Origin of the sequence: Streptomyces sp. NPDC007896 (assembly GCF_042959425.1) — a bacterium.
GTDB lineage: Bacteria > Actinomycetota > Actinomycetes > Streptomycetales > Streptomycetaceae > Streptomyces.
Map to the genome: position 1 here is coordinate 1 of NZ_JBIBKX010000005.1, position 108,008 is coordinate 108,008.

General features: G+C 69.6%; 108 protein-coding genes and 9 pseudogenes (1 of these 117 running past the window's edge). 56 read left to right on the top strand and 61 right to left on the bottom strand.

Features of this window, described 5'->3' with window-relative positions; all coding sequences use genetic code 11:
* A pseudogene (locus ACFZDJ_RS17290) lies at nt 1-370 on the top strand (transposase); the annotation flags it as partial.
* Between the two features lie 15 nt (nt 371-385).
* Here ACFZDJ_RS17290 and ACFZDJ_RS17295 read toward each other — a convergent pair.
* Nucleotides 386-955 (bottom strand): transposase, encoded by a 570-nt coding sequence (locus ACFZDJ_RS17295; protein ID WP_391059865.1) that lies wholly within the window; start codon nt 953-955, stop codon nt 386-388.
* 428 nt (nt 956-1,383) lie between these two features.
* On the opposite strand from ACFZDJ_RS17295, the gene ACFZDJ_RS17300 reads away from it, so the two are divergent.
* The gene (locus ACFZDJ_RS17300; RefSeq protein WP_391059867.1) at nt 1,384-2,367 is read left to right on the top strand and encodes a GNAT family N-acetyltransferase; all 984 of its coding nucleotides are present in this window, start codon (nt 1,384-1,386) and stop codon (nt 2,365-2,367) included.
* Nucleotides 2,368-2,391: 24 nt separating this feature from the next.
* Here ACFZDJ_RS17300 and ACFZDJ_RS17305 read toward each other — a convergent pair whose 3' ends face one another.
* Nucleotides 2,392-4,434, bottom strand: a complete 2,043-nt coding sequence (locus tag ACFZDJ_RS17305; RefSeq protein WP_391059869.1) for a hypothetical protein — start codon at nt 4,432-4,434, stop codon at nt 2,392-2,394.
* A gap of 502 nt (nt 4,435-4,936) precedes the next feature.
* Between ACFZDJ_RS17305 and ACFZDJ_RS17310 the strand changes: the two genes are divergently transcribed.
* Both ACFZDJ_RS17310 and ACFZDJ_RS17315 read left to right on the top strand, forming a co-directional pair.
* Nucleotides 4,937-5,197: a hypothetical protein gene (locus tag ACFZDJ_RS17310; protein ID WP_391059871.1), complete on the top strand. Its 261-nt coding sequence runs from the start codon at nt 4,937-4,939 to the stop codon at nt 5,195-5,197.
* Nucleotides 5,198-5,282: 85 nt separating this feature from the next.
* Nucleotides 5,283-5,537 (top strand): annotated as a pseudogene (locus ACFZDJ_RS17315) (transposase); the annotation flags it as partial.
* Nucleotides 5,538-5,813: 276 nt separating this feature from the next.
* Here ACFZDJ_RS17315 and ACFZDJ_RS17320 read toward each other — a convergent pair.
* The gene (locus tag ACFZDJ_RS17320) at nt 5,814-6,947 is read right to left on the bottom strand and encodes an FAD-dependent monooxygenase (protein WP_391059873.1); all 1,134 of its coding nucleotides are present in this window, start codon (nt 6,945-6,947) and stop codon (nt 5,814-5,816) included.
* A 921-nt stretch (nt 6,948-7,868) separates the two neighbouring features.
* Here ACFZDJ_RS17320 and ACFZDJ_RS17325 point away from each other — a divergent pair.
* Both ACFZDJ_RS17325 and ACFZDJ_RS17330 read left to right on the top strand, forming a co-directional pair.
* A complete protein-coding gene (locus ACFZDJ_RS17325) occupies nt 7,869-8,468 on the top strand; it encodes a cation transporter (protein WP_391059875.1) in 600 nt (199 codons plus the stop codon).
* Nucleotides 8,469-9,164: 696 nt separating this feature from the next.
* A pseudogene (locus ACFZDJ_RS17330) lies at nt 9,165-9,363 on the top strand (transposase); the annotation flags it as partial.
* Nucleotides 9,364-9,527: 164 nt separating this feature from the next.
* Here the strand turns inward: ACFZDJ_RS17330 and ACFZDJ_RS17335 are convergent.
* Nucleotides 9,528-10,517: a CehA/McbA family metallohydrolase gene (locus ACFZDJ_RS17335; protein WP_391059877.1), complete on the bottom strand. Its 990-nt coding sequence runs from the start codon at nt 10,515-10,517 to the stop codon at nt 9,528-9,530.
* A gap of 93 nt (nt 10,518-10,610) precedes the next feature.
* On the opposite strand from ACFZDJ_RS17335, the gene ACFZDJ_RS17340 reads away from it, so the two are divergent.
* Complete coding sequence (locus ACFZDJ_RS17340; protein ID WP_391059879.1) at nt 10,611-11,234, top strand: LysE family transporter; 624 nt, start codon at nt 10,611-10,613, stop codon at nt 11,232-11,234.
* A 64-nt stretch (nt 11,235-11,298) separates the two neighbouring features.
* Nucleotides 11,299-11,652: a YdhR family protein gene (locus ACFZDJ_RS17345; RefSeq protein WP_391059881.1), complete on the top strand. Its 354-nt coding sequence runs from the start codon at nt 11,299-11,301 to the stop codon at nt 11,650-11,652.
* A 20-nt stretch (nt 11,653-11,672) separates the two neighbouring features.
* Here ACFZDJ_RS17345 and ACFZDJ_RS17350 read toward each other — a convergent pair whose 3' ends face one another.
* On the bottom strand, nt 11,673-12,005 hold the full coding sequence (locus ACFZDJ_RS17350) for a DUF6417 family protein (protein WP_391059883.1): 333 nt from the start codon (nt 12,003-12,005) through the stop codon (nt 11,673-11,675).
* Here ACFZDJ_RS17350 and ACFZDJ_RS17355 point away from each other — a divergent pair.
* Both ACFZDJ_RS17355 and ACFZDJ_RS17360 read left to right on the top strand, forming a co-directional pair.
* Nucleotides 11,886-12,203: a glycine cleavage system protein H gene (locus tag ACFZDJ_RS17355; protein WP_391059885.1), complete on the top strand. Its 318-nt coding sequence runs from the start codon at nt 11,886-11,888 to the stop codon at nt 12,201-12,203. The genes ACFZDJ_RS17350 and ACFZDJ_RS17355 overlap by 120 nt on opposite strands.
* Nucleotides 12,204-12,536: 333 nt before the next feature.
* Nucleotides 12,537-12,710 carry a hypothetical protein gene (locus tag ACFZDJ_RS17360; protein WP_391059887.1) on the top strand — a complete coding sequence of 58 codons (174 nt, stop codon included), beginning with the start codon at nt 12,537-12,539 and terminating at the stop codon, nt 12,708-12,710.
* 108 nt (nt 12,711-12,818) lie between these two features.
* On the opposite strand, the gene ACFZDJ_RS17365 is transcribed toward ACFZDJ_RS17360, so the two are convergent.
* Nucleotides 12,819-13,472, bottom strand: a complete 654-nt coding sequence (locus ACFZDJ_RS17365) for a DUF1707 domain-containing protein (protein ID WP_391059889.1) — start codon at nt 13,470-13,472, stop codon at nt 12,819-12,821.
* A 394-nt stretch (nt 13,473-13,866) separates the two neighbouring features.
* Between ACFZDJ_RS17365 and ACFZDJ_RS17370 the strand changes: the two genes are divergently transcribed.
* Complete coding sequence (locus tag ACFZDJ_RS17370) at nt 13,867-14,337, top strand: glycosyltransferase family 39 protein (RefSeq protein ID WP_391059891.1); 471 nt, start codon at nt 13,867-13,869, stop codon at nt 14,335-14,337.
* Nucleotides 14,338-14,637: 300 nt separating this feature from the next.
* Here the strand turns inward: ACFZDJ_RS17370 and ACFZDJ_RS17375 are convergent, their stop codons facing one another.
* Nucleotides 14,638-14,874 carry a hypothetical protein gene (locus ACFZDJ_RS17375; protein WP_391059893.1) on the bottom strand — a complete coding sequence of 79 codons (237 nt, stop codon included), beginning with the start codon at nt 14,872-14,874 and terminating at the stop codon, nt 14,638-14,640.
* A 414-nt stretch (nt 14,875-15,288) separates the two neighbouring features.
* On the opposite strand from ACFZDJ_RS17375, the gene ACFZDJ_RS17380 reads away from it, so the two are divergent.
* Complete coding sequence (locus ACFZDJ_RS17380) at nt 15,289-16,410, top strand: trypsin-like serine protease (RefSeq protein WP_391059895.1); 1,122 nt, start codon at nt 15,289-15,291, stop codon at nt 16,408-16,410.
* A gap of 132 nt (nt 16,411-16,542) precedes the next feature.
* On the opposite strand, the gene ACFZDJ_RS17385 is transcribed toward ACFZDJ_RS17380, so the two are convergent.
* Nucleotides 16,543-17,157, bottom strand: coding sequence for a dihydrofolate reductase family protein (locus ACFZDJ_RS17385; RefSeq protein ID WP_391059897.1), 615 nt, complete (start codon nt 17,155-17,157; stop codon nt 16,543-16,545).
* A 174-nt stretch (nt 17,158-17,331) separates the two neighbouring features.
* Between ACFZDJ_RS17385 and ACFZDJ_RS17390 the strand changes: the two genes are divergently transcribed.
* Nucleotides 17,332-18,084: an SDR family oxidoreductase gene (locus tag ACFZDJ_RS17390; protein ID WP_391059899.1), complete on the top strand. Its 753-nt coding sequence runs from the start codon at nt 17,332-17,334 to the stop codon at nt 18,082-18,084.
* A gap of 254 nt (nt 18,085-18,338) precedes the next feature.
* Here the strand turns inward: ACFZDJ_RS17390 and ACFZDJ_RS17395 are convergent, their stop codons facing one another.
* Together ACFZDJ_RS17395 and ACFZDJ_RS17400 are read right to left on the bottom strand one after the other, a co-directional pair.
* Nucleotides 18,339-18,752, bottom strand: a complete 414-nt coding sequence (locus ACFZDJ_RS17395) for an SRPBCC family protein (protein ID WP_390935900.1) — start codon at nt 18,750-18,752, stop codon at nt 18,339-18,341.
* A 29-nt stretch (nt 18,753-18,781) separates the two neighbouring features.
* Nucleotides 18,782-19,792 carry an aldo/keto reductase gene (locus ACFZDJ_RS17400; RefSeq protein WP_391059901.1) on the bottom strand — a complete coding sequence of 337 codons (1,011 nt, stop codon included), beginning with the start codon at nt 19,790-19,792 and terminating at the stop codon, nt 18,782-18,784.
* A 147-nt stretch (nt 19,793-19,939) separates the two neighbouring features.
* On the opposite strand from ACFZDJ_RS17400, the gene ACFZDJ_RS17405 reads away from it, so the two are divergent.
* Nucleotides 19,940-20,839: a LysR substrate-binding domain-containing protein gene (locus tag ACFZDJ_RS17405; protein WP_390935904.1), complete on the top strand. Its 900-nt coding sequence runs from the start codon at nt 19,940-19,942 to the stop codon at nt 20,837-20,839.
* Nucleotides 20,840-21,468: 629 nt separating this feature from the next.
* Here the strand turns inward: ACFZDJ_RS17405 and ACFZDJ_RS17410 are convergent.
* Entirely contained in the window at nt 21,469-22,443 is a 975-nt protein-coding gene (locus ACFZDJ_RS17410) for an AsnC family transcriptional regulator (protein ID WP_391059903.1), read from the bottom strand.
* Between the two features lie 114 nt (nt 22,444-22,557).
* Here ACFZDJ_RS17410 and ACFZDJ_RS17415 point away from each other — a divergent pair, with 114 nt between their 5' ends.
* From ACFZDJ_RS17415 to ACFZDJ_RS17430, 4 genes are all read left to right on the top strand, one after another.
* The gene (locus tag ACFZDJ_RS17415; protein WP_391059905.1) at nt 22,558-24,024 is read left to right on the top strand and encodes a carboxylesterase family protein; all 1,467 of its coding nucleotides are present in this window, start codon (nt 22,558-22,560) and stop codon (nt 24,022-24,024) included.
* A gap of 415 nt (nt 24,025-24,439) precedes the next feature.
* Entirely contained in the window at nt 24,440-25,006 is a 567-nt protein-coding gene (locus ACFZDJ_RS17420) for a GNAT family N-acetyltransferase (protein WP_390935914.1), read from the top strand.
* 94 nt (nt 25,007-25,100) lie between these two features.
* Nucleotides 25,101-25,241 (top strand): hypothetical protein, encoded by a 141-nt coding sequence (locus ACFZDJ_RS17425; RefSeq protein ID WP_391059907.1) that lies wholly within the window; start codon nt 25,101-25,103, stop codon nt 25,239-25,241.
* Between the two features lie 378 nt (nt 25,242-25,619).
* Entirely contained in the window at nt 25,620-26,516 is an 897-nt protein-coding gene (locus ACFZDJ_RS17430) for an MFS transporter (RefSeq protein WP_391059909.1), read from the top strand.
* A gap of 7 nt (nt 26,517-26,523) precedes the next feature.
* On the opposite strand, the gene ACFZDJ_RS17435 is transcribed toward ACFZDJ_RS17430, so the two are convergent.
* Nucleotides 26,524-27,171 (bottom strand): CoA-transferase, encoded by a 648-nt coding sequence (locus ACFZDJ_RS17435; RefSeq protein WP_391059911.1) that lies wholly within the window; start codon nt 27,169-27,171, stop codon nt 26,524-26,526.
* A 148-nt stretch (nt 27,172-27,319) separates the two neighbouring features.
* Entirely contained in the window at nt 27,320-28,180 is an 861-nt protein-coding gene (locus ACFZDJ_RS17440; RefSeq protein WP_391059913.1) for a DUF1963 domain-containing protein, read from the bottom strand.
* Nucleotides 28,181-28,500: 320 nt separating this feature from the next.
* Between ACFZDJ_RS17440 and ACFZDJ_RS17445 the strand changes: the two genes are divergently transcribed.
* Nucleotides 28,501-28,701 carry a hypothetical protein gene (locus ACFZDJ_RS17445; protein WP_390935924.1) on the top strand — a complete coding sequence of 67 codons (201 nt, stop codon included), beginning with the start codon at nt 28,501-28,503 and terminating at the stop codon, nt 28,699-28,701.
* A 748-nt stretch (nt 28,702-29,449) separates the two neighbouring features.
* On the opposite strand, the gene ACFZDJ_RS17450 is transcribed toward ACFZDJ_RS17445, so the two are convergent.
* Complete coding sequence (locus ACFZDJ_RS17450; protein WP_391059915.1) at nt 29,450-30,118, bottom strand: DUF402 domain-containing protein; 669 nt, start codon at nt 30,116-30,118, stop codon at nt 29,450-29,452.
* A 659-nt stretch (nt 30,119-30,777) separates the two neighbouring features.
* Between ACFZDJ_RS17450 and ACFZDJ_RS17455 the strand changes: the two genes are divergently transcribed.
* Entirely contained in the window at nt 30,778-31,026 is a 249-nt protein-coding gene (locus ACFZDJ_RS17455) for a hypothetical protein (RefSeq protein WP_391059917.1), read from the top strand.
* Between the two features lie 32 nt (nt 31,027-31,058).
* Entirely contained in the window at nt 31,059-31,469 is a 411-nt protein-coding gene (locus ACFZDJ_RS17460) for a hypothetical protein (RefSeq protein WP_391059919.1), read from the top strand.
* An 86-nt stretch (nt 31,470-31,555) separates the two neighbouring features.
* On the opposite strand, the gene ACFZDJ_RS17465 is transcribed toward ACFZDJ_RS17460, so the two are convergent.
* On the bottom strand, nt 31,556-31,993 hold the full coding sequence (locus ACFZDJ_RS17465; RefSeq protein WP_391059921.1) for a glutaredoxin domain-containing protein: 438 nt from the start codon (nt 31,991-31,993) through the stop codon (nt 31,556-31,558).
* A 68-nt stretch (nt 31,994-32,061) separates the two neighbouring features.
* Here ACFZDJ_RS17465 and ACFZDJ_RS17470 point away from each other — a divergent pair.
* Nucleotides 32,062-32,314 (top strand): annotated as a pseudogene (locus ACFZDJ_RS17470) (hypothetical protein); the annotation flags it as partial.
* Nucleotides 32,315-32,538: 224 nt separating this feature from the next.
* Here the strand turns inward: ACFZDJ_RS17470 and ACFZDJ_RS17475 are convergent.
* The gene (locus tag ACFZDJ_RS17475) at nt 32,539-32,691 is read right to left on the bottom strand and encodes a hypothetical protein (protein WP_391059923.1); all 153 of its coding nucleotides are present in this window, start codon (nt 32,689-32,691) and stop codon (nt 32,539-32,541) included.
* 179 nt (nt 32,692-32,870) lie between these two features.
* On the opposite strand from ACFZDJ_RS17475, the gene ACFZDJ_RS17480 reads away from it, so the two are divergent.
* Nucleotides 32,871-33,059, top strand: coding sequence for an Lrp/AsnC ligand binding domain-containing protein (locus ACFZDJ_RS17480; RefSeq protein ID WP_391059925.1), 189 nt, complete (start codon nt 32,871-32,873; stop codon nt 33,057-33,059).
* A gap of 151 nt (nt 33,060-33,210) precedes the next feature.
* Complete coding sequence (gene murJ, locus ACFZDJ_RS17485) at nt 33,211-34,887, top strand: murein biosynthesis integral membrane protein MurJ (RefSeq protein ID WP_391059927.1); 1,677 nt, start codon at nt 33,211-33,213, stop codon at nt 34,885-34,887.
* 554 nt (nt 34,888-35,441) lie between these two features.
* Here murJ and ACFZDJ_RS17490 read toward each other — a convergent pair.
* The 3 genes from ACFZDJ_RS17490 to ACFZDJ_RS17500 all read right to left on the bottom strand — a co-directional run bounded on the left by ACFZDJ_RS17490 (nt 35,442) and on the right by ACFZDJ_RS17500 (nt 37,551).
* Nucleotides 35,442-35,846 carry an actin-binding ADF family protein gene (locus ACFZDJ_RS17490; RefSeq protein WP_391059929.1) on the bottom strand — a complete coding sequence of 135 codons (405 nt, stop codon included), beginning with the start codon at nt 35,844-35,846 and terminating at the stop codon, nt 35,442-35,444.
* 308 nt (nt 35,847-36,154) lie between these two features.
* Complete coding sequence (locus ACFZDJ_RS17495) at nt 36,155-37,018, bottom strand: hypothetical protein (RefSeq protein WP_391060556.1); 864 nt, start codon at nt 37,016-37,018, stop codon at nt 36,155-36,157.
* Nucleotides 37,015-37,551, bottom strand: a complete 537-nt coding sequence (locus ACFZDJ_RS17500) for a YbhB/YbcL family Raf kinase inhibitor-like protein (RefSeq protein WP_391059931.1) — start codon at nt 37,549-37,551, stop codon at nt 37,015-37,017. Before ACFZDJ_RS17500 ends, ACFZDJ_RS17495 begins: the two co-directional genes overlap by 4 nt.
* A 93-nt stretch (nt 37,552-37,644) precedes the next feature.
* On the opposite strand from ACFZDJ_RS17500, the gene ACFZDJ_RS17505 reads away from it, so the two are divergent.
* Nucleotides 37,645-38,325 (top strand): FCD domain-containing protein, encoded by a 681-nt coding sequence (locus ACFZDJ_RS17505; protein WP_391059933.1) that lies wholly within the window; start codon nt 37,645-37,647, stop codon nt 38,323-38,325.
* A 243-nt stretch (nt 38,326-38,568) separates the two neighbouring features.
* Here the strand turns inward: ACFZDJ_RS17505 and ACFZDJ_RS17510 are convergent, their stop codons facing one another.
* The 7 genes from ACFZDJ_RS17510 to ACFZDJ_RS17540 form a co-directional block, all read right to left on the bottom strand.
* Complete coding sequence (locus ACFZDJ_RS17510) at nt 38,569-39,243, bottom strand: 4-carboxy-4-hydroxy-2-oxoadipate aldolase/oxaloacetate decarboxylase (RefSeq protein ID WP_385371968.1); 675 nt, start codon at nt 39,241-39,243, stop codon at nt 38,569-38,571.
* A gap of 18 nt (nt 39,244-39,261) precedes the next feature.
* Nucleotides 39,262-40,503 carry an aspartate transaminase gene (locus tag ACFZDJ_RS17515; RefSeq protein ID WP_391059935.1) on the bottom strand — a complete coding sequence of 414 codons (1,242 nt, stop codon included), beginning with the start codon at nt 40,501-40,503 and terminating at the stop codon, nt 39,262-39,264.
* Between the two features lie 4 nt (nt 40,504-40,507).
* Nucleotides 40,508-41,251 (bottom strand): SDR family oxidoreductase, encoded by a 744-nt coding sequence (locus ACFZDJ_RS17520; RefSeq protein WP_168499282.1) that lies wholly within the window; start codon nt 41,249-41,251, stop codon nt 40,508-40,510.
* A gap of 62 nt (nt 41,252-41,313) precedes the next feature.
* Complete coding sequence (locus tag ACFZDJ_RS17525) at nt 41,314-42,624, bottom strand: MFS transporter (protein WP_391059937.1); 1,311 nt, start codon at nt 42,622-42,624, stop codon at nt 41,314-41,316.
* 126 nt (nt 42,625-42,750) lie between these two features.
* Nucleotides 42,751-43,737 carry a biotin-dependent carboxyltransferase family protein gene (locus tag ACFZDJ_RS17530; protein WP_391059939.1) on the bottom strand — a complete coding sequence of 329 codons (987 nt, stop codon included), beginning with the start codon at nt 43,735-43,737 and terminating at the stop codon, nt 42,751-42,753.
* Nucleotides 43,730-44,443: a carboxyltransferase domain-containing protein gene (locus tag ACFZDJ_RS17535; protein ID WP_391059941.1), complete on the bottom strand. Its 714-nt coding sequence runs from the start codon at nt 44,441-44,443 to the stop codon at nt 43,730-43,732. Before ACFZDJ_RS17535 ends, ACFZDJ_RS17530 begins: the two co-directional genes overlap by 8 nt.
* A 1-nt stretch (nt 44,444) precedes the next feature.
* On the bottom strand, nt 44,445-45,227 hold the full coding sequence (locus ACFZDJ_RS17540; RefSeq protein WP_391059943.1) for a 5-oxoprolinase subunit PxpA: 783 nt from the start codon (nt 45,225-45,227) through the stop codon (nt 44,445-44,447).
* 321 nt (nt 45,228-45,548) lie between these two features.
* Here ACFZDJ_RS17540 and nac point away from each other — a divergent pair, with 321 nt between their 5' ends.
* Together nac and ACFZDJ_RS17550 are read left to right on the top strand one after the other, a co-directional pair.
* Nucleotides 45,549-46,454, top strand: coding sequence for a nitrogen assimilation transcriptional regulator NAC (gene nac / locus ACFZDJ_RS17545; RefSeq protein ID WP_391059945.1), 906 nt, complete (start codon nt 45,549-45,551; stop codon nt 46,452-46,454).
* 102 nt (nt 46,455-46,556) lie between these two features.
* Nucleotides 46,557-47,552 (top strand): NAD(P)-dependent oxidoreductase, encoded by a 996-nt coding sequence (locus ACFZDJ_RS17550; protein WP_391059947.1) that lies wholly within the window; start codon nt 46,557-46,559, stop codon nt 47,550-47,552.
* 39 nt (nt 47,553-47,591) lie between these two features.
* Here ACFZDJ_RS17550 and ACFZDJ_RS17555 read toward each other — a convergent pair whose 3' ends face one another.
* A complete protein-coding gene (locus ACFZDJ_RS17555; protein WP_390935960.1) occupies nt 47,592-48,347 on the bottom strand; it encodes an oxygenase MpaB family protein in 756 nt (251 codons plus the stop codon).
* 33 nt (nt 48,348-48,380) lie between these two features.
* Nucleotides 48,381-48,806, bottom strand: coding sequence for a hypothetical protein (locus tag ACFZDJ_RS17560; protein ID WP_391059949.1), 426 nt, complete (start codon nt 48,804-48,806; stop codon nt 48,381-48,383).
* A gap of 326 nt (nt 48,807-49,132) precedes the next feature.
* Between ACFZDJ_RS17560 and ACFZDJ_RS17565 the strand changes: the two genes are divergently transcribed.
* Both ACFZDJ_RS17565 and ACFZDJ_RS17570 read left to right on the top strand, forming a co-directional pair.
* Nucleotides 49,133-50,086, top strand: a complete 954-nt coding sequence (locus tag ACFZDJ_RS17565) for an alpha/beta fold hydrolase (RefSeq protein ID WP_391059951.1) — start codon at nt 49,133-49,135, stop codon at nt 50,084-50,086.
* On the top strand, nt 50,083-50,937 hold the full coding sequence (locus ACFZDJ_RS17570; RefSeq protein ID WP_391059953.1) for an alpha/beta fold hydrolase: 855 nt from the start codon (nt 50,083-50,085) through the stop codon (nt 50,935-50,937). The genes ACFZDJ_RS17565 and ACFZDJ_RS17570 overlap by 4 nt, the downstream gene beginning before the upstream one ends.
* Before the next feature lie 46 nt (nt 50,938-50,983).
* Here ACFZDJ_RS17570 and ACFZDJ_RS17575 read toward each other — a convergent pair whose 3' ends face one another.
* Nucleotides 50,984-51,742 (bottom strand): peptidoglycan-binding protein, encoded by a 759-nt coding sequence (locus tag ACFZDJ_RS17575; protein WP_391059955.1) that lies wholly within the window; start codon nt 51,740-51,742, stop codon nt 50,984-50,986.
* Nucleotides 51,743-51,962: 220 nt separating this feature from the next.
* Here ACFZDJ_RS17575 and ACFZDJ_RS17580 point away from each other — a divergent pair, with 220 nt between their 5' ends.
* A complete protein-coding gene (locus tag ACFZDJ_RS17580) occupies nt 51,963-54,380 on the top strand; it encodes a SpoIIE family protein phosphatase (RefSeq protein ID WP_390936210.1) in 2,418 nt (805 codons plus the stop codon).
* A 32-nt stretch (nt 54,381-54,412) separates the two neighbouring features.
* Here the strand turns inward: ACFZDJ_RS17580 and ACFZDJ_RS17585 are convergent, their stop codons facing one another.
* The 3 genes from ACFZDJ_RS17585 to rpmF all read right to left on the bottom strand — a co-directional run bounded on the left by ACFZDJ_RS17585 (nt 54,413) and on the right by rpmF (nt 56,050).
* Nucleotides 54,413-54,805, bottom strand: a complete 393-nt coding sequence (locus ACFZDJ_RS17585; RefSeq protein WP_390935970.1) for an SCO5389 family protein — start codon at nt 54,803-54,805, stop codon at nt 54,413-54,415.
* A gap of 110 nt (nt 54,806-54,915) precedes the next feature.
* Nucleotides 54,916-55,878 (bottom strand): ATP-binding protein, encoded by a 963-nt coding sequence (locus ACFZDJ_RS17590; protein WP_390935972.1) that lies wholly within the window; start codon nt 55,876-55,878, stop codon nt 54,916-54,918.
* A 1-nt stretch (nt 55,879) separates the two neighbouring features.
* The gene (gene rpmF / locus ACFZDJ_RS17595; RefSeq protein WP_168514536.1) at nt 55,880-56,050 is read right to left on the bottom strand and encodes a 50S ribosomal protein L32; all 171 of its coding nucleotides are present in this window, start codon (nt 56,048-56,050) and stop codon (nt 55,880-55,882) included.
* A 208-nt stretch (nt 56,051-56,258) separates the two neighbouring features.
* On the opposite strand from rpmF, the gene ACFZDJ_RS17600 reads away from it, so the two are divergent.
* The 3 genes from ACFZDJ_RS17600 to ACFZDJ_RS17610 all read left to right on the top strand — a co-directional run bounded on the left by ACFZDJ_RS17600 (nt 56,259) and on the right by ACFZDJ_RS17610 (nt 57,955).
* Entirely contained in the window at nt 56,259-56,939 is a 681-nt protein-coding gene (locus tag ACFZDJ_RS17600; protein ID WP_391059957.1) for a DUF6445 family protein, read from the top strand.
* A gap of 325 nt (nt 56,940-57,264) precedes the next feature.
* Entirely contained in the window at nt 57,265-57,399 is a 135-nt protein-coding gene (locus tag ACFZDJ_RS17605; RefSeq protein ID WP_391059959.1) for a helix-turn-helix domain-containing protein, read from the top strand.
* Between the two features lie 166 nt (nt 57,400-57,565).
* Nucleotides 57,566-57,955 (top strand): luciferase family protein, encoded by a 390-nt coding sequence (locus ACFZDJ_RS17610; protein ID WP_384918362.1) that lies wholly within the window; start codon nt 57,566-57,568, stop codon nt 57,953-57,955.
* Between the two features lie 378 nt (nt 57,956-58,333).
* Here the strand turns inward: ACFZDJ_RS17610 and ACFZDJ_RS17615 are convergent, their stop codons facing one another.
* Nucleotides 58,334-58,807 carry a hypothetical protein gene (locus ACFZDJ_RS17615; RefSeq protein ID WP_391059961.1) on the bottom strand — a complete coding sequence of 158 codons (474 nt, stop codon included), beginning with the start codon at nt 58,805-58,807 and terminating at the stop codon, nt 58,334-58,336.
* A gap of 162 nt (nt 58,808-58,969) precedes the next feature.
* On the opposite strand from ACFZDJ_RS17615, the pseudogene ACFZDJ_RS17620 reads away from it, so the two are divergent.
* Nucleotides 58,970-59,078 (top strand): annotated as a pseudogene (locus ACFZDJ_RS17620) (aminoglycoside phosphotransferase); the annotation flags it as partial.
* A gap of 138 nt (nt 59,079-59,216) precedes the next feature.
* Here the strand turns inward: ACFZDJ_RS17620 and ACFZDJ_RS17625 are convergent.
* Nucleotides 59,217-60,068, bottom strand: a complete 852-nt coding sequence (locus ACFZDJ_RS17625; RefSeq protein ID WP_391059963.1) for a glucose 1-dehydrogenase — start codon at nt 60,066-60,068, stop codon at nt 59,217-59,219.
* A 510-nt stretch (nt 60,069-60,578) separates the two neighbouring features.
* Here ACFZDJ_RS17625 and ACFZDJ_RS17630 point away from each other — a divergent pair.
* On the top strand, nt 60,579-61,334 hold the full coding sequence (locus tag ACFZDJ_RS17630; RefSeq protein WP_248297296.1) for an SDR family NAD(P)-dependent oxidoreductase: 756 nt from the start codon (nt 60,579-60,581) through the stop codon (nt 61,332-61,334).
* Between the two features lie 37 nt (nt 61,335-61,371).
* Here ACFZDJ_RS17630 and ACFZDJ_RS17635 read toward each other — a convergent pair whose 3' ends face one another.
* The 3 genes and pseudogenes from ACFZDJ_RS17635 to ACFZDJ_RS17645 all read right to left on the bottom strand — a co-directional run bounded on the left by ACFZDJ_RS17635 (nt 61,372) and on the right by ACFZDJ_RS17645 (nt 63,451).
* The gene (locus ACFZDJ_RS17635; RefSeq protein ID WP_391059965.1) at nt 61,372-62,271 is read right to left on the bottom strand and encodes a LysR substrate-binding domain-containing protein; all 900 of its coding nucleotides are present in this window, start codon (nt 62,269-62,271) and stop codon (nt 61,372-61,374) included.
* Between the two features lie 156 nt (nt 62,272-62,427).
* Nucleotides 62,428-62,598: pseudogene (locus ACFZDJ_RS17640) on the bottom strand (NAD(P)(+) transhydrogenase (Re/Si-specific) subunit alpha); the annotation flags it as partial.
* A gap of 103 nt (nt 62,599-62,701) precedes the next feature.
* Entirely contained in the window at nt 62,702-63,451 is a 750-nt protein-coding gene (locus ACFZDJ_RS17645) for a glucose 1-dehydrogenase (RefSeq protein ID WP_391059967.1), read from the bottom strand.
* Between the two features lie 225 nt (nt 63,452-63,676).
* Between ACFZDJ_RS17645 and ACFZDJ_RS17650 the strand changes: the two genes are divergently transcribed.
* Complete coding sequence (locus tag ACFZDJ_RS17650) at nt 63,677-63,904, top strand: helix-turn-helix domain-containing protein (protein ID WP_391060558.1); 228 nt, start codon at nt 63,677-63,679, stop codon at nt 63,902-63,904.
* Here the strand turns inward: ACFZDJ_RS17650 and ACFZDJ_RS17655 are convergent.
* From ACFZDJ_RS17655 to ACFZDJ_RS17675, 5 genes are all read right to left on the bottom strand, one after another.
* Entirely contained in the window at nt 63,874-64,587 is a 714-nt protein-coding gene (locus tag ACFZDJ_RS17655) for a hypothetical protein (RefSeq protein WP_391059969.1), read from the bottom strand. The genes ACFZDJ_RS17650 and ACFZDJ_RS17655 overlap by 31 nt on opposite strands.
* A gap of 150 nt (nt 64,588-64,737) precedes the next feature.
* Nucleotides 64,738-64,971 (bottom strand): hypothetical protein, encoded by a 234-nt coding sequence (locus tag ACFZDJ_RS17660; RefSeq protein ID WP_391059971.1) that lies wholly within the window; start codon nt 64,969-64,971, stop codon nt 64,738-64,740.
* A gap of 51 nt (nt 64,972-65,022) precedes the next feature.
* Nucleotides 65,023-65,226, bottom strand: coding sequence for a hypothetical protein (locus ACFZDJ_RS17665; RefSeq protein WP_391059973.1), 204 nt, complete (start codon nt 65,224-65,226; stop codon nt 65,023-65,025).
* Nucleotides 65,227-65,445: 219 nt separating this feature from the next.
* Nucleotides 65,446-66,963 (bottom strand): glycerol kinase GlpK, encoded by a 1,518-nt coding sequence (gene glpK / locus ACFZDJ_RS17670; protein ID WP_391059975.1) that lies wholly within the window; start codon nt 66,961-66,963, stop codon nt 65,446-65,448.
* Nucleotides 66,964-66,986: 23 nt separating this feature from the next.
* Nucleotides 66,987-67,832 (bottom strand): MIP family channel protein, encoded by an 846-nt coding sequence (locus ACFZDJ_RS17675; RefSeq protein WP_390935996.1) that lies wholly within the window; start codon nt 67,830-67,832, stop codon nt 66,987-66,989.
* 895 nt (nt 67,833-68,727) lie between these two features.
* On the opposite strand from ACFZDJ_RS17675, the gene ACFZDJ_RS17680 reads away from it, so the two are divergent.
* Together ACFZDJ_RS17680 and ACFZDJ_RS17685 are read left to right on the top strand one after the other, a co-directional pair.
* A complete protein-coding gene (locus ACFZDJ_RS17680) occupies nt 68,728-69,720 on the top strand; it encodes a phospholipase D-like domain-containing protein (protein ID WP_390935998.1) in 993 nt (330 codons plus the stop codon).
* A gap of 78 nt (nt 69,721-69,798) precedes the next feature.
* The gene (locus tag ACFZDJ_RS17685; protein ID WP_390936000.1) at nt 69,799-70,740 is read left to right on the top strand and encodes a MerR family transcriptional regulator; all 942 of its coding nucleotides are present in this window, start codon (nt 69,799-69,801) and stop codon (nt 70,738-70,740) included.
* A gap of 112 nt (nt 70,741-70,852) precedes the next feature.
* Here the strand turns inward: ACFZDJ_RS17685 and ACFZDJ_RS17690 are convergent.
* Nucleotides 70,853-71,197: pseudogene (locus tag ACFZDJ_RS17690) on the bottom strand (LysR family transcriptional regulator); the annotation flags it as partial.
* On the opposite strand from ACFZDJ_RS17690, the pseudogene ACFZDJ_RS17695 reads away from it, so the two are divergent.
* Nucleotides 71,189-71,725, top strand: a pseudogene (locus ACFZDJ_RS17695) (SDR family NAD(P)-dependent oxidoreductase); the annotation flags it as partial. The pseudogenes ACFZDJ_RS17690 and ACFZDJ_RS17695 sit on opposite strands and share 9 nt — an antisense overlap.
* Before the next feature lie 130 nt (nt 71,726-71,855).
* On the opposite strand, the pseudogene ACFZDJ_RS17700 reads toward ACFZDJ_RS17695, so the two are convergent.
* Nucleotides 71,856-72,146: pseudogene (locus tag ACFZDJ_RS17700) on the bottom strand (hypothetical protein); the annotation flags it as partial.
* Nucleotides 72,147-72,383: 237 nt separating this feature from the next.
* On the opposite strand from ACFZDJ_RS17700, the gene ACFZDJ_RS17705 reads away from it, so the two are divergent.
* Both ACFZDJ_RS17705 and ACFZDJ_RS17710 read left to right on the top strand, forming a co-directional pair.
* Complete coding sequence (locus ACFZDJ_RS17705) at nt 72,384-73,058, top strand: TetR family transcriptional regulator (RefSeq protein WP_391060560.1); 675 nt, start codon at nt 72,384-72,386, stop codon at nt 73,056-73,058.
* Nucleotides 73,059-73,192: 134 nt separating this feature from the next.
* Nucleotides 73,193-73,618, top strand: a complete 426-nt coding sequence (locus ACFZDJ_RS17710; protein WP_384918331.1) for a Zn-ribbon domain-containing OB-fold protein — start codon at nt 73,193-73,195, stop codon at nt 73,616-73,618.
* A gap of 62 nt (nt 73,619-73,680) precedes the next feature.
* Here the strand turns inward: ACFZDJ_RS17710 and ACFZDJ_RS17715 are convergent, their stop codons facing one another.
* The 3 genes from ACFZDJ_RS17715 to ACFZDJ_RS17725 all read right to left on the bottom strand — a co-directional run bounded on the left by ACFZDJ_RS17715 (nt 73,681) and on the right by ACFZDJ_RS17725 (nt 76,380).
* Nucleotides 73,681-74,487, bottom strand: coding sequence for a pectate lyase (locus tag ACFZDJ_RS17715; RefSeq protein ID WP_391059977.1), 807 nt, complete (start codon nt 74,485-74,487; stop codon nt 73,681-73,683).
* 32 nt (nt 74,488-74,519) lie between these two features.
* On the bottom strand, nt 74,520-75,500 hold the full coding sequence (locus ACFZDJ_RS17720; protein ID WP_391059979.1) for a polysaccharide lyase family 1 protein: 981 nt from the start codon (nt 75,498-75,500) through the stop codon (nt 74,520-74,522).
* 355 nt (nt 75,501-75,855) lie between these two features.
* The gene (locus ACFZDJ_RS17725) at nt 75,856-76,380 is read right to left on the bottom strand and encodes a hypothetical protein (RefSeq protein WP_168514508.1); all 525 of its coding nucleotides are present in this window, start codon (nt 76,378-76,380) and stop codon (nt 75,856-75,858) included.
* A gap of 565 nt (nt 76,381-76,945) precedes the next feature.
* On the opposite strand from ACFZDJ_RS17725, the gene ACFZDJ_RS17730 reads away from it, so the two are divergent.
* Genes ACFZDJ_RS17730 through sigJ form a run of 3 tightly spaced genes read left to right on the top strand, consistent with a single transcriptional unit; the run spans nt 76,946 to nt 79,117 of the window.
* The gene (locus ACFZDJ_RS17730) at nt 76,946-77,371 is read left to right on the top strand and encodes a hypothetical protein (protein WP_391059981.1); all 426 of its coding nucleotides are present in this window, start codon (nt 76,946-76,948) and stop codon (nt 77,369-77,371) included.
* Nucleotides 77,368-78,177 (top strand): NAD(P)H-binding protein, encoded by an 810-nt coding sequence (locus tag ACFZDJ_RS17735; protein WP_391059983.1) that lies wholly within the window; start codon nt 77,368-77,370, stop codon nt 78,175-78,177. The genes ACFZDJ_RS17730 and ACFZDJ_RS17735 overlap by 4 nt, the downstream gene beginning before the upstream one ends.
* A gap of 7 nt (nt 78,178-78,184) precedes the next feature.
* Complete coding sequence (gene sigJ, locus ACFZDJ_RS17740) at nt 78,185-79,117, top strand: RNA polymerase sigma factor SigJ (RefSeq protein WP_391059986.1); 933 nt, start codon at nt 78,185-78,187, stop codon at nt 79,115-79,117.
* A gap of 41 nt (nt 79,118-79,158) precedes the next feature.
* Here the strand turns inward: sigJ and ACFZDJ_RS17745 are convergent, their stop codons facing one another.
* From ACFZDJ_RS17745 to ACFZDJ_RS17755, 3 genes are all read right to left on the bottom strand, one after another.
* Nucleotides 79,159-80,118, bottom strand: a complete 960-nt coding sequence (locus ACFZDJ_RS17745) for an SDR family NAD(P)-dependent oxidoreductase (RefSeq protein WP_391059988.1) — start codon at nt 80,116-80,118, stop codon at nt 79,159-79,161.
* Between the two features lie 320 nt (nt 80,119-80,438).
* Nucleotides 80,439-80,825: a PPOX class F420-dependent oxidoreductase gene (locus ACFZDJ_RS17750; protein ID WP_168499104.1), complete on the bottom strand. Its 387-nt coding sequence runs from the start codon at nt 80,823-80,825 to the stop codon at nt 80,439-80,441.
* Between the two features lie 44 nt (nt 80,826-80,869).
* A complete protein-coding gene (locus ACFZDJ_RS17755) occupies nt 80,870-81,508 on the bottom strand; it encodes an HAD family acid phosphatase (RefSeq protein WP_384918304.1) in 639 nt (212 codons plus the stop codon).
* A 229-nt stretch (nt 81,509-81,737) separates the two neighbouring features.
* Between ACFZDJ_RS17755 and ACFZDJ_RS17760 the strand changes: the two genes are divergently transcribed.
* Entirely contained in the window at nt 81,738-83,084 is a 1,347-nt protein-coding gene (locus ACFZDJ_RS17760) for an NAD(P)/FAD-dependent oxidoreductase (RefSeq protein WP_168514500.1), read from the top strand.
* A 25-nt stretch (nt 83,085-83,109) separates the two neighbouring features.
* Here the strand turns inward: ACFZDJ_RS17760 and ACFZDJ_RS17765 are convergent, their stop codons facing one another.
* On the bottom strand, nt 83,110-83,868 hold the full coding sequence (locus ACFZDJ_RS17765) for a type 1 glutamine amidotransferase domain-containing protein (protein WP_391059991.1): 759 nt from the start codon (nt 83,866-83,868) through the stop codon (nt 83,110-83,112).
* A gap of 137 nt (nt 83,869-84,005) precedes the next feature.
* Here ACFZDJ_RS17765 and ACFZDJ_RS17770 point away from each other — a divergent pair, with 137 nt between their 5' ends.
* Together ACFZDJ_RS17770 and ACFZDJ_RS17775 are read left to right on the top strand one after the other, a co-directional pair.
* Nucleotides 84,006-84,836 carry an SAM-dependent methyltransferase gene (locus tag ACFZDJ_RS17770; protein WP_391059993.1) on the top strand — a complete coding sequence of 277 codons (831 nt, stop codon included), beginning with the start codon at nt 84,006-84,008 and terminating at the stop codon, nt 84,834-84,836.
* A 115-nt stretch (nt 84,837-84,951) separates the two neighbouring features.
* Nucleotides 84,952-86,334, top strand: coding sequence for an alpha-lytic protease prodomain-containing protein (locus ACFZDJ_RS17775; protein WP_391059995.1), 1,383 nt, complete (start codon nt 84,952-84,954; stop codon nt 86,332-86,334).
* A gap of 91 nt (nt 86,335-86,425) precedes the next feature.
* Here ACFZDJ_RS17775 and ACFZDJ_RS17780 read toward each other — a convergent pair whose 3' ends face one another.
* Nucleotides 86,426-86,614, bottom strand: a complete 189-nt coding sequence (locus tag ACFZDJ_RS17780) for a hypothetical protein (RefSeq protein ID WP_095850844.1) — start codon at nt 86,612-86,614, stop codon at nt 86,426-86,428.
* Between the two features lie 76 nt (nt 86,615-86,690).
* On the bottom strand, nt 86,691-87,890 hold the full coding sequence (locus ACFZDJ_RS17785; RefSeq protein ID WP_391059997.1) for an ROK family protein: 1,200 nt from the start codon (nt 87,888-87,890) through the stop codon (nt 86,691-86,693).
* 179 nt (nt 87,891-88,069) lie between these two features.
* On the opposite strand from ACFZDJ_RS17785, the gene ACFZDJ_RS17790 reads away from it, so the two are divergent.
* Nucleotides 88,070-89,272, top strand: a complete 1,203-nt coding sequence (locus ACFZDJ_RS17790; protein ID WP_391059999.1) for a Gfo/Idh/MocA family oxidoreductase — start codon at nt 88,070-88,072, stop codon at nt 89,270-89,272.
* Between the two features lie 25 nt (nt 89,273-89,297).
* Here the strand turns inward: ACFZDJ_RS17790 and ACFZDJ_RS17795 are convergent, their stop codons facing one another.
* Nucleotides 89,298-89,993 carry a L,D-transpeptidase family protein gene (locus ACFZDJ_RS17795; RefSeq protein ID WP_390936216.1) on the bottom strand — a complete coding sequence of 232 codons (696 nt, stop codon included), beginning with the start codon at nt 89,991-89,993 and terminating at the stop codon, nt 89,298-89,300.
* Nucleotides 89,994-90,174: 181 nt separating this feature from the next.
* Between ACFZDJ_RS17795 and ACFZDJ_RS17800 the strand changes: the two genes are divergently transcribed.
* Nucleotides 90,175-91,593: an aminotransferase class I/II-fold pyridoxal phosphate-dependent enzyme gene (locus tag ACFZDJ_RS17800; RefSeq protein ID WP_390936030.1), complete on the top strand. Its 1,419-nt coding sequence runs from the start codon at nt 90,175-90,177 to the stop codon at nt 91,591-91,593.
* Here ACFZDJ_RS17800 and ACFZDJ_RS17805 read toward each other — a convergent pair.
* Nucleotides 91,559-92,335 (bottom strand): glucose 1-dehydrogenase, encoded by a 777-nt coding sequence (locus tag ACFZDJ_RS17805; RefSeq protein WP_391060002.1) that lies wholly within the window; start codon nt 92,333-92,335, stop codon nt 91,559-91,561. The two genes, ACFZDJ_RS17800 and ACFZDJ_RS17805, sit on opposite strands and share 35 nt — an antisense overlap.
* An 18-nt stretch (nt 92,336-92,353) precedes the next feature.
* Here ACFZDJ_RS17805 and ACFZDJ_RS17810 point away from each other — a divergent pair, with 18 nt between their 5' ends.
* Nucleotides 92,354-92,890 carry a hypothetical protein gene (locus ACFZDJ_RS17810; RefSeq protein WP_391060004.1) on the top strand — a complete coding sequence of 179 codons (537 nt, stop codon included), beginning with the start codon at nt 92,354-92,356 and terminating at the stop codon, nt 92,888-92,890.
* Between the two features lie 2 nt (nt 92,891-92,892).
* Here ACFZDJ_RS17810 and ACFZDJ_RS17815 read toward each other — a convergent pair whose 3' ends face one another.
* From ACFZDJ_RS17815 to ACFZDJ_RS17825, 3 genes are all read right to left on the bottom strand, one after another.
* A complete protein-coding gene (locus ACFZDJ_RS17815; RefSeq protein WP_391060006.1) occupies nt 92,893-93,807 on the bottom strand; it encodes an SDR family oxidoreductase in 915 nt (304 codons plus the stop codon).
* A gap of 123 nt (nt 93,808-93,930) precedes the next feature.
* Nucleotides 93,931-94,560 (bottom strand): MBL fold metallo-hydrolase, encoded by a 630-nt coding sequence (locus ACFZDJ_RS17820; RefSeq protein WP_384918272.1) that lies wholly within the window; start codon nt 94,558-94,560, stop codon nt 93,931-93,933.
* On the bottom strand, nt 94,560-95,645 hold the full coding sequence (locus ACFZDJ_RS17825) for an S-(hydroxymethyl)mycothiol dehydrogenase (RefSeq protein WP_168514484.1): 1,086 nt from the start codon (nt 95,643-95,645) through the stop codon (nt 94,560-94,562). Before ACFZDJ_RS17825 ends, ACFZDJ_RS17820 begins: the two co-directional genes overlap by 1 nt.
* Nucleotides 95,646-96,262: 617 nt before the next feature.
* On the opposite strand from ACFZDJ_RS17825, the gene ACFZDJ_RS17830 reads away from it, so the two are divergent.
* From ACFZDJ_RS17830 to ACFZDJ_RS17845, 4 genes are all read left to right on the top strand, one after another.
* The gene (locus ACFZDJ_RS17830; protein WP_390936041.1) at nt 96,263-97,402 is read left to right on the top strand and encodes an inorganic phosphate transporter; all 1,140 of its coding nucleotides are present in this window, start codon (nt 96,263-96,265) and stop codon (nt 97,400-97,402) included.
* 63 nt (nt 97,403-97,465) lie between these two features.
* Nucleotides 97,466-97,702, top strand: a complete 237-nt coding sequence (locus ACFZDJ_RS17835; RefSeq protein ID WP_391060008.1) for a hypothetical protein — start codon at nt 97,466-97,468, stop codon at nt 97,700-97,702.
* A gap of 133 nt (nt 97,703-97,835) precedes the next feature.
* Entirely contained in the window at nt 97,836-99,749 is a 1,914-nt protein-coding gene (locus ACFZDJ_RS17840; RefSeq protein ID WP_391060010.1) for an SMI1/KNR4 family protein, read from the top strand.
* A gap of 257 nt (nt 99,750-100,006) precedes the next feature.
* Nucleotides 100,007-102,784 (top strand): alpha/beta hydrolase family protein, encoded by a 2,778-nt coding sequence (locus ACFZDJ_RS17845; protein WP_391060012.1) that lies wholly within the window; start codon nt 100,007-100,009, stop codon nt 102,782-102,784.
* Between the two features lie 247 nt (nt 102,785-103,031).
* Here the strand turns inward: ACFZDJ_RS17845 and ACFZDJ_RS17850 are convergent, their stop codons facing one another.
* A complete protein-coding gene (locus ACFZDJ_RS17850) occupies nt 103,032-103,205 on the bottom strand; it encodes a hypothetical protein (RefSeq protein WP_391060014.1) in 174 nt (57 codons plus the stop codon).
* Nucleotides 103,206-103,360: 155 nt separating this feature from the next.
* Between ACFZDJ_RS17850 and ACFZDJ_RS17855 the strand changes: the two genes are divergently transcribed.
* Entirely contained in the window at nt 103,361-103,795 is a 435-nt protein-coding gene (locus tag ACFZDJ_RS17855) for a tetratricopeptide repeat protein (RefSeq protein WP_391060016.1), read from the top strand.
* A gap of 45 nt (nt 103,796-103,840) precedes the next feature.
* On the opposite strand, the gene chvE is transcribed toward ACFZDJ_RS17855, so the two are convergent.
* Nucleotides 103,841-104,929: a multiple monosaccharide ABC transporter substrate-binding protein gene (gene chvE, locus ACFZDJ_RS17860; RefSeq protein ID WP_391060018.1), complete on the bottom strand. Its 1,089-nt coding sequence runs from the start codon at nt 104,927-104,929 to the stop codon at nt 103,841-103,843.
* Between the two features lie 902 nt (nt 104,930-105,831).
* On the opposite strand from chvE, the gene ACFZDJ_RS17865 reads away from it, so the two are divergent.
* On the top strand, nt 105,832-107,586 hold the full coding sequence (locus ACFZDJ_RS17865) for an ABC transporter ATP-binding protein (RefSeq protein WP_384918246.1): 1,755 nt from the start codon (nt 105,832-105,834) through the stop codon (nt 107,584-107,586).
* A 144-nt stretch (nt 107,587-107,730) separates the two neighbouring features.
* On the opposite strand, the gene ACFZDJ_RS17870 is transcribed toward ACFZDJ_RS17865, so the two are convergent.
* A protein-coding gene (locus ACFZDJ_RS17870; protein ID WP_391060020.1) for a hypothetical protein crosses the window boundary here: on the bottom strand, nt 107,731-108,008 show its 3' portion. The gene runs 19 nt beyond the window's last position; only the last 278 of its 297 coding nucleotides appear in the window; its start codon lies beyond the right edge, outside the window; its stop codon occupies nt 107,731-107,733.

Genomic DNA, 108,008 nt, shown 5'->3' on the forward strand with positions numbered 1-108,008 from the left:
GCGGGACTGCCGGCGGCGCGGCATGCGCGCTCCCGTCCTCGCCGTCGGCGACGGAGCCCTGGGCTTCTGGAACGCGTTGAACGAGGTCTTCCCCGCAACCCGCCACCAAAGGTGCTGGGTTCACAAAACGGCCAACTGCCTCGACAGCCTCCCGAAGTCAGGTCAGCCCGCGGCAAAGAAGGCCATCCAGGACATCTACGACGCCGAGGACAAGGAGCACGCGGCCGCCGCGGTCAAGGCGTTCGCCAAGCAGTACGGCGCGAAGTTCCCCAAGGCCGTCAAGAAGATCGTCGATGACGAGGAGGAGCTGCTGGCCTTCTACGACTTCCCCGCCGAGCACTGGATCCACCTGCGGACCACGGATGTAATCGTCAAGGAGGGCAGGTCACGGGCCAGCGCCGGGGATGGCGGGCAGGCGGGGCCTGCCGCTCGGGCGCGTGGGCTGCCACTGGGCCGCCGGCAGAGCGTAGGCGCGTTCGGCCTGTTCGGCGATCTCGCGTTCGTGGCGGCGCAGTTGCTTGTTGTTGTAGTCGTAGCCCGCCCCGCGGCGGGCGATCCGGCGTTCGGCGCCGGCGGTCAGCTCGAGCTTGCGGCGTTTGAAGGCGACCAGGCTCGGGCGGGCGAAGGCGTGGTCCTGCTCCTTGGTGACCAGGTGCCAGGCGATGACGGCGATCTTCCGGGCGACCGCGACGATCGCGATCTGCATCCCGCGCCGGGCCGCGATCCGCTGGTGCAGGGCCCGCAGCGGGCCCGGGGAGCGCAGCGCGGCGAACGCTGCCTGCACCAGCATCCCGCGGGCCTTGCCGCAGCCGGCCTTCGTGATCCGGCCATGGTGGGCAGGTGTCCCGCCGGACTGGCGCACCCGCGGGTTCAGGCCGAGGTAGGACACGAGCTTGTCCGCGGTGGCGAAGCGGTGGAAGTCCCCGACCGCAGCCAGCACGGTGACCGCGGTCATCGCGTCCCCCGGGGATGGTCATCAGGCGTCGCACGACCGGGTCGTCCAACGCCTCGGCGGCCAGCCGCCGTTCCACCTCGGCGAGTTCGGCACCGTAGAAGTCGAGCCGGCGCAACAAGGCGCCCACGGTCTGCCGCTCGTCGGCCGGCAGCGTCTGATGCTCCAGCCAGGCCCGGCCGTGGGTGCCGAAGAGATCGGTCACCGGCGGCCGCGGCAGCATGTTGCGGTGCAGCACCGCCGCCCTCGCCATGGTCTTCAAGCTCGTCGAGTCCGCCCAGGCCCGCTGGCGAGCCGTGAGTGCACCCCACCTCGTTGCCCTCGTCCGCGCTGGGGCCCGCTTTGAACGCGGCCGGCTCGTTGAACGGCCACAGACGACCGCGGCGTGAATAGGGTGGCGGACCTGCCTCGAAGTTCGAGAACATCCGGTCATGTTGGATGGCACGGCAGGACAGGACCTTCCGGTCGGCTTCGGGTTCCGGCCGTATCGCGGCGACGAAGACCACGGCGCCATGGCCGCGGTGCGGCTGGGGTGTGTTGAACGGGACCGGGTCGATGTCCATTCGGTAGTGGAAGGGCTCCCGACAGCGGCCGAGATCGCCGAAGCTTCTGCCGAGTTGGAGGAGCCGTCCAAGAACCAGATCCTGGTGGTGCTCGACGGGAGCGTCGTCGGCTACTCGACGATCCGGTGGTGGCAAGAGCGGGACGATACGTGGCTGTACCTGCACCGCGGCTACCTCTTGCCCGAGCATCGCGGCCAGGGCATCGGCTCAGCCGTGCTGAGCTGGGCCGAAGAGCGGATCCGCCAGCTCGTCAAACAGCATGAAACGGCGCGGACGGCAGTGATCGGCGCGAACGCCATGGCCTCCGAGCAGGACGCCACGGCACTTCTGCGCGCAGCCGGCTACCGACGTGTCTTCAGCCTGGTCGAGCTGGAGCTGGGCGATCTGCAGCATGTGCCCGAGCCGGGCAGCGAGCTGCCAGCCGGGATACGGACAGGGCCGATCGGGACAAGCCACTACCGTGCAGCCTGGAGGACGGTCGTCGATTCGTACGCGGACCCCGGTTTCACTCAGAGATGGCCCTTCCAGGACTTCGTCGACACCGCCGACCCGGCATGCTGGAGGGCTGCCTGGAACGGGCAGGACATGGTCGGCGTCGCCCTCTGCTCCATCCGCCGTCACGACCACACCGTGGGCGAGGTGGAAGAGCTGAGTGTCCGGACGGACCAGCGACGCCTCGGAATCGGCCGGGTCCTGCTGCTGGACGGGCTGCGGAGCCTTCGCGAGCAGGGTGCAACGACCGCTCGGCTGTTCACGGGCACGGCAAATCCGCACCGGTCCTACGACCTTTACGAGAGTGTGGGGTTCCAGCGGCAGAACGAGTACGTCCGTTACCGCAAGCCGCTTGCTTGATCGACCGGTCATTGGGCTGTCGGGTCAGTCCACAGGATTTGACCATGCCTCCCACGGCTCCCGGCGGAGAGGGTCTCTTGTCGTGGTAGGCCCTGGAACACCGTCGTCCCTGCGCCCGCGGGGGTAGCTCGACCGATGAGCTGGGGCGCCCGCCGGTACGGGAGGTGTCCCCGCCCGCGCGGGGTTCTCCCGGCACCACGACCCGTGGGGTTCTTTCTCGGAGTCGTCCCTGCCTGCGCATGGGTTAGGTGCCGTCGGGCCAGGGGAATCCGAGTTCTTCGGCACGTTCGCGGTTTCCCCCGCATACCTGGCGTAGGTCTTTGGGTCCTCCTCGGCCAACCGGCGCAGGGCGGCGGCTGCCTGTGCCTCGGGCGAGGTGCCGTTGTCCGGTATGACCCAGCGGAATTGGAGGGGGATGCCGTCCGGTTTCCCGGCGGCGAGTCCTGGCGCGTACGAGAAGGTCACCACGGTGGTGTCCGGGTCGTTGAAGCCGCTGCTGATCCAGCCCCGGCGTGCATCCCACCGGCTCAGCAGCCCCGGCCGTTCCATCAGCCCTGCTTTGATCAGGCGTGCCGTGGTGCGGGCCGGCCAGGACCAGGAACGCTCGGTTTCCGCCCGGGCGATCTCCGCGTCGTAGGCGGCGGCGTCGAACCGGTAGGCAGGCAGCTCGGGCGCGAGCTCCCGGGAACCCGGCATGGTGGGTGGCCGCCGCCAGTCCTCCCACACGACGTGATCTCCCTCGCGTCGGATGGTGACGTACAGCGCGCCGCAGCACCCCTCGGTGCAGTAGGCCTCTGCGATTTGTACTTCGCGGGGCTCCGGCCCGGCCCGGAGCCGGCCGTCGTCCAGGAGGTGGTCGGGGCTGTGGGCGGGACCGCGGGCGAAGACCGCCGGGACAAGGGGACGCTCGTCGAGGAGGATGCGGGTCTCGACGGGTTCCCGGTCCACAGGGTCGCCCGCCACGATCTCGACACGCAGCCTGCCGGGCGTGGCTGGGCGCATGAAGGGCTGTCGCCCGGTGCGCCGGATCCAGCCGGCCCGCAACCGCTGGTCCGCCTCGTCTGCGTCGGTGTCCACCAGTGAGGCCCATTGCGGTTCGGCCAGTAGCCGCCCGAGTGATTCCAGCAACGCCGTGCGCCGACCGGGAAGCCAGTCCAGCAGCATGCCGGGACCGCTGCTCAGGTCCAGGGCGAGCGAGAGCAGGGTGGCGTGGTGGTCGAGGGTCGGCGGCAGGAGCCTGGCCCGTGTGACGACGCTTTCGTACAGGGTGAGCGCGTCATGGTAGGCGAGGAGGTCGGTCGGGGTGTCGCGCGTGCATCCCATCCGGACGAGGAGCCTGCCCGCCCGGGCGAGCAGGGCCGTGTCGGAGGGGTGTTGGTCAAGCAGGTCGGGCAGCCGGGTGGCCTCCGCGATCCGGCGGGCAGCCGTGGTGCTGAGGAATCGGGGGGCGGCAGAGAACGCTTCCAGCTCCGTACGGATCGCTTGGGGGTCCCTTGTCCACAGGGCACGGACGAGTGGCCGCAGTTCGTCGTGGCGGGTGTAGGCGATGAGCCAGATGACGGCGGCGGACCGGCGGTCGAGGATGTCGAGGGCGTCGATGGCCGGGCGGGTGACCTCCCGGATCAGGCCGAGGGCGGAAAGATACGGGACGTCTTCGGACTCGCCGAGGCGGATGAGCAGGGCGAGGCCAGCGGTGACGGCGGACACGGTGGTGCCGGTCCGGGTCAGCTGCCGGCCCAGCGACCGGGCCGCGTCATGCTGCCCGGCCTGCAGTGGCAGATTGGAGACGGCGGCCCGGATCAAGTGCTTGTGGCGGTCCCCTATGCCAAGCCGAGCGAAGCGGCGGTGCAGGGTGGCGGAGTCATCCGGTAGCGGGCTCAGCGCTTCCCGGACAGCGTTCTCCGCCTCTTCGCGGGACGGCAGGGCATCGCCGGGTCCGGGCTCCTGAGGGAGGGAGTAACCACGCCGGGGCGGGACTCCGTCGGGGGACTGGCGCAACACGCGCAGAGCGTGGTCGTACAAGGCAAGCGGGAGGGTGAGCGCGTCACGCTCTTCCTGGGCGCTCACCGGACGCAGTGGGACTCGATTCCGTAGGTCATGTGCGCAGCCTGCCAGCCCGCTTCCACTCTGTCGAAGGAGTTTGGGGGAAACCAGAGGAAAGTTCGTCCAGGATCATCGACCGCATCAACACCACGATCGACCGCTCATGCGGCCCGTAACTGCGATGCAGGCGAAGCAGGCGAAGGAAAACGGGCACCCTTGCCGGCATCACCGCAGGTCAAGAAGTGTCGTCCCCGCGTCCGCGGGGGTAGCTCGATGTTCCTGAGCTTGCCGTTCATGGTCCGGCGTCGAGCGGGGCAATGCGGGGCGACCTGCGGCCGACGTCCAGGTGAACCCGCAACCCGGGCAAAGCCGTCTCCTGCCACAGCCGCGTAACAGCGGCCGCGCAGGGGACAACTCCTGCCCCCACTCCGCCGGTCGAACCTGGTGGCTCGCACACCTGCGCCGCGGCGGAACCGGTGTCGCCCGGCGCAACTCCTCTACTCCCGACCGAAGTTGGAGTTGACCCGTGCCCAGGAAGTCCCTGCCGAGTCGGCTTGCCGCCAACGCCAAGTCCAGCTCCGTCAGTTACCAGGTCAACAAGAAGAAGGTGAAGGCAGGCGACATCCTGACCGTCCAGGGCAAGTTCGCCCTCCCCAAGGGGGTCGAGCCCGGCGGCACAGAGGTCTACCCGCAGACCTACTGGGAGGACGAAGCTCCCGATCACCAATACCTCGCTCCCCCGCACGTAACCCTCCAGACGGCGGGACCGGGCCCAAGGGAGCCGTAGCCCCCGGGAGAACGGAGCCCATGAGTAGCATCACACTTCCGGTCGGAGTTCTACGCGTGCATGACCTCGCGGAGCGACGCGCTTTGTCGAGCGGTTCGTCGCTGCCGGCCAGTGGCAGGAAGGCGACGCGGAAGTCCTGGTAGCGCTGGACGCCGGATACGACGCACCACGCATTGCCCATCCGCTGGACGGACTGCCAATGCAGACCCTCGGCCGGTTCCGATCCGACCGCGTGATGCGACGGCCGACACCACCACAGGTCTACGACCCCAAGGGCGGCCGGCCACCCAAGCGTGGCGGCGAGTGCGTCTTCGGGGACCCGAGCACCTGGGACACCGAAGTCGAAGGCGCCGTCGACCGCTGCCGGCAGTCCTTCCTCCGCCGCATCGACATCGAGGACACCGCCCCGCTGCCCGGCAGGACATGACATGAGCAAAGTCCTTGCCATCGGCGAGGTGTTCAGTCGTCCCGCCCACCGCAAGTTCGGCACGAGAAGTGAGGATGGCGAAAGCGTTCGTGGAACGGTCACGGTGACCGTTCCACGAACGGAAGTCATGGACCGGGTGAGGCACCTGAGCAAGAGGTGACAGTCACCATCGTGACCTCGGCCAGCGGCTCATGGGGTCTGCTCGTCATCGATGAACGCGGCGATCAGGCTGTGGGGTGTGTTGTCGCCGAAGAGGAACTCGTGGAGTTGGGTGCCGTCGGTGGCGGCTTCGGCGGCGCGGGGGAACATGGCCTGCTCGTACTCAGCGAGGGCGACTTCGACGTCGTCGGCGTGAGCGGCGATGGCTTTGCCGAGTTCGGCGCCGTCGTACATGGCCAGGTTGGCGCCTTCGCCGTTCGGGGCCGAGAGGTGGGCGGCGTCGCCGAGCAGGGTCACCCCCGGTACGCGGTCCCACCGGTGCCCGACGGGCAGGGCATGGAGGGAGCGCAGGATCGGCGCGGTGTCACTGTCGGTGATCAGCGCGGTGAGCTCCGGTGCCCAGCCGCTGAACTCCTGCGCGATCCGGGCGGTGGCCGCGGGGGCATCGGTGAAATCGATGGCGGCGAACCAGTCCTGCGGCTCGGTGAGCGCGACGTAGGTGTGAAGGGTCCCGCCGCTCTCCCGGTGAGCCTGGATCCCCTTCCCCGGCGCGAGTGCGAAGAGCGACCCGCCGCCGACCGCCTTCGCGGTGGCAGGGTGCCGGGTGTCGCTGTCGAACAGGTAGGTCTCGATGAACGACCTGCCGGTGTACTCGGGTGTGGCGTCGGAGAGCAGCGGCCGGATTCGTGACCAGGCGCCGTCCGCGCCGACCAGAAGGCTCGTGACGACGGTGGCTCCGTCGGCGAAGGTCACCTCGTGGCGGCCCTCGCCGAGGCCACGGACGCCGTTGACCTTGTGGCCCCACCGGACGGTGCCGGCCGGGAGCGAGTCGAGCAGGATCCGTCGCAGCTCACCGCGCAGCACCTCGGGGCGTCCCCCCGTGCCGTCGTCGGCTTTGTCGAACAGGACGGTCCCGTCCCGGTCGAGGATCCGTATCGCCTCGCGGCCCTCCAGGATGAGGCTACGGAACTCGTCGGTCAGGCCCGCCGCCTGCAAGGCCAGTTGGCCGTTGTAGTCGTGGATGTCGAGCATCCCGCCCTGCGCACGCGCCGTCGGTGAGGCCTCCGCCTCGTAGACCGTGGCCGAGACGCCGTGGACGTGGAGGACGCGGGCGAGGGTCAGTCCTCCGAGCCCAGCGCCGATGATCGTGACGTCAGTGGTCATGGTGATTCCTTGCCTGTCGCATGCCTGCCGGATGGGCACCCGGCAGGATCTCCGGAAAGATTCCAGACCCCGCCGACAAGCCGCTGACATCGGACCGACAGCCCCCGATATGCGACCGACACCCCGGCTCAGCCGCCCGATCACCCCGGGACAAGAAGCTGATCAGCTAGGAGGCCTGGCGCACGATCTGACGCGGACGTTCCAGGCGCCGCAGTACGAAAGGTGCGCGACCTTGCTGGGGTCACCGCCCAACTGCAGACTGCTCAGGTGATCGAACTCCGCCTCGCCCATACGGCCGCAGAGATCGCGCCCGGCGTACACGCCGGATCCTCCAACGGCTCCCGCCCTTCCCGTAGACGTAGTGGCAGCGCGAAGAAGCACGACAGGCGGCAGGATGCGCCCTCCGAGCTGTCGTCACTCCCGCCACCGGACCGGGGCGCGTCGACGCCCAGCCGTGACTGTCCGTCTGTCCGTCTGTCTAGCTATCTGTCTGTCCGTCCGTCCGTCCGTCCGTCGCGAGCCTACGACCGGTCGTTCAAGAGCGGTCGGTCAGTCCTCCGCACGAGGGGTGCGAAGCGGCCTACGCATCGGCCGGGTGGGCCCCAACTCGTTCTGATCGGGTGGCTGCAGGAGTACGGCAAGGTCTGCTCGTTCGATGGGCAGGAGCCGCGGGGACTCATCCGCCGGGGGCATGCTCCTGATGGCGCTCGGGCCGGTGCCGAGTCGGCGTCGTTCGGTGCTCATGACGGGAGTCTGAACCCCGCTCCGGGGCAGTCCGTGGGCACCCCCCTGTCTGCTCCAGCCGTTTGATCACGGTGTGGACGTCAACGCGCCACATGGGTGCTTGCAGTGCGACGCTGACCGCCGCTCTCGGGCGAGGGGGGCTGCCGGCGGCATGAGCCGACTGGAGAGAATCAGGACGTGACCCCTCCGAAAGAGATCTCCCGCGATTCCCTGCTCCGCAAGGGCTTCGTCCTGGAATACGCCACGCTGGCCTGGAACGCCATCGGCATCGTGGTGCTTGCTGTCGCGGCGGCCTCCGCCCGGTCGGTGGCACTGGCAGGGTTCGGACTGGACTCCCTGATCGAGATCGGCGCCTCGACGGTAGTGATCTGGGAGCTGTCGGGCACCGGTGAAGCACGTCGGCATCGCGCGCTGCGGCTGATCGGCGTCGGATTCGGGGCGCTCGCGGTCTACCTGCTGGTGCAGTCCACCTGGGTGCTGGCCGCCGGCTACCACCCGCGCCATTCGCCGCTGGGCATCGGGTGGACCGCGGTCACCGCCGTCGTGATGTTCGCCCTCGCCGCGGGCAAGGCCCGCACCGGCGCCGCCCTGGACAACCCGGTGCTCAAGACCGAGGGCCGTGTCACGCTGATCGACGGCCTGCTGGCCGCCGCGGTCCTGCTCGGCCTGGCCCTGAACACCGCCGTCGGCTGGTGGTGGGCCGACCCGGCGGCCGGCTACGTGCTGGTCTACTACGCAATCCGCGAGGTCCGCGAGATCTTCACCGGCGACCACTGAAACAGACAGCCACACCGGCCCCTTCCCCGCTGGGTGGTGATCCGGCGTACGAGCGGTTCCCGGCCCTGGAGGAGTCGTCCCTCGTGTCGGCGTACGCGTGAGCGTGCCCAATCACGTACGGATGAACGGGGTCTGACGCTGATCTCGTCACGGTTCCGGGCCGAGCTGGGCATCCTTCGAGTGTGCGGGGCAGGGGATTTGGGGCGGTGATCGAGGTGTTGGTACGCCGGTTCAAGTGCGGTGCGCGCCGCTGCCCGGCGGTGACGTTCGCCGAGCAGATCGCTGGGCTGACCAGCCCGCACGCCAGATTCACCCCGCTGCAGAGAGCGCGGTTGACCTGGAGAAGCACGTCGGCCCATCGACGTGTTGCCCGGCCGCGAGGCCGAGCCGGTCGCCCACCGGCTCGCCGACCACCCTGAGGTGGAGATCATGTGCCGTGACCGGGATTCGGCTTACTCGGAGGCCGCACGGCCGGCGGCGCCGCGGCGAGGGGATCCCACCGATGCCGGACGGGATACCGGACAGGGATGCTGGACTCCCGCGGGCGACCACGCCGTATCGTCGCCACGATGCTCCGGAAGCACGCGAAGGTCCAGCAACTCCTCTGTCAAAGCTGGTCGTTACGCGGCATCATTCCGCGACCTGAACCTGGACTACTACGCTGTCCGCCGCTTCGCCCGCGCTCCCTGAGCCTCGTTGCTGCCGGTCCGTCCTGTCAGGCGCCACCGTCGTCCTGGACGCCCGCCGGGGCTGAACCGGATTGCGCTGGCAGGCATCATTCACGTGCTCCGGTAAAGGCGCTGCCTGTCAAGACGTCCCCGATCAGGTGGTGGGGTGCTCGGAGATGACCAGTCGGCGCCGCTTGCGGGACTGGACCGAGGCCGGTGTCTGGCCTCGGCCGTCGACCACGGCAGGACCGGTTCTCAACACCATGTGATCGTGGATCGTTGCGAGGAGGCGGGACCCCACTGGCTGTCTCAACGCCGCGCCGACCTCCACCCAGCGCCTGCTCCGGCTCGCCTGCAGCCTCATCTGCCTGCGACGAATCAGCAAGTAGGTTCAGAACAGGATGATCGGGTTAGTGAGCGCCGCCATGTGCCCGTGCGGGTGGCGTACCTCGATCCGGATGAACGCCGACTCCTGCGCTGTGGTGAACCACTCGGCGGTGCCAGTGCCGTTGCCGGGAAGTGCTTCGCGGTGGACCTTGCCCCGGTCGGTATGGAAGCTGACGGTCGCCGACGGGACGCCGCGTACGTGTGCCCGCACAGCGACCTTCTGTCCCAAGGTCTTGAGGTGCTCGCCCACCTCTGCGCCGTGTTCACCCACGGAGGCAGTGAGCGACACTTCGACGGTGGCCGATTCGGCGATCCAACTCCGGCCCGCGCGGATGCCGGCAAGGATCGCCTGCGTGCTCAGCTCCTCGGCGAACACAACGGTGTGCGGGATGCCGATCTGGCCCTCCAGATGGGTGTCGCTGTTGCCCATCGCCGGACGCCACTGACCCTTGTGGACATCTGCGGCCAGACTGCGTCCCCACTCGGCCAGGGCCGCCTCGTTGTCGGTATTCCACGGTCGGTCCGACGTCCACAGCCCGTTCCATACCTCGACCACGTCAAAGCCCTGGTACGGATACATGAAGCCGCCGGTCGGATAAGGCGCGTGCGGGTGCGCTGCCACGCACAAGCCACCGACTCCATGAACCTGATCCAGGTGCTGGTCGATCAGCCCGTCCCGCACCCGGTACTCCCAGTCGACCACCTGCCCGGGGCCGATACCGAGAGCGAGCCAATGCCCGGTCTCGGTCGTCACCTCCTCGCCAAGGACCACCAGGAGATCGTGATCGACGTGGGGAGCCCAAGCATCATGCGCCTCGGCGGTGTTGTGTTCCGTGGTCGCGATGAAGTCGAGCCCTACCGCACGCGCACCGGCTGCCAGCTGCTCCGGGGTGAGCTCGCCGTCCGAGTGCACGGAATGGACGTGGCAGTCCCCGCGATACCAGCTACGCCCTCGGCCAGCCACGCGCAGGGGCGGGAAGTTCGCCACCGGCATTCATCTCCTCCATCGTTTCCTGCCAACCGAACGCATGCAGGGTAAGAGGAGCGGAGAGGGATTCGTAGTCGCGGGCCTCGATACGCTGACCCAATGTTCAGTTCCGTAATTGCGTTCGCCGGTGCGGCTTTTCTGATTGCGATGGTCCCGGGGCCGAGTACGGCCGTGATCCTGCGCCGTGCGGTGATGAACGGCCGCAGAAGCGGTATCGCCACGGTCCTGGGCAATGAGTGCGGGGTGCTGCTGTGGGGCCTCGCGGCGGCGTTGGGGCTCTCCGCCCTCCTGCTGGCCTCGCAGGTCGTCTACGACGCGATGCGGATCTTCGGCGCCGCGCTCCTGGTGTGGATGGGGGCGCGAGCGTGGTGGCGGGCGCGGCGGCCTGGCGGGCCGGGTGAGGAACCGGCGGAAACGACGGCGGTGTCGCACCGACAGGCGTACTGGCAGGGATTGGTCACCAACTTCGCCAATCCCAAGGCGGGCGTGTTCGCCGTGTCCTTCCTGCCGCAGTTCGTGCCGCAGGGAGCTCCCATACTGCCGACCCTGCTCGCCTTCTCGGTGATCTGGGCCGTGATCGACCTGCTCTGGTACCTTCCACTGATCTGGCTGGCCGGACGGGTCCGCGGTGTGCTCCAGCGGCGGTCGATTCAGCGCCGGATGGAGCAGATCTCCGGGGCTGTCCTGGTCGGGCTGGGGCTGCGCCTGGCGGTCGAGTCGTAGGCAGTCGGAGCCGGTCCCGTCCCGGCCGCTCACTCGCTCGCTCGCTCAAGGGAAGAGGACCGCTGTGCACGCTGTCATCGTCTGGTGGGACCTGTCCGCCTCCGGCCAGACCATCGAATCCATGCGTGCGTATCTGCGCGAGGAGTCGGTGGACGCGTTCGCCGAAGTGCCCGGGCTCCGCTTCAAGATGTGGGTCTCCGATCCGGACGCCAACAGGTGGGGCGCCGTCCTGCTCTGGGAATCGAAGGAGGCGGCTCAGCAGCCGTTGCCCAGTCGGGCGCTTGAGCTGATCGGTTACCCAGCAACAGTCGCGCACACCTTTGACGTCGAGGCCACGATCGAGGGCCGCTACGAGACGCAGCAGCTCGGACGGCGCGGCCTGGCCTTCGACGAGAGCGCCGCAGCAGTGCAGCAGTGATGGCTGGTGGTTCCCGCCAGTCATCGAACGTCCAAGCCCGGAGCCGGGCTGTGCGCGACGCCGTATTCGCGGGCGAGGCGGTTGGCCTCCGCGGCGGCGCCCGTCATCCGGTGCAGCCACAACCCGTACGCCACTGGCTCCATCTGCTCCTGCGTCAGATACCGCTGCCACCGCTTGATCCCGTGATCACACGATGCCGCCCTGACCTGCTCTGCCAGCCGTAGGCGAAGGTCGTGGCCGTACGGCGTCAGGCGGCCCGACCACCGCACGGGCCGCCCCTCCAGAACCGACAGCTCCGCGCGGTCCTCCCAGCCGACAAGCTCCACCAGGCCCTGACTCTCCAGCGCGTTCACCTGCTGCTGGGGCGGCTCTACATGCCGGCCGCCGGCCAGGTGACCGCACGCAACGACCGGCTGAACGACGAGCCCGAACTGGTCAACACGGACCCGTACGGCGACGGATGGCTGATCGAGATCAGCCTCAAGGACCCGAGCTCCGACGGCCTGCTGAGCGCGAAGGAGTACGACGCCTACATCACGTCCGGGGATTAGCCCTCCCACGTGTGGCGGGGCCCAGCCAGGCCCCGCCACATTCCTCGCGGTCAAGGGCGGCGGCCGGACGGCCAGGACGTGCCACTGTGGTCGGATTCCGGCCATAACCCTGTCGCCTGGCCGAATCCAGTGCCATGCTGTGACGGCGGTGATCCTCTTGCCCCAGGCGGAGGCCCCCGCCCTTGGGCCCGTCCGTGTGCTGTCACCTTGGCGGGCCGCGCCGTCCCTCCCGGCCTCCCCACGGGAGGGCCGACGGCTGCGCAGACATCTCTGTGCGGCACGGGCTCCGGCCAGAAGGGCGGACGGGCGGACGGGCGGACCCGAAAACGGTTGGTGCGTGACCGCTCCACCTACGAAGTCCCGCCTACCGTCCAGGCGAAGGACGACGAACCGTTCGAGCCGGCCCAAGCGGTGCGCGCCCAGGACGTCGACCTCCGGACGGTTGCCCAGCGCGTGGAATCGTGGCGGATCCTGCTGGTGCTGACGAACACCGAGGTCGCTCGGTGACAGACGATCGCCGTGAGGCGATCACGCCGCCGCCCGTCTCGAGGGTCCCGCCCGCCTCTCACACCAGGGCCAGTGGCCTGCACAAATCAAGATGGAAGGACTCAAGAGTCAATCACCAGCGGGCAGGGACGCAGGCTTGCGCAGCAGCCACTGTCCCAACGTCCGACGGGGGGACCGCACCACGACGCGACCAAAGCTCTTCTTGCCGACCAACTCCACTCGCAGTGTGATCTGCGCACCAGTGGTCGGAGCCTGACGGATCTTGACCTTGCTGTGTTCCAGTGTCAGGGCATCGGCATCGACCACGATGCCCGGCTTGGTGACCAGCGTCAGGGTCTTGCCTTGCATGTCCACATCGATCCGCAAGGTGTCCTGCGTAATCACTGCCTGAGTGAAGTCGAGCGTCACCTCGCACCACTCCACTGCGAGCTCCAGCCTCCGCGGCACCACCCAGCGCCCCACACGTTCGACCACACTGAACCTCCGGTCGATCCGGAGCACATCCTTGACCTCTGCTACGGCCGCGCCGGTCGAGGTCGACACGGGCGGCAGGTCAGCGGTGAGCGGCGTCAGTTCGCCGACGGTGCGCGCCGACAGAGCAGCCTCCAGACGCTCGTCCAACTCGGCCGCGGTCAGCAGGCCGTCCCCCGCCGCGACACGCAGCACGTCCACCACTCGGTCCCGGTCCGCATGAGAGGCCCGCAGCTCGGGCGACGAGCCGGGGCCGGAGTGCTTCCCGGTGGGCGAGATCTCCTGCGACATGCTTCCGTCCTGATCCTGTCGAAGGTCTTCGCGCGATGCAGCTGGCGGCACGACGAGAGGACTAACGCTATATCGCGACATGAGTCCCGGCCAACCCCCAACAAGCAGGAGAGGCGATCGTCAGCATTGATCCGCATGCCCCCACAGCAGCCGCCTCGGTGACGCCCGCCGTTGATATGTCCCCGCTGTTCCCGGCCCGCCTGGCACTGGAGGACTACGCCCAACGGCCGGATCAGGGGCCACCGTAGCTCCCGCAGCGGACCCCCCGGGTCGTCATCGCAGGTGACGACCCCGATCCCTCCCGCCGCCTAGCGTGCTGCACATGATCGGGATCGTCCGGCGACTGCCTGGCGTTCCTCTCGCCCCCTCCTTCGCGCCGGTCCAAGGATTTGTCATGCCCAAAACAACATCCGATGCGGTCGGTCCGGCAGCCCTCACCCTTCTCCTTGGCCTGTGGGGGATCAGACGCGAGAACAGCATGTGGCGCGACGAGGCGGCGACGTGGCAGGTGGCCCACAGGACCGTTCCCGAGATCTGGCACCTGCTGGACCGGATCGATGTCGTCCACGGTCTCTACTATCTGTTCATGCACGGCGTTTTCGCCGTCTTCGGAGACAGCCTCCTCACCCTGCGACTGCCCTCCGTTGTGGCCATGGCCGGCGCCGCCGCCCTGGTCACGCTCCTGGGTACCCGACTGGCCGACCGGTGCACGGGGCTGGCCGCGGGCCTGACTTTCGCCCTGATCCCCGCGGTCCAGACTTCGGCGCGGGATGTCCCGGAGAGATGCGCCGCCTGCTGCGCGGGGCAGGTGCTTGTTCGCGCAGTACGGGCTCATCGGCGAAGGCGGGGGACGAGAGGGCGATGACCCCGTCCAGCCCCACGTCGTCATTGTCGGTGATCGTGATGCGGCTGCCGGCACGGAAGGACCTGACATCCCATTCCGACTGGGGCCAGGTGGCGTTCGCCACCCAGCGTTCCTCCCGGTCGGGCGGGGGCATCTTCTTGACCTTGTCCCGGCAGGCGCGACGCGCTGCCTCGTCGACCGGTTCGACGCGTACGTGTGCCCACGGGGCCCCGTGCTCGGCCGGGCGTGAGGCTTCGGCACTGGTCAGCGTGACCGGGTAGGTGCCGGGCCGGGCGTCGCAGGCGATGGTGACGGCGGCCGTCAGCGGGGTGCCGTCATCCGCATCCGACCGGCCTTCAGCAATACCGGGGAGGTAATGGTGTCGCCGTTCACGGCCTGTCCGCTCGCTGCGGTGACGGCCAGCGTGTCGCCGGGGTGCACGGACCGGACACTGCCGAACGGCAGCGGTGCCGGTTCGGCGGCGAAGGCGGGTCCGGCGGCCAGGAGGGGCAGCAGGAGCGGCAGTACCACCACTGCCGCGGTGCGGAATCGGTCCAAGGCCTCGCCTGCCTGCCTTGTGACGCCGCGTCAAGCCGCAGGTGACGCTAAGCTACTCACCAGCATGTCGAACATATGTCCGATTATGTGAGATCGGTATTGCCCGCCGTTCGGCTTTCTCCAAGACGGAAAGACACCTCGTTGAGTTCCAGTTCCAGATGGATTCCGGCCCTAGCGCTCGGTCTGTGCGCGGGCGTACTCGGCACAGGCCAGGCGCTTGCCGCGACCGGTGCTCCGGTGCCGCCGGTCCCGGCTGCAACGATGGCCCGTACGACAGAGTCCGGGGCGGCGGCAGTGTCGCCTGCCCCCTCGGCGACGCCGACTCCCGCCCAGCCCAGCCGCCCGTCTGTCTCCCCGGCCTCCTCCGGAGGCCCAAGCCTGAGTGAGGAGGAGAAGTACTGGACTGCCGGTCGCATGGACAACGCGGTCCCGCTCGACAGCCCACCCGACCGGGCCCCTGCAGCCTCGGCGTCCCACATCGGCGCGCGCGGCACGCCACCGACCGGCACGCCTCATCCCGAGCACTTCGGCGGCCACCCGATGGTGGGCACGTTCTTCTACGACGGCAAGCCCTTGGGTGGCAAGAGCACGTACTGCACGGGCAGCGTGGTGCACACGGCCGCCCATGACATCGTCCTGACCGCCGGGCACTGCGGCCGTGGTCTGGAGAGGGCCACCCACCGCATCTTCGTGCCGCAGTACCGCGACGGGCTGTCCGCCGCGAACCAGCCGCGCGGCGTCTTCCCGGTGTCACAGACGTACATCGATCCGCGCTACGCGGCGAACACCAAGAAGCCCACCTCCGACCTGGACCTGGCCTTCGCGCAGGTCGATCCCAACAGCCGGGGCAAAGTGGAGGACGTGACGGGCGCTCTGACGTTCACGCCCACCACCAACTACACCCACAACGTCACGGTCGTCGGGTATCCCAGCTCCGAACGCGTCAATTCGAAGCACCAGGCGATCCGCTGCCACGTCACCACCTCGCGCCTACCCGGTTACCGGCAGGTGCGCATGACCTGCACCGGCTTCTACGGAGGGGTCTCCGGCGGCCCGTGGATCGAGAACTACGACCGCACCACCGGCACCGGCAAAATCATCGGCAACACCGGCGGGTACAACGGAGGCGGCAACGACGCCAACGACGACTGGGTGACGTACGCGCCCATCTATGGCAAGGACGCCCAGAGCCTGTTCAACGACGCCGCCGCCCATCGCACGGTGGGCGCGAGACCGCCCTACCAGCCGTCGGCGGGCAGCCCGGTCCTGCCCGGCTCGGCGGGCACCTGGCAGCACGCCGGCCTCCTGGCCTCCGGCGACATCCGCCACAGCGGGCACTTCGACCCGACGCGACAACTTCTGGCCTCCAACAGCACCTGGACGCACGCGCGAACCATCACGGCCGACGACTCCACCGGAAACGGGGCCACCGACGACCTCGTCATCCGCTGGTCCGACGACGAGACCACCATGCACACCGCTACCGGCGTCACCCGGCCAGGGACCGAACGCACACTCGTCGCCACAACCCCCTGAGCCACAACCACCGCAGTCCCGACGCCGCGTCTCTCCCTCTCGTCCTGCACGGGACTCCGTCCTGGACCGCCGAAGGCCCTCAGTCCCGGCAGCAGTAGTGGGCTGCCGGCACCGAGTTTCACCCGTGCCGAGTCACTTCACGAAGCGGTACTTCAGGTGAGTGGCAAGGGGCGTGTCGACCACCCTGACCGGCTCAAGGTTCCGTCGCCCGGCGCCCAGTCCCTCGAAGAGCCGCAGTCCCTCTCCGAGCAGCGCGGGCACCACGTGAAGCTGCAGCTCGTCGATGAGTCCCTCCCTGAGGTATTGCTGCACCGTTCTCGCCCCGCCCGCGATGTCGACGTTCTTGTCCCCGGCGGCGGCCTTCGCCTGGTCGAGGGCGCTGTGGATGCCGTCGGTGACGAAGGTGAAGGTGGTGCCGCCCTCCTTGACCAGGGTCGGCCGGGGGCGGTGGGTGAGCACGAAGACCGGGGCCCTGAACGGCGGGTTGCCGCCCCAGAACTCCTCCCCCGTGTCGTACATCATCCGCCCCATGACCACCGCTCCGGTGGCATCGAACCACTCGCGCATCAGCACCGAGTCGCGGTTCTCCTCCCCGCCGGTCATGCCCTGACGCTGCCGCCAGCTCGCCAGGTTGTGGATCCACTCGAAGAGCGGCTCGGCACCGTCGCCTCCCGGGTTGTCGATGGCGACGTTGGTGCCGGCGACGCAGCCGTCGAGGGAGATGGCCATATCCGCGGTTACGGTCACGATGGGGTTGCTCCTGACATCCTGGGATGTGCTGCCTGTACTCTCACGTCGATCGGGAGCTCGCGTATTCGACACTCCCGGCGACACTCGACAGCCCCCACCCGTCAGAGGGTGCCTTCCCGGCGGTTGAACGCCCGGTCGGATTCCCGCCAGCTTCCGGCACTGATGCCAGCAATGCTCGACGTCATGAACCGACTTGAAGGAAACGTGGCCTTGGTCACGGGCGGAAGCCGGGGTATCGGTGCCGCTGTGGCGTTACGACTGGCCGAAGAAGGCGCCGACCTCGTCCTGACCTATGAGAACAGCGCGGAACGCGCCGGCGAGGTCGTGGAACAGATCAAGGCCAGGGGGCGCCGGGCCCTTGCCATCCAAGCCGACAGCGCGGTCCCTGAGGCACTCACCGCCGCGGTGGACGAGGCCGCCGCGATGTTCGGCAGACTCGACATCCTGGTCAATAACGCCGGTGTCTTCCTCGTTGGCCCACTTGAAGACGTGGGGTCGGCAGAGATCGATCGCACTCTGGCGGTGAACGTCCGGGCGCCGTTCGCAGCGTCCCAGGCGGCAGCGCGGCATATGGAACGGGGCGGCCGCATCATCAGCATCGGCAGCAATGTCGCCGAGCGTGCGGTCTTCCCCGGACTGGCGCTGTACTCGATGAGCAAGACGGCTCTGGTCGGGATGACGAAGGGCCTGGCCCGAGAACTCGGCCCGCGTGGAGTCACCGTCAATCTGGTGCACCCCGGCCCCACCGACACGGACGCCAACCCCGCCGACGGACCGAACGCCGAGACGATCGCCGGCTTCACCGCTGTCGGCCGCTATGCGGAAGCGGCCGAGATCGCGGCCACCGTCGCCCACCTGGCAAGTGCGGACGGCGCGTACATCACCGGAGCCTCGATCCATGTCGACGGCGGCTTCACCGCCTGACACGGGAGCTCGACTTCGCGACCGACCTGAGCAGCCCGTAGGAGGGACGGCCGCCGCGTGGTCACCGGGTCTTGTGGACTCCTGGAGATCCCACCGGGCCGGCGGACAGCTTGCCGGATAGGCCGGCCGTCCGGTGCAGCTGGTCGCGGGGCAGCTACTTCCTCGCCTCGTCATGGATCGAGCCGGGTTCCCGGTTGACGCCCGTCGGGCACCACGGGACGCCGGTGGGCGCTACCGGGCATCCCGTGTCGTGTTCACACGTCGAGTGTCTTCTTCAGTGCGGCCAGACCCTCGGCGTAGATGCCGTGGAACAGGGTGATCGCTTCTTCATCGCTTGTCCCTGCCGGTGTGAAGGTGCCGGACCACTCCACACGGCTCTGACCTCCGGGCACTTCGTGCACGGTGAGGGTGGAGCGGTAGCCGGTGACAGGGAACGGGGCCTGGAGAATGGAGTAGCTGTACGTGCGCGCCTGGTTGTCGAACGCTTCGAGGCGTTCGACGATGACGCCGCCTTCCTCGTTCGTGAGGCTACGGACGCGGCCGCCCTCGCTGAGCGTGCTCTTGGGAATGTAGGGCAGCCAGTCAGGCAGGGAGTCGAAGCCGCCGATGAGCTGCCAGACGCGCGCGGCGGGCGCGGGGATGTCGATGGTTGCGGTCGTGGTCGCCATGGTCGTCTCCTGAACAGGTGAGGTAGAGGTCAGGCGCTGGGTACGGGGGCGTCCTGAGCGATCAGCCCCTCCGTGCGCAGAGCCGCCCAGAAGGCCGGCGGGACCTTCTCCCCGAGTGCGGCGACGTCCTCTACGATGCGGCTCGGTCGGGAGGCGCCGGGGATGTCCGCGACAACCGCCGGGTGAGCAAGGGAGAACTGCAGCGCTGCCGCCTTGATGCCGACGCCGTGCTGCCCTGCGAGTGCCTTGATGCGCTCCACCTTGGCAATGACAGGGGCGGGGGCCTTCTGGTACTCGAAGTGCTGCCCGCCGGCCAGGACGCCGGAGCTGTACGGTCCGCCCACGACGATGTCGACGTTCTGAGCCTTCGCCGCCGGCAGAAGCCGCTGCAGGGCCCGCTCGTGGTCAAGCAGCGTGTAGCGGCCGGCGAGGAGGAACGCGTCCGGCTTCGGCTCGTCGAGGTCCAGCGTCAGCTCCAGGGGCTCGACCCGGTTGACCCCGAGGCCCCAGGCCCTGATGACGCCTTCGTCGCGCAGCTTCTGCAGCACCCGGAACGCGCCGGTACGGGCGGTCTCGTATGCGGCGAGCCACTCGTCGCCGTAGAAGTCCTGTGCGACGTCATGCACCCACACGATGTCGAGGCGGTCTGTCTTCAGCCGCTTGAGGCTGTCGTCGATGGAGCGCAGCGTGGCGTCGGCCGAGTAGTCGTTGACGATCTTGTGGGGGCGTCCGTGTTCGAACAGTCCGCCCTTCTCGCCCAAGTCGCGGGCGGAGGGGTCCTCGATCTCGTCGAGGATGACGCGGCCGACCTTCGTACTCAGGACGAACTCGTCGCGGGGGCGGTCGGCCAGTGCTTCACCGAGCCGGATCTCGGACAGGCCCGCGCCGTAGAAGGGCGCGGTGTCGAAGTAGCGGATGCCGTTGTCCCAGGCGGCGTCCACGGTGGCCACGGCCTCCTCGTCGGGTATGGCCCGGAACATGTTGCCCAGCGGTGCGGTGCCGAAGCCCAGACGGCCGGGCAGGAAGGACTTGATGGACATGGTGCGGATCCTTGCTGTGCGAGTGGCGACGGATGTGCTTTCTGCGCCGTTTGCGCGGTCCGTCGGTCTGGCACGTTCGAGGCTAGGATCTAGACTTGAGACTGTCCAAGACTTACTTGGACACACTTGAGTCCTCAGAGGTCTAACATGCTTGACCTGCGGCAACTCCGCTACTTCGTCGCCGTCGCCGAGACCGAACACGTCGGCCGGGCCGCCGAGCGGCTGCACATCTCCCAGTCACCGCTCAGCCGGCAGATCGCGCAACTCGAGCAGAACCTGGGCCTTGCCCTGTTCGAACGCGGCCAGCAGAGAATCCGGCTCACCCGGGACGGCCAGGTCTTCCTGGCCGAAGCCCGCGCGCTACTGCGGCATGCGGATCGTCTGGAGAACCTGGGCCGTCGGCTGGGCCGCGGAGAAGAGGGCGGCCTGTGCATCGGCTACGTCTCAGACGCCATGCACACCGGCATCCTGCCCGGCGCACTACGCGCTCTGCACAACGAACGCCCCGGCATCCACATCGCCCTGTACAACCTTTCGCCGACCGAGCAGTTCGAAGGCCTGCGGCAGCGCAGCCTCGACATCGCGCTCGTCCACGAACCTCCGACCGCGGATGACCCCGACCTGCTGGCCGCACCCCTGCTCGAGGACCCGCTGCTACTCGCCCTGCCCGCCGGGCATCCGCTCGCCAGCCAGGAAAAAGTGGCTCCCGGGGACCTCGATGGTCAGCCGTGGATCGCAGTCAAGAATGCTCAGGACCCCGCCTGGCGCGACACGTTCGTCGCCTCCTGCACGGCAGCCGGCTTCACGCCCGACATCCGCCTCGACGCCGCCGAGCCACTGACCGCGCTCGGCCTGGTCGCCTCCGGGCTCGGACTCGCATTCGTGCAAAAAAGCATGGTGCGCGCCACTACTGAGGATGTCGCGGTGCGCGAGCTTCCCTGGCACGACACATGCATCCAACTGTGGGCCGCATGGCACCGAGTCGACCTGCGGCCCCTCGTGACATCGTTCCGCGCCACAGTCCTGCGCACAAGCAGCACCGCCTAAGGCCTCTCCGACAGGTCCATGCCTTACTGGGCAGCGGGGTGCGCACATGCTCGCGTCCCTCGTTGATGCCGGGCAGCGGCCGAGGCGCCCCGCCGAGTCCGCATGCCTGCGGCGCCTGTCATGGACTCGGCTTCTCAGCTTCACCGTCTGTGCGATGAGCTCAACGCCTTCCGCGCATGCCCCGACGGCGACCTGTCCGTACCGAAGAGCGCTGCGGCGAGTGGACGCTGCATGACCTGGCAGGGCGCCTGGGCTCTTCGAAGGGCCGAGGACCTGGCGCCGGCAGACCGCCCGGAGCCCAAGGTGACTCCGGGCGCGGTCCTCGTGCGCAGGGACAGCAGGGGCTCGGCTGTATTTGGGCGTCGCCGCCCAGTACCAGCCGGGAAAGTGACGCTCACCGCGGGATCGGCGGAACGTGCGTACCGGAGCGACGGCCTCGAACCGGCCCGTCGCACAGTCCCGCAGCAGACGCCGCCGACGCCCGTGCACCGCGCCCACGTACGGCACTGGGTTCGCTGAGAGACAAGTCCGAACGGATCGGTTCGTTGAACAACGCTGACCTGCATGGTTTTCCGATCCGGGGTGCGCGTGTCCCCTGTCGGAGTCGTCGGATTCCCTGGTTCGCGGGTTCAGATACTGCCGGGGCGGACCAGACCGGTCCGTTTGACGGTGGTCAGGATGGGGGTGACCTCGATGCCGGTGATGTGCTCGAGAGTGCCGATCGAATCGGTGAGGAAGGTGTAGAGAGCGTTGAGATCGGCTGCGGCGGCGGCCACCAGGAGGTTGCTCGACCCGGTGGTGGCAGCGGTGAAGCGGACCTGGGGGTGACGGCCGAGTTCCTGTCCGGCCTGTTCGAGGCCGCCGGGTGCGACGGTGATCCACAGCAGTGCTTCCGCGTGAACGCCGAGCATGGCAAGGTCGATCTCGGTTGCGAGCCTGAGGACTTGGCCGCCTGTCAGTGTGTCCAGCCGGCGGCGGACGGTAAGAGCCGTGGTGCCCGTCCGGTGCGCCAGTTCGGTGTATGTGGCGCGCCCGTCCTCGATCAACCCGTCGATGAGCGGACGATCGATGGGCAGTGGCTCGGGAGCAGTGGCGAGCGGCTGCGCGTCGTCCATGAGGCTCACGAATTCCTTCGGCAGCAGGCCGGCGTTCCAGGCGAAACCGGCCGGGAAGACGCGCAGCAGCGCATGTGAGGTCCAGCTCTCAACAGCGGCTGTTGCGGGCAGGTCGCGCAGCAGGAGGGCGTTGCGCGCAGTGGCCCCGTCGAGGAAGAGGACGGTGCAGATTTCGTCTCCACCGCCCAAGACGTCCACCCACAGCGTGTCGGGGCGGCGTGCCAGAGTCGTGGCCACAGCGGCGATGCGGTGGGGGCGGCAGCGGATGCGCAGCGCCATCGGCACCATGTCGGGGAAGCAGGCCGGATTGCGTACGGCCGTGGCACGCAGTGTGCCGTCGTGGTACAGCGGGGCGGCACGGCGCACGACGGTGCGTTCGGAGATGCCGAGAGCTTCGCCCACTGCACGCCAGGACGCTCGCGGCGAGGACATCAGGACCGCGGCGATCCTCCGGTCCGTTTCACTGAGGGAATGGCGCTCTTTCTGCATTCCTGACTCGCCCCCTGTCTTCTTTCCGTGTCAGTGCACGCCGTCTTTGGCTGCTTCCTGCTGCCTCACCGTACAACGGTCGCAGAGCACATCACAGGATGAAAGGCAGGAGCGATGTCGCAGCAGAACCGGCCGATCGTGGCCACGGACAAGGGCAGAGTGCATGGTGCCGTGGAGGGCGCGGTGGCGTCCTTCCGCGGAGTCCCCTACGCGGCCTCTCCGGTCGGGAAGCTGCGCTTCGCGCCGCCGCAGCCGCACCCCGCGTGGAGCGGAGTGCGGGAAGCCGTGCAGGCGGGCCCGGCCGTGCCCCAGGGGCCGTCCAGGCTCGAGCTGGTCATGGGCAACCGGAAGCAGAGCTGGGACGAAGACGGCTCGCTCACACTGAACGTCTGGAGCCCCCAGCATGTGCTGGACGGCAACGCTTCCCTACCGGTCCTGGTGTGGTTTCACGGCGGCGGATTCACCAGTGGTTCGGGCGGCTGGGACTGGTACGACGGGGCCCGACTGGCCGCGCTGGGCAACATGGTGGTGGTCACCGCCAACTACCGGGTCGGCTCGCTCGGCAACCTCCGGCTGCCGGACATCGGTGCCGACAACCTTGGCGCCCAGGACCAGGGCGCGGTGCTGCGCTGGGTGAGGGACAACATCGCGGCCTTCGGCGGCGACCCCGAGACCGTGACGGTCGGCGGCCAGTCGGCCGGTGCCTTCTCCGCCTTTCAGCTCGCGGTCGACCCGGAGACCGGCAGGATGATCCGCCGGGTGATCGCCGAGAGTGGTCCGTGGGGCCTTGAACCGCAGGACCCCGAGCTGGCGACCGAGAACACCAAGTCCTACCTGCGCCTCCTTGGTCTTGAAGACTCCGCGGACCTCACCCACGCGCTGCGCCAGGTGCGTGTCGAGGAGCTGTTGGCCGCCTACTCGAAGCTCATGGTGGACAAGGCCGAATTCGGTGTCGTCGCGCCGCCGATGTACCCGGTGCTCGGCGGATCGGGCATGCCTTACGCGTGGAGGCAGGCACTCGATGCAGGCGCCCTGGCCGGCAAGGACCTGCTCATCGGATCGACGAGGGACGAAATGACCGCCTTCTTCGCGTTCGACGAGCGCATTCAGACGCTCACGCGTGAGGAAGCACTGAACTTCCTCGTCAGCCTGCACGGTGGTGAGGCCCAGGCGCTCTACGAGCGGCACGAGGCACAGTGTCCCGATGCAACCCCCGCACAGGTCGTGACGGACGTGGAGACCGAGGCGGTCTTCCAAGGGGGCGTGATCGAGATCGCCACGCACCACGCCGCCGGCGGCAACAACGCGTACGTCTACCAGTGGGACTTTCGTCCCGAGCCCGACGTGGCCAGCCTAGGTGCCACCCACTGCGGGGAGCTCCCGTTCCTCTTCGGCACGTTCGACAGCTACCCGGACAGCCCCATGCTCGGCCGCATCGGGGCTCGGACCGAGGCGCTCTGGCGGTCCTTCGCAGGTGCTCTGGCTTCATTCGTGACCACCGGCTCCCCCAATGGGGAGGGCCTGACCTCCTGGCAGCCATACGTTGCTGGATCGAACTCCCAGGTCCTGCACTTCGGCTGAACTGAGCGCAGGGCGGCCACAGCACGCCCACGGCTCCGGACCGACCCCGACGCGCAGGCCGTGGCCGCCCTGCCGGCCCCGCGCCGCGACAGGTCCGGACCTGGGCCGGTCAGGGACTTCCGGGAGACGTTGCGACCTTCACCCCGGGGCCGCGCAGGGTCCATAGCCACAAAGCTGTTGAGTGACCCACACCACGACAGTGTGGGACCTGCGGGAGGCACTTCGGGCCGCGAGGCTCCGAAGCGCCTGTACGTGGAAATCGGAACAGTAGATTCCATGTCAGCAGTCCCGTCCTCGGGGCCGTGGGGGGCGTGCCCGTGGCCGAGCCCGCGGTCCGTCCGGCCGCAGTCAAGGCCCGTGAGGTGAGCGACAGGAACCTCACCGCCCACCACCGTCACCTTTGTATGATCAGTTGATGACTGCCTCCGTCGTACTTCAGGTGGCCGCGACGCCCACCTCTCCCGCTCTCGTTCTTCGCCCCTGGTGCATGGAGGACGTTGCCGCTCTGGTCGAGGCGTGCCGGGATCCCGGATTGCGCCGCTGGACGAGCCATGTCGTGGACAGCGATGCCGACGGGGCACGGTGGGTGCGGGCCCAGCAGCGGAGCTGGACAGCGGAAGACCGGTTCAGTTTCGCCGTCCTAGAGGCACAATCCGGTCCAGTTCGCGATCAGTTACTGGGCAACGTCGTCCTGAAAGAAGTCGCCTCCGGCAAACCGGCGGCCGAGGTGGGCTACTGGACCGCGGCGCACGCTCGCGGGCGGGGAGTTGCCCCCCGCGCTCTGGAGGCTCTCACCAGCTGGGCCTTCGGCACCTTCGAAGCCGATGGGCTAAAGCGTCTCGAACTCCTGCACCAGGAAGACAACCTGGCGTCGTGCCGGGTCGCGCAGAAGAGCCGGTACGACTTCGACAGCGTCCTGCCCGCGGCGCCACCCTCCTTCCCTCGCGATGGCCACCTGCACATACGGCGCATGGATGCCTGAGGTCGACAGGAATTGGTGCCGACCTGTCGCATCGTGCACGGCTCGCCACGCCGTCTCGCCGACGTCGCTCTCCTTGGTGAGCAGGTCCTGGCCCGTGAAGTCGTCCCTGACCTACTTCGCGAACGGTGCGCAGGGCGCCTGGACCAGCTCGTCCAGCGACCCGCCGTTCGCCGCCTTGTCCGCGAAGTTCGTCGTCAGGCAGGCGCCCGGCTCAACCGTCTTCGCCGACACGTAACTTCGTCATCGGCTCCCCCGACACCGCCCTGTTGAGCTCGCTCCTGCCCGACGTCGTGCACGTGCGCGACGTCGGCCGACTTGCCGTACTGGTCCAGTTCCTAGATCTTGGTCGGCCATGTCGGCCACGCAGCGGAGCCCGCCTGGGTCAGGGCTTCATGCCGTGCTTCTTGTGCTGCGTGGCGGCGGCTGTTCTTCCCGAACTGGCCTTCGCTACTGCCATGGCGCAGGTGGCGGGAGAGGAACTGAGCAGGCCTTTTTTGGTGCCCAGAGCCGGGGCCTCAGGTCTGTCTCACTCGTGGGCCAGTCTGTCTTGTCCCATGATCTCGGCCTCATGAAGACGTCGGCGAGGCCGTTGGTGTCGCCGGGGACGAGGTTGGTGGCCGCCGAGACTAAGGCGACGCGGCGGCCGTCCCCGCTCAGGCTCGCGGCGGAGCTCACCCCGTCGGCCTGGGTGCCGTCGGCCGTGGTGCTGACGCGCACGATCGTCTGCGTCTTCCGGTCGAAGGCGAACACGTCGGTGACCTTGTTGGTGTCGTCGGGCACCAGGTCGCTGGTCCCGCTGCGCGTCTTCAAAATCCGCAACTTCTCCGCCGCCACCCTGACCACGGCCGCCATCGCCTTCGCCATGACCGGCATGTTCCTGCCGCTGGTCATCTACCCACAGTCCGCGCTGGTCCTGTCGCCCACCGAGGCCGGCCTGCTGACCGCGCCCATGGCCCTCGTCTCCGCCTCCATGGGCCTGTTCCTCGGCCGCCTCTCAGATCGCGTGGGCGGCAAGTACCTCGTCATGTCCGGTCTGTTCGGCATGGCGGGCGGCCTTGTCGTCGTCGCGATTCAGGCTAGGGCGGACCTCCCGGCCTGGCAGCTGACACCGGGGGTGGTGCTGATGGGCCTCGGCATGGGCTTCGTACTGGTCCCCGTCAACGGCGTGGCGATGGGCTCAATGCCGGCCGAACTGCGCGGCGCGGCCTGCGGCATCTTCTTCACTGCCCGCCGGCTGGGCGCGGTCCTGGGCAGCGCCGCCATCGGCGTACTGCTGCAAGCGTGTATTTCGGCGAACGTGGCCGCCGAGGGACTGCCCACGCACCTGACCCGCCAAGCCGCGCAACTCGCCGACCAGGCCATGCGGAATGGACTCACCCAGGCGGCGAGGGAAACCCTGATCCCCTCGGCTGCGGTTCTTGTCCTCGGCACGCTCGCGGCGGCGGAAATGCGGCGCACCGAGTCGCACGAGAAGAGCAGGGCCGTGACTTTGCAGGTCGCGGAGAGATGATCGGCAGTCAGGGGGCTTCCATGCGGGATCTGATGTCGTCGATGGTCACCCCGGGAGCGCTTTCGACGACAGCGAGGCCGTCGGGGGTGATGTCGAGGAAACCGGGATCGGTGATGCCGCGGTGGACGCAGCACTCGCTGGTGAGGGGCAGGGCGCCCGCCTTGAGGATCTTTGGTGAGCCGTCCTTGGCCGTGTGTTCCAAGAGGACCATGACGCGGCAAGCGCCGTGGACAAGGTCCATTGATCGCTCGCAGAAACCTCGCGGATCGCGCGGGCGGAGTACGCCTTGCCGACCATGATCACATCCGGCCTGGTGCGCGGCCGTCCATAGCGCCGGGGAATACGCAGTCGGGACATCACGTCCGTGAAGGCGGGAGCGTCGCCGGCCAGCCGCGGTGAGAACGCATGCCGACGGTCGGCAGCGGCCCTCGGCGGCGAGGCGGATTTCGTGGTCAGTCCGCCGCGGGAGCGGCCGATGGCGCGGTCTTCCGGTTCGCCGGCCGGAGCCCCTATTTTTGGGGGACCCGGCCGCGTGCTGGTGGGCACGCACGATCGTGGAGTCCACCGACACAGCCCAGTCCAGGTCCTCGTCGGCATCGGCCTGGGCCGTCGGCACGCTGAATACCCGCTCCCAGGTGCCGTTGACCACCGACATCCGCAGCCGGTTGCAGACCCCCGCCAGTTGCCGTACCGCTTCGGTGTCCGGTCGGGAAGCAACGACTCAATCCGCGCCCACTGCATGTCAGTTGACGGCACACCCGGACCAACGACGGACGGCTCCGAAGAAACTGCTCAGGCACACATCAGGGGTTCCAGAAAACCGAGGTGAACGCACGGTCGAAGCGCCGCGCGGCCAGGTCCTCGCGTTGGATCACCCAGTGGACGGTGGCGCTCTCCCAGCCCTGTACGTCCAAGCCGGCCTGCCAGTCGGCCAGGAGCACCCAGTCCGAGACATCATCCGGAACCGGCCCGTCCCACCGGCCCGCTTCCGCCGCTTTCACGGCACGGTACGCGGCAATGGCGATCGGATCGGTGTAGATGGCCTCCTCCCAGGCGTATCCCCCGATCTGCAGCGGCCCCGCGGGGGCGATGGCGTCCTGGGTGCTGTTCCAGACCTCGACGAGTTCCTCGGCGCGAGGATGTCCCGGAAGCGGACCGCTCCCCGGCTCCTCGAGGAATTCGACCGCGTGGTGGTAGGGCAGCGACACGCTGGTCGTCGCCCGCAGCGCGCCCCGGGGGAACGCCTCGAACATCGCCTCTTCATCCTCGTGGTCGAAGGTGTTCCAGGCGTTCCTGTCCCGTTCCGTCACGGCCGTGCCGGCGGGGACGTACACCACGCTGCCCATCGTGTCGTAATCGTCGGCGGTCTCGGGGAAGGCGAACAGCAGCAGCTGGCCGTCCGGAGGCAGGAGCAGGTCCGTCGCGTCGGCGGGCAGGGCCGCGAGTTCGATGGAGGCGACGAAGGGGTGGGCGGGGTCCGGGACTTCGGCCGGAAGCAGGAGCGGACCGCCGAACCGGCCCATGACCGGGCCGTCCCCGTCCCGCCCCAGCGCCGCGCAAGGGCGAGCGGTGCCCAGCCACCGCTCTACGTCGTCGACGGGTATGTCCCGCGCGATCGCCTCGTCACGGAACGGACGTAACAGGTCCCCCATCTCAGGAGTCATGGGCAGACCGTAGAGGAAAGGACTGACACAGCGGCGTCGAAGCCGTCGACGGGCCACCGAGGAGCGCAATCCACGAAACCGACGGTGGGACGTGAGCCTCCAGCTCGACGAGACACGCGTCGCACACCATCCCCGCCAGAACGAGACACGACCAGCACAGGACACAACCACTGCGCCAACAAGCAGGGCATCGAAGGCATCGTCGCCAAACGCACCGCCTCTCCCTACCGAGCCGGCCGCACCGGGACGTCGTGGTTGAAGCTCCGCCACGCGGACACGATCGAGGCGGCCGTGGTCGGTCCACCGGCACCGCCCGGCACTTGAAGGCCCTCGCCGTACGGCTTCCCGACGGACGCGTCGCGCTGTCCCAGCGCCTGACCACGGTGCTCGCGGCCGCCGTCGCCGCGCGCCTGGTCCCCCGGCCCGGGCGCGCGTCCACGAAGGCCGGTGGCTACGTCATGGTGGAGGTCGTGGCGGGCACGACCCGGCACGCAGTCGTCACTGTGGTCCGGCTCCGCTGAGGGACGTCAGGTAGTAGCCGGTGATCCGCCGCTTGCCCTGTTGCGTGAGGGACGTCGCGTGGAGGTAGCCGACCGGGTAGAAGGGCCCGGCCCGCCCTGACCAGCCCGACGCCCAGCACGGCACCCCCGCCGGCGACGCAGCCGGAAGACAGCCAGCCGATCTTCTGCCCATCGGCCCAGGCCCCCACGCTCGCGGCACCAAGGAATCCCAGCAGGCACACGACACTGATCAGGACATACCACCAACGAGAAAGCACCGGCTCACCCCTGCGTGTACCGCGAACGGGACCTCTTCCCAGCGGTCCCCGCCTGTTCACGACGCGCTGCCCAGCGTCGACGCAACCAGTCACCGATCTCCCCGATTCCGACCAGGAACGCGGCGGATGCGGCGCATGCGGTGAAAGAAGCAGCCTGGTCAACGGCCTGCCCAAGGAGCCACAAAGCAAGGGCGAGCAGCAGCCACCAGACCGTGAGCGACCACGTATGTCGCCACAAGCGAGTGCGGCCGGTCATCGGGTGACCACCCGGGTCCGCTGGGTGGCAACGATCACCACGATGCATCCCACAAGCGTCACCACTGCCCCCAGGCCAGTGACGTTCCGTCTCTGCTTCTCGCTCACCGCGGCACTCCCTTCACATGGTCGGCGCGCGCTGCGCCAGGTCCAGCTCAGTTTCGAGACGGGTCCTACCTTCGGTGCGCCTTTCGGTCCCCCACCGGAGACAAACCCTCCAGCCCACGGTCCAGCACCTAGGGAAGCAACTCGTCCAGCGGGCGCTGGAGCAGGCGGGGAGGCGGCCAGGCGGTGTCCCAGCGCCAGGCCGTCCACCGGTCGGCATCCGCGAACGGCCCCGCCCTGTCTTCGAGCAGGGCGAGTACCTGGGTGCGGGCGAGCTCCACCGCCTGGTGCTCGGTGTCGGAAACGATGCCCAGGCGACGCGCGTGGGCGTACTCGTCCACGTCTTTCCACTCGATCGTGGTCAGGTCAGGGTCGATGACGAGGTCCACGGCCAGGTCGAAGGTATCGAACCCGCCCAGGGTGCGAGTTGTGGGGTGTTCGAAGTTCACGTACCGGTTCCGCAGCCGACGCCCCTCCCTGTCGGGGACATAGAAGGCGTTGACACTGAACCAGGCGCCGGGCGGCTTCCACAGCAGCAACTCCGTGTCCTGCCACAGTCCCGGGGCAAGCTCCCACTCCCCCGTCGCCATCGCGTCGAACGCCTCCATGCGCACCGAACGGTCGCCGTCGCTACGAGCCTTCACGTACAGAGACGGCCACAGCGCCTGGGCACCCGGGCGACACGCGGTCACCAGCGCCACGTCGGTGTCCTCGATGACCCGCAGCGCCTGCGCGCTCCACACCCGACCGCGGTAGACGTCCCGCCGCACGACTGTCTCCCCGACGTCGAACACCCGCACCTGGTCACCTTTTCCCTCACCCCGACATCCCGCGCCGGGCAAGCTCACAGAATGACTTACCCAGCTGCGCACAGGGTCCGTCAGGCAGACCATCCGGCAGCAGGGCATCGGCGCCGTCGGGACGCAACGCCCGAACAGTCCGCTCGCGGGCTCGGGCGAGTTGCTCCCGGAAGGGAGCAATCTGCGGATCACCCGCCGCGCGGCGCAGGTACGCCAGAGCCCCCAGCGTTCCGGGAGGCGGACTTCGTCGGGCAGGACGGCGCGGGAGCGACCTTCCCTGGACCGCGTCGGTCGTCACCCTCGTGCGCCGCAGCCTGCGCCAGTGCCTGGAGCAGCAGGCCGACGGACAGAACACCGCCGTCGACTTCACCGACGCCATCAGCGGACCACCACACCCACGGCACAACCGCGGCCCCGCATCACGCGCATCCGCGATCACGACCAGCCGCAGCCGGGGAACGTCGGCCCTGCCCATGCGCCCACCATACGGACGCCTGCTCCATCCGCCCAGCAGGGGACAGCATGGTGGGAAGACACTCAGTGTGTGGCAGATCGCGCCGATGACGAGCGGCCCAGGCCGGTGGGAAGCTGTCGTTGACATGTCGTAGCGTCAGGTCAGCGGTGTCGGCAGGTGGTCTGGTGAAGGCAGGGTTGCCGGCATGCTCGTCGCCGCCGCGGTGCAGGACTCGTCGACGTCGACAGCGCGCGGTGCCGTGACCTTGGCGCTGTTCGTGGTGGGCCTGGTGGTGATGGTCTCGGGAATCATCATCGGTGACGAGTCTGCGGATGGCGATCGCGCGTGGCTGGTGTGGGTGCTGTGTGGGTTGTTGACGATCGGGGCGGCGCTCGCGCTCGTCTCCCTCGTCGTTGCCTTCTGGTACGTGGTCGTCTGCGCCGGTTTGCTCTGATCGGTGCGGTCCTGCGGGGGCTGGTCCTGCTGATGGAACTTGTCTCCGAACTTGCCGGAGACAGTCCGCTGCCCTACGGCCTCGGCGGGATCGGCATTGGCGTCATCTGCCTGGCCGGGACCGTCGTCAGTGCCGTGACGGGTCACCCCTGGCTGGCGCTGATCGCACTCACCGCCGCGATGGCGCTCATCGGTACGGCCGCCGTACTGATCCTCCACGAAGGCCGCTTCGAGCTGACATCGGGTCAGGCGGTGATCGTCGCGGCCGTCGGATCCCTCGTCACTGCGGCCTGCGGCCTTGCCCTGCTCGTTCTTGGGCCGCTCGTCGCACTGACCACATCCGGCGACGTCTTTCATAGGGTCATCGGCGGCGGGGCCTTCGCCTACTTCGGCGGGATGCGGCTCTGGATCGCCGGCGAAGTGGTCGAGGTGCGCCGTGCCTGATACCGAACCTGGGGCGCGATGGTTGCCGTGGAGCGACAGGCATCACTTGGCGTCGATCGAGGCCGAATCGGCGTGGCCGAACCCGATCATGCGGAAGGGGAGAGTTGTTCGCGCACCCATTCAGGATCGGGGTTGACATGCGGCCGGCCCGCCACGACGACGGTCGGCACGGTCTCATTGCCATCGTTGGCTGCCCTGACCGCTGCCGCTCCGGCCGGGTCACGCCAGATGTCGACCCAGTGCAACTGGCGGGCGCTACGACCCAACCGGATGCGCAGTCGCAGGCAGTACTTGCAGCCCGACCGCCAGAAGACGACCGGCCGGCCGTCGGCCGCGCTGCGGCGTTGTGCCTCCAGCGCACTGATCGACCTCGGGAAAATCAGAGGTGAGTTCACGCCTGCGAGAAGCACAAACACCAGCAGGAGCGCTGCGGCTGTGCCGGGGTTCCCCCTGAGGACCAGCCCAGTCGCAACGACTGAGCCGCAGAGCACGAACAGCATCGGCAGGATCCAAGCACGCGTCATGAGGACTCAGGCTATCGGCGAGTCGAAATGCTCCTCGAACCAGGTCACTCACCTGGGCATTCGCCTGCCTGACCGTGCGTGGGGACGAGCTGTTCGAGCTGACGGACGCGTTGCTCTGTGCGGACGGGCCGGTGACGGCGCCGGTGGACCTGACGCCGGTGGACGGACCTGACGTCGGTGGACCTGACGCTGGTGGACCTGACGCCGGTGGCCGAGCATCGACGCGGGCACGGTGCCATGTACGACGCGTTGAACCGCGGGAAGGTCGATGTGTCCCGGCTGCGGCGGGTGCTGACCGGCCTACCTCAGCCGTGGGCTGCCGCCTGCCGAGCCCCATCGATCACTCCGTGCGCGGTCGATCCAGCCGCTTCGGGCTCGTCCGGCACGGGCCCCGCCTCCGCCGCGGTCCGAGCGGTCGCAGTCCCGGAAGACTCGCTTCCCCCCACGTCCAGCTTGGCCATGGCTCCCTGTCCCGGCTCGATCATGCCCAGTGTCACTCCGACGATGATGATCGCGCCGCCCGTCACCTGGGCGAGCCGGATCGACTACCCGTTGATCACGACGGCGCCGATGACGCCGAAGACCGGGACCAGGTTGAGGATGTTGACCGCGACGCTCGACGCCACCCTGAGCAGGCCGTAGTTGTAGAGGAGGAAGCCGCCGACCGAGCACGCCACGGCCAGGTGGACCAGCAGCACTATGTCCCCCAGCCGACGCGATCTGCCGCCGACCTCGCCCCGTTGCGTACGACGATGAAGGCGCCGACGCTGCCAGCAGCACGCCCGTCACCCTCGGCAGCGGCATCCGGGTGCGGAGGGCGACCAGCTCCACCAGCATCGGCATCAGCGGGTAGGCCTTCGAGACCTTGCTGGAGGGGATGCCCGAGCTCATCTCGATCTTCGTCCTCACCCGGAACGACGACTTCCTCGTGCACCTCGCCGTCCGGGACACCGACCATCTGCACGCAGTGGTCCTGGAAGAGCTGACGAAGCCCCCGGAACTCGCCGCCGTACGGACGTCGGTGGTCTACGGGCACATGCGCGAGAAGGTCATCGGTCCGACATGACACCGGGGTGCGGACCAAGCCGGCCCACCCTCCTTGCACACATGGTGCTCATCAGCGGTCTCTCTCCCGCGTCTGGCCACCTGTCGCTGCGGCAGTCCTCGAAGCCCGAGGCCCCTCCAAGCGGGTGAGGTCAGGATCGTAGATTGTGCTCATGACCAAGGAGACGTCGCCTGAGCGATTAGCGCGGTCCACCAGACGGAGGCATGCCGCCCCGAAGAAGGCCAAAGGCGGGGGCGGGCTGCTGCGTTCGTCTGCGCTGATGGCGGCGGGAACGGTGGTTTCGCGCGCCACCGGACTGATACGGCAGGTGCTGCAGGCCGCCGCACTGAGCACCGGGCTGCTGGCCACCACCTACAACCAGGCCAACACGGTGCCGACCAGTTTGTACTTCCTGCTCATCGGCGGCGCGTTGAACTCCGTCCTGGTTCCCCAACTGGTCCGGGCCCGCGCAGACGACCCCGACGGCGGAGCCGCTTTTGAGCAACGCCTGGTCACCCTGGTGCTGTGCGTCCTCGGCGTGGGGACCGCGCTGGCCACGTGGGCCGCCCCTGAGATCATCAGCGTCTACCAGCACGACACACCCGCCACGCACGACGCGTTCGACCTGACCGTGGTCTTCGCCCGCTACCTGCTCCCGCAGATCTTCTTCTACGGCGTGTTCAGCATCTTCGGCCAAGTCCTCAACGCCCGGGGCCGGTTCGGCGCGATGACGTGGACCCCGGTCCTCAACAACCTCGTCCTGATCACCATGTTCGGCCTCTACCTAGGCATGGTGACCGCCCCCGAACACATCTCGGACATCACCGGCGCCCAAGTCAGGCTGCTCGGAATCGGAACCACACTCGCCCTGGCCCTCCAGGCACTCGCGTTGATTCCCTACGTCCAGGCAGCCGGTTTCCGGTTCCGACCGCGCTTCGACTGGCGCGGAACCGGCCTGCGCAAGAGCGTGAACGCAGCACGCTGGACCCTGCTGTTCGTGCTGGCCAACCTCGTGGCGAGCACGGTGGTCACCCGCCTGGCCTCCGCCGCCGACGCCGCCCTGCCCCACGACGGCGTCGGCTACACCGCCTACAGCTACGCCCAGCAGATCTGGATGCTGCCCCAGTCGATCGTCACCGTCTCCCTTGTGACAGCCCTGCTCCCGCGCATGAGCCGGGCAGTGACCGAGCATCGTGTCGACGACCTGCGCGCGGACCTGTCCCGCGCGCTGCGGGTCAGCGGTGTCATCATCGTCCCGGCCGCCTTCTTCATCCTCGCGTTCGGTCCGCAGATGGCTCAACTACTGTTCGCCCACGGCGCCGCCGACGCCGCGGCCACCGTCCCCCTGGGCCACATGCTGCAAGCCTTCGGTCTGGGATTGGTCCCGTTCTCCGCCCAGTACCTCCTGCTGCGCGGCTTCTACGCTTTCGAAGACACCCGCACGCCGTTCCGGATGGCGCTGTGGATCAGCGGCATCAACATCGCTCTCGCCACGGCCTGCCACTTCCTGCTGTCCCCGCGATGGGCGGTCACGGGGATGGCCGCCGCCTACGCTCTGTCCTACGCGATCGGCCTGCTGCTGACGGCCTTGCGGCTGCGGCGGCGCACTGAGGGGCTGCTCGATGGCCGGCGGATCTGCCGCACCTACGCGAGACTGACCGCGGCCGCCACCGCTGCCGGAGGTACCGGGTGGCTCATCGCCCGCTCCTGCAGCCAGAGTCTGGCATCGGCTTCCTGGACGCCGGCGCTTTCACTGGCCGCGGGCGGCATCGCGATGGCCCTGCTGTTCCTGCTCTTTGCGCGGCTCATGCGGATCGGGGAGCTGCGCAGCCTGCCGGGGCTGGGGTGAACCCGGCACCGGCAGACGTATCGTCGACAGGGCTCAGGAAGCGGTGCACACGCTCCCCGTGGGCCCGCGGCATCCTCGGCCGCAGAGCTTGCCCTGGGACTTCGCTCCGGCCAGGACAGTGACTCGGAAGTACTGGCCTGCCCCGAACCGGAGCGCCTGTGAGAGCTTTCCCGCCTGCTCCTCAGAGAAAGCAGTTGTCCTACATGTCGTTTCCATGAACGATCCGGGTGTGACCACGTTGTTTCTGACCGTCGGCCTGCCGGGGGCCGGAAAGACCACGAGGGCTCGGCAGCTGGCCAAGGAGCACAGCGCGCTGCGGCTGACTCCGGCGAGGCGGACCTCTCGCACTGGAGGACGCTGTTCGAGGAGCCCAACGCCACCGAGCTCGAGGGGCAGGAAATCGAAGGTCCGCCTCCTGGGCGGCGGGGCTGGCTCGCGTGGGCCGCCGATCGGTGGCCGTCTTTCACGTGACTTTCCGGCCCGACCCTGGTGCGGCCCCGCCCGGGAGCGTGGTCGACCGGTTACTCACATGCTGAAATCGCCGAGCCCCCGGGTCAACAGGCCCGGGATACGAGCGCCTTGTACTCCATGTCGGACAGGTCTGTGGCCCGCACGTAGACCTGGACACCGTCGAGAAGGTTCCGCAGTGTGCCGTAGCCGGAGGAGTGCGCGATCCTCTCCTCGGCCTTCGTCCCCGCCGGGCACCAGGAGATCAGTACGATCCTTTCCTGACGGGTCCCGTCCGCTGTTGCGAAGAGCAGGTCGTGGACGACGTACCGGGGCTCGTCGGCCGGCAGGGCCTTCAGCAGCTCGTCGTGTGTCAGGTTCCCCTTGGAGTCGGGGATGACGGTCTCCAGGCTGTCGCTGAGCCGGAAGATCACTGTGTTGATGTCCCGCCTGCTCTTCAGCTCCTGGAAGGCGCTGATACAGCTGTCGTCCACTGGGATACCACCGCTCACGACGAGTCCTTCTGAATCATTGGGAGAGCAGGCCGAGCGGCTCAACGAACCGGCTCCCCGGGAGGTTCTGGGCCGCCGGCCCTGAGCACCTGTTCCGGCTGACCAGGGCGTGCCGGTCGGGCGGTCACGGCGCGGAGACGGAGGACGGCTTCGGCGCCGTGAAGTCCCCAGCGGGCGCCGGTGGCATGGCCGCCCTCGCGGCGGTGATCCATACGCCCGGCGTCAGCCGCTGCTTCGGCCGTACGCCCCTGGGCCGCCCCGCGCATGCCGCGCCGGGCGGCGACCGAGCGGGGACCCGGCCCTCCGTCTCAGCCCTTGCCGAAGTGCGCCGCGGGGAAGGCGCCCGCCGCCCTGAGAGTTCTCGTGAAACCGCCGGCCAGCTCGGTGAGGCGCGCGGTGGCGGCAGGGCCGAGGTGGGCGTACGGGGCGGCGTCGAGGCGGTCGGTGAGCGCCTCGGCCTCACCGCGCAGGGCCCCGCCCGCCTCCGTGAGGTCCCCTGCCTCGTCCAGCAGGCCGCGCTCGCGCAACCGGTCCCGGGCGGCGGCCCACTGCTGTGCGGACCACCCGCGGGTCCGCATGAACAACGCCGACGTCGGCGCCGTGCCGGTGGCGTTGTGCAGGACGAGGGCCTCGATCCCGGACAGGCCGGCCACCGCCAGGGCGGCGAGGTGTCCGTCACCCCGGTGCTCGCGCAGCAGCGTCGCGGCGTGCCACAGGGCCAGGTGCGGTTCCTCGGGCACGGGGAGGCCGGCGTTGGCGGCGTACAGCGGCCTCGCCTCGCGGCGGCACGCCTCAGTGGCGCGCAGCGCCAGCTCGGCCGCCTCGGCCATCTCCTTCGACGTGAGGGCCTCCTCCCCGAGCAGTCGCCGCAGCGTCCCGTCCGCGCCGCGCAGCCGGGCCGCGAGCACCGCCTCCGGCGTGGCGACGGCCCACGCGGCGGGGATGTACCGGGTCACGTGCTCGTGGTTGAAGTTGTAGAACGTCGCTGTGACGGTGCCCGCGCCGACCGGGCCGAGCGGGGCCGCGCGGCCCGCGAAGTAGGCCATGGCGCCGCGCTCCAGCCCGAGCGCCGCGAGTTCGTCCTGCTGCTCCGGCGCGAAGTACACGGATGAGTGCACGGGATTGACGACGTTGTGGCAGCGGCGGCCCGCGCTCGCCTCGAACGGCCTCACTCGCCGGCCCACGGCACGAGGACGGCGCGGGCGAGCGTGTGCTGGAGGATGAAGAAGCTGAGGGCGGCCGGGGTCGAGTCCGAGGTTATCCCGAGGTCCGTCACGGACGGTACGTCGAGTGCGTTGACGGCGATGTAGTAGCGGTGCTTGCCCGTTCCCGGCGGCGGTGCGGCACCGACGTAGGCGGTGGCGCGAACATCGTTCGAGACGTGGAAAGCGCCGTCCGGCAGGCCACCGTTGCCGGGGGTGCCGGCGCCGGCGTCGAGGGACGTCACGTCGGCGGCGATGTCGGCCACCGCCCAGTGCCAGAAACCGGACGGGGTCGGGGCGTCCGGGTCGTACATCGTGACGACGAAGCTGCGGGTGGCGGCCGGGAAGCCGTCCCACGACAGCTGCGGGGAGCGGTCCTCGGCTCCGGCGGCACCGCTCATGGCGGCGAAGTGCGCCACCGGCAACGGTGCCCCGTCGGCGACGTCCGCGCTCCTGACGGCGAATTCGGGAACGGCAGGCATGGTGTCGTACGGACTGGTCATCGGGTCTCCCATCGAGCCAGGCTTGCTGACTTTCAATAATCAACCACACTTTTAAAAATTGCGCCAGCTGTCAAATGTTGTAAGATCCGTCCCGTGGCGAGAGGTGCCGGGCAGCAGACCCGCAGCGAGGCGGTGCAAGACCGCATCCGGGCCGACATCCTGGGCGGACGGCTCCGGCCCGGCCAGCGATTGAAGTTCCCCGAGCTCAGCGAGCGATACGGGGTGAGCACCGGCGCCGTACGCGAAGCCCTGCTCAAACTGGTCGCCAAGCACCTGGTCAGCTCCGAGGCGCATCACGGTTTCCAGGTCACCGACGTGACCGCTCGCGGGTTGGCCGACCTGACCGACACCCGCACCGAGATCGAGTCCCTCGCCCTGAGCCGCGCCATCAGCGAGGGCGGCCTCGCGTGGCAGGCCCAAGTGCTGGCCGCCCACCACACTTTCGAGCAGACCCCACGCGGCGACGGGGACCAGCCCAGCGAGGACTGGCTGATCGCCCACGCCGACTTCCACACCGCGCTCCTGGCCGGCTGCGCCAATCCCCGGCTACGCGACCTGGCCGCTTCCCTGAGGGAAGAGGCCGAACTGTACCGGCGGTGGAGCCGGCCCACACCGGCAGATGCGCACCGCTGGACCGACCAGGCGGTCCACAAAGAACACCGCGACCTGCTCGACGCGGTCATGGCCCACGACAGTGAGCGGGCTGACGCCGTCCTGCGCCGCCTGATCGGCTCCACGTCAGGCATGGTCCTGGACACCGAGCCGCACGCGTGATGCCCGGCTGAGATTGAGGCGGTTCTGACCGGCGTCACGCCGTGAGCACCGAGTCTCTTGGGGTTCCCGGTGGGGTTCCCGGCCTGATCGGCCTTCCGCTTCCGGGACACCCTCCCCCTCAGCGACGTCATCGACGCGTGCTTCGCGGGGCTTCGTGCCGGTCGCCGGATGAAACTCCTGATCGATCCGACCTCCTGACGCACGCATCACCGTGGTCGCCCGGTATCGCCCTGCGCAACGTCGCTAGTCCTCGATCACCAACCCCTTCGCCGCGAGAAGCGGCGCGAGATTGCAGATGTCGACGACCGTCCTGCCCGCCCGATACGCGGCGATGTACCCCGCCTCGGCGTCGACCCGCTCCTGTGAGGCGGCGACCGCCTCGGCGGCGTCCTCGCGGCGGACGACGACCACACCGTCGGCGTCGGCCCGCATCACATCGCCGGGGCGGACGAGCACGCCGCCGACCGTGACCGGTTCGCACATCGGTCCGACGGTCTCCTTGACCGTGCCCTTGATGGACACACTGCGGGAGAAGACCGGGAATCCCAGGGCGCGCAGGTCCTCGGTGTCCCGGACCCCGGTGTCGGTGATCAGGCCGCCGAGGCCCTTCGCCTGGCAGGCGTTGGCGAGCACGTCTCCGAAGGAGCCCGCCTCCTCGTAGGCGCCGGCGGACACGACCACGACGTCCCCCGGGCGGGCGTAGGCGATGGCGGTCTGCAGCATCAGGTTGTCGCGCGGTGCGCACTGGACGGTGAAGGCGGGACCGCACAGGGACATGCTGTGGTCGACCGGCTTGATGGCCGAGTCCAGCGCCCCGAGTCGGCCCTGTGCCTCGTGGATGGTCGCCGAGGAGAAGGCGCTCAGTTGCCTGACCACGGCGGGCTCCGGCCGCTCGAACTTGGTGCTGACGCGGATCATGATGACCTTTCGAACGAATCAGGCGGAGGGCTCGGTTTGGGCGGGGGTCAGTGCTGCACAGGCCACAGCGATGCGTTCGCACGCCTCGGTGAGGACATCCGTCGACGTGGCGAACGAGATGCGGAAGTAGCCGGGTGCGCCGTACGCGGTTCCGTGGATCACCGCCACCTGCCGGCTGTCGAGAAGGTAGCGGGCGAAGTCCTCGTCGTTCTCGATCCGGGTTCCGTCCGGTGTGAACTGGCCAATGGTTTCCTGGCAGTTGACAAGGAGGTAGAAGCCGCCGTCCGGGACGGTGCAACCGAGCTGAGGAACGTCGTTGATGAGCTTCACGGTCTCGTCGCGGCGGGCGCGGTAGACGCGCACGGTGTCCTGGACGAAGGCCTGCGGTCCCGTGAGCGCGGCGGCAGCGGCGGCCTGGCTCACGGAGGAGGGGCAGGAAGAGGTCTGGGACTGGAGCGTGTTGATCGCGGTCACCAGCTCCGCCGGGCCGACCCCGTACCCGATGCGCCAACCGGTCATCGCGTACGTCTTGGAGACGCCGTTGGTGAGGAACACCCGGTCGGCCAGGCAGGGTTCGACGGCTGCGAGGGACGGGGCGTCCTCGTCGCCGTACCAGATCTCGTCGTAGATCTCGTCGGTGAGGACACGGACGTGGGGGTGCCCCAGCAACACCTTTGCCAGCGCGTGCAGTTCGCCGGTGGTGTAGGCGGATCCGGTCGGGTTTCCAGGGGTGTTGAGGACGACCCAGCGCGTGCGCTCGGTGATCGCCGCCGCGAGCCGCTCCGGGGTCAGCTTGAAGCCTTCCGCCTCCGGGCAGTCGACGATGACCGGTGTGCCGTCGTTGGCGCGGACCATGTCGGGATACGACACCCAGTACGGGGCGGGGACGATGACCTCGTCCCCCTCGTCCAGGGTGGCCATCAGGGCGAGGAAGATGACCTGTTTGGCGCCACCGCCGACGGTGATCCGCTCGTCGGTGAACTCCAGGCCGTGGCGCTCGCGGAGTTTCCCGGTGATCGCGGCGCGCAGGGCGGGAGTGCCGTTCACCGGGGTGTACTTGGTCTCGCCCGCCTCGATCGCCCGGATCGCGGCGGTCTTGACGTGGTCGGGGGTGTCGAAGTCGGGCTCGCCCACGGTCAGGTCGAGGATGGTGAGCCCCTGGCTCTTGAGTTCGCGCACGCGCTGCGCCGCCGCCGTGCTGGGCGAGGGCTTGATACGCCGTACGCGCTGTGCGGTGTTCACGCGCTCTGCCGTGTTCATGTGATCAGCCCTCCCTGCGCTCGAAGTTGAGGCCGCCGGGCACCTGGAAGGTGGGCAGGATCTCGATGTGGCCGATGTTGACGTGCCGGGGCGAGTCGACGGCGAACTCGATGGCGTCGGCGATGTCCTCGGGCTTGAGGGACTCGTAGCCGTCGTAGTACTCGCGCTGGGCGGCCTCCATGTCGCCGAGCAGGCGGCCGAAGATCTCCGTCTCCACGCGGCCCGGGCAGATCTCGCTGACGCGCACGCGGCGGCCGTAGCCGTCGACGCGCAGTTGGCGGGAGAGGGTGTGCACGGCTGCCTTGGTGGCGTGGTAGATCGTGTTGCCGCCGAAGTTGTAGACGCCGGCGATCGAGCTGATGTTGACGATGTGGCCGAGGTCGCGCTCGACCATGCCGGGCATGAGCAGGCGGACCAGGTGCAGGACGGCCTGGATGTTGACGGCGATCTGCTCGTCGACGGCGAACTCGTCGGCGGTCAGGATGTTGCCGGTGCGCGAGACGCCCGCGTTGTTGACGAGGACGTCGATCTCCAGGCCGTCGAGGACGGCGGTGAGCGCCTCGGTGTCGGTGATGTCGACGGCGTGGGGGATGCAGCCGGTGGCGTCGGCGAGGGCGTCGAGCCGTTCGGCGTTGCGGGCCACGGCGTGGACTTCGAGGCCGCGCTTGGCGAGTCGCTCGACGACCACGGCTCCGATGCCGGTCGACGCTCCGGTGACGAGGGCCGTCCTGTAGTCGGAGATGGGCATGCTGATGTGCTCCTTGATGTGCTCGGTGGTGGGGGGCGTGCGGGTGCCGATGTCCGTGTCCGTCAGGCGTCGCGCAGGGGGAGATGGGCCCTGTCCTGCACACGGGACACGGCGATGAGCGTGCCGAGGGCGGTGACGACGGCGTAGAAGGCCGGCATGTTGACGTTGCCCGTGCGGTCGATGAGGTAGGTCATCAGCAGGGGGGCCGTGCCGCCGAAGAGTGCGGAGGAGACGTTGTAGCCCAGGCCGTAGGCGGAGTAGCGCACACGGGTCGGGAAGAGTTCGACGAGCAGGATGTGGATGACGCCCGTGTGGCCGGCGAACACGACCGCCATGATGCAGGCGCCGATGACGGCGAGGGCGACGTTGCCGGTGCCGATCAGGAGGTAACAGGGGATGCCGACGACGGCCATGGCGATGGCGGCTCCGGCGAGGACCTTCTTGCGCCCGACGCGGTCGGAGAGACGGCCCATGTAGGGGATGGCGATACAGATCGCGACCAGGCTGGAGGCGGTGACGAGGAGGCCCTGGACCTTGCCGAAGTCCAGCTCGCTGCTCATGAAGGTGGGCATGTAGCTGAACAGGACGTAGTAACCGGAGCCGTTCATCAGCGGGATGAACAGGGCCAGCAGCATGGCGCGCCGGTGCTCGGCGGAGCTGAACGCCTCCTTGAGGGGGTTCTTGGACAGGCCGTCTTCTTCCTTCAGACGCGTGAAGTTGGGCGTGTCGCTGATGCGCTTGCGGATGTAGATGCCGGCGATGCCGAGCGGGACGGCGAGCAGGAACGGGATGCGCCAGCCCCAGGACTCCATGCGGGCGGTTCCGAGGCCGCTGGTCATGGCGGCGGCGACCAGGGTGCCGGTGAGCAGAGCGAGGAAGGACGCGATCTGCGCGTAGCTGGTGTAGAGGCCGCGCTTGCCCTCCGGGGCGTGCTCGGCGAGGAAGCTCATGGCGCCGGACGCCTCACCGCCGACGGAGAAGCCCTGCGCGACGCGCAGCAGGATCAGCAGGGCGGGCGCCGCGACACCGATGCTCGCGTGGGTGGGCAGCACGCCGATGGCCGCGGTGGCGGCGCTGATCAGCAGGATGACGAAGACCAGCATCCGCTGGCGGCCGATGCGGTCGCCGAGGTGGCCGCAGATGACGGCGCCGAGGGGGCGGAAGAAGAAGGAGACGGCGTAACCGAGGAAGACGAGCTGGACGGCGTTGTCGGAGCCGGGGAAGAAGACGGCGGCGAGCGATCCGGCCATGAAGCCGAAGATGCCGTTGTCGTAGAGCTCGGCGAAGATCCCGACGCATCCCGCGAGGGTGACCTTGCGGGCTGTTCTGGGATCGACGGTGTTGGGGACTGGCTGAGCGGCCACGGTACTCATGGCGTCTCCTGTCTGAGCAGCAGGCGTGGGATGAGGGGCGTTACGGCTCCGTGCGGGCGGGCTTGGTGCGAGCGGGTTTCGTGCGGGTGAGCAGAAGGGGCTGGTGAGCGGGTGCGGTGCGGGGAGTCAGCTGCCGGCGGGGGCGCGGATGCGCAGGGCCTCGAAGACCGTACGAACCCTGGTTCTCAGGGCGTCGACGGCGTTGCGTTGCGAGCGGTGGGCGGTGACCGCCTGGTCGAGGGTGCGGTGGCGGAAGCGGATGGTCTGCCCTGGGCGCACCTGTCCCAGGGCGGACAGACCGGTGGCGGTGACGACGGCGAGGACGGGGTAGCCGGCCGTGACACCGCGGCCTCGGTGCAGTACGAGGAGTTCGTCCCCTGCCGGTACTTCGACGGCGCCGATGGGGACGCCGCGGGAGAGCATCTCGCCCTCGGTCACTCGGCGGGGCACCTCGCCCTGCAGCCGCAGGCCGATGTGGTTGCTCCGCGGGGTGACGGTGAAGGGGGCGTCGAACAGGCGGCTTCCCGTGTCCCCGAACTCGGCCCGATCGGGGCCGTCGGTGACGTCGATGGTCCAGGTGGTGGGGAACGGGAGGACGGGAGCGCGCAGGCGGAACAGCGGGATCCGCGAAAAGGGGTGATCGATGGGCGGGCAGGCCGTGCGGAGGACGAGTTCGTCGCCGTCGCGCAGGGTGGGGCCGAATCCCAGGATGGTGTCGGGGGCGCAACTGCCCTGAAGACAGTCCGCTTCGAACGAGCCGAGTACGGCCAGGTAGACGCGCAGCCCCTGCCGGATGCCGGTGACCCGGACGATCTCGCCGGCGCGCACAGGGACCGGTTCCCACTGCGGGCGGACCGTTCCGTCGACGGTCACGTCGGCGGGGGCGCCGGTCACGGCGACGAGGATGTCGCCGGAGGGGACGCACGCGAAGTCGAGAGCGGTGATCTCCAGCAGCGGGGCGCGCTCGTCGTTGCCGCACAGGACGTTGGCGACGCGCGCCGAGTGCTGGTCGGCGGCTCCGTTCGCCGGCAGACCGTAGCGGGAGCGGCCGACACGGCCGAGGTCCTGCACGGTGACGATGCCCGCGGTGCGGATCGTGAGGGTGTCAGCCATGGCAGTCCGCCAGAGTCATGTCGGCGTACTCGTCCCACTGTCGGGGTGTGATGGGGAGGAATCGGAAGGTGTCGCCGGGCTGGTAGGCGGTGATCGGGTCGCGGTGCAGGTCGAGGACGCGCACGGGAGTGCGACCGAGGAGCGGCCAGCCACCGGGCGAGGGCATCGGACAGATGACCGCCTGCCGGCCGGCGACGGCGACCGAGCCGGGATCGACACGGGTGCGGGGCGACGGCAGCCGCGGCACCGGTCCCGGGAAGGGCGGCCCGTCCATCATCGGTGCCCCAGCGGGCGCGCCGAGGCAGCGTACGGTGAGATCGGACCCGGAGTGGAGGGCGACGACCTCGCCTTCAGCCAGGCCGAGTTGGGCGGCCACCTCGGGCAGATCGGGGCCGTACTCGCCGCCGTAGACGACGGGTACGACGAAGCGGCGCGGAGGTGTCGTCGGCGCGGGGTGCGGTCCGAGGCGGGCGGCCTCGTGCGCCAGGACGCGCCTGACGGTGTCGTGGTCGGTGGCGGCGCAGTCGAACTCCACGAGCAGGGCGTCGTAGGTGGGCACCACGTCGTGGACACCGGTGAGTCGGACGGTGTCCAGGGCATCGGCCAGGGCGTGGACGAGCCGCCAGGCGGCTTCGGCGTCCAGGCCCACGGCCTTGGCGACCAGGGCGCAGTCGCCGCAGTCCGTGATCGTGACGTTGCCGTTCATGTCAGACGCCCTTGCCGCTCAGTACTTTGTCGAGAGAGGTGATCTCGACACCTGCGGATAGGAGTTGCTCGCGGACACGGCCGGCCAGTGCGATCGCTCCGGGGCTGTCTCCGTGCAGCAGGACGGTGTCGCAGGCGACGTGGACGTCCGTGCCGTCGACGCTGCGGAGGACGCCTTCGGTGACCATCCGCAGGGTGCGCCGGGCCACCTCGTCCGGGTCGTGGATCACCGCTCCGGGCTCGGAGCGGGGGACGAGGGTCCCGTCGGCGCGGTATGCGCGGTCGGCGATGCCGACGATGCCCACGCGCAGTCCGCGGGCGCGGGCCGCGTCGGCGAGCTCGCCGTCCTGCGCGAGGACGATCAGCGACTCGTCCAGGGCGGCGACGGCGTCCACGACGGCACGGGCGTAGTCGGCGCGTACGGCGACCAGGTTGCCCAGGCGTCCGTGCGGGGCGACGTGGTGCACCCGGGTGCCGTGCGCGACGGCGAACGCCTGGAGGGCGCCGATCTGGTACAGCACGTCCGTACGGACCTCCTCAGGAGTGAGGTCCATCGCGCGGCGGCCGAAGCCGACCAGGTCGGGAAAGCTCGGGTGAGCGCCCACGGCCACTTGCTTCTCCACGCACGTCCGAACGGTGGCGTCCATGATCCGCGGATCACCGGCATGGAACCCGCAGGCCACATTGGCGGAAGTGAGCATCTCCAGAAGGGCTTCGTCGTCGCCCATCGTGTAGGCGCCGAATCCCTCGCCGAGATCGGCGACGAGATCAACCATGGGGGTCATGACGTCCTCCGGGAGAGAATACGGGAAAGGAGATGTCATCACGTCTTCGTGATATCCGGAAAGGTCCTTCTTTTCTCCGACCCAAAACGTGATCGCGAGCAGAAGGAATCCCTGGGTGTCGACTTACTTCGACTTTGCCGGGCGGTTCCGGCTGGATGTTCGGCTCAACTTAATCCCCTGCTCGCGTGACCGCCAATATGCGTTCGGTCTGGCGTTATCGCGAACGGCTATGACCCGCCTCACACCCGGGGCTCGCCGGGGCTGTGCTTCGGGGTGGCCCCTCCCTACGATGAGGCTCCGCTCCCCGTGGAAGGCCCCCGCATGGACACCAGGCGTCTGTACTCGTTCATCAAGATCATCGACGCTGGGAGCATCACGCGCGCGGCCGACATCCTGCACATCGCACAGCCCGCGCTCAGCCAGCAACTGTCCGCACTGGAGGCGCAGTTCGGGCAACAGCTGCTGATCCGCAGCAAACGCGGGGTCGCCCCGACCGAGGCGGGCCGGGCACTGTACCGGCACGCCCAGTTGATCCTCCGCCAGGTGGATCTCGCGCACGCCGCCGTCGAGGTCTCCGGCCGGGCTCCCGCCGGCAGCGTGTCGGTGGGCCTCGCGCCGTACAGCCTGGGCGCGGCGCTCGCGTTGCCGCTCCTCAAGAGCGTGCGCGAGCGCTACCCGGACATCCTGCTGCACATCAACGAGAACTTCGGTGGCGTGATCAGCGAAGCGATCATGACGGGCCGGATGGACATGGCGTTCATCTACGGGGCCGGCCCGCTGCGGGGTGTGCAGTTCGAGCCCGTACGTACGGAGGACCTGTTCCTGATCGGCGCACCGGGCCGAACGGCCCCGCCGGGACAGGGCGAGGTGAACCTGGAGGAACTCACGAACGTGCCCCTGCTGCTGCCCAGCCGCATCCACACGATCCGGCAGGTCGTGGACGCCGCCTTCCAACAGGCGTCGCTCCAGCTGAACGTGGTGGGCGAGGTCGAATCCGCGCTGACGCTCGTCAACGCCGTGGACGCGGGTCTCGGCGCCACGGTCCTGCCCTGGTCGGCGGCGCGCGCCATCCTCGACGTCCGCTCGCTGTCGGTGCGCCGCATCGTGGAACCCGTGATCCAGGTCAAGCTGTCCCTGGTGACGTCGGACAATCAGCCTCTCTCGGAGCCGGCATTGGCAGTGCACAATCTGTTCCTCGAACTGATCGAGGATAAGGATCGCCAATAGCGTCAAACAAATCCGCTCTTTGTTTCCGGTGACCGCCCCGGCTAGCGTTTTCGAAACGATCCGCCTGGTCTGGCAATGCACGGCTCGCCACTGGAGAAACAGATGAAAACGCGTGTCCTCGCCACCCGTGAAAACCTGCCCGGCCGCGGCCTGGCCCGCCTGTCCGAGGCGGCGGACGTGGTGGCCTGGCCCGGGACCGGGAAGCCCGGACCCCCTGACCTCGCGGCGCTCGCCCCCAAAGTGAGCGGCGTACTGGCACTGGGCAACGACCCGGTGGACGGCGCGCTGATGGACGCGGCGGGCCCCTCGCTGCGCGTCATAGCGCTGGCGAGCATGGGATTCGACAACGTGGACCGGGCAGCCGCCGCCGAGCGCGGCATCGTCGTCACCCACACCCCTGGCGTGCTCGCGGAGACCACCGCCGACCTCACCTTCGCGCTGATCCTCACCGCCCGCCGTCGGCTCGGCGCCGCCGGAGCGAGCCTGGCGGAAGGCTCCTGGGGGCTGTTCCGGATGCACGACTACCTCGGCCTGGACATCCACGGAGCCACTCTCGGCCTGATCGGCTACGGGCAGATCGGGCGCGCGGTGGCCCGCCGGGCCCATGGGTTCGGCATGCGCGTGCTCCACCACGACCCCTACGCCCCCGACGACGACCTGTCGGCCTCGGTGGGTCTGCCCACGCTGCTGGCCGAGTCCGACATCGTGTCGCTGCACGTGCCGCTCACCAAGGAGACTCGGCACCTGATCTCGGCCCGCGAACTGGCCACGATGAAGCCCACGGCCACACTCGTCAGCACCTCCCGCGGCGGTGTCGTGGACGAGGATGCCCTGCTGCACGCCGTCCGGGAGGGACGGTTGCACTCCGCCGGGCTCGACGTCTTCGAACGCGAGCCGATGGGAACGGAGTTGTCGCCGCTGGTGGCGCAGGAGCACGTGGTCACGCTGCCCCACGTCGGGTCGGCCACCGAGGCCACTCGGGCCGCCATGGTCGATCTGGCGGTCGACAACATCCTCGACGTACTCACCGAACGCCCCGCCCGAACCCCCCTCCCCGGCAGTCCGGCCGTGCCGAGCACCCCCGCAGCACCCGCGTGAGTCACCCCGCTCCCCCGTCCTCGGGTCGGCGGCGGGCTCTCACTCGTCCGGTGCGTAGTGCATGGGGTCGCCACGGCGTTCGACCGGAGGCAGGTTCCGTGGCGGCGTCTCGACCGGCGGTCCGGACAGGCCGCGGGCGCGTCGCCAGGCGGCCCGGGCGCGCGGGTGGTAGCGCCGCTCGAAGGGCACCAGACGCCAGCCGAGCGCGACCGCGCGGCCCAGCAGCCAGAGCCCGAGCGCGCTCCGCCGCGACCAGCGATACCCCAGCCTGGCCCGCACCACCGGCGGGTACATCCCGACGGTGAGCCATACGAAGGACCGCGTCAGCGGGGCGCGGATCACCCTCCACACAGCGTCCGGCAGCCACCCCATCGCCGGCGGCTTGCCGATGCGTCCGAGGTCCAGAACCGCTCGTGTCGCCCAGTTGTCCTCCAGCACCTCGGCACACATCCGGTCGAAGTAGGCGCAGAAGCCGCGCCAGTCCGCCGGGGCCGGGCGGTCGCTCACCCCGTACAGCCGGTACCACCGCAGGCTCTCGGCGTAGAGCCGCTCCTTCTGTTCCTCCGTCAGCGGACGGCCGAAGTGCCGGCAGACCAGCACCGGAACCATGACGAAGGTCGCGTGGGCCCAGAAGAAGGTGTCCGGGTCGAGTGCGTGGTAGGGGCGGCCGTGGCGGTCCGTACCCTTGATGCCGAGGTGGTAGTCGCGCACCGCGCGTGCCTTACGGGGCGCGTCGGGGCCGTCGGCCGAGCGGTTCGGACGCCGACCGGTCGCTGTCCATGGAGCGTCATTCAACCAGCTCGGCCGAATGGATGAAGGGCGGCTCCGTCACCGCCGTTCTCGCCGCGCCGAGTGCGGCCAGGAACGTACAGCCTGCACCGCGCACAGGACCGCCATGGGGAGTTCCACGCCGAGGGCCATGGCGGCGGCCGTGGCGAGTTCGGTACCGGGCGCCGCGGTCGTCACGTCGAACCAGGCGTCGGCGACCAGGAGTACGGCGGTCGCGGTGGCCGTGAGGCAGCCCCGCGGGTCCCGGCGGAGCATGAGGAGGCCGGTGGCGGTCAGACCCAGTGCCTCCAATACGTCGAGTCCTATCCAGGTGGCGGACTCGGTGGCGGGCAGGGAGTTCGCCAGCACCAGAAGCCAGGGCAGCATCGCGACACCTGCGCAGAGGAGCACGACGGCGAGCGGGCGCGTGCCGTCGGGCTCCGGCACCTGCCTGTCCTGGGCGGCGTCGCTGTGGGCGGTGGCCATCTTCGCCGGCTCCCTTCGTGGCTGGACGGATCATGAATCCCGCCGCTTCGATCCCCGCGCTTCGATCCCCGCGCTTCGATCTCCCGCGCTTCGATCCCCCGCTTCCTCAATCGCCACGGTAGAAGCCCGTGGGCGCGCAGCCGTCGTACCCAGGGAGTCATTCCGGGGAGTCCATGTGCCACCGCGGTACTACAGCGGCCCGCGGAGGTCTGCTCCCGGCGGGAAGTCCAACGGAGGGTCGCGGCGATGTCACACCGGGGTCCTCAGGAACCCTCTTGGATGCAGACGCACGGCAAAGACACGGCAGACGCACACGGGAGGCCCTGATGAAAGACGTGACCGATCCGGTGTCCGGGGAGCGGGAGAAGGTCCGTTTCAGCAGTGGCGGCAGCGAGTGTGCCGCCTGGCACTATCCGGGGACCGACGGCTCCTGTGTGATCATGGCGGGCGGGTTCGCCGTGACGAAGGAACCGGGCACCGACCTGTTCGCGCGACGGTTCCACGACGCCGGGTTCGGCGTACTGGCCTTCGACTATCGCGGATTCGGCGAGAGCGGTGGCCGGCCGCGCCAAGTCGCCTCCGTCAGCGGGCAGGTGACGGACTGGCAAGCCGCCATCGCGTTCGCCGCGACCCTGCCGGGAGTCGACCGGAGCAGGCTGGCGCTCTGGGGGTTCTCCGCATCCGCCGGTCACCTCCTCCGGGTCGCGGCGCGCACCCCGCACCTCGCCGCGGTGATCGCCCAGACGCCGAACGTAGGAGGTCCGGCCGCCGCACGCCTGGCGGCGCGCCACCAGAAGCCACTCGCCCTGCTGCGCCTGTTCGGCAGGGGTGCCCTCGACGCGGCCGGCGGCCTCTTCGGCCGTCCGCCCCTGCTGGTGCCGCTCGGCGGCGAGCCCGGTACCGTCGCCGTCCTCACCACGCCGGACACGGCCGACGTCCCGCGCGCGCTCAATCCCGGCAACCGGTACCCGGACTGGCGGCAGGAGGTCGCGGCCCGCTCGGCGCTCGGCCTCGGGTTCTACCGTCCGGGCCGTGACGCCCCCCGCGTACGGTGTCCGCTGCTCGTCGTCGTATGCGAGCAGGACCAGTCCGCTTCGCCCACGGCGGCCGTGCACGCGACGCGGCGGGCGCCCCGCGCGGAGCTGGTCCGGCTGCCCGGCGGGCACTACGCGCCGTTCCTGGACGCGCACGAACGGGCCGTCGACGTCGAGTTGTCGTTCCTGCGCCGACATGTGCTCGATTCCCCGGTGGCGTCCGCCGCCTCCGCGGAGCGCCGATGACGACGGGAGAGATCGAGCTGTCGGCGGGGACGGTCGCGTACCGGGACACCGGTGGCGACGGTCCGGTGCTGGTGCTGCTGCACGGGCTGATGATGGACGCCTCGCTGTGGGACGAGACGATCACCGAGCTCGCCGCCGACCACCGGTGCGTGGCGCCGACCCTGCCGCTCGGGGCGCATCGGCACGGAATGCGGGCCGACGCCGACCTGTCGCTGCCGGGGGTGGCCCGGCTGGTCACGGAGTTCCTCGACCGCCTCGATCTGCGGGACGTCGTCCTGGTCGGCAATGACACCGGCGGTGCGCTCGTCCAGCTCATGATGGGCGACGGTGCGGCACGGGTGGCGGGGGTGGTGCTCGTGTCGTGCGACGCCTTCGACAACTTCCCGCCCGGGCTGACGGGCCGGACACTCGTCCTCAGCGGCAAGCTCCCACCCCGGCTGTTCGGGATGTTCATGCAACAGATGCGGCTGCGGCCGCTGCGCCGCATGCCGGTCGCCTTCGGGTGGCTGACCCTCCGGGGAGACGCCGCCACCGCGCGGTGGATCAGGCCGGTCCTCGAACGGCCGGAGATCCGCCGCGACGCCGTGCGCACGCTGCGCGCGGCGGCGGCGGACACCGGTCTGCTGCTCGCCGCGGCCGAACGGCTGCCGGGCTTCGACCGCCCTGCCCTCGTCGTCTGGGCGCGCGGCGACCGCGTGATGCCGCCCGAGCACGGCCGGCGCCTCGCCGCGCTGCTGCCGCGGGGACGGCTGGTCGAGATCGACGACAGCTACACCCTCGTGCCCCTGGACCGGCCGACGGAACTCACCCGGGCCATAAGGGAGTTCACCCGGTCGTTCGCGGCCACCTGACGGTCCTGGGGCCTGTCGCGCTCGGCAGCCACGCGGCCGTACGGGGTCACAGCGTCGTACGGGATTCGAGGTCGGCGCGGGTGTCGTTGCCGTAGACACCCGTCTCGTCACCCCGGATCCCGTACCAGAGCTGGAAGCGCGCGACCGCGGCCGTGAGCGTGGCGTCGTAGGTGCCGTTCGTGGAGCCGTGGTCGTAGACGTTCGGGATCCGGAGCAGCCGTTGCTGCAGGTCCTTGACCGCGGGCCCGCTGTCCCCCTCGCGGAGGGTGCCCGCTCCGTCCGGGTCGGCGCTCGCGGACGGGGCCTGGGCGGCGGCCGTCGTGGGGGCGCCGGTCGGGGCCCGCCCGGCCTGCGCTCCGGCCTCCTGCTCCCCGCCGGGCAGCAGGAGCGCGAGGGCGAAGCCGACGAGGGCCGCCCCCGTGACCCCGATGACGACCGCCGCGCGGCGCTGCCCGGTGCCCCACCTGGCCGTCCGCTCACCCGCGGGCCCGCGCCCGTGGCGGACGCCGGGAGTGAAGGAGGGCCCGCGTGCCCCCACCGGTCTCGCGCCCCGGGTGTAGTCCTCGCCCACCAGGACGGGTGGCAGTTCCTCGGTCGCGTCCTCGGCCACCGGCGCCATGACAGCGCCCGTCGTGGCCGGTACGGCGATGACCTCGTAGTTCTCGTCCGGATCGGGCCCGTTCTGCTCCTCGCGCACCTCCTTCAGAAGTTGCGCGAGTGCCTCCGTCCGGCGGCGCCGCTGAACATAGGTGGGTTCGATCGCCCGTCGCCCCCCGGGCTGCCCTGGTTCGGGCGGTGTGGGCACACTGCTCTCCTTCCGTGCGCGCGGTTTCACGCCATCCCCGTGGAGTGATACGCGGCCACCGGCACCGGGGTTCAACGGCGCCCCAGGCCCCCGGGCCCACGTGGTCGTACAACGTGAAGAATGGGCAAATAGCGGGTAGGACCACCTCGGGGGAGCGGAGAGGGTCGCCGTGGCTGCGAGCGAGGAACGAGACGTGTCGGCCGCCCGCCGGCGCTTCAACATGGCGGACGCCGCACCGCTGCTGCTCGACGCCCGGATGACGGTGACCAGCTGGACCGCGGACGCCGAGCGGCTGCTGGGGTACGCGCCCTCCGAGGTCCTGGGCCGCCGCGCCGCCGACCTGCTGCTTCCGGAGGACGCGGCCCGGATCTCCGACCTTGCGGCGCGGTGCCGCGACGGCAGCGGCTGGGCGGGACTGCTGTCCGCGCTGCACCGGGACGGGCACGCGGTCCGGGTGATGGTCCGGGTCGTCCCGATACGTGAGAGCGGCGGGCCGACCCGTTGGGTGGTGCTGCTCGCCGATCTGGCCGGTGGCCCCGGCTGGGACATGAGCCGGTCGGTGCTGGAGCGGATGAACGCCCGCTCGCCGGTGGGCATCGCCATCGTGGACACGGACCTGCGCTATGTCTGGTCGAACGCCGCGCTGGAGCAGTTCGGCGGGGGCCCGCCGCACCGGCGGCTCGGGCGCAGGCTCGCCGACATCCAGCCGGGCCTGGACGCCGAGGCGCTCGAGGCGCAGATGCGCCAGGTACTGGAGACCGGCCGGCCGGTCGTCGGGTACGAGCACGTGGGCCGCATACGGTCCGCGCCGCATCGCGAGACCGCGCACTCCTTGTCGTTCATCCGGCTGGAGGACGACCACGGCCATCCGATCGGTGTGTACTACACCGTCGTCGACGTCACCGAGCACTACCGTGCGCGACGGAGGCTGGCGCTGCTCGACCGGGCCGGGGAGCACATCGGGCGCAGTCTGGACGTCCTGCACACCGCGCAGGAGCTGGCCGATGTCGCCGTACCGGGGCTGGCCGACTTCGTCACCGTGGACCTGCTGGAATCCGTGCTCAGGGGCGCCGAGCCGATGCCCGGCCGGCTGAGCGACACGGACGTGGTGTCGCTGCGGCGTGCCGGACAGCAGTCGGTCCAGGCCGGCGTCCCCGAAACCGCCGTCGAGGTGGGTGAGGCCGCGACCTACCAGACGACCTCTCCCCCGGTGCGCGCGCTGGCCGAGGGCCGGTCCTGGTGTGAGGCGCGGCTGGATCCGCTGGCCAGGAAGTGGAGCACGAGCGCCCGCGAGGGCCCGGCCGCCTCCTTCCTCGACCTCGGGCTGCACAGCGCGATGATCGTGCCCGTCCGGGCCCGTGGCGTCACGCTGGGTATCACCACGTTCTTCCGGCGCGAGCGCGAGGACCCCTTCGACGAGGACGATCTGAGCCTGGCGGAGGAGTTCGTCGGCAGGGCGGCCCTGTGCCTCGACAACGCCCGTCGTTACACCCGTGAACGCGACGCGGCGCTCGTCCTCCAGCGCAATCTGCTCCCGCACCGCTTCCCCGAGCAGAACGCGGTGGAGGTCTCGGCCTGCTACCGGCCGGCGGACGAGCTGACGGGCCTCGCCGGGGACTGGTTCGACGTCATTCCGCTGTCCGGGGCCCGGGTGGCGCTGGTCGTGGGCGAGGTGACCGGTCACGGCATCGACGGCGCCGCCGCCATGGGGCGGCTGCGGGCCGCCGTACAGACCCTCGCCGATCTGGACCTGTCGCCCGAGGAGGTGCTCGCGCACCTGGACGACCTGGTCAGCCGGGCCGCCCGGGAGGAGGGCAGCGGCGCGGACACCCTCACCAGCGGGATGCAGGCCGTCGGAGCCAGCTGTCTGTACGTGGTGTACGACCCGGTGAGCGGGCGGTGCGCGATGGCGGGCGCGGGGCATCCCGCACCCGCGGTCATCGCTCCCGACGGCACCGTCACGTTCGCGGACCTTCCCCGTGGTCCCGCGCTGGGTGTCGCCGGACTGCCCTTCGAATCGGTGGAGTTCACCCTGGAGGAAAGCAGTGTGCTCGCCCTGCACACCGACGGGCTGATCGCCACGCCCCGCACGGGACGGGATCCGGATGCGGGCCGGGAGCGGCTGCGGGGCGCGTTGGCCTCGCACCGTCAGCCGTTGGACGGCGTGTGCCGCACGATCGTGGACGATCTCGTGCCGTCGCGGCCGTACGACGACGTGGCGCTGCTGATGGCGCGCACCCGCCGGCTCGGCGCCGACCAGGTCGCGACCTGGGACCTGTCCACGGACCCGGCCATGGTCGCCGAGGCCAGGAAGATGGCGACGCAGCAGCTGAGTGCGTGGGGCCTGGACGAGCTGGCCTTCACCACCGAGCTGGTCGTGAGCGAGCTCGTCACCAACGCGATCCGCTACGCCTCGGGGCCGATCCGGTTGCGTCTGATCACCGAGCGGGCGCTGATCTGCGAGGTTTCCGACGGCGCCGCGACCGCCCCGCATCTGCGGCACCCGAAGACCACCGACGAGGGTGGCCGCGGGCTGTTCCTGATCTCCCAGTTCACCCGGCGCTGGGGCACCCGCTACACCCCCGAGGGGAAGATCATCTGGGCCGAGCAGTCGCTGACCACCCAGCCCGCGATGTGACGGACGTACGCACGGCCACGCGGCCGCGGGGTTCAGCAGTCGCGGAACTCGGGTGACTGGTTGAGGATCTGCGAACGCTGCGAGGTGAAGCGGGCGTGGGTGGCGCCTCCCCGATCCTCGGGGCGGAAGGCGGCGACGCGGTGGCAGTTCATGAAGGCGAGGGTGACGCCGAAATGCCGTTCCAGGCTGCCGCGGATCGCGTCGCTGGCGAGCGCCCGCAGCAGCTGGCCGCGTTCCTTCTCGGAGGGCGGCGGAGTGTGGTTGTCGGCGAACTCCGCCGTACCGGCGCGGAGTTGATGAGCCAGGTCGGCGATGAGGTCGTACGCGTACGGCAGGGACGTACGGACGGTGTCCACGAAGTCCGCTTCGCGGACCGGACCGCGTTCGGCTTCGGCGAGCAGCTTCGGGGAGACGTCGAGTGACATGGGAGTAGCAGTCCTGTCGCTAGGTGGATCGGTGGATCGGTGGATCGGTGGTTCGGTGGTTCGGTGGTTCGGTGGTGTGCCGGTCGTACTCGGGCCGTGTGCGGGGAGGGTCAGTCGGCGGACGGTACGAGAGCGGTGGGGCCGTGCCGGAAGTCGGGGTCGATCTGTGCGGAGAGGTCGGTGCCGGTGGCCCGGTCGGCCCAGGCTGCGGCATTGCGTAGGTGGAGGGCGACGGCGTGTTCCTGGAAGGCCGTCCAGTCCTTGGTACGGGCGTCCAGGGCCGTCCTCATGTGGCCCAGCGCATGGATGTTGTGCGGTTCGAGGTCGCCGTGGGGTCGGCCCTGCTCCTGGGCGCGCACCCAGGAGGAGTGCCGGACGTACGTCAGGAGGTCGTCGCCGACGTGTTCCTTGAGGAAGAGCAGGTCGTCCTCGCCGGTGACCTTGTTCCCGATCACCGCGATCGGGATGCCGAACTCCTGGGCGTGGTCGCGGTACTGGCGGTAGACGGAGACGCCCTTGCGGGTGGGCTCGGCGACCAGGAAGGTCATGTCGAAGCGGGTGAACAGTCCGGAGGCGAAGGCGTCGGCGCCGGCGGTCATGTCGACGACGACGTACTCGCCCGGCCCGTCGACGAGATGGTTGAGGTACAGCTCCACCGCTCCGAGTTTGGAGTGGTAGCAGGCCACGCCGAGATCGCTCTCGTCGAACTCGCCGGTGACCATCAGCGGTACACCGCCGACCCGTTGAAGGTGCGCGGTGTGCACCGGGTCGTCGCCGAGGAGGCGCAGCAGGCGTGAGCCGCGGCCCGGCGGGGTGGTCTTGATCATGGCCTCGGGCGAGGTGATGCGCGGGTTACTGCCGCGCAGGTGGGCCTTGATCTCACCGAGCCGCGCGCTGAGGGGCGGGGCGGCGAAGGTCTCGTCGTCGCCGAGGCCGAGGGCGTGTGCCAGGTGCTGGTTGATGTCGCCGTCGATGGCGACGACGGGCGCGCCGGAGTGCGCCAGCCGGCGGGAGAAGAGGGCCGACAGTGTGGTCTTGCCGCTGCCGCCCTTTCCGACGAAGGCCGCGCGCATGTCAGCCCTCCGGGCGCAGCAGGCCGCGCTCGTACGCCTTGGCCAGTCGCTGCGGTACGAGGTGGGAGGCGCCGTCGACGGTGATCGGGGCGAGTTGCGCCGTGGCGGCCTTCCACTGGGCGCGACGGTGGCGGGTGTTGCTGCGGGACATCTTGCGTTTCGGCACGGCCATGTCGGTCTCCAAGGTAGGTGGACACGACTCACGCTATCTGAAAATGGATCTCATTTCCAAGCTGGCACGCGGGGTGCGCGTGAGATGCGCACGGAGCAAGCGCGGGGCACGGAGGGCGCGCCGACAGCCGTGCGACCAAGCGAAGTTGACAGATTGTTGACCAATTCCAAGGCGAGTGGTGACCGACGCCGCCACTATGGTCGGCCGCATGCCCTCACACCCCCCACGGACTCCGGCCCTCCCTGTCCTCCCGTATCGGAAACCGACCCGTGACCGGGACTACTGGGTCTTCGACGATGTGCTGCCCGACGTGGACGCCGTCCGGGCGCGCTGTCTCGCCAAGGACGACTGGGCCAAGGGCTATCCGTACACCTCGGAGAGCTGGCCGGGCCTGCGGACGATGCCGGGGCTCGAACCGGGCGAACTGGCCCGTGTGGAACGGCTGGTGAAGAAGGCCACCGGCGCGAAGGAGCTGTGGGTGCAGAGCACGCCCTCCGGGGGCACGCTCAACCACAACTGCGTCCAGGTGGTCGGCAAGGACGAGGGCCAACCGCGGCCGCACACCGACTCCCGCGCGCTGTGCCGCTACGCCGCCGTGCTCTATCTCAACCCGGCCGTACCCAAGAGCTGCGGAACGAGCTTCTACCGGCAGAACCTGCCCGGCGGCCGTCTCGGCGGCAACGTGGTGGCGGCTCCGCACAACAACCTGGTCGACGCGCTGGGTACGCGGTTCGTGGCGCCGGACTCCTTCGTCGAGGACCTCGAGGTCCCGCACCGCTACAACCGGCTGCTCCTCTACAACGCCAACCTGATGCACAGTGCCACCGCCTACTGGGGCAGCACGATGGAGGACAAGCGGATGACCGCGGTCTTCTTCTGGATGGCGTGAGTCCGCGTACCGACGGCGCGAGCCCGCGTACCGATGCCGAGCGGCCCCGGACCTTGGTGTCCGGGGCCGCTCGGCTGTGCCACCAGGCGTCGGCGAAACCGAGGACCACGATGACCGCGACGGGCGCACGGTTGAAGGACTTGGCGGTGACCGGGCTGACCTGCGGAAGCATTACGCGGTGGAGTTGATCAGGTAGGGCAGGCCGAGCAGGAAGGCGCAGCCCGAGGCGAGCTACCCCGCGTTGGACGGCATGCGAGTGCGGTCACTGAAACGGTGCCGGAACGCCGAGCCCGGCAGCAGTCAGGAAGGGCTCGCCGGCCAGTCCATGGACGCTGGAGACGTTGCGAACACCCTGCGCCACCGACTGACGAAGATCGAACAGACCGTCGGTGTCAATCTCGCCGATCCCGGTATCAGGTTCGTCCTCGCTCTCCAGCTCGAGGCGCTCGCCCCCGCCTGACCCACCCGTCCCGTACGACCTCGCCCTCGACGTCACGGAACGCCGCCCGCTCGGAGAGAAACACCCCTGACTTCCACCCGCCATTTCCGGACATGCGTGGGCTACGGCTCAGTTACGGCTTGCTCAAGTCCTGGTGGCCGGACGGTGAGCTCGTCATGATGGGCGCATGACGTTGGCCTCGCGTGCCATGACGCAACTGGCGGGCTGGCCGGACCTCACGGAGGCCCGGCCGAGCTGCGGCACAGGGCGGGCGCTTTGTTCGGCACAGGGCGAGATCGTGCATTTCCATTCGGATCACGATGTCGACCTGCACCTCACAGCCCGTGCCATTCACCGTTTCCAGGATCATCTCAGGGGCGCGAGCGCGGTCCGGATGGTGCCCGAATCGCGGTGGGTGACCATACGCCTCGAAGTCGACGCCGACATCGGTCTGCTCCTCACCCTGGTGAGCCTCGCTCTGCAGGCCCACCAGACGTGGCCGGTTCCGGGCGACTCTCCCTCGGCCGGCTGCAACGACCTACGCAGCATGGTGCTTCCACGCGACAGCGTCGGCTGAGACGCCGCCTCGACCATGGGTACCCTGCTGGTCGCCGGGGCACAGGCGGAGTGCGCCGTCCGCCGGGGCGGAGGCTTCGCGCCCCGGGCGTCACCGACGTACAGGATGATGTGCGCCTTGTAGCGGTCGAGGGCGATGCGGCCGCTCCTGGCGCCGATGTCGTTCCATGGCCTACGCCCGCACCGTGCCGGCCGAACAGACCGACCCGACGCCTCCTGGGTCAACCCGATCGAGGTCCGCTTCGCCACCACTGCGGCAGTTCACGCTCGCCGACTCCAACCGCCCCGACCACCCCGGTTCAGACCCGCGAGCCTCTGTTCAGGGCTGATCGAAGTCATCTGGTGGGGGCGGGCGGTGGGGCCGACCAGTTCATCAGCATCACGCCGGCACGGGCACCGCTGGCCAGGCCGGACAGTGCCACTGTGTCATCCGGCCGCAGCGGATGAAGGCGTCGGCGACTTCCAGCGCGTTCAGAACCCTGTTGCAGGCGTGGGAGACGTCGAAGACCGGGCAGCTGAGGCCGGTCTTCGCCGCGACGATGTGAGCGTTGGCGGGTTCCTGGACGTCGGCGCTGACGGCGGCGAACAGCAGCAGGTCGACGTCGCCCGGCTCCAAAGCAGCCTGCCGCAGCGCCTGGAGAACGGCTTGCGAGGCGAGGTCCGAGGGCAGGTCGCCGTCGTCGGCCACGACGCGTTCCCGCAGTCCGTACAGCCGCCGCAGCAGCCCGGACGGGACGCGCACGCCGGTACTGTGCCGGCGCAGCCGGTCCTCGATGGCCCCTGAGGTCCCCCGGCCGGTGGGCACGTGGACGGCCATCGTGCGCAGCCAGGAGAAGGCGCAAGCGTTGACCACTGCCGCGGCTGCGCAGGGGTGTCTGTTGGGGACTGTGGTGCTGGATGTCGCCGAACCGGCGTCCTGCCGGGAGGCGATGGCGCAGGTGGAGGAAATGACCGGTGTCCGTCCAACTGCCCGACCCACCCAGCGGCTTGCGGCCCTTCCGCGCCGGGGACGCCGCCCTCCCTCGCCCCGCGCCGTCCTCTGCCGGTCCCCGTCCCGCAACACCTCGGCGAGCCTTCCGAACGGTTCCCGCACCCCTGGATCGTCACCACCTGGGTGTCGTTGCTTCCCCTCCATCGTGATCGACCGGACAGGTCCTGGCGCCCCGGGCGATCCTTCCAGGCCAGGTGCACGGGCCCTGTGCGGTTCGGCTCCCCGGTGAGCGCCCGGTGTCCTGTTGAAGCAGGCCACCGGGCGCCGACACTCAGTTCACGCTCTGTCCGCCGTCCACCATGACCGACTGTCCGGTGACGAAGGAGGCCCGGTCGGAGAGGAGGAAGAGCACCACCTGGGCCACCTCGTCCGCCTCACCGATACGGCCGAGGGGGATCCCTTCCCCATGCGGGTGGTACTCGGATCCGTCCTCCGTCCTTGTGATTCCACCCTCGGTCAGCGGTGTGCGGATGATGGTCGGGTTCACGGTGTTCACGCGGATCGCGTCGGGCCCGAGCTCCACCGCCGCCGCGCGCGCCAGCGCGGCGACGCCGCCCTTGCTGGCGCTGTAGATGGAGATACCCGGGGTGCCGAGTTCGGCGAACACCGATCCGTTGAAAACGATGGCCCCGCCCTCACCCTGTCGCTTCATCTGGTCGGCCTCGGCCTGCAGGTAGAAGAAGGAGCCCTTCAGGTTGCCGTCCACGAGATGGTCCCAGGCCTTCTCGTCCAGCTCGGTCAGCGGGCCGATCCCTGCGGTGCCGGCATTGTTGAAGGCCACGTCGAGCCTGCCGAAGCGATCGGCCACCTGCCTCACCACACCCCGCGCTCCGCCGAAGTCCGTGGCATCGGCCTTGATGAACAGCGCCTCGCCGCCATCCCGCGTGATCTCCTCGACCACTGCCCGGCCCGCGTCCTCCCGCCGCCCGGTGATGGCCACCTTCGCGCCTTCCTGCGCGAACAGAAGCGCGCTGATCCGGCCGATCCCGGACGTACCCCCGGTGATCAGCGCAACCTTGCCGTCCAACAGTCCCATATTTTGTTCACTCCACCTGGAAGGTGCCAATGGTCGATATGGACCCGGCGTTCCAAAACCGAGGACGGTTTTCGGGCCGGATGCCATGCCACCTCATCGGTGGCGAACGGGTACAGCGTCCGCCCATTCAGAGGGATTCCGCCCCGGCCATAGGCAGTCGCGATAGCCGGTATAACCGATCCGCCCTGAGGCTTTGGCCCCCCGCGTCCCGGTTGCGGCGCGCGGCCGGAGATGATGCTGTGGAAGCGCGGGGGCCACGGTGGGGCCGTCATGAATGGACTGCATGAAGTACCCCGCTCGGGGCGCGGCAGACGTGCATACGTCCACTCGGCTGTGTGTCACGTCCATGGCCACTTCGGGACGGATCCGAGCAATGTCCGACGCCGGTACAACCAGCACGACGGCACTGCCCCACCTCTCCGTCCGCTCGCGCTCTCCACCGCTCGCTCGCGGGAGCCGAGATGTGGCCGTCGTCCCCGACAGGCCGCTGTTGCCCGAGCGATCAACACGTGCGGTCATGTCACGTGCGGCCATGGCCTGTGCTCCGACCCCCTGGGCCACTGACCGCGTACCTCATCACCGACGAAGGATCCGACCATGGCGTCCGCATCAATGCAAGGGAAGGTCGCACTCGTCACCGGGGCGACCAGCGGCATCGGCTCGGCCACGGCGGAGGCGCTGGCCGAGCGCGGTGCACACGTATTGGTGGCAGGCCGCGACAGCGCCCGCGGCAAGGTTGTGGTGAACGCGATCCGGGAGCACGGCGGGAAGGCGGATTTCGTAGGCGCTGACCTGCGCGACGCCCAATCAGTGCGACAACTGGCACAGTACGCGCTCGAGCTGGGCGGTGGCCGGGTCGACGTGCTGGTCAACAATGCGGGCATCTACCCCTTCGGGCCGACGGAGGACATGGAGGAGAGCGTCTTCGACGCCGTACACGCCCTCAACGTCAAGGCCCCCTTCTATCTGGTGGCCGAACTCGCCCCGGGGATGGCTGACAGGGGTGGCGGAGCGATCGTCAACGTGAGCACCGTCGCGGCCGTGCTCGGCTACTCGGGAATGGCGCTGTACGGGTCGAGCAAGGCGGCGCTGAATCTGCTGACGAAGGCGTGGGCAGCCGAATACGGCCCGCGCGGGGTGCGAGTGAACGCCGTACAGGTCGGCCCGACCCGGACCGAGACCACCGCCCAGAGCGAGGAACAGCTGCAGAGCCTGGCGGCCCAGGCGCCCGCCGGACGGCCGGCGTCCGCCGCGGAGATCGCGGCGGCGATCGCCTACCTGGCGGACGACGCGGCAAGCAGCTTCGTGCAGGGCGCGATCCTGCCCGTTGACGGCGGTCGCACCGCCGTCTGACCGAGCGCCCTCCCCAGGCCTGTCCCTCCGCCGTGCATCAGTCGCTCGACGGCTGTTCGAACGCGGCAATGAGGCGGCCCAGATCCTGTCGCCGAGAGTCGGTCGGCCACACCGCCCAGGTCCGGCGGATGAGGGGGTGCCCGACGAGCGGTGACCACGCCACACCGTCGGGAATGGGCTGCGACCAGTCCGGCGGAGCGCACGCGAAGGCGTGTCCGGCGGCGACAGCCGCCAGTTTCACCTCGGCGATGAGTCGCTGCCCTTCCGGTACCTGCGCTCCTGGATCAAGGCCGTGGCTGCGCAGGATTGCGGTCAGTTCGTCGTACCAGGCGGGACTGTCGGCACGGGGAAACGCCACCCACTCCAGTCCGGCCAGCGCATCCAGCCTGATCCCCTTCGGTCCGGCGAGCTCCGCCGCCTGTGGCGCGGCCAGCAGCACGCCCAATTTCTCCCGGTTGACCAGCATCGCGTCGAACTCCTGCCCGGCAGGACGCTCCCGAAGCAGTCCCATATCGAGCCCACCGGCCTGCAGTGCGGACAGTTGCTCGGCCGTGGACAGATGCCGGGCCTGTACCCGAGTGTCGGGACAGGTCTCGGCCAGTTCCGCGAGTGGGGGATTCAGGAGGTGCGACGGGAACTCCAGCGGAATGCCGATCCGCAGCACGCCGCCGCCCCCGTCGGCGAACCGGGCCATCGTCCGCAGTGCCCGATCACGCCGGGCAAGGACCGCACGGGCCTCCCCCAGCAGGGCAGTGCCTGCATCGGTGGCCCGCACCCCCGTACTGCTGCGCACCAGCAGCTTCACCCTCAGCTGCCGCTCCAGTCCACTGACCGTCTGGGACAGCGCCGGCTGACTGACGTGCAACCGCCGGGCCCCGGCCGAGAAGCCGCCCTCCTCGACCACCGCCACAAAGGCATGCAGCTCCCTCAACTCCATGACCCCATCGCACCACGCCGAGGGCGCCGGGACCACAGCCGCAAAGCCAATTGGTGTCGGATGCGAAACATGCGGCCACCAGGCCGAGAAAGGCTGCGGGGGAACTCCAAGGCCGGAACCGGAGAGGTGAACCCGCAGTACCAGGGCGTCGGTGCGGGTTGCGGTCCGGGCGCCGGCATCGCGGTACTCGCTGTCGGGATGGACGGCCCGGCCGCCGGCGTCGTACTCGACGATGACCTCGTGTCCGTCGTCGGCGAGGGAATGAACCTCATTCGGGGTGAGAGCGACGCGGGTCCCTCCGGGAGTGTGTTCGTGTATGACGCCGATCTGTTCAAGCCGCGTAGGAACCGCGCCGTGCGCGGGAGGCCGCCGCGAGGCCGCAACGGGTTGCCGGTAGGGCGCTCCGCCACAGCCTCGCGGCCTCGGTCGCTCACTGGGCGGCGATACCGAGGGCCATGAAGCCGCCGTCCGCGGCGAGAGTGACGCCCGTGATGTAACTGGCGCGGGGCGAAGCGAGGAAGACGATGGCTTCGGCGATCTCTCGGGCCGAGCCCAGGCGCCCCAGCGGCACCCTCGCCCCCAGAGCCTCGAAGTCCTCCTCGCCGATCATGTCTGTCACGTTGTCGGTCTTCGTGTGGCCAGGGGCGACCGCGTTGAAGCGCACTCCTTGGCTGCCGAACTCGACGGCCCACGCGCGGGTGAACGAGTCCACCGCGGCCTTCGACGCGCCGTAGACGGACGTGCCGGCGATGCCGGCCAGACCGGCGACCGTGGTGACACTGACGACACTGCCGGAACCCTTGGCCGCCATCTTGGCCACCAGTGCCTGGGTGAGGAAGTACGTGCCGCGCACATTGGTCTGAATCATGGTCTCGAACGTGTCCTGACCCTGGTCCAGGGTGGGAGCGAACGGGTAGGCGCCGGCATTGTTGACCAGGATGTCCGCCTCACCGGCCTCGTCGGTCAGGTTCCGGACCGAGTCCAGATCGCTGAGGTCCGCGGCGACGAACCTGGCCTTGCCTCCGACGGCCTCGATGGCCGAGACGGTGTCCGCGCCCTTGGCGGCATTGCGGCCGGAGACAATGACGAACGCGCCCTTCTGGGCGAGCAGGAGCGCCGTCTCACGGCCGATGCCGGACGTGCTGCCAGTGACGAGAGCGGTCTGATTCTCGAACTCCACGAGAAACGCCTTTCCGCGAGGCCGAGATGACCCGCAAACATTAGGTACGAAATCTGTCGTACCTAGGGTTAGACGCTTCCTGAATCCAAAGCAAGACGGGCCCAGCACCGTCGAAGACAGTCAATTACGGGCTGATCAGGGGATGCCCCGCCTCTATTACAGCTGCTTCTTGCGGCCATAAGCAGAACTGCACTGAGAGACGGACTCCGCGCGGTCTTTGCCGCGCTGGCGGATCCTCACCGGTGTCGGGTGATCGAGGGTCTCTGCGCGGCGGGCGAGGGCATCGAGCGAACGTGTGCGTCATTCGCTCTGAACGTGTCCAAGTCGACGCTCACTCACTATGTCCGGGCCCTTCGGGAAGCCGGGTTGATACGGCAGATCGACTACGGCAACAGTCGCAAGGTCATACCTGGCCGTTCGCTTCACCCTGTCCGGCCCACGACGAGTTGGTAGAAGATTGGCTCGCCCGTCGTCGTCACACGGTGCTGGAACCGCGTTCGTTCCATCACCGCAAGACCTCCGGCGGCCACCAGCCGCTCGACGGCGGCGCCGAACCCTTCCGGGTCCGACTCGTCCATCCACCGCTCATCGATCGTGAAGGCCACGGGAGCGCCGGCTGGCAGGACCGCGAGCGCATTTTCGAGCGCCTGTGGTGTGGCGTGCGTGCCGCCGAACGCTCCGGCCGACACCAGCCCCCCGAACACGTACGGGTGTAGTGCCTCCCGGAGTGCGTCGTCGCGCAAGAAGTCGCCGACCACGTAGTCGGCGTAGACGCCTGGACGGTCGCGCAGGCTCGCCACGCGCGCTGCCGGCAGCGAGTCGACCCCGACCACCTGAGCGACGCCATCGCGACGCACGAGTTCGCCGACCAATCCCGTGCCGGCGCCGACGTCGAGGACCGTCATCGAGCCCGGCTCCAACCCAAGGCGCGCCGCCGCGCGCAAAAAGCCCGCTGCCGCGACCCCTGGCGATCTGCACTGGAGCCTTTCCTGGACGACATGCTCATAGAGTCCGGGTACGGCATAGATCCGCGCGTACTCGTGCAAGTGGACCATCTCGTGCTCACTCAACGCGATGTACTCGCCGTCGGTCACTGGCGGGCCGAGCAGACGGACACCCGCAAATACATCTGCCATGTCGGCGAGGCTATGCGAACGTGTCCGTGCGCCGCCACCAGTAACGAAGGTCCGGCTGCAGAGTCAGTGCCGACGCGTGGTTCGCACGGTTCCCTTCCTGCTCCTGCCACTTGGGCCTGGATCTGTCGGCCCGCTGGAAGGCGGAGCCGTTCACGGTCGCAGCAGGAAATCGTCGGCTGTCAGCTGGGGGTCCTCGGCCACCGCCGTGCCCAGCACCAGCAGAGGGGTGCCGTCGGACAACTCACGATGCCGCAAGCGCACGAAGCTGTTGTAGACGTCGCTGCTGACCCGGAGTTCGGTCGGAAACAGGCCGACTTCCCCGAGCGCGAGCAGCTTGGCGCCGGCATTGTCGAGTACCGAGCAGATCCACCCGTCTGTGTTCACTTTCCCCCCTGGGTTGTCACTGTCGAGTACGTGGATCTCCCCTGGAGTGAGTCAGTCGTGGGCGTTGCCGAACGCGCTGAGCACAACATGGACATCGTCTGCGGACAGGCCTGGCGTTGTATCCCGGGCCGGCTTTCCTGACGGTGCGGTCAAACAAAAGGACGTCGAAATCCGCAGCATCACGTCCTCCGCGATCGTGCGCCCTGTCGGCTTCAGGCTGATCAGCACGCCGCGCAGGATGTCGGGATCCGCCACGCGTTCGACCAATCCCAGTTCAGAGAGGCGGTCGATCTGTTTGCTGACCGCTCGAGGTGATCATCAGTTGCTTGAACAACGCCGTCGGGCTCATCGCGCAGTCCGGCGCGGACCTGCGGAGCGCCAGAAGTACTCGCAGATCACCGGGCCCGATGCCCGGGCGAAAGGACCGGTCCCGAAGAGGTGCTGTCGATCCGGGAGCGCCGGGACGCTCCCGGTCTATTCGACCTTGACCCAGTTGAGCGTGCGCTCCACCGCCTGCTTCCAGCCCGCGTAACCCTCCGCTCGCTGGTCGTCGGACCACTGGGGCTCCCAGCGTTTGGACTCCTGCCAGTGGGTGCGCAGTTCGTCGGTGTCCCGCCAGAAGCCGGTGGCCAGCCCTGCCGCGTAGGCGGCGCCGAGCGCGGTGGTCTCGGCGACGACCGGGCGGCTGACCGGTACGCCGAGGACATCGGCCTGGATCTGCATGCAGAGGTCGTTGGCGGTGACACCGCCGTCGACCTTGAGCACGTCGAGGTGGACGCCGGAGTCCTGCTCCATGGCCTCGACGACGTCGCGGCTCTGGTAGCAGATGGCTTCCAGCGTCGCCCGGGCCAGGTGACCGTTGTCGTTGTACCGGGCGAGGCCGACGATCGCGCCCCGGGCGTCGGAGCGCCAGTACGGGGCGAACAGGCCCGAGAACGCCGGGACGAAGTACATGCCGCCGTTGTCCTCGACGGTGCGGGCCAGGGTCTCGCTCTCGGCCGCGCTGCTGATGATCTTCATCTGGTCGCGCAGCCATTGCACCGCGGACCCGGTGACCGCGATGGAGCCCTCCAGGGCGTAGACCGCCGGGCTGTCGCCGAACTGGTACGCCACGGTGGTGAGAAGGCCGTGCTGTGAGCGGACCGGTTCCGTGCCGGTGTTGAGCACCAGGAAGTTTCCGGTGCCGTAGGTGTTCTTGGCCTCGCCGGGCGCGTAGCAGACCTGTCCGACGGTGGCCGCCTGTTGGTCGCCGAGCACCCCGCTGATGGGGATGGCGGCGCGCAGTGGCCGGGATGTGCGCGTCGTACCGAACGCCTCGCGATGGGACGAGGGGTTGATGGTGGGCAGCATCTCCCGGGGGATACGGAAGAAGCCCAGCAGTTCGTCGTCCCAGTCGAGGGTTTCCAGGTCCATCAGCATGGTGCGGCTGGCGTTGGTCACGTCGGTGGCGTGGATGCCGCCGTCGGGGCCGCCGGTCAGGTTCCACAGAACCCAGCAGTCCGTGTTGCCGAAGAGGGCGTGTCCCTGCTCGGCTGCCTCGCGGACGCCGTCGACGTTCTCCAGGATCCACTGGATCTTGCCGCCGGAGAAGTAGGTCGCCGGCGGCAAGCCCGCCTTGCGGCGGATGACGTCTCCCTGGCCCGATCGTTCCAGGGCCGCGGCGATGGAGTCGGTGCGGGTGTCCTGCCAGACGATGGCGTTGTAGTAGGGGCGGCCGTTGCGCGGGTCCCAGACAACGGTGGTCTCCCGCTGGTTGGTGATGCCGATCGCGGCCAGGTCGGTCGGGGACAGGTTCCCGTGCCGCAGGGCGTTCTGCATCACGGAGTTGGTGCGCTCCCAGATCTCCACGGGGTCGTGCTCGACCCATCCGGAGCGCGGAAGGATCTGGGCGTGCTCCAGCTGATGCTTCGCCACCTCGTTGCCCGCATGATCGAAGATCATGAATCGGGTACTGGTGGTCCCTTGGTCCACCGCGCCGACGAAATCGGCCATAGGGTGCCACCTTTTCGTAGGTGTCAGTCCTTGGGAGCGGGGATACGGCCCGGGGGCTCCGGCTCCGCTGTCGGCAGGAACCGGCCGACGAAGAACTTGTACAGGGCCGCGCCGACCAGACCGCCGGCCAGTGGACCGAGAATCGGCACCCAGAAGTAGAAGTTCCCGTACTGATCTCGCCATGCTCCGCCGTACCCCGTGAGGAAACTGGCCAGACGGGGACCGAAGTCACGTGCCGGATTGATGGCGTAGCCCGCGTTGGTACCCCAGGCCATGCCGATGCCCACGACGACCAGGCCGATGATGAACGGGCCCAGGTTGGCGCCAGGCGGTGTGTTGAGCAGGTCCGTGATGGCCAGGATCAACAGCAGCAGGATGGCGGTCCCCATGACCTGGTCGCGAAAGGCGCCCCACTCGTAGACCGGCAGGTTCGTGTTGCCGTTGGCGGGGAGCGTGGAGAACACGATCTGCGTCTTGAAGGTGTGACCGGGGTCGGCCTTCGCCAGCGCCTCGGTGTAGTTCCACCGCACGAGGAGGGCCGCCACGAAGGCGCCGGCCGTCTGCGCCAGCGCGTAGGGCGCCACCTTGCTCCACGGGAAGCCCTTGAACGCGGCCAGGGCGACGGTCACCGCGGGGTTGAGATGCGCGCCGCTCAGCCGTGCCGCGACGTAGACACCCATGGTGACGCCGATGCCCCACGCCCAGGAGATGCTGTCGTGGTTTCCGAGGCCACCCGGCGGAGTCGTGAGCGCTCCGCCGGCGACCACCTGGGCCACCACGCCGCAACCGAAGAGGATGAGAATCATGGTGCCCGCGAATTCGGCCGACAGCTCGCCCAGCAACCCCGACCTTTTGAACCGCTCAGTCATGTAAGCCCGCCTCCCGCCGGCTCAGCACCGGCCGTCGACTGCCCGAGTCCTCAGGGCATCAGCATAGGGCGATCAAGAAATAACCGCATAAACAGCGAAATATCGCACTCTCAGACCTGGCCATACGCCGGGACGCCCCCTTCGGGGCCCGCGCACCGATGTCCACGGCCGCGCCGGATCAGCGCTTCGCCGGGTGCCGGATCAGGCATGGGCTGCACGGCAAGGACACTCACAGCCACACAATGAGACATAACTCTAAGTAATCACAATAACGGGACAAATCGATACCACGAGGGTCTTGGTGGACCCCGCTGCCAGACTCGGTTCACGTCGAGCGGGGAGTCAGAACCCGGGGTCACTCTCGTACGGATGGCGCTTCACGAAGCCGGGGCCCCAGGCCGTTATCGAACGGCCATTCGGGAGCGGGCGGTGACAGGACCGCCGAGCCCCCGGCTCCAAGAACGCGACCGCGAGCAGCAGCACACGCCCGGTGGCCAAGGTGCCGCAGCACAGCCGCACTGGCCTCCGATACGCCGTCGACGTCCCGCATCCGCACACGCGTTCCCAGCGGGGAGAGTATCGACTACGCCGCCGGGGCGACGGCGACTGCGTCCGCCCCCTAGAGGTACGGAGTCCCCCTTGGTCCGCCGGTGGGGTATGCACCCTTCCCCGGCCGGCCGGTTCGGGCTACGAGCACTCCAAGTACGAAGATTTTGCGATCGCGCGAGGATCGCATGAACCGCTTCCCACCTGCGCGAAGTCCCTTATGTCCGCCTGCAGGACCAGGCGGTAACTCCGCGTTCACGAAGCCTCCCTTCCTCACCGTTCTACGCGCGTGCTGTCATGCACGTGCCCACCACCCCCGGTTGGGCGTCAACTCGACCAGGAGCGACGCATGTTGTGGAAGGTCCTCGGCCGCGCGGGTGTCACGCTTACAGTCGGCGCCGCCGTGCTCGCCACCGCCGTCCCCGCGAACGCCGCAAGCTACTCCGCGTTCGCCTTCTCGCAGAGCAGCAGCCAGCCGACCATCTACGACTTCATCAACTCGGCCACCTCCTCCCTCGACATGACCATGTACGAGCTGGAGGACACCACGGCCGTCAACGACCTCATGGCACTGGAGAAAAAGGGCGTCACGGTACGGGTGATCCTGGACGGCGCGCACAAGTCCGCCAACCAGTCGGCGTACAACGCCCTGACGAGCGCGGGCGCGGGAGTGGTCTGGTCGTCCTCGACCTTCGTCTACACCCACCAGAAGACCGTCACGGTGGACGGCGCCAAGTCACTGGTCCTCACCGGCAACCTCACCTCCCAGTACTACCCGACCGGCCGTGACTACGGCGTGTTCGACGACGACAGCCGCGATGTCGCCTCGATCGAGAAGGTCTTCAACGCGGACTACACGGGCACCGCGATCACCCCGACCGATGGCGACCATCTGCTCTGGTCCCCCACCGACTCCCGCAACCGCCTGCTGTCCCTGATCAACGGCGCCACCACGACGCTCGACGTCGAGGAACTGGAACTCAGCGACAGCGCGGTGGTCAACGCCATCGTGGCCAGGGCACAGGCGGGCGTCACCGTACGGCTGGTCCTGGAGACCCCCTCCAGCTACTCCAGCGAGGTGTCCGCGATCAAGGCGGCCGGCGGGACGGTCGTCGGATACTCCGACCCCAACGGCTTCTACATCCATGCCAAGGCGATGGTCGCCGACTACGGCCTGTCCACCCAGAAGGTGGAAGCCGGTTCCATGAACATCAGCAGCAACTCGCTGAGCAACAACCGGGAACTGGGCATCATCCTCACGGGCACCGGTGTGGCCCAAGCCGTTGCCACCACCATCGAGACCACCTTCAACAGCGACTACTCGGGCGGCACCACCGCCTAGAACCCGTTGCAGGCTCGTCCTTCACCTTCCAGGGCGCAATCTTGAGTCTCCCGCAGGGGGAGACAGGAAGGTGAGCTCATGGACGGCGGCACCCTGTACTCAATCGGTGAACTGGCCCGGCGCACCGGGCTGACAGTCAAGACGATCCGGTTCTACTCCGATCGCGGCATCGTGGCGCCTGCCGACCGCACCCACGCCGGCTACCGGCGCTACGCCCCGGATGCCGTCGCTCGCCTCGCCCTCGTGCGGACACTGCGCGAACTGGGACTCGGCCTCGACATGATCCGGCGGGTCGTGGATCAGGAACTCACCCTCAGCGCAGTGGCCGCGGAGCACGCCGCCGCACTGGACGTACAGATCAGCGTCCTGCGTCTGCGACGGGCGGTGCTGACGGCCGCCGCCGAACGCGAGCCCACCCCCAAGGAGATGGAACTCATGCACCAGTTGGCCACGCTGTCCGAAGCCGAACGCCGACGCCTGATCGACGACTTCCTCGACACCGTCTTCGAAGGCCTCCACAGCGGCCCCCACCATGCCGCAGCTCGGCGCTCCATGACACCCGAGCTCCCCGACAACCCCACAGACGAACAGGTCAGGGCATGGGTGGAGCTGGCGGAACTGTCCCTGGACCCGGACTTCCGCGCAGGCCTGCGGCGCCTGGCCGAAGACCATGTGGCCGGCCTGCCCGACGGCACCCCCACCACGCCACCGCGCCCGGACATGGTCGCCGTCGCCCGTGATCTCGTAAGACCAGCCGTGGCGTGCGGCATCAGCCCGGATTCGTCCCAGGCCGGTCCTGTCGTAGCGGCGCTCACCGCTCACTGCGCGCTCGCCCACGGCCGCCCCGATGACGCCGAGCTGCACCGGTGGCTGCTGCACCGTCTGGAAGCCGCGAGCGATCCGCGCAGGGACCAGTACTTCCAGTTGGTCGCGCTGATCAACGACTGGCCGGCACCGGAGCGCCTCGCCCAGGTGATCGACTGGTCCGTCGCAGCTCTGCGGATACGGGCAGCTCGCTGACGCGTCCCTCAACGCCCGCAGCTCGGGATTCCATGGCGCTACTTGACCGCGCCGCACGCACGCGGCCGGGAAGTGGCGCCCCGAGCACCGCAGGTACCGAGGTACTGGGCTTTCAAAGACATGTTGCTACGCGGACCAGGTCGGCGACCGCGCGAAGTCGGCTCTGCGACGGCCACGCGATCACCGTTGTCACGGGCGGAGCATCCAGGACCGGCACGGCGGCGAGATCCCGGCGCAGGTCGGCGCCTGCGGACTCGGGCATGATCACGGTGGTACGGCCGAGCGCGATCAGCTGCAGGAGCTGTGTCAGGTTTCGTACCTCTGCCCCCGGTCCTTCCGGGTAGCCGCCGCCAGGATCGGGCCAGCGAGCCATCGGGAGTCCCGGCAATGCGGTGACCTCGGCCACCCGGAGATGAGAGCGGCCGGCAAGTGAGTGAGAGGTGGGCAGGATGACGAGAGCGTGACCGCCGCGGCGCAGCTGATCGAGGAGCGAGCGGGACGCCTTGACGTGCTGGTCAACAACGCCGGCGCTGCGGGCGGTTGGCCGGAGGAGCCCACAACCGTCGACCTCGAGAGCGTGCGGCGGCTGGTGGAGACCAACGTCATCGGTGTCATCCGGGTCACCAACGCGATGCTGCCGCTGCTGCGCCGCTCGGCGCACCCGCGGATCGTCAACCAGTCCAGCCATGTCGGCTCTCTGGCCCTGCAGACCACGCACGGCGTCGACCTCGGAGGAATCAGCGGGGCGTACGCGCCGACGAAGACCTACCTCAACGCCGTCACCATCCAGTACGCCAAGGAACTGAGCGACACCAACATCTTGATCAACAACGCCTGCCCCTGCTATGTGGCCACCGACCTCAACGGGTTCAGCGGTACACAGACCCCTGAGCAGGGCGCGGTGATCGCCATCCGGTTGGCGGCTCTGCCCGACGACGGCCCTACCGGCCAGCTGTTCGACGACAAGGGAGTCGTGCCATGGTGATGCGAGCTGACGGATGTGTTGCCGTGCACAGCTTGCGCAGAGGAAGCACGGACTCCCCCTGACGCCGTACGGCGATGACAGCTCCGGGCTTCGCCTTGTCCACGGCCTTCTGGATGGTGCGCAAGGGGTGGTCGAGGGAGTCGGTCTCGCCCGGCTTGACCTTGACACTGTCGAAGTCGTGGAAGACCTGCTCACCGGAGGTCTTGAAGGTGGCCCCGTGGGTGCGGTACGCCGCGAGGGAGGCGGTGCAGGACCCGGCGTCGCCCGCCGCGCGCACCTTGATGTGCACCTTGCCGTCTTCGGTGGGCTTCAGGTTCTGGTCGTCGACGCGGACCCAGTCGTAGAAGTTCGTCCCGTCCAGGGAGAACTCGCAGCGATCCGCCGCGGTCACCGTACCGGCGCCCTGGCCGGGCTTGTAGGCGCTGTTGCCGCTGTCCTTGCGGCCGGTCCGCAGTCGCCCGCGTCAGGCCGAGCGCCGATGCCGATGCCGATGCCGATGCCAACGGGCACGCGATCGACCAGCACCTTCACCGGGGGAACTCAGTTCCCTCGCTCATGTGCACTGAGTGCCACACGTTCCACGCGATGCTAGGTTCCGTCCATGAGCGAGGAACCCCGCGGCGGCGACACCCCCGACACGACGACGGCGAAGCCGCCCATGCGGGACGCGCTGGTCGCGGCGGCCTTCCAGCTGTTCCTGGAGCGCGGGTACGAGCAGACCACGGTCGACGACATCGTCACGCTCGCCGGGGTCGGCCGACGGTCCTTCTTCCGCTACTTTCCCTCCAAGGAAGACGTGGTCTTCCCGGACCACGAGCGCTGCCTGACCGACATGACGGCGTTCCTGGGCGCCGGCACCGGCGAGGAGGAGCCGGTACGCAGAGTGTGCGACGCCGCCCGACTGGTGTTGCGCATGTACGCCGAGAACCCGACCTTCTCCGTGCAGCGCTACCGCCTCACCAAGAAGGTCCCGGGCCTGCGCGCGTACGAGTTGTCGGTCGTCTGGCGCTACGAGCGCGCCCTCGCGGAGTATCTGCGCGACCGCTTCACCGGCCGGCCCGACGGCACCCTGCAGGCCGACGTCATCGCCGCGGCGGTGGTCGCCGCGCACAACAACGCCCTGCGCTCCTGGCTGCGTTCGGACGGACAGAGCGACCCCGACACGGCTGTGGACCACGCGCTGGGATACGTACAGGCCTCGTTCGGCAGCTCCCCCGGGGACAGTCACGCACGGGCCGAGGAGCAGGAGGACGTGGTCGTCGTGATCTCCCGGCGAGGAGCACCGATGTGGCGCGTCGTACGGGAGATCGAGTCCGCGCTCAGCCGGGAGTGAGACGCCGAATCGCACCCACTTCCTCATGTGAGGGTACCGAGTGCCTTTACGTGTGGCACTCAGTGCCATACCCTGTGGCTCGTGCGCGGCGCTCCGGGCACCTCAGACTCCGGCCCAGTGCAGGGAGATGACACGTGTACCACTCAGGAATCGCCCTTCATCCGGGCGTCGGACCCGCGACGGACATACTCGGCAGCGACTCCGCACCGAACGGGACGTCGACCTCGGACGCTCTCCTCTTCCAGCGGTGCCGTTGGTGCGGGACGGCGATGTACCACCGCCTTCTCTGCCCGGTCTGCGCGGGCAGCGACCTGCGGACGGAGACGAGCGCGGGGGCCGGCGTCGTACGCCACGCCACCGTCGTCCACCGCAACACCCCGGCGGCCCGGAACGTCTCCCTCATCGAGATGGCGGAGGGGTTCACCGTGCGCGGTCGGGTGATGGGCGCGCCCGCCGACGTCCACAGCGGCGACCGGGTCCAACTCTCCACCGCCCAGGACCCGGTGCGCAACCAGCCGGTGTTCCAGCTCGTCGACGGTCCCTATCGCGGATGGAGTTGACGTGGGGCGGCTGAACGAACCGGCGCGCGCTGCCAGTTCGTCCAGTCACCGGGAGAGAACCCTCAGCCGTACGTGATGTCGGACGTCGCGTACTTGCAGTACGTGCTGTCGGGGCCGGTCCCGTTCGTGGTCGGTTCGGCCCCCGTGTTGTTGCCGATGTACTTCTGGCAGGGGATGATCTTCTTGCTGGAGTCCCCGACGATCTTGATGGCCTTGAGGGTCGCGCTGTCGCCGTAGTTGGTGTTGATGCCGACGAGCCTGCTTCCCTTGTAGGTGGCCTCGATCCCGTTGAGGTTGATCGCCCGCTTGTACTGCGTCTTGCAGTTGCCGCACGAGCGGACGAACGTACCGAAGGTCTGCACCGCGAAGTTCGAGACGTTCAGCGTTCCGGCGCCGTTGAACTGGAACACCTTGTCGCTGGCTTCCTTCGCGCCGCCGCCCGAGACGGTGTAGACGTTGGACGACGAGGAGCCCAGGAACGTCGCCGCGTCCTCGCCGACGTCCTCCCACCAGACGTTCTGCAGCGTGCAGCTGCCCAGGCAGTGGATGCCGTCCGCGGCGGGGGCGCCGATGATGACGTTCTTCAGAACGGTGCCGGCGGCCAGCTCCAGGATCGGCCCCTGGTCCTCGCTCTGACTGCCGGAGCCCAGGTCGCCGGTGCCGTAGAGCCGCTTCATCCCGTAGTCCTTGGTACCGGAGACCGAGATGGTGACCGAGACCGCCTGACTGCCGTTCGCGGTGGGCCAGGTGGCGGCACTCGCCGGAGACAGGCCACCGCCTGCCATGATCATGACAGCCGACAGGCCGACTGCGGCCAGGGAGCCGGTGAGGGCGCGCCGTCGGGCGCGCGGGCGTGCTGATGAGGTCATGCCCCGATTCCTCCTTCTGAACGTGGGGGCGGTCAGAGCTTTCCTGCGCCCGCGCCGGACGTCACCGAGGCGACGACGCTCGAGGCGGGCTCGGCGGTGTAGCTGTAGGGCGGGGTGGTGAAGGTGCCCACCCGCGAGATCTCGGTGGCGGCTCCCCCGAGGTCGTTGCCGCGCAGGTTGGCGTATCCGTCGACGTCGCTGTCGCGGTTGGTCGTGACGGCGACCGTCGTGGCGCGGAAGACGTTGTTCTCGACGAGCATCTGGGCGCCCATGCGGGAGTGCACGGCTGTGTCGGCCCCGACGACGTAGTTGTCGTAGAAGTGGCCGGTGCCGAAGCGCAGGCTGGGGATGCGGGAGTTGACGTTGTTGAACCAGTTGTGGTGGTACGTCACCCGCAGATGCCCGGTGTCCTCGCTCGCGTTGCTGTCGCTGTGGCCGACGAGCGAGCCCTTGTAGTGGTTTTTGAAGGTGTTCCAGGACACGGTGACGTAGTCGGAGCCGTGATTGATGTCGAGCAGACCGTCGTAGTAGTCCTTGCCGTGGTCACGGTCGGACGAGAAGGAGTTGTGGTCGATCCACACCTTCGTCGACGCCTGCACGGTGATGCCGTCGGCCGGCTTGAGCGGCTTGCTGATGTTCAGGTTGCGGACGACCACATTGGTCACCTTCTTCAGCCGCAGTCCGCCGCCGGTGAAACCGGACGCCGAACCCACACCGAGAACGGTGGTGTTGGAGCCGATGTCGACCTGGCCACCGAGCGTGATCAGGCCGTTCACGCGCACCACCTTGGCGGTGTCGCCCGTGACGGCCGCCTTGAAGGCGTCGAGGGTCGAGACGGTGACGGCGGCGGCTCCCCCGCCGCCGGCGGTCCCGGCACCGAAGCCGACCGGTGAGGTGTCGGCCGCCGAGGCGGACGACGGGAGGACGAGAGCGGTGGTGACGGCCAGGGCGGCCGCGATGACCGCGGCCAGGGTCAGTCTGCGGGTGCGTGTTCGTGGGGGGCGAGTACGCATGCGGGTGCGTCCCTTCGGGAGTGCCGTAGGTCATGTACACGAACGATGAACACCATGGCGTACAGCATGAGGCGCTCATGACGCTCACACCGAGGATCTTCAGCTCCAGGGAGTGCGCACATTCCCAGGTGATGCGGCTCGGAGATCTGATGTCTCACATATGAGATGTCAGGCGCGGGTCAGGCTGCTGAACGGGAAACGTAAGGGGTAAGCGCTTTCTAGTCAACGCTTCGCGCAGAACACATCCGGTCGACTCCCCTGCCCCGCCCGGTCGGTGGCACAAGGAAGCCGGGCCCGATCCACGGAGGGATCGGGCCCGGCGAGGTTGTTCGGCCGCGCCGCGAGGGATGGCGCGTCAGCTGAGGCCGAGGTCGGAGAGAGCGGTGGTCCAGTCGTTGATGATGGCGTCCTGGGCGTCGGAGAGCGGGACCGTACCCGCGCAGACTGCCTTCTTGAGCTTGTTCTCGACGGTGTCCTTGTTGGCCGCGGTCTTGGTGCCGTACTGCGGCTCGGGCCAGAGGTTGAGCTCGCTCTTCGGGGCCCCGCCGAGCTCCAGGGGCACGAAGTGGTCTTCCTCGTAGTCCGAAGTGCTGGTGTCGGTGTAGCCGTACTCGACGATCTGCTTCTTCTTCAGGGCGGTGGTGTACGAGCTGGAGGGCCGTACGGTCGCGGTCCAGCCGGAGACACAGATCGTGGAGTCGATGGTGGACTGGGTGACGTCCGGGTTGAGGGCGCCGGGCTGGCAGCCGGGGTCCGGCAGGGGGAGGTAGGCCTGGCTGCACGTCGCGGCGTGGGCGCTGCCGGTGGCGACGGTGATGCCGGCGGCGGCGAGAGCGAGGGCGGACAGGGAGGTGATGAGGGGGCGGGATATGCGGGACATCGTGGGGGTCTCCCGATGTGGTGCCCGGCAGGAGTTCCGGGCGGTCGTGCGCATGACAGCACTGAGAACGTCTATGCGGGTAGACCCTTTGACCGGACCGGGAGACGCTTGATTGAAGGTTTGTCTATGGCCTGACAGCAACGGATGAAGTCATGGCCCCGGCTTGGTTGTTCAACGCGGGACGTCTTCGGAGCCGCCTCGGCGTCGGGGGACCGCGTGCGGGAAACGGCCGACGGATCCGGCCTCGGCCCCGAAGCCCCCGGGGCGGAACGCACGGTCGGTCCGGAGTGAAGCCGACCACTCTCTGTCGGCGTCTCCCCCACCAAAGGGACGCGCGTCGGCGAGCTTGTCGCCGCCCGCCACGAGAAGTTCGTCGCCCTCGCGAGACGGCTGGGCAACGCCCCCGGTGATGCCCCGAGGACTCCTTCGCAGTGCCGGCGCCGCGAGCCCCGTCAGGGGCCTCGTCGTGGGCCTCGTCGTGGCGGCCCGGGCGGTCGCCGTCGACCGGCGTCACACGGGCGGGGTAACCCCCTCACATTCGAGGGGGCTGTCTCGTCATAGAGGTATGAACTCGAAAATCAGGTACGCCAGTCTCGGTCTCCTGGCCGTGACCGGGCTGTACACAGGCATCTGGGCCTACTGCTCCCCGACGAGTTGGTACGCGAACTTCCCCGGCCTCGGACTGAGCTGGCTGCCCCAGCTGGGCCCCTACAACGAACACCTCACCAAGGACGCCGGAGCCATGTTCCTGGCCCTGGCCGTCCTGACCGTCATCACCCTGCGCTCCGTGCACAACACGCGGCTGGTGCAGACAACAGGTGCCGTGTGGCTGCTCTTCAACGTGCTGCACTTCAGCTACCACGTCCAGCACCTCGACATGTACAACACCCGCGACCAGATCCTCAACGTGGTCTTCCTCGCCGCACTCATCCTGCTCGCGGCGCTGCTGCTGCTCCCCGTCCTCCCCGCACGACAGGACCGCGCACGATGACCCACAACCGCGACGGCGACAACGGCAACGTGAGCGCGAAGGAGGAGCCCGGCATGCGGGTGGCGGTGGCAGGCGGTACCGGACTGGTGGGACGGTTTGTGGTCGAGGAGCTGACGGCGGCCGGGCACCACCCGGTGGTACTGGCCCGGTCCACAGGGGTGGACCTCGTGACCGGCACCGGACTCGACGCGGCCCTGGCCGGCGTGGAGGCGGTCATCGACGTCACCAACGTGACCACCACGAGCGGCAAGAGGGCCATCGCCTTCTTCGACCGCGTCGCCCACGCCCTCCTGGACGCCGGTGAACAAGTCGGAGTCCGCCACCACATACTGTTGTCGATCGTCGGGATCGACCGGGTCGGCCTCGGCTACTACCAGGGAAAACTGCACCAGGAGAACGTGCTGACGAGCGGGCGGACGCCGTGGACGGTGCTGCGCGCCACCCAGTTCCACGAGTTCGCCCAGCAGACCCTCGACCGGGTCCCTGGACCGCTCGCCGTCGTACCCCGGATGCGAACCCAACCCGTCGCCGCCCGCGAGGTCGCGCAGCACCTCGTACAACTCGTCCCCGGCCCGGCCCAGGGCATGGCCCCCGAACTCGCCGGACCACGTGTCGAACAGGTCGTCGACATGACGGGGCGACTGCTGCGGGCCCGCCACCAGCGCCGGCTGCTGCTGCCCGTGAAGATGCCCGGCGCCACCGGCACGGCCATGACCGGCGACGGCCTGCTCCCCACCGGACCCGGCCCCCGCGGCAGCCAGACCTTCGACGAATGGCTCACCCACCACGCCCACCAGGGAGGATGACGGCCCCGTGTCCACACCCCCGGGACCCGCCCAGGACCCCACCCTCGGCAGCCTCATGGCCGAACGCCGCCGCCTGCTCAACCTCGGCTACCGCATGCTCGGATCCCTGCAGGACGCCGAGGACGTGGTCCAGGAAACCTACGCCCGCTGGTACAGCCTGCCCGAGAAGGAACAGCAGGCGATCGTCGCACCGCTGGCCTGGCTGACCCGGGTCGCCTCCCGGATCTGCCTCGACCACCTCACCTCGGCCCGCGTCCGCCGCGAGCAGTACACCGGTGAGTGGCTGCCCGAGCCCGTCCGGCACAGTGCCGCGTGGACCAGCGCAGGCGATGAGGGCGGGGCCGACCCCGCCGACCGGATCACCCTCGACGAGTCGGTCAGTATGGGCATGCTGGTGGTCCTGGACTCGTTCACTCCCGCGGAGCGCGTGGCCTTCGTCCTCCATGACATCTTCGCCATGCCGTTCACCGAGATCGCCGACACCGTGGGCCGCACCCCCGCCGCCTGCCGCCAGCTCGCCTCCTCCGCCCGCCGACGCGTCGCCGACCAGCGGCCCGGCCGCAGTACCGCGGACGAACACCGCCAGATCGTCACCGCGTTCCGCCACGCCTGCCGGACCGGCGACCTCGACACCCTCGTCGCGCTCCTCGACCCCGCCGTCGAGTCACGCAGCGACGGAGGCGGCAAGGTCCGCGCCGCCCTGCGCCCGATCATCGGCCGGGACAAGGTCGCCCGCCTCTTCCTCGGCCTCATGCGCAACGAACCCGAGGTGGAACTCATCGAGGAGGACGTCAACGGCACCCCGGGTGTCACCGTCCGCATCGCCGGCACCACGATCGCCGTCCTCGCCGTGGACATCCACGACGGACTGATCACCGACGTGTGGATGGTCCTCAACCCCGACAAGCTCCACGCCTGGACCGGCTACGAAACCCGCTGAGGAGCGGAGCTGCGCGGCCGGATCGTCCTGCTCGCGTGGGTCTACCGCGGCTCGAAACTCGGCTCGACGCCCGTCAGGTCGCGGCTGAGATCCCACAGCCGAGCCGCGACCCGGGCGTCGGCGAAGTGGTCCCGGACAGGTTCGAGCCGCGGCTCGCCGCGCAGGCCGAAGACCATCGGCCCCCACAACTGCCCTCCTCTCACCCCGGGGTCGAGGACGGCCCGCACCGCGGGCCACGCACCGGCCTCCTTGCCCTGGACGAGGAGACCGGCAGGCAGGCCGCGCAGCCGTGCACCGGCACTGCGCACATGCACCGGCGGCCGGGAAGGGGTCAGGGAGTCCAGCGCGCCGCCGGGATGAGCCACCACACTCAGCACCGGGCTGCCGACCGCCCGCAGACGGCGGTCGAGCTCGAATCCGAAGGTCATCTGCGCCAGCTTCGAACGCCCGTAGGTGCGCTTCGGCCGGTAGTCCCTGCCGGACTGCGGATCGTCCAGGTCCAGCCGCTCGGACCGCGCCGCGAAACTGCCGACCGTCACGACGCGGGCCGCCGGTGCGGCCGACAGCAGCGGCGCCAGCCACCGGGTCAGCGCGAAGTGCCCGAGATGATTGGTCCCGAACATCAGCTCGTTGCCGTCCCCGGTCCACCGGCGCGGCGGCTCGTCGAGCGCCACACCGGCGTTGCAGACCACCGCGTCGAGGCGCTCCGTCTCCAGCGAGTCCACCGAGGTCCTGAGCGACGCCAGATCGGCGAGGTCCAACCGAAGATGGCGCAGCCGCGCACCGCGGACGCGGGATCGGATCGAGCCCATGGCGGCTTCGGCCTTCGCCGGATCCCGGCTGCCCAGGACGACGGTGGCCCCGGTCCCGGCGAGTTGCTCGGCGACGAAATACCCGATGCCCGCGTTGCCGCCGGTGATCAGAAAGGTGCTGCCGTCGGCACGCGGCAGCCGACGGACATCCCATGACCGGGTACGGGACATGGACGATATGGGCGACATGGGGGCAGGCTCCTGGTGCTGAGTACGACGGGACGGCTCCAAAGTCGCAACAGCGGCTGACAGATCACCTACACGTCACCGACAACCCCGACAGGCCCCCGACAACCCCACCCAAGCTCGAGGTCGCCCTGCACAACGGACAACCACTTCTGTCCGGACAGCAACCACATCCTGTCCTGGGACCGGAACTACGACTCGGACGAGGGGCCGAAGTTCTCCATGAACTTCCCGCCCGTACAGATGAGTTGTCCCGAGGGCATGACCGTGACACGGACAGGAGGGGGTGAGGGCCCGGCGGTGGCCGGGCCCTCACCCCCTCCTCACGTGGTCAGGGAGATGCGAATCCCGACCGTGCCGTCCGTGCCCCGCCGCAGACGGCTGCCGAAGAGGGTGAGACGGCCGATGATGCCGTACTTGCCGGCGATCAGCTGTCGGTAGCGCGCGGTGGCGGCCGGGTCGAGGATCTCCGCCGTGGCGGGGACCTGCTCGCCGGTCGGATTGCCGCGCACGTCGCACGGACCCACCAGGACGTCGGCCCGGTTGCGGATCCGCTTCACCTTCCAGGAGTCCGCGGTGGTCCAGGCGCCGAGCGCCGCACCGTCGCGGACCACCCACACGGGCGTCGCCACCCCCGTACCGTTCTTGCGGTAGCTCGTGATCAGCAGGAACTTGCTCGAACCGAGCGCGTCCAGCTTCGTCTCGTCCATGCGGGAAGTCTAAGCAGTCACGGCCGGGAGTCCAGGCCGCCCGTTCAGGACAGCTGGCCGTTGTAGTCCGGCAGCTTGAACGTGCGCTCGGCGTGGCCGCCGACGAGGTCGGAGTCGTTGTTGCCGACATTGGCGATGATCGTGTAGCCCAGCGACTCGATCTCCGCGCGCTTGCTGGTCTTGTAGGTGCTGACCTCGTCGAACAGATCGGGCAGGTCGCGCGTGTAGAGACCGGAGACCGGGTAGCCGACGCTCGTCAGGTTCCACTGCGTCAAGGACGAGATGATGCCCGGACGTGCGCTGATGAAGAAGATGTCGACGCCGCGGGAGCGCGCGTAGCGGGCGAGGTCGAGCGAGGGCTTGACCGCCGGGGTCGGCAGCTCGTACCACGGGTGGAAGTCCGTCTCCAGCGTGGTGTTGTCGATGTCGAAGACGAGGGCCAGCTTCTGCCCTGCGGCGTTCGCGGTGCGCTGCTCGACGTAGGGCCGTGCCTGGTCGATGACCGCCTTGACGTCGCTCTGCCAGGTGGCGTAGTCGACCGCGGCCGTCGTCGCCGTCGCGCTCACCGCCGTCCGGGCCGGAGCCGCGGCGGCGGTCCCCGCAGCGGTGACCGTCCCCCCGATACCCAGCGCCACGACCGCCGAGACCGCGCCGATCCGGCGCCCCACACCGCGTCCTGTCATGCTCGTCCCCTTTTCACGTCGGAGCGGCGAGGTTCCTCGACCTTCGCCGCTGGACAGATGATCGTGCCTAAGGATGTACGAGAAGGGAAGAGGAAGTTACTGATCGGTAGAAGAACTCGTAGCCGCTGTCCTCCCCTCCGACGCGGGGTGGCATACGGGGTCATCCCGTGTGAGCCTGGGCTCGCGGGCGGCGGGCCGCGATGTCGGCACACGGAGAGAGGCAGCTGAGATGGACGCACCGAACATCGTGATCGTCGGCGGCGGGTTCGCCGGCGTCGAGTGCGCACGCGGGCTCGAGCACGCACTTCAGCCGGGTGACGCCCGGATCACCCTGGTCAGCCCCACCGACTATCAGCTCTATCTGCCGCTGCTGCCGCACGTCGCCGCCGGTGTCGTCACCCCGCAGTCCGTGGCTCCCTCGCTGCGCCGGATCCTGCGCCGCACGACGTTCCTGCCGGGCGGGGTGATCGGCGTGGATCCCGCGTCCAAGAGGTGCGTCGTACGCAAGATCACGGGGGAGTTCGTCGATCTGTCGTACGACTACTTGCTGCTCACCCCGGGCAGCGTGACCCGCACCTTCGACATCCCCGGTCTGCTCGACGAGGCGCGCGGGATGAAGACGCTCGCCCAGGCGGTGTATCTGCGTGACCATGTGATCGCCCAACTCGACCTGGCTGCGGCCACGTCGGACGAGGACGAGCGGGCGGCGCGGCTGCAGTTCGTCGTGGTCGGCGGCGGATACGCGGGCGCCGAGACCGCGGCCTGCCTGCAGCGCCTGACCACCGCCGCGTCGAAGCGCTACCACCCGCGACTGGATCCCGGGCTCATCAAGTGGCACCTGGTGGACGTCGCCCCCAAGCTGCTCCCGGAGCTCGGTGACAAGCTCGGGGCGAGTGCGCTGCGCCTGCTGAGCGAGCGCGGACTGGAGATCTCCCTCAAGACGACCGTCGCCTCGGTCACGGAGGGCAAGATCACCCTCACGGACGGCCGGGTACTGCCGTCACGGACGCTGGTGTGGACCGCCGGTGTCGCGGCGAGTCCGCTGGTCGACTCGCTGGGCGCGGAGACCGTACGCGGCCGGGTCCTCACCGAGCCGGACTTCAAGGTGCCGGGCCTGGACGGGGTGTTCGCGCTGGGCGACGCGGCCGCCGTGCCCGACCTGGCCAGGGCCGACGGTTCCTACTGCCCGCCGACCGCCCAGCACGCCGCCCGGCAGGGCCGGCACGCGGCGAAGAACCTGGCGGCGGTGCTGCGGGGGCAGCCCATGACGCCGTACAAGCACAAGGACCTCGGCCTGGTCGTCGACCTCGGCGGCCACGACGCGGTGTCCAAGCCGCTCGGTATCGGTCTCAAGGGCGTGCCCGCGCAGGTCGTGGCCCGTGGATACCACCTGTACGCGCTGCGCACGGGCACGGCCCGGATCCGTACGGCCACCAACTGGTTCCTCAACGCGGTGGCGGGCGACGACTTCGTGCGCACCGGCTTCCTCGCCGACCGGAAGGGGACCCTGCGGGAATTCGAGCACACCGACAGGTACCTGACGCCGGAGGAGGTCGCCGCCCGCATGCGCCGCTGAGGCCCGTCGGGTGGACAGGCCCTGGTCATCGTTCGGTGGTGCTGTTCAGCAGGGCGAGGTAGCGACGGGCGAAGAGGTAGGCGTCACCCGGCCAGCGGGCCGAGAGGTAGCGGCCGTCCTCGACGACGAACGCGTCCGTGTCGTCGGCGGCGGTACCGCGCCGGGTCAGGGTGCGGGGACCGCGTGCGAACTGCGCTTCCGGGTCTGCGAGGGCCGCCCTGACCTCGTCCTCCACGTACGCCGGATAGGTGCGGTAGTAGCGGCCGAGGCGCCAGGCGGTGGTGAAGTAGGCCGTGCGTTCCATGTATTTGGGCAGGCAGGTCGTGCGTCGGTCGGCCAGGACACTGCGGCCGGTGGTCAGGTCGCGGGCGCGGGCGAGCACCAGGACGCCGTGGCAGATCGCGCCGACGGGCCGCCCGAGGGCCCAGAAGCGGGCGATCTGCTGGTGAAGCGCCGTCGAGCCGAGGTACTGCCGCATGCCGGGTGCGTGTCCACCGGGCAGCAGCAGGCCGTCGTACTCCATGACGTCGGCCTCGGCCCAGGAGACAGTGGTGGTGAACTCCGGTGCCCCGGTGAGCTGCTCGTAGAAGCGCCGGGGCTCCTCGGCGGCGCCCAGTTGTCCGAAGAGCACCCCCGTCAGCAGCCGCGGGTCCGCCGCCGGCCGGGTGCCCGCGTGCTCGGTGGCGAGCACGACCTCGTGTCCCGCGTCGGTGAGGATCCGCCAGGGAACGGCTACTTCGGTGACGTCGAAGTCGCGGTCGGGGACCGGCATCAGCACACGCATGCGCACATCATGGCAGGCCCCGGGGTCGCCACTGGTACGGCCGGCAGGAGAGTGGCGACTTCCCTTTCCCGCCGACTTGTTGACGCCTACATTGCCGGTTGCCACGTCATCTCAGGAAACGCCCAGGAGCTGATTCCGTGCCCGAGAACCCGGCCGCCTCGAACCTCCCCGCCGAGGAAGTGCTCAGCCGGATCATCACGACGCGTCCGCACACGGCCCGGATCTGGAACTACTGGCTCGGCGGTGGCGACTACTACGAGGTCGACCGGGCGGCCGGGGAGCGGATCCGTCAACTGCACCCGGGTATCGGCGACTACGCGCGGGCGGACCGGCTGTTCCTGGGACGCGCCGTACGCCATCTGATCGCCGAGTGCGGAACACGCCAGTTCCTCGACATAGGCACCGGCCTGCCGACCGCGGACAACACGCACGAGGTGGCGCAGCGGTTCGCCCCGGACGCCCGGATCGTGTACGTCGACAACGACCCGCTGGTCCTGGCGCACGCCCGCGCCCTGCTCACCAGTGCCCCGGAGGGCCGCACCGACCATCTCGACGAGGACCTTCGCAATGTGGACGCCATCCTCGAACGCGCCGCGAGGACGCTGGACCTGAGCGAGCCGGTCGGGTTGATGCTGCTCGGGGTCGTCATCTTCATCGGCGACGACGTGGAGGCGTACGACATCGTGCGCCGACTGCTGGAGGGGTTGCCCTCGGGAAGCCATCTGGTCCTCTCGCACACGATCACCAGCCCGGCGATGCCGGACGTGGATGCCGCCGTCTCCTACTGGAACCAGCACGGCACACCCTGGATCACCCAGCGCACCCCCGAGGCGATCGCCCGGTTCTTCGACGGTCTCGATCTCCTGGAGCCCGGTGTCGTCTCCTGTTCGCGCTGGCGGCCGGAGGCGACGGACGGGGACGAACCGGCGGAAGTGGCCATGTTCGGCGGGGTGGGCCGCAAAACCTGAACCTGAGAACGGCCGAGGGTGAACGCGGGGGCACGGGCGCACGTATGGAAGGAGGGCTCACGACCGGAGCCCCGGCGGCGTAGACGCCGCACCGTACGGCTTCGGGAGCCCATGCATGAGGCACGCACGACGACGGATCGTCCGACGGGGGGCGCGACTCGCGGCCGTCGGCGGGGTCCTCTGCGGAGGGTTGATGGTGACGCACGCCATGGCGAGCGAGCCGTCCGCCGCGTCACGTGCCCCCCAGAGCGCCACCCTGGCCGCCGCGGGCAAGGGCGCGGGCCTGGTGTCGACCCTCGGTACCTCCCGTACGGCGGGCAGTTGGATCGCCGCCGACGGGCGCCCTGTGGTCGCGGTGACCGACTCGGCCGCGGCGGCCGAGGTGGAGAAGGCGGGCGCCCGCCCCAAGGTCGTGAGCCACAGCATGGAGGACCTCAAGTCCGTGACCAAGGCGCTGAAGGCGGCGCCACGAGTCGCGGGCACCGCCTGGGCCATGGACTATGTCCACAACGAGGTGGTGGTGCAGGCCGACCGCACCGTCTCCGCCGCCGACTGGTCCCGGATGAAGAAGCTCGCCGAGAGCATGGGCAGTTCGGTCCGCATGGAGCGGACCGAGGGCACGTTCACCACACGGCTCAACGCCGCCCTGCCGATGTTCTCGACCGGCGGGCGCTGTTCGGCGGGCTACAACGTGACCAACGGACGCAACGAGTTCATCCTGACGGCCGGGCACTGCGGGCCGGCCGGGTCCGTCTGGTTCGGCGACAACCAGGGCGCCAAGCAGCTGGGGCAGACGGTCACCACGGCGTTCCCCGGCAGCGACTTCTCCCTCATCCAGTACAACAACGGTCAGAACGACACCGGTAACAACATCGTCTCGATCGGGGGTGGCAAGGGCGTCCAGATCATCGGCGTCGCCGATCCGACGGTCGGCCAGCGGGTCTTCCGCAGCGGCAGCACCAGTGGACTCCACGACGGTGAGGTGAAGGCGCTCAACGCGACGGTCAACTACCCCGAGGGCACCGTGACCGGTCTGATCGAGACCAATGTGTGCGCCGAACCGGGCGACAGCGGCGGTCCGTTGTTCTCTGAGGGCATCGCGCTCGGCGTGACCTCGGGGGGCAACGGGGACTGCACCGCGGGCGGTACGACGTTCTTCCAGCCGATCACCAAGGCGCTCACGGCGCTCGGGGTGAAACTGACCGGACCGGGGGCCGCGGCCCAGGGCGCGGCGGGAGCCACCGCCCAGTCCTCCCCCGCCCCCGCGTCCTCGCAGGGCGCGGCCGTCGTGCCGGGATCCGCAGCGCCCGGCTCGGTCCAGGCGGTCGGCTCGGGCTCCTCCGAGCCGCTCCTCACCCGCCTCACGGACCCGCAGAACCTCGGCCCGGGGCTGCTGGTCATCGCCGGCAGCATCATCGCGCTGGTCGCCACGCGGTACATCCGCACGGAACAGGATCGCAACCGCTACCGGCGGCAGTACTCGCAGAGTTGGGGCTGAGGCCGGGGCTGCGGACGAGGGAACGGGGCGGAGACTCGCAACCAGGAGTCACGCCCCGTCCGTCACGGGCCCGCGGGGCGGCCGAGCGGACTCACGCCGCCTGTATGGGCGACTGGGGGGCGGCCTCCGCCCACTCCAGGACGAGCCGCTGGTACTCCCGCCGCTCCTCCATGCTCAGCGTCCCACCGGCCCGGAACCAGAGGGCCCGAATCTCCTCGTTGACATCGGCGGCGGACCGCACGGAGTCGGTTTCAGGAGTGGTGGACATGGTGTGAAGCATACGGGCCTTGGCGTGAAGGTGATGTGAGTAAAGGTGCGCCTTGCGACATTACGGACCGTGAACCTGATCACTCGTCCTACGTGGGATCACCCTCCGCACCTGCTGACCGTCCCTCCTCCGTCCCCAGCACCAGCACCTGAATGGCCAGCACCGCGGCCCCGCGCGCCCAGTCGTGGAAGTCGGAGACCTTCGTCTCCAGGTCGACCGGATCGGCCTGCGGGTGGCGGTGTGTGAGGATGGTCTCCTCGACGACCGGGCCCGCCACATCGACGAGTCCGACGCCCTCCCCGGCGAGCAGGATCTTCTGCGGCATGGCGAAGTTGGCGATCTGCGCGACGAGGGTGCCGAGCGCGCGGGCCGCCTCGTCGAGGACGCGGGCCGGCAGCCGGTCACCCGCCGCGGCACGGGCGAGGATCTCCTCGTAGGTCAGGTCCTCGCCGGTGGCGGCCCTGACCTGGTAGCGGATGCTGGGGATGGTCAACAGGGAGATGGCGCTGCCGCGTTCCCCTTCGGGAGTGAGGGGACCGTACGGGTTCACGATCCAGCGGCGGCCCACGCCCCGCCCGTCCTCGACGGAGGCGACCCGGCTGCCGCCGAGGACGAGGCCGTAGCCGATCCCTGCGCCGATGGTGAGGACCACGAAACGGTCGAGCCCACGGCCGGCGCCGAACCAGGTCTCGGCCTCCACGAGGGCGGCGACGTCGTTCTCGACGACCACCGGCAACCCGGTGCGCCGTTCGACGAGTTCGGCGAGTGGGACGTCCGTCCAGCCGAGGAAGGCCGACTCGGCGACGACCGATCGTTTCTCGACACGGCCGCCGACTCCGATGCCGATGCCGGCCGGTGTGGGAAGGGACCGGGTGAGTTCCTCGGTCATCTCCGCCAGCAGATCGGCGATTTCGGCCGGGGTGTGGGTGGTCAGCGGGCGGTCATGACGCGCCACGACGTCGCTGCGCAGCGTGGTGACGACGCCGTAGACCATGTCCTCGGTGATCTTGAATCCGATGAAGGAGCGGGACTCGGCGACGATGTCCAGCGGCTGTGAGGGACGCCCCTGCCGCACCTCCGCGCTCTCTCCCTCCCCCGACTCGACGGCCTCGATCAGCAGGCCGGACTCGATCAGCGGTTTGGTCAGCCGGGTGAGACTGCCCGCCGACAGGTTCAGGCGGCGCGCGATCTCGCTGCGCGACAGCGGTCCGTGCACGAGCACCTCGATCGCCACCGCACGCTCACCCGGACTCAGCGGCGGCCAGCCGGCCTCGGCACGTGTGGTCATGAGGACTCCCACAAGATTTTATTTCGCCTCAGAAGTAATGGCGCCACTCTATGGCACGGCAGTTCGCCGGAAAGGATGCGCACAGGACTCTTGACGCCTTGATTGTTCCGCATCAAAAGTAAATGAGTCCAGGACGAGCCCGACCCGTGAAGTCTCCACCAGTGAAGGATGTTGCTCAGATGACGTTCTCTCTCGGCATCGTCGGCGCCGGCCAGTTCTCCGGCCAGTTCGCGAAGCTGTTCCTCGCCCACCCCGGCGTCGGCGATGTCCACGTCACCGATCTGCTCCCCGAGCGGGCGGACGAACTGGCGGCAGCCGAAGGGCTGTCGGGCACCTTCCCCTCGTACGAGGCGATGCTGGAGTCGAAGGCCGTGGACGCCGTCGCGATCTTCACCCAGCGCTGGACCCACGGTCCGCTGGTGCTCCAGGGACTCCGGGCGGGCAAGCACGTGTACTCCGCGGTACCGATGGCCATCACCCGGGACGAGATCGCGGCGATCATCGACGCCGTACGAACAACCGGACTGACGTACATGATGGGCGAGACCAGCCAGTACAACCCGGCGACGGTGCACGCCCGCAACCAGATCGCCGAGGGCGCCTTCGGGCGGCTGTTCTACGCCGAGGGCGACTACGTCCACGACATGGATCTCGGGTTCTACGAGGCCTACCAGTACAGCGGCGGCGAGAACTGGAAGGCGACCGCCAGCTATCCCCCGCTGCTCTACCCGACGCACTCGGTGGGCGGGGTGCTCGGCGCCTGGCGTACGCACGCGGTGAGCGTGTCGGCGATCGGGGTGCGCGACGAGCGCGGGGACGGGGTGTTCGACAAGGAGGTCAGCCAGTTCGGCAATGACTTCTCCAACGCGACCGCGCTGTTCGAGGTGGCGGGCGGCGGCTCGTTCCGTACGAACGAGTTCCGACGGGTCGGTTATCCCTCGCACATCCGGGAGTCGCGCTTCCGGTTCTTCGGGACCGACGCCAGCATGGAACAGCTCGCGACGGTGAGCTTCTGGCAGGACAAGAAGGGGGTGCGGGACATCACGGAGCTGCTTGAGCCCAAGCCGACGCTGGCGCCGGACGATCCCTCGCTCCAGCACATCGCGCCGGCGCTGCGGTCCGCGTTCACGTCCGGGTCGGCGCCCGTGCACGACCGGGCGCGGCTCCCCCGGGAGTTCGACCACCTGCACAACGGGCACGAGGGCAGCCACCACTTCCTGGTGGACGACTTCGTGACCGCGGTCAACACCCGGACGCTGCCGTCGGTGAACGCGTGGGTCGCGGCCCGCTACACCCTGCCGGGCATCGTCGCGCACGAGTCCGCGCGGCAGGGCGGGGCCAGGCTGGAGATCCCGGACTTCGGGGACGCGCCCGAAGCGTGAGGTCCCCGGGCGGGGCCGGGTGCCGTCAGGTGCCCGGCTTGCGGCCGTACACGAAGACGTCGTCGCCGTTCTTCAGCAGTGACCAGTACTTCTTGGCGGTGGTCGAGGTCATGTTGACGCAGCCGTGCGAGCCGGGCGGGTTCCACATGCTCAGGCCGACCGAGTGGAAGGCCTGACCGCCGTCGAAGAACTGGCTGTAGGGCATGGGCACGTTGTAGATGTCCGAGACGTGGTCGATGTCCCGCCAGTAGATCTTCTTCAGACCGGTGCGGGTCTCGTAGCCGTCGCGTCCCGTGCGGACCGGCACCGGACCGTAGACGAGCCTGCTGCCGTCCTGGATCCAGCTGAGCTGGAGCGTCAGGTTGACGCAGGCGATGCGGCCCTTGTTGACGGGACACTTGCCGTCCTTGTTGGGCTTGTTGCCGACGGCCTTCTGCTTGTTCATCAGGTCCATCACGCCCCAGGTGACGGACCCGGCGTAGCCCGCGTTCGGGGTGATGCCGTGCTTGGTCTGGAAGGCCTGGATCGCCTTGCAGTCGGCGGTGGACTGTCGGCCGTCGACCGGTCGGCCGAGGAACTTCTCCACCTGCTTCTGGTACGGGCCGGTCTGTGTCGTGCAGCTCGCGGCCTGCGCGGGCGCCGTGCCCAGCGCGAGCGTCAGCGGCGCGACCAGTCCGGTGATGCCCAGAGCGACGGCTCCCCGTCTGCGTATGTCCCCCATGTCAGGCCCTTCTGTCTGCGTGTTCACCGGTGTTTCCCTCGTTCTCCGCCTGCTAGACCCACGTCGGGGCGCAGGCGTTGTACGGCTGTCCGGTCTGCGACGAAACGGTGACATTGCGAGCAGTCCAGTGACCCCGAATTGGACCAGGCTCCCAGTGCGCCGCCCGATCTACGCTGCCGCCATGCACCGCACACTCGCCGACGATCTCTCCCGGCTTCCCGAGCTCCTGCAGTCCGCCCGCGACTTCGCCGCCGGGGAGGTGGACGGACTCGACGGGCGTCCTGTCGCCCACTCCGGCAAGGTGCCCGACCCGGAGCCCCTGCCCGCCGAGGGGCACGGCGCGCAGGGGGCGCTGAGTCGGTTCGCCGAGCGCTGGGCGCCCGGATTCTCCGGTTCCGCGGGCCCGCGCTACCTCGGTTTCGTCACCGGCGGCGCGACGCCCGCCTCGCTCACCGGGGACTGGCTGACCGGCGCGTACGACCAGAACGTGTCCGGCGGCGGCGGATCCTCGGCGAGCGCGCTGGAGCGGGAGACGGTGGGCTGGTTGCGCGAGCTGTTCGGACTGGGCGAGGCGCACAGCGGGGCGTTCGTGACCGGCGCGACCGTCTCGAACACGGTCGGTCTGGCGATCGCGCGGGAGTGGCTCGGCGAGCGGCTGGGCGTGTCCGTGTCACGGGAAGGCGCCGCCGCGCTCGGACCGGTCGACGTGCTGTCCGGCTCCCCGCACTCCAGCGTCACCAAGGCGCTGTCCGTGCTCGGCATCGGCCGGGACCGGCTGCGTACGGTGCCGGTGCTGTCCGGGAACCGTGAGGCCGTCGACGTCGAGCGGCTGGCCGCCGCCCTCGATGCGCTCGACGGGCGCCCGGCGGTCGTCGTGGCGAACGCCGGAACCGTGAACACCGTCGACTTCGACGATCTGCGGGCCATCGCCGCGCTCAAGGAGCGGTACGACTTCTGGCTGCACGTGGACGCGGCGTTCGGCGGCTTCGCCGCGCTGTCACCGTCGTACGCGCGGCTCGTCGACGGGCTCGACGCGGCCGACTCCGTCTGTGTCGACCTGCACAAGTGGCTCAACGTCCCCTACGACGCGGCCGTGCAGTTCACGCGCCGCAGGGACCTTCAGGTCCGGGTCTTCCACAACGAGTCCCCGTACCTGGGCCTGCCGACCGGCGACCCCGACTTCCTGCACCTCACGCCGGAGAACTCGCGCCGGCTGCGGGCGCTCCCGGCGTGGTTCTCGCTGATGGCGTACGGACGCGAGGGGCATCGCGAGATCGTCGAGCGGAACATCGCGCTCGCCCGGCTGCTGGGCGAACGCATCACGGAGGTACCGGAGTTGCGGCTCCTGGCACCCGTCCGGCTCAACGTCGTCTGCTTCACCCTCGCGGACGAGCCCACGAGGGAGCGGGTACACGCGCTGGCGGCGGCGGTCGCGGCCTCGGGCGAGACCTTCGTGACGCCGACCGTGTACGCGGGGACGCAGGGGCTGCGGGCCGCCTTCAGCAACTGGCGTACGACCAAGGCCGACACCGAGAGGGTGTTCTCCGTCCTGCGGTCGGCCGCCCTCACGGTCGGACCGCCTTCCGGAAAGCCGTGTTGACCGCCGTGAGGCCGCCGTCGACGCACAGCGTGGTCCCGGTGATCCATGCCGCGTCCCGGGAGGCGAGGAAGGCGACGGCGGCCGCGATGTCGTCCGGTTCACCGACCCGTCCCAGCGGATAGACCCCCGATGCCTGGGCGAGATCGCCCTCGCGGCCCTCCCACGCCGTGGTGCGGACCGTGCCCGGCGCGACCAGGTTGACCCGCACACCGCGGGGGGCCGCGTGCCCCGCGAGGGTGCGCGTGAGGGACATGAGACCCGCCTTGGCCGCGCTGTAGGCATGGTTGCCGAAGTCCTGGATGCCGTTCACCGAGCCGATGTTGACGATGGCGCCCCGGCCCGATGCCACCAGGTGCGGGAGGGCCGCGCGGCTGCAGCGGTACGCGCCGGTCAGGGTGAGGTCGAGGTCATGGGCCCACACCTCGTCCGGCTCGTCCTCGAAGAGCGGGGCGTCGGGAGAGCACCCGTACGCGTTGTTGACCAGGACGTCGAGCGAGCCGAAGGAGTCCACGGCGTACGCGACGGCCGCCTCCACCGCCGCCCGGTCCCCCACGTCACACGCCAACTCCTCGGCCCGCGCCCCCAGTTCGCGGATCGATGCGGCCGTCTTCTCCGCCTCGGCCGGGTCCACGTCCGTGACGAGCACCTGAGCGCCCTCCTCGGCCAGCCGGCGGGCGGTGGCCGCGCCGATGCCGCGGGCCGCGCCCGTGATCAGAACTCCGTATCCTTCAAAGCGCCTCATGACAGATACCGTGCGCCCATGTCCGCGTTCATACAACAACTTCCGGCACTGATCGGCGTGGTCATCGGTGCCCTCGGCTCGTATCTGGCGATCGTGCGGGGCGACCGGGCCCGCTTCCAACGGGAGCGGGCGGCCCGGTGGGAGGAACGGCGGCTCTCGGTGTACGCCGACTACGCGCGGTCGCTGAAGAAGAGCGTCACTCTGACCTACCGGGTGGCGTCATACCTGGGCAACGACCCGCACCCGCACCCCTTGTCCCCGCAAGAGGCCGCGCCGCTGCTGGCCGAGGCCACCCTCGCACGGGATCCGTCCGGCGAGGCGCTGATCCTCCTGGGCAGTCCGCAGGTGGTGGAGCGGGCCCGGACGTGGGTGGTCGGGGTGATGGAGATGGAGCAGTTCCTGCGCGAGGGGACGCGTGACCCGCAGGCGTGGCAGGCCCTGTTGGAGCGGCAGCGCGCCGGGCGCGAGGGCTACTACGCGGCCGTGCGGGACGATCTGGCGCTGCCCCCGGGCCACTCTGCTCGCTGGCCGCTGCAGCCGGTGCACCACACCTGATTTCAGCGATACCCCGTCACATCCGCCGGCCTGCCCGTGTCCTGGACCTCGACGAGATAGCGCCAGGCGTCGGGCCTGCTGCCGTCGCGGTCGGTGAAGCCGTACTCCTGGGCGAGCTGCCCGCTGGAGAGCGAGCGGCCGTTCCAGCGCGCGACGTCCGGGTCGGCGGCCATCGCGGCCACGGCACGGCCGACGTAGAAGGGCGTCTCGGAGATGGCGAAGTGCGGGACGCGCTCGAGGGCGTCCCGCCAGTTCTCCTCGCTGACGTCGAAGGTGTCGAGCATCATCTCCGAGCGCAGCCAGCCGGGGGTGAGCGCGAGGGCGGTGGCGCCGCGCGGGCCGAGTTCGTGGCCGAGGGAGAACGCCATGCGCAGGACGGACGCCTTGGCGAGGTCGTAGAAGAAGGAGACGCGGTAGGTGTCCCGGTTGTACTCGGCGGTGCCGTCGGTCATCTCGACGACGAGACCGCCGGGGGTGCGCAGCAGCAGGGGCAGTGCGTGGTGGCTGGTGATCGCGTGCGTCTCGACGGCCCGGCGCAGCAGCCCGAGGCCCTGGTCGAGGTCGGTCTCCCAGAGCGGGGTGTCCCACTCGAAGTGTTTCTCGCCGCCCCAGACGTCGTTGACGAGGAGGTCGAGGCGGCCCTGTTCGCCGGCGATGCGGGCGACCAGGGCCTCGACCTCGGTGGGGACCAGATGGTCGGTGGGCACCGCGATGCCGACGCCTCCGGCCGCGGTGACCAGGTCCGCGGTGTCCTCGATCGTCTCGGGACGGTCGTACTCGGAGCGGCGTTCGCGCGTGCTGCGTCCGGTGACGTAGACGGTGGCGCCGGCCGCGCCGAGTTCCACCGCGATCCCTCGGCCCGCTCCGCGGGTCGCGCCCGCGACCAGCGCGACCCTGCCGTCCAACGGCCCTGGCATGTCCGACCTCCGTGCTCGTGGCGTTCACGGGCTGCCTTCGCCCGTGTGTCCCCACGAGAGTCCCGCGGAATCCGGACATCTCCTGTCGTGATTCGCTGGTGTGTCGCGACGGGCCCGGCCCGGTCAGTGACCGCGCGCGATCCACTCCTCCAGATGCGGGGCCTCGGCACCGATCGTGGTCGAGTCCCCGTGCCCGGTACGGACGACCGTGTCGGCAGGGAGAGTGAGCAGGCGCTCGCGGATCGACTCGACGATCGTCGGGAAGTGGGAGAAGGAGCGCCCGGTGGCTCCGGGGCCGCCCTGGAAGAGCGTGTCACCGGTGAAGACGGCGCCCAGGCCCGGGTCGTAGAGGCAGACCGCGCCCGGGGCGTGTCCGGGCGTGTGCAGGACGGTCAGGTCCGCGCCGGCCGCCTCGATCACCTGCCCGTCCTGCAGCCAGGCGTCGGGGAGCCGGTCGGGGTGGGTCTGCTTCCACAGTTGCAGATCGTCGGGGTGGAGCCAGATCGTGGCGCCGGTGCGCTCGGCGAGGGCGGGCGCGGCATCGATGTGGTCGTTGTGGGCGTGGGTGCACACGATGGCCAGCAGCCGCCGGTCGCCCACCGCCGCGGCGATGGCGTCGGCGTCGTGCGCGGCGTCGATGACGATCGCCTCGTGGTCGTCGCCGACGATCCACACGTTGTTCTCGACGTCCCAGGTGCCGCCGTCGAGCGAGAACGTACCCGAGGTGACGAGGTGCTCGATCCGGGCGCTCATCACAGCACCACCACCGAACGCAGCACGTCACCGTGGTGCATCCGCTCGAAGGCGGCCTCGATCCCGTCGAGGGCGATCGTCTCGCTCACGAACGCGTCCAGGTCCAGTCGCCCCTGGAGGTGCAGGTCGATGAGCATCGGGAAGTCACGGGAGGGCAGGCAGTCGCCGTACCAGGACGACTTGAGGGCGCCGCCGCGTCCGAAGACGTCGAGGAGCGGCAGTTCGAGCTTCATCTCGGGGGTGGGTACGCCGACGAGGACGACCGTGCCGGCGAGGTCGCGGGCGTAGAAGGCCTGCTTGTATGTCTCCGGGCGGCCGACCGCGTCGATGACGACGTCGGCGCCGAAGCCGCCGGTGAGTCCCTGGATCGCCTCGACGGGGTCGGTCGAGGTGGAGTTGACGGTGTGGGTCGCGCCGAGCTTCGAGGCGGTGGTGAGCTTCCGGTCGTCGATGTCGACGGCGATGATCTTCGCGGCGCCGGCCAGCCGGGCTCCGGCGATCGCCGCGTTGCCGACGCCACCGCAGCCGATGACGGCGACGGAGTCGCCGCGGCCGACGTTGCCGGTGTTGATGGCGGCGCCGATGCCCGCCATCACCCCGCAGCCGAGCAGCCCGGCGACCGCCGGGGAGACCGCGGGGTCGACCTTGGTGCACTGTCCGGCGGCGACCAGGGTCTTCTCCGCGAAGGCGCCGATCCCCAGGGCCGGAGACAGCTCGGTGCCGTCCTTGAGCGTCATCTTCTGCTTGGCGTTGTGCGTGTTGAAGCAGTACCAGGGCCGCCCGCGCAGACAGGCCCGGCACTGCCCGCACACCGCACGCCAGTTGAGGACGACGAAGTCGCCGGGAGCCACGTCCGTGACGTCGTCGCCGACCGACTCCACGATCCCGGCCGCCTCGTGGCCGAGCAGGAAGGGGAAGTCGTCGTTGATGCCGCCCTGCTTGTAGTGCAGGTCGGTGTGGCAGACCCCGCATGCCTGGATCTTCACCACGGCCTCTCCCGGCCCCGGATCCGGCACGACGATGGTCTCGACGCGCACCGGCTCGTTCTTGCCCGGGGCGATCACGCCACGTACTTCCTGCGCCATGGTGGTGAACCCTTCCGTAGATCGACGTACGTCAACCGACCCTACGGTGTGACCCGCCGGTAACCGACCGGGAGAACGCCAGGTGGCGTGCGGCTGCCCCGGTCCAGGGGTGGCGGGCGGCCGGCCCTCCCTCAAGGAGGCCTTCGCCACCTCGCTCGGCCACGCTTTCGCCTCGAACGATCCGGTACGCGCCGCCGTCGGCCGATCCGGTACGCGCCGCCGTCGGCCGATCCGGCCGACGGTCAGGACGTACGGCCCGAGGCAGGTGCGCCGGACAGCGCGAGCCGCGGGACGGGTGGTCGCGAACCCTTCGCGCGCCACCCCGTTGGGGGTACCGACGGGGTCGAGGCCCCGGCCCGCGCGGAGTTCGTCCGCGACGGACCGCGAGACGCAGCTGTGCGCGCAGGGCTGGACGACGACCCGTTCGTGGCAAGCGGCGAGCACGGTCTGCCCCTCCGTCGGCGTCGGAGGGGCAGACAGGGTCCGCCATGAGCCGAGCCCGTCATATGAGCCGGGCCCCGGTCGCGGGCCCGGGAGGAGCCGCCTAGCGTTGAAGACGTCCGGGCGGGGGACGGCACGGCGGACGCGGGGGCCGTCCTGTCTTCGGAGGTCCCCCAGTGGGTACCGTCTCGTTCCTCCTCGTCGTGGTCGTCCTGACGGCCCTGGCCTTCGACTTCACCAACGGGTTCCACGACACGGCCAACTCGATGGCGACGTCGATCGCCACCGGGGCCCTGAGACCGCGGGTGGCCGTCGCCGTCGCGGGAGCGCTGAATCTGGCGGGCGCGTTCCTGTCCACGGCGGTTGCCAAAACCATCTCCGGCGGCATCGTGGACGACGCCAAGGTGTCCCTGGTGATGATCTTCGCCGGGCTGGTCGGCGCTCTCCTGTGGAACCTGCTGACCTGGCTCGCCGGGCTGCCGTCGAGTTCGTCGCACGCGCTGTTCGGCGGGCTGATCGGCGCGGTGTGGGTCGGCGCCGGCGCATCCGCGGTGCAGTTCGGAGCGATCGTCGAGAAGATCCTGATCCCCGCAATCGTCTCGCCGCTCGTCGCCTGTGTCGTGGCCCTGCTGGCGACCTACTTCGCGTACGTCATCACCCGGCGGACGGACCCCGACCAGTCCCGGCGCGGATTCCGCCGGGGGCAGGTCGGCTCGGCGTCGCTGGTGGCGCTGGCCCACGGCACCAACGACGCGCAGAAGACCATGGGTGTCATCACCCTGGCTCTCATCTCCACCGGGGCGCTCGCCCACGACTCCGGGCCGCCCTGGTGGGTGGTACTCATCTCCGGAATGGCGATCGCGCTGGGGACGTACACGGGCGGGTGGCGAATCATCCGCACCATGGGCAAGGGGCTCACCGACATCGAGGCGCCGCAGGGCTTCGCGGCCGAGACCAGCGCGACGGCCGTGATTCTCGCCTCGTCCCACATGGGGTTCCCCCTGTCGACCACGCAGGTGTGCACCGGCAGCATCCTGGGCGCGGGCCTGGGCCGCAAGCTGGCCCAGGTGCGGTGGGGCGTGGCCGGGCGCATCGCGCTGTCCTGGCTGCTCACGCTGCCCGCGGCGGCGGCCGTCGGCGGCGCGGCGGCCTGGACCGCCGGTCACGGCACCGCGGGCGTGGCCCTGGTGGCCGCCGTCGCGGCCGCGGCGGCGGCCGGGTTCTGGGCGCTGTCGCGCCACCGACCCGTGACCCCGGACAACGTCAACGAACTGCCCGCCCGGCCGTCCGAGTGCGTGGAACAGCCTGTGGCGTGAGAGCCGGCCGTCCCGGCCGAGAGCGAAAGCCGTTCCCGGCCGACAGCGAAAGGAGACGCGGCGATGGACATCCACTGGGCCACCCTCGCCGGCGTGTGCGGTGTGAGCCTCGGGATCACGCTGCTCACGGTCGTGCTGTTCTCTGTCGGAATCGCCGTCTGGCCCCGTGGTGACGGCGCAGGCGGAGGCGGAGAACGCGCCCGCGGCGCCAACCGGACGGCCACCGCGGCAGCGGTGCTGTGCTTCGGAGCGTGCCTGGCGGTCGCCGTCTACGGACTCACCCTGATCATCGGCGCCTGACATCCGTCGCACCCGAGGCACCCGCTCATGCCGGACCCGGTCCTCCGGGCTCCAGGCCCGAGGCCTGCTCTGCGGACCCGAACTGCCCGACGCGACAGGGGCGTTGTCAGTGGCGGCTGGCAGGATCGCCGACATGACGGACATCATGGCCGACTGGCGGTCCTTCCTGGCGCGCTGGAGCCAGGAATGGGCAGACGCACAAGACCCCGGCGCGCCGTCGGGCGAGCGACCCGTGCGGGACGAGGAGCCTCTGCGTACGCGCCGGCTGGGGTTCCCGCCCGCGTCCGAGGAGCGCATCCGCGCCCTGGAGGAGCGCCTCGGGCACCGGCTGCCGCCCTCGTACCGGACGTTTGTGGCGGTGAGCGACGGCTGGCGGCATGCGGGCGGCTTCGTCTGGCTGCTGGCCGGTACCGACGCGGTGCGCCGGCACGAGGACGCGGCGGGCCTCGCGGAGTACTTTCCCGGTGATCTGGACGACGACCCCACGCCCGAGGACGTGCTGCTCGCCGGGATGTGGGGGCGGGCGCTGGAGCTGGACGTGGAGTCGGACGCGGTCCACGTGCTGCTGGACCCGGGGGACGTGGACGACGCCGGTGAGTGGGCCGTGTACTGCTACGCGTCGTGGCGCGCGAGTCCTCCGCAACGGTACGCGTCGTTCCGCGCGTTCATGGAGGCGATGTACCGGGAGTTTCACGGACTGCAGGTGAGCCGCTCGGAGCGGGCGGGGGCGGAGTTCGTCAACGCGACGACGAGGGCTCTGGACGCGTCCGTCGAGGCCGCGCGGCTGGACGCGCTGGGCGGGAGGTACGAGCGGGCCGCGGCGTCCCTGGCGGAGGCGATCGAGTACGGCAGGCCCCGGGCGCAAGGGCTGCGCGACCAGATCCGCCGGTTGCTCGGGGAGACGTACATGGTGTCTTTCCCCGGGCTCACGGCGGACCCGCTGTACGCGCCGGAGTTTCTGGCCGTACTGGCGGCCGAGGACGTGCGGCATCACCGGGACCGCCCGTTGTCGGGCCGCCACCTGGGGGGCGCCGGCGACGAGGTGCGCGAGGCGACGGACGAGATCCTGCGGCAGGTGGGGGACGGCACCTTCCGCTACACCGCCGAAGGCCCCTTCGGCCGTGCCGTGGAGGAGGCGCGGGAGCTGGCGCGCTGGGGCGACGGGGACGCGGCCTGGCGCACCCTGCGCGCCGCACTGCCCGAGTGGCGGCCGGTCGGCCCCGAGCACCTGGCGCCGGTCGGCCTGTGCGCCGACCCGCTCCTTGGCCCCCTGATCACCCCGGAGCGGGGCCGGGAACTGCTGGCCACGCCCCGGGCCGGACAGTGGGGCGACGCGCCGGCGCCCACGGCCGACCTGGACCCGCCGGGCCTGGCCTGGCTGGCGGAAGGGGATCCCGGCAACTTCCTGACGTCGTACCGCTTCGTCCTCGTGGAGTCGGTGGCGCCGGCCGAGCTGCCCGCCCGTGTCGGCACCCCCGACGACGCCGTGCTGAACGCGCCGACGACCTTGTGGAACTCGCGCACGCGTTTCCCCGGCAACCGGACTGTGACGTGGGAGGACGAGGCGCTGGCCGCCGTCGGCCGGGCGGGCCCCGGCTGGAGCGTCGCCTTCGAGGCGGCGCCGGGCGGGAGGTTCGACGAACAGCGGTTCGTCTCCCCGGGCGTCGCCGCTTCCCGGGGCACCCGTGCGGTGACGGTGTGGAGCGAGCCGCCCGGCCCCCTCCGTCCCGGTGTCTTCCATCTGTCCGTCTCGGAGAACGGCGAGGAGCGGTACGCGTTCACCGTACGGGGGACCTCGGTCGGCAGACGGGGGTCCGTGCCGGCCGCCCTGGACCCGGACCGTCTCTTCCCGCAGGACGACCCGCACGCCGAACGGCTGGGCGAGCGCCGTGCCCTGGAGGCCCTTGCCGCCGAGTTCGGCGTCCGGCTGCCACGGTTCGCCCTCGGACGCGGACGCCTCCACAGCTTCCGGACCCGTCCCTGGAACCGGCCGCCGGGCCCCGGTGAGGGCTATGTGACGCTGAGCGTGGTCCGCTCAAGGCCGTGACGTCATACCAGCGCGGACCGTCGTCGCCTCATCGACCGCGCGGCCGAGAAGTCCCCTAGGGAGAGTGGGAGTTCGGCCCGCGGTGAGAGCCTCTCGCCGGTGTCCGCGCGGGGAGTCCCCGGTGACCCGATTCTTGCCCTGCGCGGGCACACTTCCCTGACACAGGCAACCCACAGGTCCCGTTTCGCTTCCTTCGAGGCGCGAGGGGCTCCCGGCACCGACGGGACGCCCGCGCTCGAAGTGCGAGGAGGGGATCCTTGAACCGTACCCGGCGAATAGCGGTCACCGCCGTGGCCGTGCTCGCGGCCCTGGCGGGCTCACCGGGACTGGCCCAGGCCCAACATCCGTCCCAGCCACAGTCGTTGACGGAGAAGGCGGACAGCGCACTGCCGCCGGGCTGGCACGTCACCGGGGAGGGCGTCGCACGTGAGCTGGTCTGGCGGTCGGACAGGGCCGTGCCCGTGGGCGACGCCCGCGTCGAGTTCCACGCGGCCGGCCGACTCCTCGGTTTACCGAAGGCGGCCAAGGACGGCCACACGTTCCGGCTCGCTCTCCACGGAGCCACCCCGCTCAAGGACCTTCAAGTCCTGGCGTCCGGGCGCCGGTTGGACGCGCCCGCCGACACCACCGGTAAGAAACCGAAGAACTCCCTGAAGGCCGCGCAGCCCCCGGCGCCACTCCCGGCGAACTCGGTGGACCCGGGCAGGCCGGGCGGGTACCGCACGGTCACCGGCGAGTACCACCTCGACCCGGTGAAGCTGCCCGGCTTCGCCCAGCCGGTCGAGATGCAGGCCGTCGTCGTCGCGCCCGCCGGCGCCACCGGCAAGCGACCGCTGGCACTGTTCCTCCACGGCCGCCACCCCACCTGCTTCAAGCCGGGCGGGTCCGAGGACGACGTGACCCTTGAGTGGCCCTGCTCGGCCGGCACCCAGCCGATCCCGAGCCACAAGGGCTACCTGAAGGACCAGAAACTACTGGCCTCCCAGGGCTATGTGACGGTGTCGATCTCGGCGAACGGCATCAACGGCCAGGACGGGGAGGTCGAGGACGGCGGTGCGCAGGCGCGCTCCTCGCTGGTCCGGCAGCACCTCGCCAGGTGGGCCGGCTGGGCCGCCCACCCGGGCACCGCCCCGGCGGCCGTGCCCGACGCGGCCGAGGCCGACCTGTCCCGCGTCCTGCTGGTCGGCCACTCGCGCGGCGGCGAGGGCGTCAACCGGGCCGCCATGGACAGCCTCTACCCACCGCCCGCCGCACAGGACGGCTACCGAGGCCCGGTGCGCTGGAAGATCCGCGGGACCGTCCTCATCGGACCGACGATCTTCGGCCAGAATCCGGTGGCCGACGTGCCGTCCACGACGATCCTCCCCGGCTGCGACGGCGACGTCTCCGACCTCCAGGGCGAGGTGTACGTCGACGGGACGCGCGGGGTCAGCCGGGGCACCGCACTGCACAGCGCCGTCTACGTGGTCGGCGCCAACCACAACTTCTTCAACACCGAGTGGACGCCGGGCAAGTCCGAGGCACCCTCCTTCGACGACTTCTGGGTCGACCCGGAACAGCAGCCCGACCCGGTGTGCTCCACGGGCACCCGCACCCGGCTGACCGCCGACCAGCAGCACCAGGCGGGCGCGACCTACATCGCCGCCGCGGCTCGGCTGTTCGTCGCCGACGACGACCGGGTACGCCCGCTGCTCGACGGCTCGGGCCGGCGCGCGCCCTCGGCCGACCCGGCCCGCGTGCTGACCCACGCGGTCGGCGCCCGCCGCACGGGCGGCTTCCTGCCCGACGCCCCGGTGAAGGTGACCGGCGGCAGGCTGTGCTCGGCGCTCGATCCCGACCCGGCCGTGGCGTGCCTCGACCCCGACGCCGCGGGGAGGTCGCCGCACTTCGCGCGGTGGTGGACGCAGAAGGAGGCCGGCCGCGGCGCGGTCGCGCTGAAGTGGTCGGCGCCGGGCGCGGCGACCAAGGTCCGTCCCGCCGCTCCGGTGTCCCTCGCCGGCGCCAAGAGCCTGGCGCTGCGCGTGTTCGTGCCGCCGAACACGACCGGCACCGAGCTGGACGTGGCCGTCACCGACTCCAACGGCCGCCGGGCCGAGCTCGGCCGGGTCCAGGTCGACGGGCTGCCGGGCACCGAGCGCACCGCCTCCTACTGGGCGCGCGAGCTGCGCGTCCCGCTGACCGCGGCCTCCCGCGTCGGCTTCGACCTGGGGCACGTCAAGTCCCTTGAACTGATTCCGCGTTCACCGTCCGGACGGGCCTGGCTCATGGATGCCTGGGGCTGGGCCCCCGGTGCCCCGGCGGCCAGGGCCGCGACGCTGCCGCGCGTCGACATCGGCCGACTCACCGTCAAGGAGGGCGACTCGGGCACTCTCACTTACCACGTCCCCGTCCAGGTCTCCGGGCACGGCAGCGGCAAGGTCCGCTTCTCCGTCCTCGACCCGGACACCGGACAGGCCAGGGACAAGCTGGTCACGGTACGACCGGGCAGCGACCCCATCGACGTGACGGTGGAGGTGAAGGGCGACACGCGCTTCGGCTACGACGAGCAGTACGACGTCGTCGCGAAGGCCGTGCACGGCGCCGTCATCGGCTCGTACCGGGGCGGGGTCACCGCGGTGAACGACGACCCCGCGCCCTCGGTCACCCTGACGCCGGTCACGGACCGGGTGACCGAGGGCGGGACGCTCAAGTGGCGGATCACCCTCTCCGAGGCCGCCGGCGTGGACATCTCGCAGCCGGTCCGGGTGCTTCCGGTCACCGAGGGCGCCGAGCTGTCCACCAAGGACGTGGACCCGCGGTGGCTGATGGACCACGCCGGTGAGCTCCCCGACCCGGAGCGCGCACTCTCCCGGGCGAACCTGTGGGTGTGGACGGACATCCCGGCCGGGACCACCAGCGCCGACTTCACCGTGCCGACGGTGACGGACCAACTGGCCGAGCCGGCCGAGTCGGTACGCCTCGCGCTGACCGACGACAACGCCGAACCGCTTCCCGACCGTCCCGTGCTGACGGGCACGGTGGTGGACGCACCGTAAGCCGCCCTGCGCAGGGGCATGGACAGGGTGGTCCATGCCCCCTGCGTGTGCACAGCCTCCGGCGAGCTGCAGGCGCGCTCACCGAACTGCCCGCCCGTCGAAGAAGGCGAGCAGATCATCGTGCGCCTCAGATCGACGTGTATCTGCCGGGAGCGGCCGTCCGGCCATTGCGGCGGGACGTGCTCCGGAGCCCGCTGGATCACGAACACCGGGGGTCGGCTCGGGACTCGGCCGGGCTGACGTCGGCTCATGCCGCGGCCTCGGCACCGTAGCGCAGGCCGTCGAAGAGGAGTGCGGTGATGCGTACCGCGTCGTCTCGCGAGCCCTCGGTGGCGTGCATTCCGCGGATGCCGCCGAGCGCACGCGAGACCGTCCTCCCGCGGACGCCGCCGAGCTGGAGCCCGAAAGCTCGTTCTGGCACCGGACGCTCGGCGGCACGATCGAGAATTCGGCAACCCACCACTTCCTGCGGATCGACGGCCGGATGCCGGCACAAAGGGGCCGCGCGACCCGAGCGAGATCGAGGCGATCGTCGCACGCCTGTCGGAGAACTCCGGCGAAGGAACCCAGCAGACGGTGGCGGCCCTCGTCGAGCGCGCCACGCTGTTGCGCGACCAGGGCCGGTTGGAGGAGGCCGAGGCGGCGTTCCTGGAAGCGATCGAGAAGGGCCGGCGCACGCTCGGCAGCGGGCATCCCGTCGTCGTCTCCGCGCAGTACCGCATCGCTCTCGTCCACAAGGCACGGGACCACATCTCCCTCGCGCTCGCGGCCGCCGAGGCGGCGCTGGCCGAGGCGGACCGCAGCCTGGGGCCGACGCATCGCGAGACACTCATGGCGGCCGCCTGCGTTCTGGTGTTCCTCCTGCGCCTGGACCGGCTCGAAGATCACCGGACAATGTTGGAGGCACGACTCGCCGATGTCATCGTGGGCCTCGGTTTCTCCCACCCCTTGGTCCGCGCCCTGGCCGCCTACCGCGCCACCCTCGCCCTGAGGCAACCCCATGGGGGCTAGAGAGCAGCTCGCCCCGGCCCACTTCGAGATGCATCGGTCGTGCGGCTACTTGAGCTCGGCGTCGGTGTAGTAGCCGCCCGCGACCAGAACACTGTCGTAGTTGGTCTTGTCGACGCTGATGGGCTGCAGCAGGTAGGCGGGCACGACCTTGGCGCCGTTGTCATAGGTCCTGGTGTCGTTGAGCTGCGGCTTCCTTTTGTTGAGCACGTCGTCGACCATGTTCGCGGCGACGTCGGCGAGCAGGCGGCTGTCCTTGTAGACGGTCTGCGACTGCTGACCCGCAATGATGGACTTGACCGAGGCGAGTTCGGCGTCCTGCCCCGTGATGACCGGGAGGGGCTTGCTGAGGGAGCCGTAGTCGTCCGCCCTCAGCGCCGCCAGGACGCCGATGGAGATGCCGTCGTACGGCGACAGGACCGCGTCGACCTTTCTGGTCTTGTACGACGTGGTGAGGATGTTGTTCATGCGCTTCTGCGCGGTGGCGCCGTCCCAGCGCAGGGTGGTGACCTGGTTGAGCTCGGTCTGACCGGACTGGACGACCAGCTGCTTGCTGTCCAAAAACGGCTGCAGGAGGTGCAACGCGCCGGCGAAGAAGTACTTGGTGTTGTTGTCGTCGCTGGAGCCGGCGAACAGCTCGATGTTGAACGGGCCCTTGCCGTGCTCCAGGCCGAGCTGGTCGATGATGTAGCGGGCCTGGAGCCGGCCGACCTGCTCGTTGTCGAAGGAGGCGTAGTAGGTGACGTTCTTGGTGCCGAGGATGAGCCGGTCGTAGGAGATCACCGGGATCTTGGCGTCGGCGGCCTGCTGGAGCACTTTGTTCAGCGACTTGTTGTCGATGGCCGCGATGATCAGTGCGCTGACGCCCTGTGTGATCAGGTTCTCGATCTGCGAGACCTGGGTCGCCGGGTCGTTCTCGCCGTAGACCAGCTTGGTCTTGTACCCATTGGCCTGCAGGTCCTTGACGACGCTCTTGCCGTCGGTGATCCAGCGCTCGGAGGCCTGGGTCGGCATCGCGATGCCGATGGTGCCGCCCTTGGAGCTGCCCGTGCTGTTCTGGCCGCCGCAGGCGGACATGGTGAGGGCGACGGAGGCAGTTCCGGCGATGGCGGCGAGGGCGGCTCTGCGATTGCGCATGGTGATCGTTCCTTGTTCTTCTCGTCGTTGAGAAAGATGACGGCGTATCAGATGTATGCGAGGCGGCGGTGGAGCGAGCAGGTCGAGCGCGAGTCGGCCGTGCCGCGTCCAGGCTCAGGGCCCCGCGTATGGGTGCCGCACGGGTGGATCCCGGGCGCCCTGGACGGCCCGAGCTTCAGGTAGAGCGGTGCGCCGCTGCGGATCAGCTCGGCGACCTTGCAGATGCGCGCGCAACCGCCGAGGTCGTCGGGGGTCTTTGGTGCGCATCTCCATGGGAGTGAGCCACCCGTATTCCGCGCCGAGGTGACCGGCAGTCAGGTTCTCCGCAACATTGTGGAGTCGGGACTCAAGAGCCTCGATGCCTCGCGGATCGCCGATCGGCGCGTCGTGGCCCAGGCGTCCGGGTCTTGCCGATTCGCGTGCCCCCTCTGTCGGAGTACACCTGAACGCACGTCAGGCCGCGCCGCGGGGTTACGTCCACGTGTGTTCCAACTCCGGTGATGCACAGGGCAGTTGCCTTCCAACCGTTCGAAATGTCGTCACACGTTCGGAACGTAGGCGTGACCCTAGGAGGGAGGGCGCGGGGTGTCAACGGGGGAGGACCGGTAAGGGTTCCGGAAAAGTGTTGGAGATATACTCCCTCGACGCTCGGTCCTGGGCTCCCTCACAGGACTGCGCCACTGGTGAGGCAGGCGAGGCCGCCCCTGACACACACCTCGAACTGGGCCCGGGCGAGGTACCGGTCCGCATGGTCGACGACCGTCTGCCGGACGGGGCGAGACCCGCTGACGCTCGCCGTCGTCCTCGACCGGCCCTCCCCGCGCGGCGGGTGCCCCGTTCCTCTCCGGGGGCCGCGCCGACGTAGCCTGAATGCTCCGCACCGAACTCCCGCTAGGAGCACCGTGAGCATCGCAGAGCCGCACGCCGGACAGCCCGCCTGGCGGCTGCTTCTCGGGTACGTACGACCGCATCGATGGGCGCTGCTGGCGGGCGCGTTGCTGGCGCTGACGACCGGCGCCACCGGTCTGGTGCTGCCGCTGGTGGCGCGGGGGCTCATCGACGACCTTTCGCACGACCGGTCCATCGGGCGGGCGCTCATCGGTATGGCGGCGTTGGTGGTCACCAACGCCGCGGTGGGGGCGATGGGTTCGTACGTACTGCGGCGCACCGCCGAGTCGGTGGTGCTCGGCGCGCGGCGCGCCCTGTCCTCGTATCTGCTGCGGCTGCGGATACCGGCCGTGGACCGCAGCGAACCGGGCGACCTGATGGCCCGCATCACCTCCGACACCACGCTGTTGCGCGAGGTCACCACCGATTCGCTCGTGGGCATCGGCACCGGCGGTCTCACCCTGGTGGCGACGGTGGTGATGATGGGCCTGGTCGACGTGGTGCTGCTCGGCGTCACCCTGGCGGTGATCCTGTGTGCGGGCACGGTGCTCGGCGTGATCGTGCCGCGCATCAACCGGGCCAGCAAGCAGGCGCAGGACGCCGTCGGCGTGATGGGCGCCTCGCTGGAGCGGATCCTCGGCGCGCTGCGCACGGTCAAGGCGTCGGGTGCCGAGCACCGGGAGGAGCAGACCATCCATGCGGCGGCCGAGGAGTCCTGGCGGCAGAGCGTACGGGCCGCCAAGTGGTCGGCGGCCGCGGGCAACACGGCCGGTCTCGCGATGCAGATCGCCTTCATCACGGTCCTCGCGGTGGGCGGCGCGCGGGTCGCGACCGGCGCGATCGAAGTCGGCACGCTGGTCGCCTTCCTCCTCTACGTCTTCTATCTGATGTCGCCGATCCAGCAGGTCGTCGGCGCGATCACCCAGTACCAGACGGGTGCCGCCGCGCTCGCCCGCATCCAGGAGGCGCTGCGGCTGCCCGCCGAACCGGACGCCCTGCCCGCGCCGCTGCCGGCCCCCGGCTCCGCACCGGCCGCGCTCGCCTTCGACGACGTCCGCTTCCGGTACGCCGACGACCTGCCGTACGTCCACCACGGCGTGACCTTCGCCGTCCCAGCCCGCGGCATGACCGCCTTCGTCGGCCCCTCCGGCGCCGGCAAGACCACCGTGTTCTCGCTGATCGAGCGGTTCTACGACCCCGAGGCGGGCGTCATCACGGTCGACGGCCGCCCCCTGGAGGAGTGGGACCTGCCCCGGCTCCGGTCGGCCATCGGGTACGTGGAGCAGGACGCCCCGGTCCTGTCCGGCTCCCTGCGCGACAACCTGCTGCTGGGCAACCCGGAGGCCGACGACGCCGATGTCACGCGTGTGCTGAGGACGACCCGGCTCGACGGGCTGGTCGCTCGGCTGCCGCGCGGCCTGGACACGCTCGTCGGGCACCGCGGCACCAAGCTCTCGGGCGGCGAACGCCAGCGGGTCGCGATCGCCCGCGCGCTGCTGCGCCACCCCCGCCTGCTGCTCCTGGACGAGGCGACCTCACAGCTCGACGCGGTGAACGAGGCCGCGCTGCGCGACACGGTCGCCGATGTGGCCCGTACGACCACGGTCCTGGTGGTCGCGCACCGGCTGTCCACCGTGACGATGGCCGACCGTATCGTCGTCATGGACGCGGGCCGCGTACGCGCCGTGGGCACCCACCGGGAACTGGTGGCCGGAGACCCGCTCTACGCGGAGCTGGCCGCGACCCAGTTCCTCGCGACGGCGGGCTGAGGAGAGCGGATCGTCGCGCGTTCTCCCTGCGAAGTTTCCTTCACTCGGCCCACGACATACGCGTCTGCCCCCGGCACGGGATGCCGGGGGCAGACGCGGGCAGACACTGGCGGACAGGCCCAGGCCCGATCCAAACAGCAGGCCCTAGGCCTGGAGGCCCGGGAGGAGTCCGGTGACGGGGGCGACCAGGTCGGTGACCTGGTGCAACTGGTTGAGGTCGTTCAGGCGGTTGAGTCCGGCCAGCTGGTCGGGGATCCGCGGGATGTCGGCCTGGTGCTCCGCGGGGATGTCGCTGACGGCGAGCGCGTCGAGCTGGGTGATCGGGTTCAGCTTCCCCGCGTCCGGGGCCTCGGCGGCGGCCGCGGACGCCATCGGCGCGGCAAGGCCCGTGACACCGACAGCGAGACCAACGGCGGCGACCA

What these genes read in the sequence shown, in the direction of transcription:
- ACFZDJ_RS17295 (WP_391059865.1), bottom strand. Translation starts at nt 955, where the DNA reads ATGACCGCGGTCACCGTGCTGGCTGCGGTCGGGGACTTCCACCGCTTC.
- ACFZDJ_RS17300 (WP_391059867.1), top strand. Translation starts at nt 1,384, where the DNA reads ATGTTGGATGGCACGGCAGGACAGGACCTTCCGGTCGGCTTCGGGTTC.
- ACFZDJ_RS17320 (WP_391059873.1), bottom strand. Translation starts at nt 6,947, where the DNA reads ATGACCACTGACGTCACGATCATCGGCGCTGGGCTCGGAGGACTGACC.
- ACFZDJ_RS17335 (WP_391059877.1), bottom strand. Translation starts at nt 10,517, where the DNA reads ATGCCGGTGGCGAACTTCCCGCCCCTGCGCGTGGCTGGCCGAGGGCGT.
- ACFZDJ_RS17340 (WP_391059879.1), top strand. Translation starts at nt 10,611, where the DNA reads ATGTTCAGTTCCGTAATTGCGTTCGCCGGTGCGGCTTTTCTGATTGCG.
- ACFZDJ_RS17365 (WP_391059889.1), bottom strand. Translation starts at nt 13,472, where the DNA reads ATGTCGCAGGAGATCTCGCCCACCGGGAAGCACTCCGGCCCCGGCTCG.
- ACFZDJ_RS17370 (WP_391059891.1), top strand. Translation starts at nt 13,867, where the DNA reads ATGCCCAAAACAACATCCGATGCGGTCGGTCCGGCAGCCCTCACCCTT.
- ACFZDJ_RS17380 (WP_391059895.1), top strand. Translation starts at nt 15,289, where the DNA reads ATGGACAACGCGGTCCCGCTCGACAGCCCACCCGACCGGGCCCCTGCA.
- ACFZDJ_RS17390 (WP_391059899.1), top strand. Translation starts at nt 17,332, where the DNA reads ATGCTCGACGTCATGAACCGACTTGAAGGAAACGTGGCCTTGGTCACG.
- ACFZDJ_RS17395 (WP_390935900.1), bottom strand. Translation starts at nt 18,752, where the DNA reads ATGGCGACCACGACCGCAACCATCGACATCCCCGCGCCCGCCGCGCGC.
- ACFZDJ_RS17400 (WP_391059901.1), bottom strand. Translation starts at nt 19,792, where the DNA reads ATGTCCATCAAGTCCTTCCTGCCCGGCCGTCTGGGCTTCGGCACCGCA.
- ACFZDJ_RS17405 (WP_390935904.1), top strand. Translation starts at nt 19,940, where the DNA reads ATGCTTGACCTGCGGCAACTCCGCTACTTCGTCGCCGTCGCCGAGACC.
- ACFZDJ_RS17410 (WP_391059903.1), bottom strand. Translation starts at nt 22,443, where the DNA reads ATGCAGAAAGAGCGCCATTCCCTCAGTGAAACGGACCGGAGGATCGCC.
- ACFZDJ_RS17415 (WP_391059905.1), top strand. Translation starts at nt 22,558, where the DNA reads ATGTCGCAGCAGAACCGGCCGATCGTGGCCACGGACAAGGGCAGAGTG.
- ACFZDJ_RS17420 (WP_390935914.1), top strand. Translation starts at nt 24,440, where the DNA reads ATGACTGCCTCCGTCGTACTTCAGGTGGCCGCGACGCCCACCTCTCCC.
- ACFZDJ_RS17435 (WP_391059911.1), bottom strand. Translation starts at nt 27,171, where the DNA reads ATGTCGGTGGTCAACGGCACCTGGGAGCGGGTATTCAGCGTGCCGACG.
- ACFZDJ_RS17440 (WP_391059913.1), bottom strand. Translation starts at nt 28,180, where the DNA reads ATGACTCCTGAGATGGGGGACCTGTTACGTCCGTTCCGTGACGAGGCG.
- ACFZDJ_RS17455 (WP_391059917.1), top strand. Translation starts at nt 30,778, where the DNA reads ATGCTCGTCGCCGCCGCGGTGCAGGACTCGTCGACGTCGACAGCGCGC.
- ACFZDJ_RS17460 (WP_391059919.1), top strand. Translation starts at nt 31,059, where the DNA reads ATGGAACTTGTCTCCGAACTTGCCGGAGACAGTCCGCTGCCCTACGGC.
- ACFZDJ_RS17465 (WP_391059921.1), bottom strand. Translation starts at nt 31,993, where the DNA reads ATGACGCGTGCTTGGATCCTGCCGATGCTGTTCGTGCTCTGCGGCTCA.
- ACFZDJ_RS17480 (WP_391059925.1), top strand. Translation starts at nt 32,871, where the DNA reads ATGCCCGAGCTCATCTCGATCTTCGTCCTCACCCGGAACGACGACTTC.
- murJ (WP_391059927.1), top strand. Translation starts at nt 33,211, where the DNA reads ATGACCAAGGAGACGTCGCCTGAGCGATTAGCGCGGTCCACCAGACGG.
- ACFZDJ_RS17500 (WP_391059931.1), bottom strand. Translation starts at nt 37,551, where the DNA reads ATGACCAGTCCGTACGACACCATGCCTGCCGTTCCCGAATTCGCCGTC.
- ACFZDJ_RS17510 (WP_385371968.1), bottom strand. Translation starts at nt 39,243, where the DNA reads ATGATCCGCGTCAGCACCAAGTTCGAGCGGCCGGAGCCCGCCGTGGTC.
- ACFZDJ_RS17515 (WP_391059935.1), bottom strand. Translation starts at nt 40,503, where the DNA reads ATGAACACGGCAGAGCGCGTGAACACCGCACAGCGCGTACGGCGTATC.
- ACFZDJ_RS17520 (WP_168499282.1), bottom strand. Translation starts at nt 41,251, where the DNA reads ATGCCCATCTCCGACTACAGGACGGCCCTCGTCACCGGAGCGTCGACC.
- ACFZDJ_RS17525 (WP_391059937.1), bottom strand. Translation starts at nt 42,624, where the DNA reads ATGAGTACCGTGGCCGCTCAGCCAGTCCCCAACACCGTCGATCCCAGA.
- ACFZDJ_RS17530 (WP_391059939.1), bottom strand. Translation starts at nt 43,737, where the DNA reads ATGGCTGACACCCTCACGATCCGCACCGCGGGCATCGTCACCGTGCAG.
- ACFZDJ_RS17535 (WP_391059941.1), bottom strand. Translation starts at nt 44,443, where the DNA reads ATGAACGGCAACGTCACGATCACGGACTGCGGCGACTGCGCCCTGGTC.
- ACFZDJ_RS17540 (WP_391059943.1), bottom strand. Translation starts at nt 45,227, where the DNA reads ATGACCCCCATGGTTGATCTCGTCGCCGATCTCGGCGAGGGATTCGGC.
- nac (WP_391059945.1), top strand. Translation starts at nt 45,549, where the DNA reads ATGGACACCAGGCGTCTGTACTCGTTCATCAAGATCATCGACGCTGGG.
- ACFZDJ_RS17550 (WP_391059947.1), top strand. Translation starts at nt 46,557, where the DNA reads ATGAAAACGCGTGTCCTCGCCACCCGTGAAAACCTGCCCGGCCGCGGC.
- ACFZDJ_RS17560 (WP_391059949.1), bottom strand. Translation starts at nt 48,806, where the DNA reads ATGGCCACCGCCCACAGCGACGCCGCCCAGGACAGGCAGGTGCCGGAG.
- ACFZDJ_RS17565 (WP_391059951.1), top strand. Translation starts at nt 49,133, where the DNA reads ATGAAAGACGTGACCGATCCGGTGTCCGGGGAGCGGGAGAAGGTCCGT.
- ACFZDJ_RS17570 (WP_391059953.1), top strand. Translation starts at nt 50,083, where the DNA reads ATGACGACGGGAGAGATCGAGCTGTCGGCGGGGACGGTCGCGTACCGG.
- ACFZDJ_RS17580 (WP_390936210.1), top strand. Translation starts at nt 51,963, where the DNA reads ATGGCGGACGCCGCACCGCTGCTGCTCGACGCCCGGATGACGGTGACC.
- ACFZDJ_RS17585 (WP_390935970.1), bottom strand. Translation starts at nt 54,805, where the DNA reads ATGTCACTCGACGTCTCCCCGAAGCTGCTCGCCGAAGCCGAACGCGGT.
- ACFZDJ_RS17590 (WP_390935972.1), bottom strand. Translation starts at nt 55,878, where the DNA reads ATGCGCGCGGCCTTCGTCGGAAAGGGCGGCAGCGGCAAGACCACACTG.
- rpmF (WP_168514536.1), bottom strand. Translation starts at nt 56,050, where the DNA reads ATGGCCGTGCCGAAACGCAAGATGTCCCGCAGCAACACCCGCCACCGT.
- ACFZDJ_RS17600 (WP_391059957.1), top strand. Translation starts at nt 56,259, where the DNA reads ATGCCCTCACACCCCCCACGGACTCCGGCCCTCCCTGTCCTCCCGTAT.
- ACFZDJ_RS17605 (WP_391059959.1), top strand. Translation starts at nt 57,265, where the DNA reads ATGGACGCTGGAGACGTTGCGAACACCCTGCGCCACCGACTGACGAAG.
- ACFZDJ_RS17610 (WP_384918362.1), top strand. Translation starts at nt 57,566, where the DNA reads ATGACGTTGGCCTCGCGTGCCATGACGCAACTGGCGGGCTGGCCGGAC.
- ACFZDJ_RS17625 (WP_391059963.1), bottom strand. Translation starts at nt 60,068, where the DNA reads ATGGCATCCGGCCCGAAAACCGTCCTCGGTTTTGGAACGCCGGGTCCA.
- ACFZDJ_RS17630 (WP_248297296.1), top strand. Translation starts at nt 60,579, where the DNA reads ATGGCGTCCGCATCAATGCAAGGGAAGGTCGCACTCGTCACCGGGGCG.
- ACFZDJ_RS17635 (WP_391059965.1), bottom strand. Translation starts at nt 62,271, where the DNA reads ATGGAGTTGAGGGAGCTGCATGCCTTTGTGGCGGTGGTCGAGGAGGGC.
- ACFZDJ_RS17655 (WP_391059969.1), bottom strand. Translation starts at nt 64,587, where the DNA reads ATGGCAGATGTATTTGCGGGTGTCCGTCTGCTCGGCCCGCCAGTGACC.
- glpK (WP_391059975.1), bottom strand. Translation starts at nt 66,963, where the DNA reads ATGGCCGATTTCGTCGGCGCGGTGGACCAAGGGACCACCAGTACCCGA.
- ACFZDJ_RS17675 (WP_390935996.1), bottom strand. Translation starts at nt 67,832, where the DNA reads ATGACTGAGCGGTTCAAAAGGTCGGGGTTGCTGGGCGAGCTGTCGGCC.
- ACFZDJ_RS17680 (WP_390935998.1), top strand. Translation starts at nt 68,728, where the DNA reads ATGTTGTGGAAGGTCCTCGGCCGCGCGGGTGTCACGCTTACAGTCGGC.
- ACFZDJ_RS17685 (WP_390936000.1), top strand. Translation starts at nt 69,799, where the DNA reads ATGGACGGCGGCACCCTGTACTCAATCGGTGAACTGGCCCGGCGCACC.
- ACFZDJ_RS17705 (WP_391060560.1), top strand. Translation starts at nt 72,384, where the DNA reads ATGCGGGACGCGCTGGTCGCGGCGGCCTTCCAGCTGTTCCTGGAGCGC.
- ACFZDJ_RS17715 (WP_391059977.1), bottom strand. Translation starts at nt 74,487, where the DNA reads ATGACCTCATCAGCACGCCCGCGCGCCCGACGGCGCGCCCTCACCGGC.
- ACFZDJ_RS17720 (WP_391059979.1), bottom strand. Translation starts at nt 75,500, where the DNA reads ATGCGTACTCGCCCCCCACGAACACGCACCCGCAGACTGACCCTGGCC.
- ACFZDJ_RS17725 (WP_168514508.1), bottom strand. Translation starts at nt 76,380, where the DNA reads ATGTCCCGCATATCCCGCCCCCTCATCACCTCCCTGTCCGCCCTCGCT.
- ACFZDJ_RS17730 (WP_391059981.1), top strand. Translation starts at nt 76,946, where the DNA reads ATGAACTCGAAAATCAGGTACGCCAGTCTCGGTCTCCTGGCCGTGACC.
- ACFZDJ_RS17735 (WP_391059983.1), top strand. Translation starts at nt 77,368, where the DNA reads ATGACCCACAACCGCGACGGCGACAACGGCAACGTGAGCGCGAAGGAG.
- ACFZDJ_RS17745 (WP_391059988.1), bottom strand. Translation starts at nt 80,118, where the DNA reads ATGTCGCCCATATCGTCCATGTCCCGTACCCGGTCATGGGATGTCCGT.
- ACFZDJ_RS17750 (WP_168499104.1), bottom strand. Translation starts at nt 80,825, where the DNA reads ATGGACGAGACGAAGCTGGACGCGCTCGGTTCGAGCAAGTTCCTGCTG.
- ACFZDJ_RS17755 (WP_384918304.1), bottom strand. Translation starts at nt 81,508, where the DNA reads ATGACAGGACGCGGTGTGGGGCGCCGGATCGGCGCGGTCTCGGCGGTC.
- ACFZDJ_RS17760 (WP_168514500.1), top strand. Translation starts at nt 81,738, where the DNA reads ATGGACGCACCGAACATCGTGATCGTCGGCGGCGGGTTCGCCGGCGTC.
- ACFZDJ_RS17765 (WP_391059991.1), bottom strand. Translation starts at nt 83,868, where the DNA reads ATGCGTGTGCTGATGCCGGTCCCCGACCGCGACTTCGACGTCACCGAA.
- ACFZDJ_RS17775 (WP_391059995.1), top strand. Translation starts at nt 84,952, where the DNA reads ATGAGGCACGCACGACGACGGATCGTCCGACGGGGGGCGCGACTCGCG.
- ACFZDJ_RS17780 (WP_095850844.1), bottom strand. Translation starts at nt 86,614, where the DNA reads ATGCTTCACACCATGTCCACCACTCCTGAAACCGACTCCGTGCGGTCC.
- ACFZDJ_RS17785 (WP_391059997.1), bottom strand. Translation starts at nt 87,890, where the DNA reads ATGACCACACGTGCCGAGGCCGGCTGGCCGCCGCTGAGTCCGGGTGAG.
- ACFZDJ_RS17790 (WP_391059999.1), top strand. Translation starts at nt 88,070, where the DNA reads ATGACGTTCTCTCTCGGCATCGTCGGCGCCGGCCAGTTCTCCGGCCAG.
- ACFZDJ_RS17795 (WP_390936216.1), bottom strand. Translation starts at nt 89,993, where the DNA reads ATGGGGGACATACGCAGACGGGGAGCCGTCGCTCTGGGCATCACCGGA.
- ACFZDJ_RS17800 (WP_390936030.1), top strand. Translation starts at nt 90,175, where the DNA reads ATGCACCGCACACTCGCCGACGATCTCTCCCGGCTTCCCGAGCTCCTG.
- ACFZDJ_RS17805 (WP_391060002.1), bottom strand. Translation starts at nt 92,335, where the DNA reads ATGAGGCGCTTTGAAGGATACGGAGTTCTGATCACGGGCGCGGCCCGC.
- ACFZDJ_RS17810 (WP_391060004.1), top strand. Translation starts at nt 92,354, where the DNA reads ATGTCCGCGTTCATACAACAACTTCCGGCACTGATCGGCGTGGTCATC.
- ACFZDJ_RS17815 (WP_391060006.1), bottom strand. Translation starts at nt 93,807, where the DNA reads ATGCCAGGGCCGTTGGACGGCAGGGTCGCGCTGGTCGCGGGCGCGACC.
- ACFZDJ_RS17820 (WP_384918272.1), bottom strand. Translation starts at nt 94,560, where the DNA reads ATGAGCGCCCGGATCGAGCACCTCGTCACCTCGGGTACGTTCTCGCTC.
- ACFZDJ_RS17825 (WP_168514484.1), bottom strand. Translation starts at nt 95,645, where the DNA reads ATGGCGCAGGAAGTACGTGGCGTGATCGCCCCGGGCAAGAACGAGCCG.
- ACFZDJ_RS17835 (WP_391060008.1), top strand. Translation starts at nt 97,466, where the DNA reads ATGGACATCCACTGGGCCACCCTCGCCGGCGTGTGCGGTGTGAGCCTC.
- ACFZDJ_RS17840 (WP_391060010.1), top strand. Translation starts at nt 97,836, where the DNA reads ATGACGGACATCATGGCCGACTGGCGGTCCTTCCTGGCGCGCTGGAGC.
- chvE (WP_391060018.1), bottom strand. Translation starts at nt 104,929, where the DNA reads ATGCGCAATCGCAGAGCCGCCCTCGCCGCCATCGCCGGAACTGCCTCC.